Annotated in this window: 109 protein-coding genes and 2 pseudogenes (2 of these 111 running past the window's edge); 85 read left to right on the top strand and 26 right to left on the bottom strand. The window is 38.3% G+C overall.

Features of this window, described 5'->3' with window-relative positions:
- The 4 genes from KHA87_RS14435 to KHA87_RS14420 form a co-directional block, all read left to right on the top strand.
- Nucleotides 1–95 carry the 3' portion of an ROK family protein gene (locus KHA87_RS14435; RefSeq protein ID WP_213094847.1) on the top strand. Its footprint begins 784 nt before the window's first position, so the window shows 95 of its 879 coding nt (coding positions 785–879); the start codon falls outside the window, past its left edge; it ends in the stop codon at nt 93–95.
- Nucleotides 96–207: 112 nt separating this feature from the next.
- On the top strand, nt 208–1,068 hold the full coding sequence (locus tag KHA87_RS14430) for an ROK family protein (protein ID WP_213094846.1): 861 nt from the start codon (nt 208–210) through the stop codon (nt 1,066–1,068).
- A 23-nt stretch (nt 1,069–1,091) separates the two neighbouring features.
- The gene (gene manA / locus KHA87_RS14425; RefSeq protein WP_213094845.1) at nt 1,092–2,039 is read left to right on the top strand and encodes a mannose-6-phosphate isomerase, class I; all 948 of its coding nucleotides are present in this window, start codon (nt 1,092–1,094) and stop codon (nt 2,037–2,039) included.
- Nucleotides 2,040–2,220: 181 nt separating this feature from the next.
- On the top strand, nt 2,221–2,658 hold the full coding sequence (locus KHA87_RS14420; RefSeq protein ID WP_213094844.1) for a hypothetical protein: 438 nt from the start codon (nt 2,221–2,223) through the stop codon (nt 2,656–2,658).
- A gap of 186 nt (nt 2,659–2,844) precedes the next feature.
- Here KHA87_RS14420 and KHA87_RS14415 read toward each other — a convergent pair whose 3' ends face one another.
- From KHA87_RS14415 to KHA87_RS14405, 3 genes are all read right to left on the bottom strand, one after another.
- Nucleotides 2,845–3,318, bottom strand: a complete 474-nt coding sequence (locus KHA87_RS14415; RefSeq protein ID WP_213094843.1) for a YjdJ family protein — start codon at nt 3,316–3,318, stop codon at nt 2,845–2,847.
- A gap of 304 nt (nt 3,319–3,622) precedes the next feature.
- Nucleotides 3,623–4,522 carry an alpha/beta fold hydrolase gene (locus KHA87_RS14410; RefSeq protein WP_213094842.1) on the bottom strand — a complete coding sequence of 300 codons (900 nt, stop codon included), beginning with the start codon at nt 4,520–4,522 and terminating at the stop codon, nt 3,623–3,625.
- Between the two features lie 118 nt (nt 4,523–4,640).
- Complete coding sequence (locus KHA87_RS14405) at nt 4,641–5,099, bottom strand: SRPBCC family protein (protein WP_213094841.1); 459 nt, start codon at nt 5,097–5,099, stop codon at nt 4,641–4,643.
- A gap of 142 nt (nt 5,100–5,241) precedes the next feature.
- Here KHA87_RS14405 and KHA87_RS14400 point away from each other — a divergent pair, with 142 nt between their 5' ends.
- The 17 genes from KHA87_RS14400 (at nt 5,242) to KHA87_RS14320 (ending at nt 26,793) form a co-directional block, all read left to right on the top strand.
- Complete coding sequence (locus KHA87_RS14400) at nt 5,242–6,246, top strand: sugar-binding protein (protein WP_349305587.1); 1,005 nt, start codon at nt 5,242–5,244, stop codon at nt 6,244–6,246.
- Nucleotides 6,243–7,682: a sensor histidine kinase gene (locus tag KHA87_RS14395; protein WP_213094840.1), complete on the top strand. Its 1,440-nt coding sequence runs from the start codon at nt 6,243–6,245 to the stop codon at nt 7,680–7,682. The genes KHA87_RS14400 and KHA87_RS14395 overlap by 4 nt, the downstream gene beginning before the upstream one ends.
- A gap of 2 nt (nt 7,683–7,684) precedes the next feature.
- Nucleotides 7,685–9,223, top strand: coding sequence for a response regulator transcription factor (locus KHA87_RS14390; protein ID WP_213094839.1), 1,539 nt, complete (start codon nt 7,685–7,687; stop codon nt 9,221–9,223).
- Nucleotides 9,224–9,351: 128 nt separating this feature from the next.
- Nucleotides 9,352–10,209: a LiaG family protein gene (gene liaG, locus KHA87_RS14385; protein WP_213094838.1), complete on the top strand. Its 858-nt coding sequence runs from the start codon at nt 9,352–9,354 to the stop codon at nt 10,207–10,209.
- A gap of 210 nt (nt 10,210–10,419) precedes the next feature.
- The gene (locus tag KHA87_RS22535) at nt 10,420–12,618 is read left to right on the top strand and encodes a sensor histidine kinase (RefSeq protein WP_213094837.1); all 2,199 of its coding nucleotides are present in this window, start codon (nt 10,420–10,422) and stop codon (nt 12,616–12,618) included.
- Nucleotides 12,596–13,243, top strand: a complete 648-nt coding sequence (locus KHA87_RS14375; RefSeq protein WP_213094836.1) for a response regulator transcription factor — start codon at nt 12,596–12,598, stop codon at nt 13,241–13,243. The genes KHA87_RS22535 and KHA87_RS14375 overlap by 23 nt, the downstream gene beginning before the upstream one ends.
- Before the next feature lie 229 nt (nt 13,244–13,472).
- Nucleotides 13,473–14,702 carry an MDR family MFS transporter gene (locus tag KHA87_RS14370; protein ID WP_213094835.1) on the top strand — a complete coding sequence of 410 codons (1,230 nt, stop codon included), beginning with the start codon at nt 13,473–13,475 and terminating at the stop codon, nt 14,700–14,702.
- A gap of 16 nt (nt 14,703–14,718) precedes the next feature.
- Complete coding sequence (locus KHA87_RS14365) at nt 14,719–16,506, top strand: ABC transporter ATP-binding protein (RefSeq protein WP_213094834.1); 1,788 nt, start codon at nt 14,719–14,721, stop codon at nt 16,504–16,506.
- A gap of 165 nt (nt 16,507–16,671) precedes the next feature.
- On the top strand, nt 16,672–17,607 hold the full coding sequence (locus KHA87_RS14360) for a class I SAM-dependent methyltransferase (protein WP_249310402.1): 936 nt from the start codon (nt 16,672–16,674) through the stop codon (nt 17,605–17,607).
- 387 nt (nt 17,608–17,994) lie between these two features.
- Nucleotides 17,995–18,861: an efflux RND transporter periplasmic adaptor subunit gene (locus tag KHA87_RS14355; protein ID WP_213094833.1), complete on the top strand. Its 867-nt coding sequence runs from the start codon at nt 17,995–17,997 to the stop codon at nt 18,859–18,861.
- 14 nt (nt 18,862–18,875) lie between these two features.
- Complete coding sequence (locus tag KHA87_RS14350; protein ID WP_213095185.1) at nt 18,876–19,553, top strand: ABC transporter ATP-binding protein; 678 nt, start codon at nt 18,876–18,878, stop codon at nt 19,551–19,553.
- A complete protein-coding gene (locus tag KHA87_RS14345) occupies nt 19,546–20,718 on the top strand; it encodes an ABC transporter permease (RefSeq protein ID WP_213094832.1) in 1,173 nt (390 codons plus the stop codon). Before KHA87_RS14350 ends, KHA87_RS14345 begins: the two co-directional genes overlap by 8 nt.
- Before the next feature lie 248 nt (nt 20,719–20,966).
- Entirely contained in the window at nt 20,967–22,211 is a 1,245-nt protein-coding gene (locus KHA87_RS14340) for an ABC transporter substrate-binding protein (protein WP_213095184.1), read from the top strand.
- A 380-nt stretch (nt 22,212–22,591) separates the two neighbouring features.
- Nucleotides 22,592–23,497, top strand: coding sequence for a carbohydrate ABC transporter permease (locus tag KHA87_RS14335; RefSeq protein ID WP_481748373.1), 906 nt, complete (start codon nt 22,592–22,594; stop codon nt 23,495–23,497).
- A gap of 58 nt (nt 23,498–23,555) precedes the next feature.
- The gene (locus tag KHA87_RS14330; RefSeq protein ID WP_213095183.1) at nt 23,556–24,308 is read left to right on the top strand and encodes a carbohydrate ABC transporter permease; all 753 of its coding nucleotides are present in this window, start codon (nt 23,556–23,558) and stop codon (nt 24,306–24,308) included.
- A 134-nt stretch (nt 24,309–24,442) separates the two neighbouring features.
- On the top strand, nt 24,443–25,618 hold the full coding sequence (megL, locus tag KHA87_RS14325) for a methionine gamma-lyase (RefSeq protein ID WP_213094830.1): 1,176 nt from the start codon (nt 24,443–24,445) through the stop codon (nt 25,616–25,618).
- A 212-nt stretch (nt 25,619–25,830) separates the two neighbouring features.
- Nucleotides 25,831–26,793 (top strand): 2-hydroxyacid dehydrogenase, encoded by a 963-nt coding sequence (locus KHA87_RS14320; protein WP_213094829.1) that lies wholly within the window; start codon nt 25,831–25,833, stop codon nt 26,791–26,793.
- Between the two features lie 27 nt (nt 26,794–26,820).
- Here KHA87_RS14320 and KHA87_RS14315 read toward each other — a convergent pair whose 3' ends face one another.
- Both KHA87_RS14315 and KHA87_RS14310 read right to left on the bottom strand, forming a co-directional pair.
- On the bottom strand, nt 26,821–27,486 hold the full coding sequence (locus KHA87_RS14315; protein WP_213094828.1) for a DUF3995 domain-containing protein: 666 nt from the start codon (nt 27,484–27,486) through the stop codon (nt 26,821–26,823).
- Nucleotides 27,487–28,002: 516 nt separating this feature from the next.
- On the bottom strand, nt 28,003–29,490 hold the full coding sequence (locus tag KHA87_RS14310) for an MDR family MFS transporter (protein ID WP_213094827.1): 1,488 nt from the start codon (nt 29,488–29,490) through the stop codon (nt 28,003–28,005).
- A gap of 565 nt (nt 29,491–30,055) precedes the next feature.
- On the opposite strand from KHA87_RS14310, the gene KHA87_RS14305 reads away from it, so the two are divergent.
- On the top strand, nt 30,056–34,402 hold the full coding sequence (locus tag KHA87_RS14305) for a S8 family peptidase (RefSeq protein ID WP_213094826.1): 4,347 nt from the start codon (nt 30,056–30,058) through the stop codon (nt 34,400–34,402).
- Nucleotides 34,403–35,884: 1,482 nt separating this feature from the next.
- Here the strand turns inward: KHA87_RS14305 and KHA87_RS14300 are convergent.
- Nucleotides 35,885–36,811, bottom strand: a complete 927-nt coding sequence (locus KHA87_RS14300) for a nuclease-related domain-containing protein (protein ID WP_213094825.1) — start codon at nt 36,809–36,811, stop codon at nt 35,885–35,887.
- Between the two features lie 131 nt (nt 36,812–36,942).
- Here KHA87_RS14300 and KHA87_RS14295 point away from each other — a divergent pair, with 131 nt between their 5' ends.
- Nucleotides 36,943–37,890, top strand: coding sequence for an aldo/keto reductase family protein (locus KHA87_RS14295; protein WP_213094824.1), 948 nt, complete (start codon nt 36,943–36,945; stop codon nt 37,888–37,890).
- Nucleotides 37,891–37,960: 70 nt separating this feature from the next.
- A complete protein-coding gene (locus tag KHA87_RS14290; protein ID WP_249310400.1) occupies nt 37,961–38,527 on the top strand; it encodes a uracil-DNA glycosylase in 567 nt (188 codons plus the stop codon).
- 28 nt (nt 38,528–38,555) lie between these two features.
- Here the strand turns inward: KHA87_RS14290 and KHA87_RS14285 are convergent, their stop codons facing one another.
- Entirely contained in the window at nt 38,556–39,380 is an 825-nt protein-coding gene (locus tag KHA87_RS14285) for a DODA-type extradiol aromatic ring-opening family dioxygenase (protein ID WP_249310399.1), read from the bottom strand.
- 410 nt (nt 39,381–39,790) lie between these two features.
- Here KHA87_RS14285 and nagA point away from each other — a divergent pair, with 410 nt between their 5' ends.
- The 13 genes from nagA (at nt 39,791) to KHA87_RS14220 (ending at nt 54,876) form a co-directional block, all read left to right on the top strand.
- The gene (gene nagA / locus KHA87_RS14280; RefSeq protein WP_213094823.1) at nt 39,791–40,942 is read left to right on the top strand and encodes an N-acetylglucosamine-6-phosphate deacetylase; all 1,152 of its coding nucleotides are present in this window, start codon (nt 39,791–39,793) and stop codon (nt 40,940–40,942) included.
- Nucleotides 40,942–41,670: a glucosamine-6-phosphate deaminase gene (gene nagB, locus KHA87_RS14275; protein WP_213094822.1), complete on the top strand. Its 729-nt coding sequence runs from the start codon at nt 40,942–40,944 to the stop codon at nt 41,668–41,670. Before nagA ends, nagB begins: the two co-directional genes overlap by 1 nt.
- Nucleotides 41,660–42,370: a GntR family transcriptional regulator gene (locus KHA87_RS22530; RefSeq protein ID WP_213094821.1), complete on the top strand. Its 711-nt coding sequence runs from the start codon at nt 41,660–41,662 to the stop codon at nt 42,368–42,370. Before nagB ends, KHA87_RS22530 begins: the two co-directional genes overlap by 11 nt.
- Before the next feature lie 283 nt (nt 42,371–42,653).
- Nucleotides 42,654–44,363, top strand: a complete 1,710-nt coding sequence (locus KHA87_RS14265; protein ID WP_213094820.1) for a methyl-accepting chemotaxis protein — start codon at nt 42,654–42,656, stop codon at nt 44,361–44,363.
- A gap of 480 nt (nt 44,364–44,843) precedes the next feature.
- A complete protein-coding gene (hflX, locus tag KHA87_RS14260) occupies nt 44,844–46,109 on the top strand; it encodes a GTPase HflX (protein ID WP_213094819.1) in 1,266 nt (421 codons plus the stop codon).
- 113 nt (nt 46,110–46,222) lie between these two features.
- The gene (locus KHA87_RS14255) at nt 46,223–47,833 is read left to right on the top strand and encodes an ABC1 kinase family protein (RefSeq protein ID WP_213094818.1); all 1,611 of its coding nucleotides are present in this window, start codon (nt 46,223–46,225) and stop codon (nt 47,831–47,833) included.
- A 69-nt stretch (nt 47,834–47,902) separates the two neighbouring features.
- Nucleotides 47,903–48,727: an MBL fold metallo-hydrolase gene (locus KHA87_RS14250; RefSeq protein WP_213094817.1), complete on the top strand. Its 825-nt coding sequence runs from the start codon at nt 47,903–47,905 to the stop codon at nt 48,725–48,727.
- A gap of 46 nt (nt 48,728–48,773) precedes the next feature.
- A complete protein-coding gene (locus KHA87_RS14245) occupies nt 48,774–49,550 on the top strand; it encodes an alpha/beta fold hydrolase (protein WP_213094816.1) in 777 nt (258 codons plus the stop codon).
- A gap of 152 nt (nt 49,551–49,702) precedes the next feature.
- The gene (locus KHA87_RS14240; RefSeq protein ID WP_213094815.1) at nt 49,703–51,313 is read left to right on the top strand and encodes an FMN-binding glutamate synthase family protein; all 1,611 of its coding nucleotides are present in this window, start codon (nt 49,703–49,705) and stop codon (nt 51,311–51,313) included.
- Nucleotides 51,314–51,808: 495 nt separating this feature from the next.
- Nucleotides 51,809–52,624: a lipid II flippase Amj family protein gene (locus KHA87_RS14235; protein ID WP_213094814.1), complete on the top strand. Its 816-nt coding sequence runs from the start codon at nt 51,809–51,811 to the stop codon at nt 52,622–52,624.
- A gap of 211 nt (nt 52,625–52,835) precedes the next feature.
- Complete coding sequence (locus tag KHA87_RS14230; RefSeq protein WP_213094813.1) at nt 52,836–53,384, top strand: DJ-1/PfpI family protein; 549 nt, start codon at nt 52,836–52,838, stop codon at nt 53,382–53,384.
- Between the two features lie 24 nt (nt 53,385–53,408).
- Nucleotides 53,409–53,852: an NUDIX hydrolase gene (locus KHA87_RS14225; protein ID WP_213094812.1), complete on the top strand. Its 444-nt coding sequence runs from the start codon at nt 53,409–53,411 to the stop codon at nt 53,850–53,852.
- A gap of 346 nt (nt 53,853–54,198) precedes the next feature.
- The gene (locus KHA87_RS14220; RefSeq protein WP_213094811.1) at nt 54,199–54,876 is read left to right on the top strand and encodes a phosphatase PAP2 family protein; all 678 of its coding nucleotides are present in this window, start codon (nt 54,199–54,201) and stop codon (nt 54,874–54,876) included.
- An 81-nt stretch (nt 54,877–54,957) separates the two neighbouring features.
- Here KHA87_RS14220 and KHA87_RS14215 read toward each other — a convergent pair whose 3' ends face one another.
- Entirely contained in the window at nt 54,958–56,760 is a 1,803-nt protein-coding gene (locus KHA87_RS14215) for a S9 family peptidase (RefSeq protein WP_213094810.1), read from the bottom strand.
- Nucleotides 56,761–56,898: 138 nt separating this feature from the next.
- On the opposite strand from KHA87_RS14215, the gene KHA87_RS14210 reads away from it, so the two are divergent.
- Nucleotides 56,899–57,819, top strand: coding sequence for a GNAT family N-acetyltransferase (locus tag KHA87_RS14210; protein WP_213094809.1), 921 nt, complete (start codon nt 56,899–56,901; stop codon nt 57,817–57,819).
- A 218-nt stretch (nt 57,820–58,037) separates the two neighbouring features.
- The gene (locus KHA87_RS14205; protein WP_213094808.1) at nt 58,038–59,006 is read left to right on the top strand and encodes an alpha/beta fold hydrolase; all 969 of its coding nucleotides are present in this window, start codon (nt 58,038–58,040) and stop codon (nt 59,004–59,006) included.
- 46 nt (nt 59,007–59,052) lie between these two features.
- Here KHA87_RS14205 and KHA87_RS14200 read toward each other — a convergent pair whose 3' ends face one another.
- Both KHA87_RS14200 and KHA87_RS14195 read right to left on the bottom strand, forming a co-directional pair.
- Nucleotides 59,053–59,496: a GNAT family N-acetyltransferase gene (locus KHA87_RS14200; protein WP_213094807.1), complete on the bottom strand. Its 444-nt coding sequence runs from the start codon at nt 59,494–59,496 to the stop codon at nt 59,053–59,055.
- A gap of 92 nt (nt 59,497–59,588) precedes the next feature.
- Entirely contained in the window at nt 59,589–61,019 is a 1,431-nt protein-coding gene (locus KHA87_RS14195) for a L,D-transpeptidase family protein (protein WP_481748362.1), read from the bottom strand.
- Between the two features lie 553 nt (nt 61,020–61,572).
- Here KHA87_RS14195 and KHA87_RS14190 point away from each other — a divergent pair.
- From KHA87_RS14190 to KHA87_RS14175, 4 genes are all read left to right on the top strand, one after another.
- On the top strand, nt 61,573–62,601 hold the full coding sequence (locus KHA87_RS14190; RefSeq protein ID WP_249310398.1) for an ATP-binding cassette domain-containing protein: 1,029 nt from the start codon (nt 61,573–61,575) through the stop codon (nt 62,599–62,601).
- Nucleotides 62,598–63,410: an ABC transporter permease gene (locus tag KHA87_RS14185; RefSeq protein ID WP_213094805.1), complete on the top strand. Its 813-nt coding sequence runs from the start codon at nt 62,598–62,600 to the stop codon at nt 63,408–63,410. The genes KHA87_RS14190 and KHA87_RS14185 overlap by 4 nt, the downstream gene beginning before the upstream one ends.
- Nucleotides 63,411–63,885: 475 nt before the next feature.
- A complete protein-coding gene (abc-f, locus tag KHA87_RS14180; RefSeq protein WP_213094804.1) occupies nt 63,886–65,688 on the top strand; it encodes a ribosomal protection-like ABC-F family protein in 1,803 nt (600 codons plus the stop codon).
- A 34-nt stretch (nt 65,689–65,722) separates the two neighbouring features.
- Nucleotides 65,723–66,436 (top strand): DUF2161 domain-containing phosphodiesterase, encoded by a 714-nt coding sequence (locus tag KHA87_RS14175; protein ID WP_213094803.1) that lies wholly within the window; start codon nt 65,723–65,725, stop codon nt 66,434–66,436.
- 136 nt (nt 66,437–66,572) lie between these two features.
- Here KHA87_RS14175 and KHA87_RS14170 read toward each other — a convergent pair whose 3' ends face one another.
- Nucleotides 66,573–67,487: a D-alanine--D-alanine ligase gene (locus tag KHA87_RS14170; RefSeq protein WP_213094802.1), complete on the bottom strand. Its 915-nt coding sequence runs from the start codon at nt 67,485–67,487 to the stop codon at nt 66,573–66,575.
- Nucleotides 67,488–67,491: 4 nt separating this feature from the next.
- Nucleotides 67,492–68,940 (bottom strand): MocR-like pyridoxine biosynthesis transcription factor PdxR, encoded by a 1,449-nt coding sequence (gene pdxR / locus KHA87_RS14165; protein ID WP_213094801.1) that lies wholly within the window; start codon nt 68,938–68,940, stop codon nt 67,492–67,494.
- 203 nt (nt 68,941–69,143) lie between these two features.
- On the opposite strand from pdxR, the gene KHA87_RS14160 reads away from it, so the two are divergent.
- The 4 genes from KHA87_RS14160 to KHA87_RS14145 are packed head-to-tail and all read left to right on the top strand — an operon-like array spanning nt 69,144 to nt 71,971.
- Complete coding sequence (locus KHA87_RS14160) at nt 69,144–69,635, top strand: GntR family transcriptional regulator (protein WP_349305586.1); 492 nt, start codon at nt 69,144–69,146, stop codon at nt 69,633–69,635.
- A complete protein-coding gene (locus KHA87_RS14155) occupies nt 69,632–70,528 on the top strand; it encodes an ABC transporter ATP-binding protein (RefSeq protein ID WP_213094800.1) in 897 nt (298 codons plus the stop codon). Before KHA87_RS14160 ends, KHA87_RS14155 begins: the two co-directional genes overlap by 4 nt.
- On the top strand, nt 70,515–71,264 hold the full coding sequence (locus tag KHA87_RS14150) for a hypothetical protein (protein ID WP_213094799.1): 750 nt from the start codon (nt 70,515–70,517) through the stop codon (nt 71,262–71,264). Before KHA87_RS14155 ends, KHA87_RS14150 begins: the two co-directional genes overlap by 14 nt.
- Nucleotides 71,261–71,971, top strand: coding sequence for a hypothetical protein (locus KHA87_RS14145; protein WP_213094798.1), 711 nt, complete (start codon nt 71,261–71,263; stop codon nt 71,969–71,971). Before KHA87_RS14150 ends, KHA87_RS14145 begins: the two co-directional genes overlap by 4 nt.
- Nucleotides 71,972–72,266: 295 nt before the next feature.
- On the opposite strand, the gene murI is transcribed toward KHA87_RS14145, so the two are convergent.
- Nucleotides 72,267–73,040, bottom strand: a complete 774-nt coding sequence (gene murI / locus KHA87_RS14140; protein ID WP_213095178.1) for a glutamate racemase — start codon at nt 73,038–73,040, stop codon at nt 72,267–72,269.
- 379 nt (nt 73,041–73,419) lie between these two features.
- On the opposite strand from murI, the gene KHA87_RS14135 reads away from it, so the two are divergent.
- Nucleotides 73,420–74,802 (top strand): hypothetical protein, encoded by a 1,383-nt coding sequence (locus KHA87_RS14135; RefSeq protein WP_213094797.1) that lies wholly within the window; start codon nt 73,420–73,422, stop codon nt 74,800–74,802.
- Between the two features lie 139 nt (nt 74,803–74,941).
- On the opposite strand, the gene KHA87_RS14130 is transcribed toward KHA87_RS14135, so the two are convergent.
- Nucleotides 74,942–76,444 (bottom strand): MDR family MFS transporter, encoded by a 1,503-nt coding sequence (locus tag KHA87_RS14130; RefSeq protein ID WP_213094796.1) that lies wholly within the window; start codon nt 76,442–76,444, stop codon nt 74,942–74,944.
- Between the two features lie 13 nt (nt 76,445–76,457).
- Nucleotides 76,458–76,931, bottom strand: coding sequence for a MarR family transcriptional regulator (locus KHA87_RS14125; protein ID WP_213094795.1), 474 nt, complete (start codon nt 76,929–76,931; stop codon nt 76,458–76,460).
- Nucleotides 76,932–77,110: 179 nt separating this feature from the next.
- Between KHA87_RS14125 and KHA87_RS14120 the strand changes: the two genes are divergently transcribed.
- The 9 genes and pseudogenes from KHA87_RS14120 (at nt 77,111) to KHA87_RS14080 (ending at nt 82,429) form a co-directional block, all read left to right on the top strand.
- Entirely contained in the window at nt 77,111–77,587 is a 477-nt protein-coding gene (locus KHA87_RS14120) for a GNAT family N-acetyltransferase (RefSeq protein WP_213095177.1), read from the top strand.
- Between the two features lie 19 nt (nt 77,588–77,606).
- Nucleotides 77,607–78,296: pseudogene (locus KHA87_RS14115) on the top strand (class I SAM-dependent methyltransferase); the annotation flags it as partial.
- Entirely contained in the window at nt 78,282–78,896 is a 615-nt protein-coding gene (locus tag KHA87_RS14110) for a nucleotidyltransferase family protein (RefSeq protein WP_213095176.1), read from the top strand. The pseudogene KHA87_RS14115 and the gene KHA87_RS14110, both read left to right, overlap by 15 nt.
- 13 nt (nt 78,897–78,909) lie before the next feature.
- Entirely contained in the window at nt 78,910–79,575 is a 666-nt protein-coding gene (locus tag KHA87_RS14105; RefSeq protein WP_213094794.1) for an HAD hydrolase-like protein, read from the top strand.
- Complete coding sequence (locus KHA87_RS14100; protein WP_213094793.1) at nt 79,572–80,267, top strand: Type 1 glutamine amidotransferase-like domain-containing protein; 696 nt, start codon at nt 79,572–79,574, stop codon at nt 80,265–80,267. Before KHA87_RS14105 ends, KHA87_RS14100 begins: the two co-directional genes overlap by 4 nt.
- Nucleotides 80,268–80,292: 25 nt before the next feature.
- Complete coding sequence (locus KHA87_RS14095; protein WP_249310397.1) at nt 80,293–80,736, top strand: NUDIX domain-containing protein; 444 nt, start codon at nt 80,293–80,295, stop codon at nt 80,734–80,736.
- A gap of 59 nt (nt 80,737–80,795) precedes the next feature.
- A complete protein-coding gene (locus KHA87_RS14090) occupies nt 80,796–81,224 on the top strand; it encodes a VOC family protein (protein ID WP_213094792.1) in 429 nt (142 codons plus the stop codon).
- A gap of 13 nt (nt 81,225–81,237) precedes the next feature.
- Nucleotides 81,238–81,693 carry a GNAT family N-acetyltransferase gene (locus KHA87_RS14085; protein WP_213094791.1) on the top strand — a complete coding sequence of 152 codons (456 nt, stop codon included), beginning with the start codon at nt 81,238–81,240 and terminating at the stop codon, nt 81,691–81,693.
- A gap of 166 nt (nt 81,694–81,859) precedes the next feature.
- Nucleotides 81,860–82,429 (top strand): biotin transporter BioY, encoded by a 570-nt coding sequence (locus KHA87_RS14080; protein WP_213094790.1) that lies wholly within the window; start codon nt 81,860–81,862, stop codon nt 82,427–82,429.
- A 252-nt stretch (nt 82,430–82,681) separates the two neighbouring features.
- Here KHA87_RS14080 and KHA87_RS14075 read toward each other — a convergent pair whose 3' ends face one another.
- From KHA87_RS14075 to KHA87_RS14065, 3 genes are all read right to left on the bottom strand, one after another.
- Nucleotides 82,682–83,116, bottom strand: a complete 435-nt coding sequence (locus KHA87_RS14075; RefSeq protein WP_213094789.1) for an HIT family protein — start codon at nt 83,114–83,116, stop codon at nt 82,682–82,684.
- A 568-nt stretch (nt 83,117–83,684) separates the two neighbouring features.
- The gene (locus KHA87_RS14070) at nt 83,685–84,122 is read right to left on the bottom strand and encodes an SRPBCC family protein (protein WP_213094788.1); all 438 of its coding nucleotides are present in this window, start codon (nt 84,120–84,122) and stop codon (nt 83,685–83,687) included.
- A 40-nt stretch (nt 84,123–84,162) separates the two neighbouring features.
- On the bottom strand, nt 84,163–84,360 hold the full coding sequence (locus tag KHA87_RS14065; RefSeq protein WP_213094787.1) for an OadG family protein: 198 nt from the start codon (nt 84,358–84,360) through the stop codon (nt 84,163–84,165).
- 417 nt (nt 84,361–84,777) lie between these two features.
- Here KHA87_RS14065 and KHA87_RS14060 point away from each other — a divergent pair, with 417 nt between their 5' ends.
- On the top strand, nt 84,778–85,896 hold the full coding sequence (locus KHA87_RS14060; protein ID WP_213094786.1) for an IS110 family RNA-guided transposase: 1,119 nt from the start codon (nt 84,778–84,780) through the stop codon (nt 85,894–85,896).
- Between the two features lie 691 nt (nt 85,897–86,587).
- Here the strand turns inward: KHA87_RS14060 and KHA87_RS14055 are convergent.
- Nucleotides 86,588–86,818: pseudogene (locus tag KHA87_RS14055) on the bottom strand (SDR family oxidoreductase); the annotation flags it as partial.
- Between the two features lie 118 nt (nt 86,819–86,936).
- On the opposite strand from KHA87_RS14055, the gene KHA87_RS14050 reads away from it, so the two are divergent.
- Nucleotides 86,937–87,404: a DinB family protein gene (locus tag KHA87_RS14050; RefSeq protein WP_213094785.1), complete on the top strand. Its 468-nt coding sequence runs from the start codon at nt 86,937–86,939 to the stop codon at nt 87,402–87,404.
- 55 nt (nt 87,405–87,459) lie between these two features.
- Here KHA87_RS14050 and KHA87_RS14045 read toward each other — a convergent pair whose 3' ends face one another.
- Both KHA87_RS14045 and KHA87_RS14040 read right to left on the bottom strand, forming a co-directional pair.
- A complete protein-coding gene (locus KHA87_RS14045) occupies nt 87,460–88,293 on the bottom strand; it encodes a DUF4037 domain-containing protein (RefSeq protein WP_213094784.1) in 834 nt (277 codons plus the stop codon).
- 10 nt (nt 88,294–88,303) lie between these two features.
- Nucleotides 88,304–88,486, bottom strand: coding sequence for a DUF1272 domain-containing protein (locus KHA87_RS14040; RefSeq protein ID WP_213094783.1), 183 nt, complete (start codon nt 88,484–88,486; stop codon nt 88,304–88,306).
- Nucleotides 88,487–88,624: 138 nt separating this feature from the next.
- Between KHA87_RS14040 and KHA87_RS14035 the strand changes: the two genes are divergently transcribed.
- The 10 genes from KHA87_RS14035 (at nt 88,625) to KHA87_RS13990 (ending at nt 99,442) form a co-directional block, all read left to right on the top strand.
- Nucleotides 88,625–89,122, top strand: a complete 498-nt coding sequence (locus KHA87_RS14035) for an RNA polymerase sigma factor (RefSeq protein WP_213094782.1) — start codon at nt 88,625–88,627, stop codon at nt 89,120–89,122.
- Nucleotides 89,122–90,924, top strand: coding sequence for a TolB family protein (locus KHA87_RS14030; protein WP_213094781.1), 1,803 nt, complete (start codon nt 89,122–89,124; stop codon nt 90,922–90,924). Before KHA87_RS14035 ends, KHA87_RS14030 begins: the two co-directional genes overlap by 1 nt.
- 91 nt (nt 90,925–91,015) lie before the next feature.
- Nucleotides 91,016–91,963: a hypothetical protein gene (locus tag KHA87_RS14025; RefSeq protein ID WP_213094780.1), complete on the top strand. Its 948-nt coding sequence runs from the start codon at nt 91,016–91,018 to the stop codon at nt 91,961–91,963.
- 108 nt (nt 91,964–92,071) lie between these two features.
- Nucleotides 92,072–92,611, top strand: coding sequence for a GNAT family N-acetyltransferase (locus KHA87_RS14020; RefSeq protein ID WP_213094779.1), 540 nt, complete (start codon nt 92,072–92,074; stop codon nt 92,609–92,611).
- A 225-nt stretch (nt 92,612–92,836) separates the two neighbouring features.
- Nucleotides 92,837–93,325 (top strand): PTS sugar transporter subunit IIA, encoded by a 489-nt coding sequence (locus KHA87_RS14015; protein ID WP_213094778.1) that lies wholly within the window; start codon nt 92,837–92,839, stop codon nt 93,323–93,325.
- 42 nt (nt 93,326–93,367) lie between these two features.
- Entirely contained in the window at nt 93,368–94,195 is an 828-nt protein-coding gene (locus KHA87_RS14010) for a PRD domain-containing protein (protein ID WP_213094777.1), read from the top strand.
- A 271-nt stretch (nt 94,196–94,466) separates the two neighbouring features.
- Nucleotides 94,467–95,933, top strand: a complete 1,467-nt coding sequence (gene nagE / locus KHA87_RS14005) for an N-acetylglucosamine-specific PTS transporter subunit IIBC (RefSeq protein WP_213094776.1) — start codon at nt 94,467–94,469, stop codon at nt 95,931–95,933.
- Nucleotides 95,934–96,100: 167 nt separating this feature from the next.
- A complete protein-coding gene (locus tag KHA87_RS14000; protein WP_213094775.1) occupies nt 96,101–96,979 on the top strand; it encodes a phosphotransferase family protein in 879 nt (292 codons plus the stop codon).
- 144 nt (nt 96,980–97,123) lie between these two features.
- A complete protein-coding gene (locus KHA87_RS13995) occupies nt 97,124–98,299 on the top strand; it encodes an MFS transporter (protein WP_213094774.1) in 1,176 nt (391 codons plus the stop codon).
- Nucleotides 98,300–98,470: 171 nt separating this feature from the next.
- Entirely contained in the window at nt 98,471–99,442 is a 972-nt protein-coding gene (locus tag KHA87_RS13990; RefSeq protein ID WP_213094773.1) for a nuclease-related domain-containing protein, read from the top strand.
- A gap of 99 nt (nt 99,443–99,541) precedes the next feature.
- Here the strand turns inward: KHA87_RS13990 and KHA87_RS13985 are convergent, their stop codons facing one another.
- On the bottom strand, nt 99,542–100,453 hold the full coding sequence (locus KHA87_RS13985) for a DMT family transporter (protein WP_213094772.1): 912 nt from the start codon (nt 100,451–100,453) through the stop codon (nt 99,542–99,544).
- A 213-nt stretch (nt 100,454–100,666) separates the two neighbouring features.
- Here KHA87_RS13985 and KHA87_RS13980 point away from each other — a divergent pair, with 213 nt between their 5' ends.
- The 10 genes from KHA87_RS13980 to KHA87_RS13935 all read left to right on the top strand — a co-directional run bounded on the left by KHA87_RS13980 (nt 100,667) and on the right by KHA87_RS13935 (nt 108,139).
- Nucleotides 100,667–100,960, top strand: a complete 294-nt coding sequence (locus KHA87_RS13980) for a HesB/YadR/YfhF family protein (protein ID WP_213094771.1) — start codon at nt 100,667–100,669, stop codon at nt 100,958–100,960.
- A gap of 204 nt (nt 100,961–101,164) precedes the next feature.
- Entirely contained in the window at nt 101,165–101,608 is a 444-nt protein-coding gene (locus KHA87_RS13975; protein ID WP_213094770.1) for an NUDIX domain-containing protein, read from the top strand.
- Between the two features lie 443 nt (nt 101,609–102,051).
- The gene (locus KHA87_RS13970) at nt 102,052–102,834 is read left to right on the top strand and encodes a class I SAM-dependent methyltransferase (protein WP_213094769.1); all 783 of its coding nucleotides are present in this window, start codon (nt 102,052–102,054) and stop codon (nt 102,832–102,834) included.
- Between the two features lie 207 nt (nt 102,835–103,041).
- Nucleotides 103,042–103,281, top strand: coding sequence for a hypothetical protein (locus KHA87_RS13965; RefSeq protein WP_213094768.1), 240 nt, complete (start codon nt 103,042–103,044; stop codon nt 103,279–103,281).
- Between the two features lie 456 nt (nt 103,282–103,737).
- On the top strand, nt 103,738–104,274 hold the full coding sequence (locus KHA87_RS13960) for a DinB family protein (RefSeq protein WP_213094767.1): 537 nt from the start codon (nt 103,738–103,740) through the stop codon (nt 104,272–104,274).
- Between the two features lie 94 nt (nt 104,275–104,368).
- Nucleotides 104,369–104,830, top strand: a complete 462-nt coding sequence (locus tag KHA87_RS13955) for an NUDIX hydrolase (RefSeq protein ID WP_213094766.1) — start codon at nt 104,369–104,371, stop codon at nt 104,828–104,830.
- Between the two features lie 6 nt (nt 104,831–104,836).
- Nucleotides 104,837–105,754 carry a Nif3-like dinuclear metal center hexameric protein gene (locus KHA87_RS13950; protein WP_213094765.1) on the top strand — a complete coding sequence of 306 codons (918 nt, stop codon included), beginning with the start codon at nt 104,837–104,839 and terminating at the stop codon, nt 105,752–105,754.
- A gap of 112 nt (nt 105,755–105,866) precedes the next feature.
- Nucleotides 105,867–106,619 carry a Cof-type HAD-IIB family hydrolase gene (locus tag KHA87_RS13945; RefSeq protein WP_283249449.1) on the top strand — a complete coding sequence of 251 codons (753 nt, stop codon included), beginning with the start codon at nt 105,867–105,869 and terminating at the stop codon, nt 106,617–106,619.
- Between the two features lie 61 nt (nt 106,620–106,680).
- The gene (locus tag KHA87_RS13940) at nt 106,681–107,541 is read left to right on the top strand and encodes a proline iminopeptidase-family hydrolase (protein WP_213094764.1); all 861 of its coding nucleotides are present in this window, start codon (nt 106,681–106,683) and stop codon (nt 107,539–107,541) included.
- Nucleotides 107,542–107,683: 142 nt separating this feature from the next.
- A complete protein-coding gene (locus tag KHA87_RS13935) occupies nt 107,684–108,139 on the top strand; it encodes a hypothetical protein (RefSeq protein ID WP_213094763.1) in 456 nt (151 codons plus the stop codon).
- 36 nt (nt 108,140–108,175) lie between these two features.
- Here the strand turns inward: KHA87_RS13935 and KHA87_RS13930 are convergent, their stop codons facing one another.
- Complete coding sequence (locus tag KHA87_RS13930) at nt 108,176–108,385, bottom strand: hypothetical protein (protein ID WP_213094762.1); 210 nt, start codon at nt 108,383–108,385, stop codon at nt 108,176–108,178.
- Between the two features lie 123 nt (nt 108,386–108,508).
- Between KHA87_RS13930 and KHA87_RS13925 the strand changes: the two genes are divergently transcribed.
- Nucleotides 108,509–109,021, top strand: a complete 513-nt coding sequence (locus KHA87_RS13925; RefSeq protein WP_213094761.1) for a hypothetical protein — start codon at nt 108,509–108,511, stop codon at nt 109,019–109,021.
- Between the two features lie 155 nt (nt 109,022–109,176).
- On the opposite strand, the gene KHA87_RS13920 is transcribed toward KHA87_RS13925, so the two are convergent.
- Nucleotides 109,177–110,454 carry a WD40/YVTN/BNR-like repeat-containing protein gene (locus KHA87_RS13920; protein ID WP_213094760.1) on the bottom strand — a complete coding sequence of 426 codons (1,278 nt, stop codon included), beginning with the start codon at nt 110,452–110,454 and terminating at the stop codon, nt 109,177–109,179.
- Nucleotides 110,455–110,778: 324 nt separating this feature from the next.
- Here KHA87_RS13920 and KHA87_RS13915 point away from each other — a divergent pair, with 324 nt between their 5' ends.
- Nucleotides 110,779–111,060 carry a hypothetical protein gene (locus tag KHA87_RS13915; protein WP_249310396.1) on the top strand — a complete coding sequence of 94 codons (282 nt, stop codon included), beginning with the start codon at nt 110,779–110,781 and terminating at the stop codon, nt 111,058–111,060.
- Between the two features lie 70 nt (nt 111,061–111,130).
- Here the strand turns inward: KHA87_RS13915 and KHA87_RS13910 are convergent, their stop codons facing one another.
- On the bottom strand, nt 111,131–111,496 hold the full coding sequence (locus tag KHA87_RS13910) for a DUF2500 domain-containing protein (RefSeq protein ID WP_213094759.1): 366 nt from the start codon (nt 111,494–111,496) through the stop codon (nt 111,131–111,133).
- 67 nt (nt 111,497–111,563) lie between these two features.
- Entirely contained in the window at nt 111,564–112,664 is a 1,101-nt protein-coding gene (locus tag KHA87_RS13905; protein WP_213094758.1) for a GerAB/ArcD/ProY family transporter, read from the bottom strand.
- A gap of 163 nt (nt 112,665–112,827) precedes the next feature.
- Here KHA87_RS13905 and KHA87_RS13900 point away from each other — a divergent pair, with 163 nt between their 5' ends.
- From KHA87_RS13900 to tnpB, 4 genes are all read left to right on the top strand, one after another.
- Nucleotides 112,828–113,208 carry a nucleotide excision repair endonuclease gene (locus tag KHA87_RS13900; RefSeq protein WP_213095172.1) on the top strand — a complete coding sequence of 127 codons (381 nt, stop codon included), beginning with the start codon at nt 112,828–112,830 and terminating at the stop codon, nt 113,206–113,208.
- A 249-nt stretch (nt 113,209–113,457) separates the two neighbouring features.
- On the top strand, nt 113,458–113,790 hold the full coding sequence (locus KHA87_RS13895; RefSeq protein ID WP_213094757.1) for a rhodanese-like domain-containing protein: 333 nt from the start codon (nt 113,458–113,460) through the stop codon (nt 113,788–113,790).
- The gene (locus tag KHA87_RS13890; protein ID WP_213094756.1) at nt 113,777–114,118 is read left to right on the top strand and encodes an ASCH domain-containing protein; all 342 of its coding nucleotides are present in this window, start codon (nt 113,777–113,779) and stop codon (nt 114,116–114,118) included. The genes KHA87_RS13895 and KHA87_RS13890 overlap by 14 nt, the downstream gene beginning before the upstream one ends.
- Before the next feature lie 452 nt (nt 114,119–114,570).
- A protein-coding gene (gene tnpB, locus KHA87_RS13885) for an IS200/IS605 family element RNA-guided endonuclease TnpB (protein WP_213094755.1) crosses the window boundary here: on the top strand, nt 114,571–115,343 show its 5' portion. 403 nt of this gene lie beyond the right edge of the window; 773 of the gene's 1,176 nt are visible here — the first part of the coding sequence; the start codon lies at nt 114,571–114,573; the stop codon falls past the right edge of the window.

Raw genomic sequence — 115,343 nt, 5'->3', positions numbered from 1 at the left:
CACCTTTTGTACCAGAAATAAGCATCAGTCAGTTTAAAAATGATGCCAACCTAATAGGTGCGGTATACAACTTTAAGCTTAAATGGAATCTTTAGTACTGCTCATCCTATAGTGATTTCTACAAATAGACCTTTTACTGCATCAAAATAATCGTGAAAAGAAGCCAGGATATATAGACAAGTCAACATTACTAAAGGAGTGTTGGGGATGTATTACGGAGGAATAGAAGCGGGAGGTACAAAATTTGTTTGTGCGATTGGAGAAGAGGATGGAAGAATAATAGAAAGGATCGAGCTTACAACTCTTACTCCTGATGAAACAATCCAGCAGGTCGTGGAGTTTTTTCAAAAGGAAGATATAAAAGCAATAGGGGTAGGCTCGTTTGGACCAATTGACATCAATGTAAAAAGCAATACATATGGCTATATTACAACCACCCCCAAAGTATCCTGGGCCAACTATCCTTTTTTGCATGCTTTGAAGCAGCATTTTAACATTCCAATTGCCTTCAATACAGATGTTAATGTTGCTGCGTTGGGAGAGGCAACATTGGGAGCTGCAAGAGGATTGGAGAGCTGTTTGTATATCACTGTAGGAACGGGGATAGGCGCTGGGGCAGTGGTAAATGGAAAGATTCTGCAAGGACTTTCTCATCCTGAAATGGGTCATATATTATTAAGAAGACATAAGGAGGACCAATACATAGGGAAATGCCCGTATCATAAGGATTGCTTTGAAGGATTAACCGCAGGTCCAGCAATAGAGGAACGCTGGGGGAAAAAGGGAATAGAGCTTGCGGAAGATGACAAGGTATGGGAGCTGGCAGCATATTATATTGCACAAGCATTAATGCAATATATATTAATCCTTTCGCCTGAAAGAATTATTTTAGGCGGAGGTGTGATGAAGCAATCGCAATTATTTCCTTTCATTCATGAAAAAATAGCTGCACTAATCAATAAATATGTGTACATTCCACCACTTACAGAATACATTGTCCCACCGGAGTTAGGGGATAATGCCGGAATTATCGGGGCTCTTATTTTAGCCGGAAAAATGGAGCAATAAGGAAAAGTGGAGGGGACAATCATATGATACAACCACTATTTCTAGAGGGTGTTTTTCAGGAGCGAATTTGGGGTGGAACAGCTCTCAAGGAGCAATTTGGTTATAAGATTCCCTCTGACCAAACAGGGGAATGCTGGGCGATATCGGCGCATCCGAATGGATCTTCTATTGTAAAAAATGGGTTGTTTGCGGGCAAATCTCTTATTCAGCTATGGGAGGAGAATCGCGAATTATTCGGAGGCCATCCATCAAAGGTATTTCCTTTGCTGACAAAGATTCTGGATGCGAAAAGTCATTTATCTGTGCAGGTTCATCCGAATGATGAATATGCTGAAAAATACGAAAACGGTGACCTCGGCAAAACAGAGTGCTGGTATATTATTGATTGCAAAGAAGGCTCAGAGCTTGTTTATGGGCATAATGCCAATTCAAAGGAGGAACTAGTTACGATGCTGGAAAATGGGGAGTGGAATCAATTGCTCCGCCGTATTCCGATCAAACCAGGTGATTTTTTCTATGTACCGAGCGGGACGATACACGCTTTATGTGAAGGCACACTTGTGTTGGAAACCCAGCAGAGTTCAGATACAACCTATCGTGTATATGATTATGACCGTACAGATGGGAATGGGAATAAGAGAGAGCTGCATTGGAAGAAGGCTTTGGATGTTTCAACTGTTCCACATTCTGATGGAGAGTTATATTTGAAAACAACAATGGTGCCAGGTGCAATCATTACTTGTTTTGTAAAAGAAAAGTATTTTACTGTTTATAAATGGGAAATTCAAGGGGAAGCATTATTTATCCAGAGTCAGCCTTTTCAATTAATTAGTGCAATCGATGGAGAAGGCACTGTCATTGTGGGTGGTGTAACATATCCTGTACGAAAAGGAGACCACCTTTTACTGCCGGCAGGGATTGGAGAGTTTCAGTTTGAAGGGAAATTGATTTTGATTGTGTCTCATCCTTAATAATAAATGGTGCTAAATTGACCCCACCTCCAACCTACATAACCCATTTCATAAAGCATAGTCATATATCGTATGTGTATTACTGAAAAATGCACCGAACAAGAATGAAACGTATTAATCGCTAAAAACGTCTAAATATTATGCGAAATCTAAATAATTAGTATAAAAAGGAGGGAATTTCATGGATATACAGAGGATGTTCAAATTTAGAAACTTGTTTGTTGTTACATTGCTTGCATCATTCTTTCTACCTTGGTCAGGCAGATTACAGGGGATTTCAGATATACCACTTACAGGATTTGACTATACACTTGCGATGACTTTTTTGTTATCTCCAATAGTAGGTCTTGTACTTATTGTTATTCCAATACTTTGTATTATCGTTTTAATTCAAGAACTTAGAACAAAAAATTCTTCGAGAATTCGTTTAGCAACAGCAATTTTGACCATTATTTTATTTCTTATTGCCATCACTTACCATACTGTTTCTGGTATGCATATTGGAAAAACATTAACCCATTCAATGATTGATCAGTTGTCTCAAATACGTTATGGAGTATATTTAGCACTGTTATCATCAATATTTATTATCCTTGGAAGTAGGGTGAAAAAAGGTTAAATAACCTTTTAAAAAAAGTAAAAGAGACAATTAACTACTTCAATTACTAAAAACAGGCGATTAAACGATCGGCTGTTTTCTGCTTTTTGCCAGCAGTCACTGCAATATTCATCTAGCCTCTATTTAGGAAGTGCTGTAGTAAAGCTTTTTCTTTTGTATCAATCGATATTCTATTATTTTGAAGGGCTACTTTATCATAATTTGGTTTGAAATTTGTAAATGAAGAATGAGGGCAGTTGTAATACATAGCAAACCATATATGAAAAAAAGAAGAAACAGTAAATGACCACCGACTGTTGGAGAATGAAAAGTAAAATAACTAAATAAAAATAACCCTCCACCTAAAATGGATAGAAAATATGTAAACAATTTTTTCTGTTGTTTTAAGCTATAGTACCCAATTAGAGTAAGCAAAAATAAACTGCTTAGCACCATCATAATAGGGAAAGTGGGGTGGAATTTAGCAGCGTAAATAAAGTAATCCAGCTGTGAAATGTCACATGGGTTATTTACTTGCCCATACAATAATTGTGTAAAAGGGGTGGAATATTTCCATTCCCATGGAATGTCAATAAGTTCACTGCCTTCATACCATGCGACAGCCGTGGAAAAGAAAAGAAAAATAGAGGGGACGCCAAATTGTATAATCCTCCGAAACATATTAAAATGACCTCCAATATTACATTTTATGAGTTTACCTATACACTAAAATACTAAAAGCTATATGGGGGTAAACCTTCTATTTCATTTTCCCTACTATTTGACCTTTTGCTAATTTGCTTTCCCAACCCATATATATTTTTATTGTCTCTATGGGTGCCAGGCGCCATTTAATGTATTCAAAGATAATTAGCGTAATGAATAGCTGTTCTTAAATAAGAGCACTCTTTTGTTCTGTGCAATTATTTAAATCTATATTTTTAAAAGAACAAAGGCTGCCTCAGCAACCTTAATTAAAATACTGCTACGAAATTTGGTGAGGCAGTTCAGTGTTCACAGCTTCCTTATGTAAAAAATCTATAACCAAATCGTTTGCTTTTTCAGCATCTTCGATAAATAAGCAGTGACTTGTATTAGGTAACATCACCGTTTCAATGTGAGGGATGCTTGCTTTAGCCTGGACTATTGCCCGATTAGGATTGTATATAACTTCCTTGTCACCCATTAATAAAAGAGTAGGAACCTCTATAGTCTTTAGTTTTTCAGCTGGAATCACCTTAGGAATAATCGGCGATACTTTCCACTTATAATGTAGCACCCCATAGATGAATTGATCAAAGATATCGTCTTCTATGATATTTCCTTTTGCAATAAACCAATGGCAAAAAACCCTTCGTATGAAACCTTTCCGACGGATTGCATTGATTAAAGCTAAGCGCAAGAAAAATTGTTTGTGAAAGGGAACAAATGAAGCTGCGGGTGCTAATAGAACGAGCTTTTTCACTCTGCTTTGTATGCAAGTAGCAATATTCAAGGTCATATATCCACCCGCAGAATGGCCGAGGAAATCTGTTTTTTCTATTTCCATATGATCTAATATCTCACTCATCCATTTTCCCATATCTTCTCGATTACTTATTGAACGGATGGGCTCGCTTTTATTTATGTCCCCAATCGCTTCTACAGCATAGACGCGTCGAATTTTGCTCAACGCTTCCACGTTTTTATACCAAATAGTAGAGCCCATTCCTGCACCATGCAACATAATGAGAGGCGGAAGCCCCTTATCACCTGCTGTAATGACATGGGTATCACCGTAGCTTGTCGAAATATAAAATGATTCGTAGGGTATGGGCCAACGATTCAAATTATTGTCATACGCTTGAAGAAAAAGTTTCTCGCCCTCTGCTGTTTTGAATGCCATGGTATCATCACCTTTTAAATTATCTCTATTATTCTAAATACTTCTCAATATCTTCGTATAAACTGTTTGCGAAACATAAAAGATTACATTTACACGGATGTGGTGCCTAGCATCAAGATTAAACAACGACTGCCGGCAGTGTTTTTCCCGTTTCAAGCAGGCTTTTTAGATTGGATAGAATCGCTGGCCAGCCATTATTAAGTCCTGCGAAGGTACTTTCTTCCTCTATTATATCTCCATCAGAAATATGTTCATGTTTTAAGGTTAGCTTAACCGTACCTTCTAATGGCTGAAGCTCAAAAGTAACAATGGAAGGCTCTTTTCGCATCGGTTTTTCATCCGCATGGAACCATGTAAATGCCAGCTTATCATAGGGTTTACTGATGAGAACCTTGCCAAACACATCTAATTCATCATTTTCTCGCAAATAGGTAACATCCGATCCTTCCTTCCAATTCGATACCACTTTTCTTCCAAAAAAATACTTTTCAGTTGTTTCTCCGGTTGTTAATGCATCCCAAACTTGTTCGGGTGTGGATGCGATGTAAGTTACATAGATAAATGAGGGTTTAGCCATTTTTTCCTCCTAAAGCTTTTTAATTTGATTATATGATAATTAAAGAGTTAATTTCAAAGAAGATTTATAATCTTCCGCAAGTTATTAATACCATATCTAATATTTCCCATGTTAAGATAGTCATAAGTAAGGGGGAAAGCTCGTGATTCGCTGGTCAAAACTTTTATATGTAATCGGTTTCATTCTCTTTATAGGGTTGTTTTCTGCAGCTGTGCTATATGCTTCTAAGATGAACGAGGTTAGTAAGAAAACAAATGCTGGAACAATTCCATCCTACAAATATCATTTTGTTCTTGTTCCGGAGGAAATGGATAATGATTATTGGAGATTGGTAGAGAAAGGTGCAAAGGCAGCTGCTAAAAAGCACCACGTATTACTAGAGTATAAAGGCCCGAAGCAATCTAATATTGATGAGCATTTAAAAGAACTGAAAATAGCGGGCGCCTCGAGGGTCGATGGCATTTTAACACAAGGGTACAATGATCAGCAATTTTCCCCGGTTATTAATAATCTAGAGAATAAGGGGATACCTGTGATAACCGTTGATACAGATGCACCATCCAGCAATCGCAGGGCTTACATTGGCTCGGATAATTATTATTCCGGTTTTATAGCAGGAAAGGCATTGGTTGCTGATACGAAGGGGAAAATTAATGTCGCCATCATAACAGGCAGTTTTCAAGCTAGCCATCAGCAACTTCGTGTGAAAGGATTTAAAGATGCCATCCGAAAGGAAAAGCGAGTGAAGATTATAGCTATCGAAGAATCTAAAATTACGAGAATAAGAGCAGCGGAAAAGGCGAATAAAATTATTACGGAGCATCCGGAAACAAATGCATTCTTTGGCACAAGCGCCTTGGACGGAATCGGAATTGCCCAAACAGTCGAGCATTTAAATAGGCAGGACTCCATGTACATTATCGCCTTCGATACAATCGAAGATACCATTAATGATATAGAAAAGGGTGTCATTGATGCGACTGTTATGCAGAAGCCCTATGAAATGGGATATAAAGCAGTGGAAATGATGGTTGAAATCGAGGAAGGAAAACGTACGATAAAAATAAACTATACAGAAACTCGAGTCATTCATAAAAGCGATTTGCCGACTGCCATTATGGAACAGCAAAAGAGGACATTGGAATGATTCGAATTCGGACAAAGTTAATTTTATACTTCATTATTCTCGTTTTACTCGTCAACGGTGTTGCTTTTTACTTATATAGCAGCAGTGAAACAATAATGCGTGAATATGACAAAAGCTTTCAACGCTTTTTATTATTAAATGAAATTTCTCAGCAGACCAATATTCTTGTAGAAAAAATGAATGCGTATATTGTGGAAAAGGATCCCGTTTATTTGAGGGATTTCAATGAAACAAATACACAGCTAAGAATAAATAAGAAAAGGCTTAGCAGTGAAATTGAGAATAAATCGAATTATGTAGTGTTAACCAACTATGAAAATATGCTGGAAAGCTTTTTGGATGATAGTTATATTGCAATTCGGGCATTCCAGGATAGTGATATTAACCAGTACTCCGCCTACTTTAATGAAGCAACGGATATCTCTGGGTACATTCAGGAAACCACCATGTCATTGATCAACCAAGAATTAACTTCCTATCAGCATTTTTACAGCCAAATGGCAAAACGAAATTATTATTATCGAATCACAGCAGTCTTATTCTTAAGTGCCGTGTTTATATTATGTACAATCTTAGCTATCCGCATATCTGGTGGAATTACGAATCCAATTAAGCGTCTTTCCCTTGCCGCTAAAGAAATATCCGCAGGACATTTGACCGGAGAGGATATTCAGGTAACCAGTAAGGATGAATTGAAGCTATTAACAGAAACCTTTAACCAAATGCGGAAAAATATCATTGACTTGGTAAATGAAATAAAGGATAAATCAGAATTGGATAAGCTTTTAAAAGAGCTGGAGCTGAAGAACCTGCAAAATCAAATAAATCCCCATTTTTTATTCAATACATTAAATAACATTGCCAAAATGGCCTATTTAGAAGAGGCGCCGGAAACGACTAGATTAATAGAATCGGTTTCTACACTATTAAGATATAATCTAGAAAATATTGATAAACCATCCACTTTAAAAGATGAAATAAATGTGGTGAAGGAATACTTTTACATACAGCAAACACGATTTGGGGATCGGATTACTTTTTTTACACATATTGATGAAAGCTGTATGAACGTACCTATACCAAGGCTTACTCTCCAACCGATTGTGGAAAATGCCTTTATTCATGGGGTGGAGTCGAAGGAGGAGGGAGGGACGATTACTCTTTCCATCTTTAAAAAGGGAGAGCAGATTTTCATTGAGGTGACAGATGACGGTTTAGGTATGGAGGAAGAGACAAAAGCAAGATTACTAAATTACGTAAACGATAGTGAAATTCAATCAAACGAGCTTCACAAACGGTCCGGGCATTCCACAGGGATTGGAGTGATAAACGTTATTAAGCGTCTGCAGCTTTTTTATCAACAAAAGGATATTGTGGAAATTGAATCAGAAAAAGGTAGAGGCACTACTTTTCGTTTTAAAATCAAGGGGGTATAATCATGCGCTTAGTCATTGTGGATGATGAAATGCTGGAAAGAAAGGCTTTAACCAAAATGATTCAAAAGGAAATGCCCGAAGTAAAAGTAGTGGGGGAAGCGGCTAACGGACGTATGGCGATAGACCTGGCTGACCAGCTTACTCCGGATATCATGATGATGGATATCAAAATGCCTGGCATTGATGGTGTAGAAGCTGTTAGGGAAATTCGCAAAAAGCATAAGCATATCAAATTTATTATGGTCTCCGCATTTAATACCTTTGAATATGCAAAAGAGGTCATGCAGCAAGGAGTAAAGGAATATCTTTTAAAGCCAAGCAAGCAAATTGAGGTGCTTGCTGCTTTATCGAGAGTAAGGCAGGAAATTGAAGAAGAAAGAAGTCTTCAAGCGGAGCAGCAAACATTGAAGGAAAGTCTGAGTCGTGCCCTTTCGGTAATGGAGACGGAATGGCTTTCTTCCATTCTAAATGATCATATTAGCTTTGAGGCATGGAGCGAGCTGCTTAGAATTGAGGTTAGGTCGGGAATTATCGTTATATTTTCCATTACAGAGAAGGACATTCCCGTAACTAGACAAAAGAAGCAGTTTGTATATGAGAGGCTTAAGGAACTGTTAAAAACAAAAAGCGAATGTGTAATGGGGCCAATCGCAGAAAATAAAATCCCAGTTTTGATTTTATTTAATACTATTCAAGAAAAAAGTCGTATGAAATCACAGGCGATAAAGCTTATTAGAAATGTTCTTGCAGTACTTAATGATTCAAAAATATCATTGTTTGCAGGAATGGGATTGCCGTTTCAAACTATCGAAGAGCTGCCTACCTCCTATCATGAGGCATTATTAGCACTAGAACAGCGAAAACTTCAATCTGCCACTTCATATGCTTTTCCGTCAGATGCACGGAGTGAGGGAAACTTACCACTGGAAAAAGAGAAGGAGCTGATTGATTGCATCAAAATGGGGGATCGTCACCAAGTACTTCAAGCATATGAGTGTTATATTAGCGAATTAGAGTCACAACCGGGACAAAAAGCAGAAAGGATGCTCGAGGAGCTGGTGATTATTGTTTCCAGGGCAATGTATGATTTGGGAATTCAATTTACTCCTATGTCGATTCCACAGCATTATGCTTATGATAAAATAATGGAAATGACGAGGCAATATGTATTCGAATGTACAGAGCTTGTTCAGGCTTGGAGAAGCAGTCATATGAAGGGATACCTTTTAAAAGCCAGAGAGTATATTATGGAACACTTTAATAAAAACATTACTTTAGAGGAAGTTGCTGAGTATGTGGAGCTCAGCCCATATCATTTCAGTAAATTATTTAAAGAAAAGTATGGGGTGAACTTCATTGATTACGTAACGGACCTTCGTATTGAGCAGGCAAAAAAAGAAATGCTGAACACGAACAAAAGCTTAAAGGAAATCTGCTTCAACGTGGGCTACAAGGACCCGAATTATTTCAGCCGTGTCTTTAAAAAGAAAACAGGTGTAGCTCCAACTTCCTACAGGAGTACTAAAACCCCGTCTTCTTAAAGGAAGAGATGGGGTTTTGTTTTTAAGACTCTGGTCTTAGAAATATTTAGAGCTATAGTGCATGGTAAGAAGACAGTTTCTCATTTAACATAATAGTCAAGAGAATGATAAAGGAGAAAAGAGCTATTATGAAAAAACTACTGATGTTTTTAGCTGTACTTGTTTGTTTTTATATCATCGGATCTAGCCTGCAAAAGGTTTCTTGGTTGCCATTCGGTAATAATGGGACACAGGCTGCGTCCATGGAAAATATTGATATGATTGCTATAAATGCATCTGCAGCAGATGTTACGGTTATTCCAGAAAATCGTAAAGATGTAAAGGCAAATTATAGCGGAAGAGGAAAGGTGAAGGTAACAAAAAACGGTGATATTGTCAAAGTATCCTTAGAGCGTAGTTGGCTTGGGGGTTTCAACTTTTGGGATAAGAAAAAGCTAAAGATTTATATACCTAAGAATTTTAATGAAAAAATGGCTGTTAACGTAGGCTCTGGAAGATTCCATTTTTCGGGATCATCGAAGAGGCATCCGATGAATTTAAAGGATCTATCCATTGATATGACATCTGGACTTGTGGAATTGAAAAATTTAAGCGTACAATCCTTTAAGCATAAGGGGTCATCTGGAAATGCCCAATTCCATTATTTAAAGGCAGACAAGGCAAATATTAAGATGAGCTCTGGAATTGTAGATCTAAATCACTATCAAGGACAATTAAATGCAAGGCTATCATCTGGAAAACTTAAAGCCCAATTCGACCAGTTAGATGATCCAATTGACATTAAAATGAGCTCAGGTATTTTAAAGCTAGATTTACCGGAGGATGCTGATTTTAGTCTGGATGGAAATGTAGGAAGTGGGATAATTTCTTGTAAGATTCCTCTGAAGGATGAATCTAGAAGCGGAAAAAACATAAGAGGTTCATATGGAAGTGGCAAGAACAAAATTTATGTGAAAGTTTCCAGCGGGATGGCCACGATTTATTAGACCGGGATTTTTTATGCCCGGTTTTTTTAGTGTTCTATTTTCATTTGAATAAAACCTTTTAACATTAATTCCACTCGAAAAGGTTTAACAAGGAGCAAAGTCTTGCGGACATTCGCCATTTTTTTGCGTGGTGCATGCTTGGTAGCTTCTATATAATAATCATTAAATGTATGGAAAATAAACAAGAATTAGAAGGGAGTGTGTGGTCAAGTGGAGGATGTTCAAAAAGAGTATGAGATATACAAAATAGTGGCAGATAACACATTAGATATCATCGTATTGGTAGATAATGAGGCAATCGTACAATATGTATCTCCTTCTATTGAATCAACTCTAGGGTATAGTGTCGAACAATACCAAGGTATGGATGCATTTGATGGGATTCACCCCGAGGATCAGGAACGTGTTCGACTTTTATACCAACAAGTTATTCAAACAAAAACATCAGTAGACCTTGAATACCGTATACTTCACGCACATGGTTTCCAACTATTTGTCGAAACACGTGTAAATCCAGTTTTGGACGACTGCGGTGAGGTTAAATACGTGGTTGCAGTAGTACGGGACATTACAGAACGAAAAAAGTCGGAACAATTACTGGAAAATATACTTCAAGGGGTAAATGCAGCGGTTATGTCCGGTGATAAAGATTTTACTCAATACTCATTTTGCTCGGAAAGTATTGAAAAAATAACGGGAATCCCCAGAAGTGAAATAATTAATAATCCGATTCGGATACATGATCATATCCATCCAGATGACAATGATATGCTAATGGGAGAGGCAAAGAACACCCTGGATCTGGGTATTCCTGTAAACAAAATCATTCGGTTTATCCATCGTGAAAATGAAATAAGATGGGCCAGAATGATGATTCATCCGTTTCTGGATAGCAACGGAGAGATTGAAAGATTGGACGGAATTCTGCTCGATATTACCGAAAAGAAGCGCTCCGAGTTGGCCATAGAGGAAAACGAACAAAGATATAAATCATTATTTGAAAACAATTTAGACGGTGTTTTTTCTATCGATTTAAAAGGGAATTTTGTAAATGCAAATCATTCCTTCGAAAAGATTACAGGCATCAAAATAAATAATTTGCCAGACCGTTGTTTTATTGGTCTGATATTTGATGAGGATCATATTCCTGTCTATGAAATTCTATCAGAGGTCATGAAAACGAAAGAACCTAGGGATGTAGAATGTCGTATATCCCGATTTGGACAAGGGTTGCGAATGGTTAATATAACTTTCGTGCCAATCTTTCTTTTTGGAGAGCTAAATGGAGTACATGGTATTGTCAAGGATATTACGAATCGAAAAAAGGAAGAGCAGGAATTAATTTATAGCCAAAAGAGATATAAATTCCTTCAGCAAACCATTAATCGCTTTTCAAATGATCTATCAAATGTGATGAAAGTTACGGAATTAGAAAATCGGCTTGTGGAAGTCGTAAAAAATGTTTTACCAGTGGACGATGTGTCTATAGAGGAAGTGCCAAGATATGAAAAACCTATTTTCAGAAATTTGAATGAAATGTGGTTGAAAATAGGTGAGAAAGAAAATCAGGTCTATATAAGAATTGAATTAAACCAAACGTTGCATAAAATGGAGAAGGAATGGCTAGAAACGTCAATCCATTATGTCACCATTCTTTATGATAACCTGCAGTTAATGGAGGACTTAATGAATCGTATGGAAGAGATGGTAGCGGGTAACGAGACGCCAAAATGGATGCTCCGTCTATTATTTAGACTATCCGAGAAGGAAAGGGCATCATTATCAAGTGATTTACATGATTCTGTCTTGCAGGATTTAATTATTTGGTACCGAAAGCTTGAATCCTTGCGTTCATCTTCTCTGTTCAGTGGAGATATTAAGGGAGAGCTATTTCAAATTGAAGAAGGATTACTGGATGCCATCCATCAAATTCGCATTACCTGCAATGAACTGAGACCACCATTTCTTCTTAAAATGGGGTTGGTGGAATCCCTAAAGGGTCTGTTTTCCTACGCTAGAATGTTCTCCAATTATGAGATTGAGTTTTTAGCTAGTGAAGAAAAAATGGAGCTAAATGAAGACCAGATACTAGGGCTTTACAGAATCGTCCAAGAGCTTTTGAATAATGCATCTAAGCATTCTAGGGCATCGAAGGTAACGATGAAACTTGGATATTATAAAGATAAGATTCATTTTTGTTATAGAGATAACGGAGTAGGGGCAGATTTGTCACTGATGGAAGGCTCATTTAGCCATATGGGCTTAGCTGGTATTGAAAATCGGGTTCTGAGTTTAGAGGGGGATATGTATATGAATTCTGCTCCGCATAAAGGTTTTCATGTAGATGTTTATATTCCAGCCACTATAAAGCAAAAAGGGGATTACAATGGAAATATTACTAGTGGATGATCATCGCTCAGTAGTTGAAGGAACAAAGATGTTAATAGAATCAGAGTCTGATATGAATGTAACAATTGAGACTGATGTATATTGTGTTTCAGATTTAGTTCGTCTTCATCATTTTGATGTGATTTTATTTGATCTCTATATGCCTAATATTAATGGGGCAGATTTGGCGAAGCAAGTTATCGGGCTTGTTCCGGATGCTATTATTCTGATTTATTCCGGATTTGATATTGCACCGCACTTTAATTTACTTATGGAATCGGGTGTCTCTGGTTTTATTGCCAAGACTTCAACGAGAGAGCAGTTAATTCAAGCTATCCGATGTGCTGCCAGAAAAGAGGCCATTATCCCAATGCAGCTATTAAAGCAACTAAGGCGCCAAGAGATTGTTGTGAAAAGGGAAGAGGGGAATGAATCGGCAATAATCAGTAAAAAGGAAGAAAATCTCCTTAGAGAATTGGCAAAAGGACATAGCAATAAAGAGATATCCAAAACATTATTAATTAGTCAGCGTTCTTTGGAATATAGCTTAACGGAGCTTTTCCAAAAGCTGTGTGTTAATTCAAGGGTAGAGGCGATCAAAAAAGCAAAAAGTCTGGGGATTCTTCCAGCAGAGGATCTATATTAAGGGAAAGTAGAATTAAATAATAGTGTAAAGAGCTTGAGATGGTTGATTTCAAGCTCTTTTTTCATGCCTTCATAAATAAACAAGTGTGACTTTTTTGGTGTCTCCAATAGGAGGTTCTTGCGGAGTAACGATGAAATCGTGCGGTGGTACTACGAAAGTATGCGGTTGGAGTTGCTTAAGGTCACCGTAAAATGAGACATAGAAAGAAATAGAAAAATGGGTGAGAAAAATGAAACAAATTTTATCTAACTTAAAGGAGTACCATCCAATTGTTCATTTATTAATGCTAGGTACCGTTTTTAGTAGTTTAACAAACTCTATTAGCTTAGTTTTTTTACCTATTTACTTAATGAATTCAGCCCATATAGGGCCGGTTATGATTGGAGTGATTGTGGGAGCAGGTGCTTTAACAGCTACAATTGGTGGATTTCTAGGTGGTACACTTTCCGATTTCTTGGGAAGAAATCGATTGATGTTATTTTCGTTGTTGATTCTAGGAGCTGTATTTAGTGGATTTCTTTTAACTAGTAACTCGGTGCTTTTATGTCTATTAAATATTCTTCGTGGTCTTTTTTCCTCTTTCTTCGTAACAATCTCGAAAGCTTTATTAGCAGATTTGACACCTAAGGAAAAGCGATTCAGGTTGTTCTCCAACCGATATATGGGGGGGAACATTGGCTATGCAATCGGGCCGATTATTGGAACCTACTTTGGGATTGCGGGGAACAAAACAGCTTTTCTTTTTACATCCATCATTTATGTCGGTTATTTTCTGGTAATGGGCTTACTGTTACGATACAAGAACACCTCTAGTAATGTAGGGGATGAAAATGAAGAGAAAGTAATGTTAGCAGAGGCTTGGCGAGTTTTTAGTAAAGATAAGGTCTTGCTTCTTTTTATATGTGGAAGTATCCTGCTCACAGCTGTTCATGGAGAAATGTCAGTCACGCTTTCTCAATATTTGAACAAAGCCATGCCTTACCATGGTATGGAGTTATTCGGATATTTAATGAGCATTAACGGGATTACCGTGATTGTAACGCAAGTATTGATTACGAGGTGGTCTGAGAGATTCGGCCTTTTCAATAGGATTGCTCTTGGGAGTCTATTATTTGCTTTAGGTGAAATTGGATTTGCATTTTCCCAAGGATCCCTTGGCTTTATTCTAGCTATGGTTATTTTCACCTTTGGGGAAATTTTGATTATTCCATCCGAATATGCCCAGCTTGATGAAATTACTCCTAATGGGATGCGCGGTATGTATTATGGCGCCCAGGGATTTAGTGATCTTGGCAATTTTATCGGACCTTGGCTCGGAGGAGTATTGTTAAGTTCTTATGGTGGAAGAACGATGTTTTTAACATTTGCTTTGATTTCTATATGTAGTATTGGTTTCTATGCGTGGGGACGGAATTTATATTCTAGACAATCTCAGCAGGTTACACATTACAAAAAATGATAAGGGGATAATCAAATTGAATGAATTTAGACAGTTTTTACCTTATGTGAAAAAAGTGAGCAAATTGTATGCGATTGGCTTTGTAGGTAGCTTATTTCGTTTCTTGATTCCATTGTTTGTTCCTTTAATTTTAAAATACATTTTTGATTATTTGCTTCAAAATGAAGCATTGTCTAATGAGGATAAATGGAAACAACTTGCATATATTTCTGCCGGGATGGTAACGGTTTTCTTACTGATTCGGACACCGATGGAATATGTAAGACAGTTCTGCATTCATAAAGCAAATAACAATATTATTAAGAATCTCCGTAAGGATGCCTTTAAAAAAGTGCATTCTTTGGATGCAAAGTATTTTGCAGATAATAAAAGCGGAGAAATTGGTACACGTTTTTTTGATGATATTGAAAAGGTAAGAGGTTATTTAACAGCTATGTTTGGGAACATTTGGATTGAAATGATTGCTCTTATGTTTGTTGTTATCGTGATGCTGACGATGAATATTAGATTGTCATTGCTCGCTATAGGACTCGTCGGTTTTCAGTTCGTTCTTGCACATTTCCTATCGAAACGCTTTAAAATATCGACGCGAAATATGATGAAGTACCGATCCGTTATGAGCGGCTTCATTTTTGAAAAAATACAAGGTGCGTTTGTATCGAAGCTATTTGCCTCTGAGAAACGCGACAAGGAAGAATTGGATCAGCATTTAGCCTATTTTGATCGTTTGACCGACAAGCATGCCAAGATTAATGCGTTAATGCTTTCTTTAGTGAACGTATTGAGTGATATGACTCCTTTTATTGTGGCAATTATCGCTAGTTTATTTGTTTTGAATGGAGAATTAACGGCAGGGAGCTTAATCGCCTTTTTTGCCTATGTCGATAAAATGAGGAGCCCTGTAGCCGCTTTGGTTAATGCGTATCCTGCTATCACGGAAGGGAAGGTTGCTTTACAACGGATTTTCGACTTCTTCAATACACCTTCCATGATTAGAGATAAAGCACACCCGCTAAAATTAAAAAAATTCAATGATTCTATAGAACTCAAGAATGTATCTTTTGCTTACGATGGAAAGGAAAAAGTGATTAAAAATGTATCTTTGACGATGAAAAAAGGGAAAACATATGCATTCGTTGGGGAGAGCGGCGGTGGGAAAAGTACAATCCTGCAGCTCTTGTTAAGAATGTATGATGTAACAAGTGGGGAAGTATTAATGGATGGGAAAAATATAAAAGATTATTCCCTTTCTAGTCTTCGAGAGCATATGGGGATTGTAACTCAGGAGAATTTCTTATACAGCACATCGATCAGGGACAATATTAAACTAGCAAAGCTTGACGCCAGTGAGGACGAAATAGTTGCCGCAGCAAAGAAGGCTTTTGCCCATAACTTCATCACTGCTTTGCCTAATGGATACGACACGGAAGTTGGAGAAAGAGGCATCAAGCTTTCAGGCGGTCAGAAACAGCGTATTGCTTTAGCCCGTGTATTTTTGAAAAATCCGTCGCTCATTATTTTAGATGAAGCGACTAGTGCACTTGATAATGAAAGTGAAAAGCTAGTGCAAGAATCTATCAATCGTTTTAATCATCATAAGACGGTCATTATGATTGCGCATAGACTCTCAACTATTGTGAATGCTGATACTATTTTTGTGATGAAAAATGGAGAAATCATCGAAAGCGGCAGCCATCAAAGCCTTTTAAAGAGAAATGGATATTATAAGGAGCTGTACTCGAAGCAAAATGCTCCTAGAAGTGATCAATATAAACTAGTGGCTGGAATGCATAGAGGATATTAGAGCTTTGTAATAAATCAAAATTGTCTCCGTATTTTATTTAATGTCAAATAACTTTGGTTCAGAATTCGTCGTGATGCTAGGCTAAATTTACAAAAATAGGTGTAAAATAATTTGGAAGGAAATTACTTTTGATTAGTGGTGATGTTCTTTAGAGGAGGAAGAATAATGTTTACCTTAATGGATTTTAAGAATACGGTTGAACAACAATTGATTCATAATCGAGATAAGAGTTTCTTTTATGAATTGGAAAATGGAAAACTGCTTTTAAATCCTTCTGGAGAAACTATTCAATTATTAATTCAAAAAGCAAAAGAGATTTCGATGTTTATTACTGATGCAAAAGTAATGGGAACCTATAAAAGATTAGTAAGGTATATTTCCAATCAATCCATTAAAGTATTTTTTGAAGTGAATCAGTATTTAGATTTTAATCGTGAAAGTTATCGTGTACTTCAAAATATCTATGGGAATTTATTAGAAGCCATTTGTAAACTTGCAAATCAAAAAGAAATTACTGAAAAAGATATCAATCATCTGTTCTTAGTGCATTATAAAAATCTTCAAGCATTTTTATTAGAATCCAATGGCACTGAAATATTTAAAAAGTACAGAAAAACACCAGTATTGTTCGAAGTGAAGTGTGCCGAATATACGCCTGAATTTCAAATGAAAGTATTAAATATCAATCTAGATACAATTAAACAACCTGTTTTAGATATTGGGTGCGGCCCACAAACTCGTTTGGTCCGTTTCTTAAGAAAAAACGGAATCCAAGCATTTGGAATGGATAGAAATCTAAACTCATCGAATTATTTAATTGATATGAATTGGCTTGAATGTCCTTTTAAACCAAACCGTTGGGGAACAATTATATCCCATATGGCTTTTTCAAACCACTTTACTCATCACCATTTAAAGGCCGATGGTAATTTTGAAAGGTATGCGCAAAAGTATATGGAGATATTAAATTCATTAAAGCATGGAGGAAGTTTTATTTATGCGCCCGGTCTTTCTTTTATTGAAGAAGCGCTGATGAAATCGAACAAATCATTTGCAGTAACTACGAATGAGTATTCTACTAAAGTTACTCGACTTACATAGAGAAGCTCTTTTGTATATAAAGGTCCTTTTTCCAACTGCCTTAACACATGATGTTAAGGCTATTTTTTTCGAAGTTAACATCCAATTTTTCTGAAAAACTATTCGGTGATACAACAAATTCTTGCGGGATAACCCAAAATGTGTGCGGTTTGCAAAGATTTAAAAATTAATACAATGAAAACATCAAATCGATTATGAAACGGAACATAGTTAAACAAGAAAGGAGCGATCATCTGTGGTTCATAAAACGTTCCGATTATGTCATTTTTGCAAGAAATCATGATTAGGAAAATAGCAGTCTGACATTTGGATATTAAAACCCACCAGAAGATTGACAGATTCATATGCTTTTTAAATGGAGATACATTAAATTTTGGAGGTTAGAAAATGAATACAAAACAAAAAAAGAAAAGTAAAAAGAAGATTGTTATATGGAGCATTGTGGGGCTTTTGGTTTTAACCATTGCCTCATTGGTGTTGTTTGCACCTAAAGGATATAGCAATTTCGAAGAGGAAAACGCACAAACTGGAGATATAACTACGTACTACAGTTTTTCTGGTGCAGTAGAAGCAAAAAATAGAAACACTATTATAAGTGCTGCTCCTATACAAATAAAAGAAATTAAAGTGAAGGTGGGAGATAAAGTCCAAAAAGGTGATGTTGTATTGGTAACAAATCAGGGAGAGAAATTTAAGTCGCCATTAAATGGAGAAATATCTAAGATTTATATAGAAAAAAACGCTGAAATCATGTCTGGGGCACAGCTTGTCGATATAGTAGATTATTCTGCCTTGCAAACAACTGTAAAGGTCGACGAATACGATCTTAAATATTTAAAAGTCGGACAAAAAGTAAAGGTATCCATCAATGCGCTGGAAAAAGATATTCAAGGAACAGTTTCTGCGATATCGAAGGAAGCAACAAATGAAAATGGTGTTTCCTATTTTACCGCTACGGTAGACCTTCATAAAGATCAAGCAATTAGAGTTGGGATGAGTACCGAGGCTAAAATATTGAAACAACAAGCCGCAGGTGTAACGACCCTTTCTATGAAAGCTATTCATTTTGATAGTCAAAATAAACCGTATGTATTAATTCCTTCGGAAAAAGGAATGACGACTAAAAAATATATTCAGACGGGTATTAACGATGGGACTACAGTAGAGATTAAAAGTGGGGTCGAGGCTGGCGATGTAGTAATGTTTTCTACTAAGGAGGACCCCGCTCCCATGATGATGCATGGAGGTAATTAAATATGAGGGAACAAATTCTCCAAATGAATCAAATTACGAAAACTTACCAAATGGGTGAGGAGGAGCAGGTGGTCTTAAATAATATTATTCTTACAGTTAATAGGGGAGATTTTGTTGCTATCTTAGGGCCCTCGGGATCAGGAAAATCAACTCTCATGAATATCGTTGGCTGCCTTGATTCACCAACAAGCGGAAACTATATATTGTCCAATCAAAAGGTTGATGAGCTTGATGAAGCTGAGCTTGCAGACATCCGTAATAGGGAAGTTGGTTTTGTGTTTCAGCAATTCCAGCTTCTCCCCAGGTTTAGTGCCATGCAAAATGTAGAGCTTCCCCTTGTATACGCAGGTGTTTCTGAAAAGGAACGCAAACAAAGGGTTAGAGATATGCTCATTAGGGTGGGCCTCGAAGATAAAATGAACAATCGACCTAATCAGCTTTCAGGGGGTCAACAGCAAAGGGTGGCAATAGCCAGAGCGATGGTCACCGAGCCGACAATTCTACTAGCCGATGAACCAACAGGGGCGTTAGATCAAAAAACAGGTATTCAAATAATGGAGCTTTTTCATGAAATTCATCAAGAGGGAAAAACCATTATTATGATTACTCATGATATTGAAATTGCGAAACATGCGAGTAGGATTGTAAAAATATTAGATGGCAAACTTAGAGAGGAGTACGCCTATGTTTAAGGAAAATATAAAAATGGCTTGGATGAACCTCATTCATAATAAAATGCGTTCCTTTCTAACGATGCTGGGTATTGTCATTGGTGTGGCTTCCATTATCGCTTTGATTACAATCGTAGAAGGTGCAATGAACGGAATGACTAGTGAATTTTCTTTGTTCGGGACAGATAAAATTACCGTTCAGGCAATGGGAACACCACTGAAAAAGGGCTTAGTGGACAATGACATACAAAATCTTAAGAATATTGATCAAGTTGCTGGAGTTTCACCTACCCTTACCGGTAATACAACGGTTGTTTATAACGGGAAGGAAAAAAAGGATGTTACAGTACAAGGAAAAAATGAAGTGTATTTTTCCAAAACAAAGGATTTAATCGAAAACGGTAGAGGACTGAATAATCTTGACATTCAAAATAAGAATCAAGTTTGTCTCATTGGGTCTAATATTGCAAGGGAGCTATTTTGGGGTGAAAATCCCATAAGTAAAAAGCTTCTTATAGCTGGTGTGACATATACAGTAGTAGGGACATTACAGAAGTCTGGAAGTTTTTCAGACTCCTCGAATAATGATGCAGTTATCATTCCCTATACTACTTCAATGGGTTTACTTGGAACAGGATATATGTCAAACGTTGATGTATATATGAACAATGCCAATGAATCTGAAAAAATAACAGAAAATATCGAAGCAGCCCTAAACCAGGCGTTCAATTATAAAGAGAACAGCTTCACCGTTATCAACATGCAGGATATGATTGCATCGTTTAAAAAGATTACAACGATGCTGTCGCTGATGCTTGGAGGGATTGCATCAATTTCACTAGTTGTTGGAGGAATTGGGATTATGAATATGATGCTTGTTTCTGTAACAGAAAGAACGACAGAAATAGGTCTCAGAAAAGCCTTAGGGGCAGAACCAAAACGGATACAACAACAATTTCTCCTCGAGGCAGTTTTCTTATCTCTCTTTGGGGGTACAATCGGCTTATTGCTGGGAGCATTAATAGCATTGGGTGTTTGTATGTTAATTGGAGCAAGTTTTGTACTTTCAGTGGCAACCATATTGTTGGCGTTCGGATTCTCTGCCGCGATAGGTATTATATTTGGAATCGCACCTGCTAGGAAGGCATCAAGGCTAAATCCAATCGATGCGCTGCGGAGTATTTAAAGGGCAAATTATTTTAACGATTCTACAAAGGAGATTAGACATCTAATCTCCTTTTTGGGCTGGGGGAATAAATTGCATTGGTAGTTTTTTTAATCCCGCAAAAAAATACAGACATTCGCAAAATAATGAAGGCGCTTACATATAAATTTATAGGAATAGTTTGATAAGTTTAAAGAGTAAGATAACGCTTTCAAAAAACAAAGGGGGAATATCCAGTGAAAAAGAAAGGGCTTCTCATTGCATTGGCAATGATGCTTGTCTTTGCACTTGCCGCATGTAGCTCTAAATCAAACGGCAATGACGGGAAAAAGAATAAGAAGCAAGAGCTTGAGATCTTTAGCTGGTGGACAGGTGCCGGTGAAGAGGATGGACTTAAAGCATTATTAAAATTATTTGGTGATAAATATCCGGATGTTACGGTAAAAAATGCAGCTGTAGCAGGCGGGGCTGGTACCAATGCAAAAGCAGTGCTAGCGAGCAGAATGCAAGGAAATGACCCTCCTTCTACGTTCCAGGTACATGGTGGGGCTGAATTGAATTCTGGCTGGGTAGCAGCAGGAAAGATGCAGCCATTAAATGATTTGTATAAAGAGCAAGGATGGAATGATAAATTCCCACAATCATTGATTGATATGGTAAGTAAAGATGGAAATATCTATTCTGTACCAGTGGATATTCATAGAGGAAATGTTTTATGGTACAACAAAAAAGTCTTTGATGACAATGGTTTACAGCCGCCAAAAACATTTGATGATTTCTTTAAAGTTGCCGATGCCCTAAAGGCAAAAGGAATTACACCACTTGCATTAGGAGACAAAGAGCCTTGGACAGCCACGATGATATTTGAAAATATCTTAGTTGCCAATCTTGGTGCAGATGGCTATAAAAAGCTGTGGACAGGCGAAATTCCATTAGACGATGCAAAGGTAAAGGAATCTGCAGAAATCTTTAAAAAGATGATGAGCTATGTAAACAATGACCATAGTTCACGCAATTGGCAAGATGCCTCACAGTTAGTGGCAAAAGGCGATGCTGCGATGAACGTTATGGGGGATTGGGCAAAAGGCTATTTCGTTAACGATTTAAAATTAAAATTAAATGAAGACTTCGGATACACAACTACACCTGGATCATCAGGAATGTTCATGATCATTACCGATACATTTGGTTTACCTAAAGGTGTGGAAAATGTCGCAGACGTGAAGAAATTCTTAGGCCTGCTTGGATCTGTTGAAGGGCAGGATGCTTTCAACCCGTTAAAAGGATCGATTCCAGCACGTGTGGATGCAGACCCTTCCAAATATGATGACTATGGTAAATCTACGATCGAGGACTTCAAAACAGCAGATCTTGCTCCAAGCTTAGCGCATGGTTCCGCTGCACCGGAAGGCTTCGTTACAAAGGTGAACCAGGCAGTCAATATTTTTGTAACACAAAAGGATGTCAATGCATTTATTAGCAGCTTGAAAAATGCCGCTGGTGATCTTAAATAGAGGCTGTTTTCGCATATATTTACTTTTCTTATATAGTTCTCCATCCTAATATAGATTTGGTTTCGGGACATCTTTTCTTAAGAGGGTAATTGATTCTTAACCAAGGTAAGGATGGATAAAAGGTTTTTGTAACCAAAAGCAACAAAGTTTAAGAAAAGAGCCTAAATAGAAAAGCGGAAGCGACTCGCTCATCTGCTATTTGCGCTAGACAACATTAATATGTTTGTAACAAAAGAAGTTTTTGAAAAAGAGGATGAGGGAACTCTCCCTCTTTTTCATTACAAAGCAGAAGGGGGGAGACTATGGAGTCACCTATTGCTGCCGAGAGAAATTCCTCTCCGGTCATAAAGACGAACACGAAAAGAAAAAAACGATTTTCAATGGATCACACTTTAGCATTGCTTTTTTTATTACCATCGATTATTTTCATCGCCATTTTTGTATATGGCTTTATCGGCTGGACTGGGTATGTATCCTTAAGTAATTGGAATACACTTGTTCCTGATTTTTCATTTGCTGGTTTAAAGAACTTTATTTTTTTATTTCATGATTATCGATTCCTTGCAGATGTTCGGAATACGGTTGTATTCACCGTCTTATTTATCGGGGTTGTTCTCCTTTTAGGACTTATTCTTTCGATTTTCCTAGATCAAAAAATCCGCGGAGAATCGATTTTTCGAAATATCTTCTTTTTTCCTATGGCCTTATCTTTTGTTGTTACAGGAGTTGTATGGCAATGGATATTGAATCCTTCCACAGGAGTGAATCTATTCTTGAAAAAGTTCGGAATCGAGCCGCTCTGGTATACCGATACTCATATTCTCGCAGGAGTAAAGCTCGGTCCTATTGAGGTGGGCGCCCCTGTCGCTATTATTGCTGTTGTTATCGCGGCTGTTTGGCAAATGACCGGTTTTTCCTTGGCAATGTATTTAGCAGGTTTGCGGGGGATTTCCGATGAAATAAAAGAGGCTGCGCGCATGGATGGTGCAACGGAATTTCAAGTGTATTGGAAGGTAATCATTCCACTCCTGCGTCCAATCACAGTAAGCGTCGTGGTCATTATGGCCCATATTTCTTTAAAGATCTTTGACCTGATTTACTCTATGACAGGACCCGGTGCGAACTTTGTCACCGATGTTCCTGGTGTATATATGTTTGAAACCACCTTCCGCGGCAATTACTATGCCAATGGTGCAGCCATTGCCATTATTATGCTGATAACAGTTGCCATTTTCATTGTACCGTATTTAATCCTAAGTCGAAGGGGTGAATCAAGTGGCTCTTAGACGAATATCCAAACCATTGCTGTATCTCATTCTTATCGTTCTATGTTTGCTTTTTCTGATGCCTGTATACGTTATCCTCGTTACGAGCGTCAAGCCGCTTGATCAGGTTACATTAAGTGAAATGTGGAAGCTCCCAACGGCATTGGATTTTAGCAGTTATCAAGTCGCCTTTGAAAAATTAGCGCCGAATTTCGTTAACTCACTCTATCTCGTAATTCCTGCGACTATTCTATCCGCCTTATTAGGAGCGTTAAATGGATACGTCCTTTCCAAATGGAGATTTAAAGGATCGGAAATTGTATTTACTGCTATTTTATTTGGGATGTTCATACCTTATCAAAGTATTTTAATCCCGTTAATTCAATTTTTACGGAATATCGGATTATATAACACCATTCCCGGGTTAGTGCTTGTCCATGTTGTATACGGTATTCCGATTACAACATTGATGTTCCGTAACTTTTATGCCAATATTCCTTTTTCCATGGTTGAATCGGCTAAAATAGACGGGGCAGGTTTCCTGAGAATTTTCTATTATATTATGATTCCTTTATCACTATCAGGCTTTGTTGTAGTTGCAATTTGGCAATTTACGAATATATGGAATGAGTTTCTTTTTGCTGTAACTATCACTACCTCCGATCAGCAGCCAATTATGGTAGCATTGCAAAACTTATCGGGAAGCCAGATTGTTCAATGGAATGTTCAAATGGCCGGAGCCCTGCTAGCAGCGCTGCCAACCTTATTAGTCTATATTTTCTTAGGAAAGTATTTTGTGAAAGGATTATTGGCCGGATCTGTAAAAGGATAATGGGAAAACAGTTAGCGGAGAGCTAACTGTTTTTATTATGGTCAAAATAATTCATTTAACTGAAAACGCTTTCATTTTCCAGTGAATTAACATATGATAGAAATATAGGTTAGTAGCATAGGAGGTTGTTAACGTTGAAGGATAAAAAGCGATTTGAAACAGAAGTTATTCATACAGGATATGAATCATTAGATTATCAAGGAAGTCTTGTTCCGCCTCTTTTTCAAACATCTACCTTTACCTTTCCAACGGCAGAAGTTGGGGAGAAACGCTTCGCTGGTGAATCAGAGGGGTATATATATTCACGCTTAGGTAATCCGACCGTGAGTGTTCTTCAAGAAAGGATTGCTGCCTTGGAGGGAGGCGAAGCTGCACTTGCATTCTCATCAGGAATGGCTGCTGTTTCAGCTACACTTTTCCATTTGACGAAGACCGGTGACCATATTCTATGTTCGGAAGGAATTTATGGATGTACCTTTGGATTACTTCATTTAATGCAAGAGAAATTCGGTATTCATCATAATCTCGTCTCCTTTGATAAGGAAGAGGAAGTTAGAAATGCCATAGAGGACAATACAAGCTGTATTTATATTGAGACTCCGATTAATCCAACCATGAAGCTGGTAGATTTGGAAATGGTAGTCCGGATTGCCAAGGAGAAGCAAATTCCGGTCGTTGTAGACAATACGTTTTGTTCACCATATCTCCAGCAGCCGCTTCTCATGGGATGTGATTACGTAATCCACAGCGCGACGAAGTATATTGGGGGGCATGGCGATGTTATTGCCGGTCTTGTCATCGGCAGGAAAGAAGAGATGGATAAAATAGCGTTTACCACACTGAAGGATATAGGAGGAGTGATGAGTCCATTTGATGCATGGCTTTTACTGCGTGGCTTGAAAACCTTGCCGGTACGGGTAGACCGCCATTGTGAAAATGCAAGGAAAATTGCAGAGAAGCTTAAAGAACATCCAAAAGTAAAAACATTATTATATCCAGGGGATGAAGCATTCCCGCAATATGAATTAGCGAAAAGACAAATGCGCCATCCTGGCGGGATGATCAGTTTTGAAATAGAGGGTACAAAGCAGGATGCGCAAGGCTTCTTAAATCGCTGCAAGCTTATTAAGCTCGCAGTTAGTTTAGGCGATGCAGAGACGCTCATTCAACATCCTGCTACGATGACCCATGCAGTTGTTCCGGAGGCGGAGCGATTGAAAATGGGTATTACCGATACATTGGTCCGTTTATCTGTTGGACTTGAAGCATGGGAGGATATTTGGGAGGATTTAAGTCAGGCGTTAGGATGATTTAGGCAGGATGCTTATCCTGTCTTTTCTTGTGTTATTTTATAGTTAAATAGTCCCGATTCGCGAGAATAACCACTAATTTCGCGAGAATAAGTAGAAGTTTCACGAGCATAATCATAAAATTCGCGAGATTAGAGTCCTTTTTTAAGAGAATAGCGAAGTAGTTTGATAAAATGAGGGATATAAATCAATCCTCGTGAGGTGATTCCGCTATGAAACCAAAAGTATACATAACCAGAAGGCTTCCTCAGGTTATAATTGATAAACTTTCTTCCATTTTTGAGGTTAAAATGTGGGGAAAAGAAGAGGAACCTGTTCCAAGGGAAATATTAATAGAAGAGGTTCAACAAATAGACGGGTTATTTTGCTTATTAACGGAAACAATTGACCAAGAATTGCTTGCAAATGCACAACATTTAAAAATAATAGCTAATATGGCTGTAGGTTATAACAATATTGATATACAAGCAGCCACAGAAAAAGGAATCAAGGTAACCAATACACCTGGCGTGCTAACTGAAACAACGGCTGATCTCACCTTCGCACTATTGATGGCGACTGCCAGAAGAGTGGTGGAGGCGTCGGATTATTTACGGAATGGAAAATGGGAAACATGGGCTCCGATGCAATTGACAGGTCAAGATATATATGGTGCCACAATTGGGATCATCGGCATGGGCAGGATTGGTCAAGCACTGGCAAAACGGGCTAAGGGATTTGATATGAAGATTATTTACTCCAGCCGTACTCGTAAGTCCCATCTAGATAAAAAATTAGGAATGGAATACGTGGAGCTGAATGATTTGCTTAAACAATCCGATTTTGTCAGCATCCTCATCCCATACACAAATGAGGTACACCATTTAATCGGAGAAAACGAGCTAAGGCTAATGAAAAAATCCGCCATCCTCATCAATACGGCAAGAGGCGGAATCGTAGACGAGACTGCCCTATATAATGCTTTGAAAAAGGGGGACATTTGGGCAGCAGGTTTAGATGTGTTTGAACAAGAGCCGCTAAGCTTGGTTTCTCCGCTTTTAACGTTGCCTAATGTCGTAACGCTGCCGCATATCGGAAGTGCAAGTAAAGCAACCCGACTAAAAATGGCAGACATGGCCGCGGAAAATATTATTCGTGTATTAAGTGGTGAAGCTGCTTTAACACCAGTAAATTAAAGAATTGAATATTAAGAAAGAATCTTTCTAAAAAACAAATTTTCTGTAGTCAAAAATGATTCCCAACACAAAAAATATACTCAGCAGAAGAACAAGCAGCAAAAAGGAAATGGTACATCTTCTGATCCATAACAATGTTATAGAAGATGCAAAGGCATAATGTACAGCGGATAATCCGGCAAGTATGCCCATGAGGAAAAACCATGGTTCATAAAAGAAAAGATCCCATAAGGCAAGTGCGCGAGGATCCAACTCTGCCCAACCGTAAAAATGAATGGTAATAAGTCCAGTCAAATAGAGTGCTTTGGTCAACATACCACTAACCCCGTGGGCAAGTAAAAAGGCTGTACCGAAAAGGGTAGGGGTGAGCATAACGGACGGATGAATCTTCTTCCCGCCAATCAATGGAATCCACTGTGGGATGCTTTTCCCCCATGGTTTAACTAGTCCTAGCAAACAAAAACCACATAGCATGATAAAAACTCCGGCTAAGTAGCTAGCAATGTAAAGCGATTCAGGATCTTTCACGCGACCGTATGTGTAAATAATTCCGACTCCTGCTGCTTCTAAAAACCGAACAAAAACAGCATATAGTATGGCTAAAATGCATCCAATATATGCAGGCCATACGGATTTTATTGCAAAGCGTTCAAATGAATTTAAATCTGAATACTTACGATTAATTTTGTGCATTTTTATAATCAACCTTTCATTTGATTAATGATTAAGGGAACAAAAAATTAGTGGTAGAAGTTTCTGAAGAGGAAAGTGTATAGTTTAAATTTGGTTCGATGAAATTCTGGCTAAAAAGTAAAAGTTTTACGTGTGGGTGGATAACTCTTCTACAAACGCTGGCCTATAGAAAACTCATCTAAACCCGGCAGCATGATATCAAGTATGACAAGATCCACTTCTTTCGTTTGTTGAATGGAGTCTTATCCTGAAGTAAGCCATTTCATATGATAGCGCGCGTCTGTTAAATCACTCCTGAAGCCAGGAACCAATTTCTTGGTTATCTTCAATGTATAAAAAGTTGATTGCCATCACATAAACAGTTCTTTTTATCAAGCTCATATATTCATAGTGTAACTTCCTGCCGTTTTGAAATTCAAGAATCAAATAAAAAAGGCGTATCCAAATTATCTTGGAACGCCTTTTTTATAGCTGTTTTCGTCAGCAAAAAAATATATAGTGCTAGCTTCGTACAAATTACTTTCCAGCTTGTTTAACAGCTGCTCTTACCCTAGGAATAAATAAGGATGTCAATAAGCCAATTGCGGCAATTACTGTCATGACAATGAATAAGTGATGTAGCCCGGTAACAATTACTTCTCGTAATGGACCTTGAGCTGACTCCGGAACTGCTTGGCCATAATTTGGGTTTATTAGCTTGTTAAGATTGGCAGCATTGACGTCTGCATTTTCTTTTTGAGCGGTGAACTGTGTGGTGACAATGGAATTAAAGTAGGTCCCTAATAAGGCAACTCCAACGGATTGTCCCAATGTCCGGAAAAAAGTATTGGATGCCGTTGCAGTTCCTCGCAACGACCAGTCCACAGAAGACTGTACCGCAACCGTTGTAATGGTCATCACCATCCCAAATCCAAGTCCAACCAACGCAGACATAAGATAAAACATAATCTCGTGAGTATGACTAGTAAATATCGTTAACCATATAGCGGAAATAAGGATGATGAATGTTCCGATTGCAACCGTCACCCGTTCACCATATTTAATCAGAAGTCGTCCGCCTGAAAATGAACCGATCATCCAAGTGATAGACAATGGTGCGAGCATTAGGCCGGAAATGGTCGCTCCATGACCAAGGACACCTTGTACCCACATGGGAATATAGACGGTTAATCCAATTAGAACGGCACTAGCAAGTAAGGCGACTGCATTTGCAATCGAAATGGATCGAATGCGGAATAAAGCGAGTGGGATTAATGGCTCCTTCACTTTTGATTCGATAAAAATAAATAGTACTATAAACAAAATGGCAACGATAAAAATTCCGATAATAGATGGAGAAGCCCAGTTATGTGTTTCTCCACCACGCTGAAGAGCAAACAAAAGTGCAAGCATCCCAACGGTAAACGTAAGTGCACCTGCAAAATCGATACTTTTCTTTGTTTTTTCCAGCGTTTCTTTTAATGAAAAACTGACCATGAGAATGGAAAGCAAGCCAAATGGTACATTTATATAGAAGATCCAATGCCATGACAGCTGATCGACAAAAAATCCTCCAATTAATGGACCAATCACACCTGCTATTCCCCAGGCTGCCCCCATGAATCCAAGTACCTTTGCCCTTTTTTCATGCGGATATATGTCCCCGATAATAGTGGTTGTAACCGGTAAGACGGCACCAGCACCAATTCCTTGAATTGCGCGGAAAATGATGAGCTGCTCCATTGTCTGGGATAGACCGCAAAGACCAGATCCAATTAAAAAAACAATCGTTCCCATAATAAAAATAAACTTTCTGCCGAACAAATCGGATAGCTTTCCGAATATAGGTACCGTTACGGCAGATGTAAGCAAGTATATGGCAAACACCCAATTCATGAGCTCAATTCCTTTTAAATCACTGACAATTGTCGGCATCGCTGTACTGACAATCGTTCCTTCAATAGCTGTTAAAAAAGTAGCTACAAATAGGGCGATCGTTACAGAACGTATATTTGTTGTTTGCATCATGTTCCTCCGTTAAGTGAAATCTCTATGAGTATTAGTATCTTTTTATTGTAACGTACATGTCAAATATTTATGGAATACTGTGCCAAAAGACAGAGAGACCATCGCACTTCTAATGAAAAATTTACCATATTAAAGCGGATATTCCTAATAATAAAAGGGACCATCCCCCTAGATATAAATAAATAGGATAAAGAGGGAAAATACATAATAGGAAAATTATATTATTTTTTCGAAAATTTAGACAAATTTCAGAGAACTAGAAATATTGTACTATTCACAATGCATGGGGAAAATTGGATAAACTCTTGATAATATTGGAAATTGGAGCATACTCCCGAAAATGGGTCTAGTTCTTTAGTCTATTTAAAAATTCCAATCCCACACCAATTTTACCATTTCTAAAAATCCAGACAAAAAACGACTTGCTTTGACACATTTTTTATTTCGAAACTTATACATTTAAAGAGACAACGATGACCTTCATCATGTAGATAAAGAAAAGGAGGGTTGGGGTTGTCATTTTTTTGAGCTTTTTTTTCAAAAAATGAGGGGAGGAAAAGGAATGTTGAAAAAGAAAAGGCTAAAAAAGACGACAAGTATCCTTGCAACGGTCTTGCTGTCGGCTTCACTGATTGCTCCAAGCTTTTCTAATGCTGCAACAGTAAATGGAAAACCGTACACTTCGGTTTTTGATGGAAAGAATGTAGCTAGTGCGAAGCTAAGTGATCGGCTTTTAAAGCAATTTACGAAGGCGGACGAAAAGGTAACATTCTTAATTAAGTTCAAAGAACAGGCAGATACAACAAAGGCTGCCAAAGCTGCGGCGGATAAAGCCTCGAAAGGTAAGTTATCTGCCCAAAAAACGAAGCTGGCCAAAAGATCAGCGGTTGTTTCGGAATTAAGATCCACAGCTTTGGAAACACAGCATACCGTTATTGACTACCTTGAAAAGGAGAAGAAGAATGGTAAAGTAAAGGACTTTGAATCCTTTTACATTGTAAATGGTATTGCTGTCACTGCAACGAAGGATATTGCCGAAAAGCTTTCACATTTTGAAGAGGTAGCTAAGATCCTTCCAAATGAGATTCGTCAGCTTTATGCAGGATCAGCAACTCAAAGCAGTGAGGCAAAAGGTTCTTTAGCAGTTGGAAAAACCGCTGAACAGCCAAAAGCAAATACTAACAGTATTGAATGGAATATTAACAAAATCGGTGCACCTCAAGTATGGAGTATGGGCATCGATGGTACAGGAACAGTTGTAGCAAATATTGATACAGGCGTTCAATGGGATCATCCGGCACTAAAGGAAAAATATCGAGGCTATAATCCAAGCAATCCCAATACGCCAAATAACGAAATGAACTGGTTCGATGCAACGGCAGGACGTTCTACACCATATGATGACCAAGGTCATGGTACTCATACAATGGGAACAATGGTCGGTTCTGAGCCAAATGGTAGCAATCAAATTGGTGTAGCACCAGGAGCAAAATGGATAGCTGTAAAAGCTTTCACAGCTGCTGGTGGAACGGATGCAGATTTACTTAGAGCTGGTGAATGGATTATCTCTCCTAAGGATGCTGCTGGTAATCCACATCCTGATAAAGCACCAGATGTAGTGAATAACTCTTGGGGCGGCGGTCCAGGCTTAGATGAATGGTACCGTGATATGGTGAAAAACTGGCGAGATGCAGAAATTTTCCCAGAGTTTTCTGCAGGTAATACAGATCTTTGGAACCCGGGAGGACCAGGTTCTGTAGCTAATCCAGCAAACTATCCCGAATCATTTGCAACCGGTGCAACGGACATTAACAATAAATTAGCAAGCTTTTCTTTACAAGGACCATCTCCATACGGTGAAATTAAGCCTGAAGTTTCCGCACCGGGAGTGAATATTCGTTCTTCCGTTCCTGGTGGAGTATATGAAGGTGGATGGAATGGTACATCGATGGCAGGTCCACATGTATCTGCAGTAGTTGCTTTATTAAAACAAGCAAATGCTTCTCTAACGGTAAACCAAATCGAGGATATATTAATATCAACTGCTACACCATTAACGGATTCCACATTCCCGAATTCACCTAATAACGGTTATGGTTACGGGCTTGTAAACGCTTTTGACGCAGTATCTTCTGTATTAAGCGGACTTGGAACTGTTAAAGGTCAAGTTGGTAAAGATGGAAATGACACAGAGCCTCCTACATTTACACATACTGCTCCAACTGAAACATATGCAGGAATGGATTTAACATTAAACGTAACTGTTTCAGATAATGTAAGCGTTGCTTCTGTGAAGCTGCAGTATCAAGATAAATCCGGAAATTGGCAGAATGTAGATGCAACTCGTACATCTGGCGACTACAAATCCGGTGAATATCAAGTAGTAGTTCCAGGAAATCAGATTGCCGTACCTTCTTTAAAATATCGTTGGAAGATTAATGACTTCGGCAATAACGAAGTAACAAGCAACGATTACCAAGTAAGTGTAAAACCAGGGATTACGGTAGGTTATTCCCAAGACTTTGAATCAACACCAATTGGATGGTATTCCTACGGAACAAAAGATTCATGGCAATGGGGCATACCAACCTCCGGACCAAACAGTGCCGCATCAGGACAAAAAGTATATGCGACAAACCTAGCTGGAAATTACGATAACAGTGCAAACATGACACTTGTAATGCCTCCAATCGATTTACCGGCAGGCAATGCATACCTACAATTTAAAAACTGGTTCGATCTTGAGACTAGATACGATTTCGGTACAGTATTTGTTTCAAATGACCTTCAAAACTGGACACAGCTTTTACAAGTGAATGGCCAATCAGGAGGCTGGGTTGATCAAGAAGTCAATCTATCCAACTATAGTGGCGGGCGTATTTACATTGGCTTCAATGTAAAAACAGATGGCAGTGTGCAAAAAGCGGGCTGGTATTTAGATGATGTGAAGCTTTCTGCAACTCCAAAAAATAGCTCAGGCACTAAGAATACTGGTAAGCTTGGTGTAGGCCAAAGCGATGACAAGGATTCTCTTAAAAAAGAAAAGGTAGATCCAGCTTCTATTAAGCCAGAACTACCTAAGAAGGATGCCCCTCCAGCGAAAGAGGAACAAGTAAATCCTACACTATTACCAATGGGTGCGCAAGTAAGTGTTCTTGAAACAGGACGCTCTGTCATGACGAACCCAGCGAATGGCCAATATCAATTATCACATGCTGCAGGATCCTATACGCTCCAAGCAGAAGCATATGGATATCAATCCGAACAGCAACGAGTGAATATTGAGCGCGATGGCGTTACAACAGCTAACTTCGTATTACATGAATTAGCTAAAGGCCATATCAGCGGTACGGTGAAAAATAAATCAACAGGTGAGCCGTTACAAGGTGCAACATTGCTTCTTGTAGAGGATGCTGCTGTAACTCCTGTACAAACCGATGCAAACGGGCACTATGATATTACGGCATATGCAGGTAACTATACATTAAAAGTATTGGCACCGTATTATCATAGCCAAGATATTGCCGTAACGGTTAACGGAAATACAACAACAGAGAAAAATATTGATTTAGTACCAATTATTAGCTACCCAGGTGGAGAAATCGGCTATGATGATGGCACAGCTGAAAACGCTCATGCATTCTATGATGCGGGCAATGGCTGGGCTGTGAAAATGTCCCTGCCAGAAGGTAAGAAGACAGCAATTGTAACAGCTGGAGTCTTCCGTTTCTGGACTTCTGATTGGCCAACTCCTGGAGGAACTGATTTTAAAGTAGAGGTTTGGGATGCATCTGGTACAGGTGGTGCACCAGGCAAGAAGATCGCCGGACCAATCAATGCAAAGGCGCTTCGAAATGGTGAATGGACAGTTGTAGATCTTTCCACACAAGGAATTGTTGTGAATGGAGACTTCTATATGGTATACATTCAAACAAATCCAAATCCAAATGCACCAGGTCTAGCGACAGATGAAAGTGGTACAAACGCAAAACGCAGCTGGCAGCTAGTAGGTGGAGCTTGGTCTCAATCACCTGCAGATGAAGGAAACTATATGATCCGTGCCCGTGTAAGCTATGAGGTAGATGTACCAGTTATTACATCACCAAAAGACGGCACATTCACGAATGAAGGCAAAGTAACGGTAGAAGGTACCGCTTCTCCAACAACAGATGTAAATATTTATAATAACGGAACAAAGGTTGCATCTACAAAAGTAGCAGACAACGGAAAGTTCTCTGCTGAGGTAGCTCTTTCAGAAGGGGATAACGTCTTAACGGCGAAATCTTCTGTTGCTTCCGGATCAACGGATGCCTCCGCACCTGTAAAAGTAGTATATGATAAAACGAACCCTACTTTAACGATCGATAGTCCGAAAAATAATGATAAGACTAATCGTGAAACGGTAACAGTTGAGGGTAAAGTAAATGATGCCAACCTTGACTTTGTAAAGGTCAATGGAGAAAAGGCAACAGTTACAGATGGAAAATACTCTAAGCGCATTTTGCTTGAAGAAGGTCAAAATGATATTAAGGTAGTTGCACAAGACAAAGCAGGAAATAAAGTATCGAAAAAGGTTACTGTCTTTGCAAAATACACAGCACCGGAAATCAAGAACTTAATGCCAAACACAGATAAGAACTTAAAAACAGGTGATTCCGTCAAAATCGAATTTGACAGTGAGCCTGGCTTGAAAGCAACATTTGCTATTCACATGCCACTTACAAATGTACCATCTAGTGACAACGCAACAGAATTGCCAATGATGGAAACATCTGCAGGACATTATGTCGGCTATTGGACAGTTCCAAGCAAGACAAAAGCCGATGGCGCTGTTGTTGAAGTGAAGGTAGTAGATGACTACAGCAACGTATCAACCAAATTAGCAGCTGGAAAGCTTTATATCCAGTAAAAAATGAGAGTGGTGCCTGGCACCACTCTTTTTATTGGAGATGAGGTAGTGCCTGCCACAATCTTGTTTTGTACTAATAAAGAAATTGAACTCATAATATCTTCATTGAAGGATGTATAAAGTAATCTTTGTAAATTAACTTTTAATAGGTGGAAAAGCTTTTTCGGTACTGACCCGAAATGAGGTTAAGGAGGGGTAGAGCTATAAATGAGAGAGATAGGTTCCCGAAACCGAGGTAGAGGAGCGAAAAGGGTCACCAAAAAGGAAGATAAGTGCCCGAAACGGAGGTAGAGGAGCGAAAAGGGGCATCAAAAGGGAAGATTGGTTCCCAAAATAGGGGGAGAGGATCGAAAAGGGTCATCAAAAGGGAAGATAGGTGCCCGAAATGGAGGTAGAGTAGCAAAAAGGGTCACCAAAAGGGAAGATAGGTTCCCGAAAAGGAGGTAGAGTAGCAAAAAGGGTCACCAAAGAGGAAGGTAAGTGCCCAAAACGGAGGTAGATGATCGAAAAGGGTCATCAAAAGGTAAGATAGGTGCCCGAAATGGGGGGAGAGGAGCGAAAAGGGTCATCAAAAGGGAAGATTGGTGCCCGAAAAGGACGTAGAGTAGCAAAAAGGGTAACCAAAATGGAAGATAAGTGCCCGAAAAGGAGGTAGAGTAGCGAAAAGGGTCATCAAAAGGGAAGATTGGTGCCCGAAAAGGAGGTAGAGGATCGAAAAGGGTCACCAAAAAGGAAGATAAGTGCCCGAAACGAAGGTAGAGTAGCGAAAAGGGTAACCAAAAGGGAAGATAGGTTCCCGAAAAGGAGGTAGAGTAGCGAAAAGGGTCATCAAAAGGGAAGATTGGTGCCCGAAAAGGACGTAGAGGATCGAAAAGGGTCACCAAAAAGGAAGATAAGTGCCCGAAACGAAGGTAGAGTAGCGAAAAGGGTAACCAAAAGGGAAGATAGGTTCCCGAAATAGGGGTAGAGGATCGAAAAGGGTCATCAAAAGGGAAGATTGGTGCCCAAAACGGAGGTAGAGTAGCGAAAAGGGTCATCAAAAGGGAAGATTGGTGCTCGAAATGGGGGGAGAGGATCGAAAAGGGTCACTAAAAAGGAAGATTGGTGCCCGAAAAGGACGTAGAGTAGCAAAAAGGGTAACCAAAATGGAAGATAAGTGCCCGAAAAGGAGGTAGAGTAGCGAAAAGGGTCATCAAAAGGGAAGATTGGTGCCCGAAAAGGAGGTAGAGGATCGAAAAGGGTCATCAAAAGGGAAGATAGGTGCCCGAAAAGGAGGTAGAGGATCGAAAAGGGTCACCAAAAAGGAAGATAAGTGCCCGAAACGAAGGTAGAGGAGCGAAAAGGGTAACCAAAAGGGAAGATAGATACCCAAAATGGAGGTAGAGGAGTGAAAGGGTCACCAATAAGAAATATGATTACATTTTTATTTGGTAACCCACTGTCCTCATTTATACTTTCTATGAATATAGGATAGCTACTAAACTATTCGTTAACGGGTTGATGCTCAACAAAATGAGCAGACCTTGCACGCCCAGTAAGTGAAAAGTTCTCATTGAGTATCCTGCGTACCACTTTTTTAGAATGAATAATTTTACACCAGTCATAAATTACATTCGTAGTTATTTTTCTACTAGGAAACAAAAATTTATATTCCTCCACACTCCGCAATAATGCATGACCGTTTTCCTCGATGGTCTCACATTTTTGGCAAACAATGTTGTTTTTATTAAATCTAGTCATAAATCTATTACATTTTGAACAGGTAATTCCCTTTTTTAATTGCTCATAGCTATATTCAGGTAAATTCTTATATGGAGATTCTTCTAAAAGAATAGTAGATAACTTTTCTACGAATTTTGTGGTTGTATTAGTTTGCGTCGGTGGTCGCATATTTAACTTTTTCATAAATCCTTCAATCTGATTTGGAAAAATAATGGGTAGGTTTATAGGTGCTTGGTATAAGAAAAAATTGGGGTTTACGAAGATTACATTTGCTTCTATAGAAAATGAAAAACGCAGGTCCTGAAGCAATCTTCGGAAAAGGGACTCAGCACGTTTCAATTGAAGCAAGGGGTTTTTAATTTCTTTTCCTGAAATTGTATACCACTTGTCATCCTCGAAGTAGTAGTCACCTTCAAAATTTTTAACTTCAAATAGGTGGATAGTATCTGGAGAGATTAGAATGGAATCGAGTTGATAGATGGTATTATTAGTTTCCAGCAATAAATCATTCATAATGAGCCAATTGTCGGAAAGATTTTCTATACATTTATCAAAAACTAATTCTCCTTCAAAGCCTTTTTCTAAATTTAATAAATATCCTACAACTTTAGGCGATAATTTTATCCGAGTGTTTAAAAATCTTAGAAGTTTTAATTCAACTGGTTCATATCGAGGTTTAAACAGCATATTCCACATCCTTTCTACATTTATGGAAAATTTTGTATACATTTGTAATTATAATGCATATCTCTTTAATTTGTCTATTTAGAATTTTATAATAGTTATGATACATAATCTAAAAAACAGGGGCGATGAACATGAAATATCGTAAGCTTGGAAGAACTGGGTTAAAGGTTAGTGAAATCAGCTTGGGAAGCTGGCTCACATATGGAAATTCAATTGGAGCGGAAACAGCTGTCAAAACAATTGATAAAGCTTATGATCTTGGTATTAATTCCTTTGATACAGCAAATGTATATGCCCGCGGGGAAGCGGAAAAAATCGTAGGGGAAGCACTAGGGAAATATCCTAGGGAATCCTATGTTCTTGCAACAAAAGTGTTCGGGAAAATGGGGGACGGACCTAATGATCAAGGTCTTTCCAGGAAACATATTACGGAGCAGATTAATGCAAGCCTGAAGCGATTAAACAAAGATTACGTAGATATTTATTATTGCCACCGTTTTGATCCGGAAACTGCCATTGATGAAACACTTCGGACACTCGATGATCTAGTTCGTCAAGGAAAAGTTCTATATCTTGGGGTAAGTGAGTGGACAGCACAACAAATTCAGCTAGCATTAGGAACTGCCGACCGTTATTTACTTGACCGAATCGTCGTAAATCAACCAGTTTACAATATGTTCAATCGTTATATTGAAAAAGAAATTATTCCGCTAGGAGAACAAACAGGCTTCAGCCAAATTGTATTTTCTCCGCTTGCACAAGGTATTTTGACAGGGAAATATACCGACATAACGAATCTGCCAGAAGGAACGCGTGCAACAGATCCAAAATCCAACGGTTCTTTATCAAGAATGTTAACAGAGGATGTACTTGCAAAAGTAAAACAACTTGAAGGTGTGGCAAAAGAATTAGATGTGAAGCTTTCCCAATTAGCGCTAGCTTGGATATTACGTCAACCAAATGTTGCGAGTGCGTTAATCGGCGCCAGCAAACCTGAGCAGGTAGAGGAAAATGTTAAAGCTCTTGATATTGAGCTTTCCAATGATGTTCTTGAAAAAATAGAAGATATTTTAAAATAAACTCTTACCCAGCAGTGCACAATAGGGAATAGTGCACTGTTTTTTTTATGCGAATCGGGAGGTAAAAACCTTGGAGTTCAAATCGGTAATATTAAAAGAAGACCCAACTCCAAAAGAAGTTGAAGATTGTCAAAAGTGTGGACTTTATAAGCATGGGAATCGCATGATTTGGGGTGAAGGGAACCCGAACGGAGATATTTATGTAATTCTCGATAACCCGGGTGCAAGGGAGGATAGAGACGGAAATCCATTTGTGTGCGGGACTCGACAGACCTTACAGCAGGCGATTCAGGAGGCGGACATACCACTTGAGCAGATTTATGTTACCTATATTTTAAAAAGAAGACCTGCACGTGCCTATGAAAAACTATGTACACGAAGGATTTGCATGGAACATTTGAAGTATCAGCTACAAGAGCACACACCAAATTTGATTGTTTGTTTAGGAAATGTGGCGTTGCAGGCATTTTGCCAGGATGATGAAATGACGGTAAAGTCATGGAGGCAGCGTTGGCATGAAGTGGATGGATATTCACTGGCAACCTCTTACCATCCACTCGCTATAAGGAGGAACAAGCATCTATATTCCTATTTTTTAGAGGATTGGAAAATGGTTTTTAATAAATGGAATGGATAAAAAAAGGTGGGATCTTAAAAGACCTCACCTATTCATCTGCATTTGTTACTTCCGCACATATTAGTCCAAAGTAGGTTGGCACCTCATAGGAATATAAATGTATCTTTCGCTTTTCCTTTGGGAGAGCACCAGCTAGAATCATCGTTTGCCAGATTCCGTCAGGCTTTGCTGCCTCAATATATTCCGGATCAAACTCCACCATCTTTTCCAATTCATTGGATCGGAAGAGGCCGACTACTTCCTCATCAAGCATTGCTGCCGCAGGGTCATAACCGTATGGTCCATTTTCATCATGAGCATGAGCCCAATCACAGCTGGCTATGAGAGCAATTTTTTTAGCAGAGCCTTGCACAACGGTACGAAGCACTTCCCCAAACTTATAATGATCCTCTAAAGGAACCTCTCTAGATGGGGTGATGACTACAATCGGTATCTCAGGCATGAAAGCGAGTGGAACAATGGCACCCCAATCCAGCGGCAAGCAGGAAAGCGGTCCAGCGGCAGTAGCGTAATTAATAGAGCCTGCGGCAAGTCCGGATTCTTTTGCAGCCTTAGTGATTTCAAGAGCTAATTCACGATCCACCATTCTCTCCATTTCGTAATAGCCATCATTTTCATCAAATGATCCCATCATTCTTTCGCTGTTTGAAATGGAAAATTGACCATCAATCCTTGTACCATGGGGAGTAAGAACAATGATTGTATCAGGGTTTGCTTCCTTCATTTTTGTTCCTAATTTAACCATGCTGTTTCTTGTCAGCTTCATTCTATCAGGTCTATCACCGGCTAATTCAGGAATAATCTCACCGCCATGCGGGGTAATACAAGCAAAAACAAATGGATTCATCGCCATCACTCTTTCCCTTTTTTATAGGCTCTTTTCTTAAATTGTGTTGCATTTCTAGACGCAAACCTTATATTTTTACGAAGAATAACTCATTCATTAAGAAAAGATGCCACGAAGCTAAGTCTATATTAGGATTTATAACAAAATACGTTAAGCAACCATCTATCCGAAAACAGCCTTTCTATAAATATTCGTTAAACAATAGCTATTTTCCTTCAAAAGCCGTGGTGATTCGAAGGAAAATAGGATAATTTTATAAAAAATTGTCAAAATACTTTTATACGTAAAAAAAGAATGGACAAGAGTGATCTAAAGGTACCTACACCCCTAGAACCACTATGTTGACAAATCAATGGTTAAGTCAGATAATTGGTATAGACAACTATATTAATTTTGAGAAACCGAGGTGGAGAGCATTGGTACAAAAGGTTGTAATCAATGCCAATATATATACTGGTGAAAAGGAAATACCGAATGGTTATATTCGATTTCAAGATAAAATCCTGGAAACAGGTGAAATGACAGGGTTTCAAAAACAAAATAATGAAGAAGTAATCGATGGAAAAGGAAATATTATCATACCAGGTATGATTGATGTTCATATTCATGGCGGATATGGTGTTGATGTCATGGATGCGGATCCTGAAAAATTGGTCTATTTGAGTGAACGGCTTTTAGAAGAAGGGGTTACTTCCTTTTTTGCAACTACCATTACCCAGGATTATGATGCAATTGAAGCCGCACTTCGTTCTGTTAAAAATGCTAAGGAATCCCGCAATACAATTATTGAAGGTGTTCATTTAGAAGGACCTTTTATATCTGAAAAAAGAGCCGGTGCTCAGCCATTAGAATTTATCAAGGCGCCAGACATCGAATTATTTTTAAAATGGCATGAAGCATCCGGTAATCTTATTAAGCTTGTAACGTACGCACCTGAAAAAGAAGGTGCGCGCGAATTCGAGGATATCATGATCGAAAGAGGTATTGTTCCATCCATGGGCCATTCAGATGCGGTTCGTGAGGAGTTAATGCACAGCAAAACAACTCATGCAACCCATATGTACAATGGTATGCGCGGATTGCATCATCGGGAAGCAGGGGTTGCTGGGCATGCATTATTATCACCGCAAATTCAGGTGGAAATGATAGCCGACGGGATTCATGTTCATCCTGACATGGTGAACTTAACGTATAAAATAAAAGGAGCGTCCGGGACGGTGATAATTTCGGATGCAATGAGAGCGAAGGGAATGCCGGACGGTGTATCGGAGTTAGGCGGGCAGAAGGTATACGTTAAAAATGGAGAAGCGCGTCTGGAGAATGGGTCACTTGCCGGCAGTATATTAACAATGGACCGGGCATTCCGAAATATTATTCAGTTTACCGGCTGCGGGATCGCAGAAGCAGTCCAAATGACCTCCGTAAATCAAGCGAAGGAATTCAGCCTAACCTCAAAAGGAATTTTAACGGAGGGTAAAGACGCTGATTTTGTCATAATGGATGAAAGCCTACAAGTTTATGCAACCTACCATTTAGGAAGAAAACATCAGAGAGGGGAATTGTCATAATGGAAATATTAACATTTAAATCAGACAAAGAAGCAGCGGAAAAAGCATTTGAAATTGTACGGGATGGAATTGTAAATGGGCGTGTATCCACAATTGGGCTTGCAACAGGGGGAACACCTATTGAATTTTATAAAAAGATGCGTACTTCCAACCTGGATGTTTCCAATATCACAACAGTTAATTTAGATGAATATGTAGGGTTAGAAGAAAAAGATCCCAACAGTTACCATTATTATATGGATACAGAATTATTTTCTCATATGAATTTTAAGGAGTCTTTCCTTCCAAATGGAATGGCGAAGGACTTAGAGGCAGAGTGCCATAGATACGAGGAGATTTTAAAAAGCCATCCTGTCGATATTCAAATTCTTGGAATCGGTGCAAACGGTCATATTGGTTTTAATGAGCCAGGAACTTCCTTTGATGCAGAAACACATATTGTAGAATTAACGGAATCTACAAGGGAAGCAAACAAGCGCTTCTTTGAAAGGGAAGAGGATGTTCCAAAGTACGCCATCTCGATGGGAATTAAGTCTATTTTAGCAGCAAAAACAATAATATTGTTAGCATTTGGCCGATCCAAAGCAGAAGCAATCCGAGAAATGGTGGAAGGCAGTGTGGATCCAGTGTGCCCTGCATCTGCTTTGCAAACGCATCCGAATGTCATTGTATTAGCGGATGAGGAAGCTGCAGCTTTGCTAAAGGAAGGGATAACAAGTGATCGATAAGGGATCGCCCGTTCCAATATATTATCAAATTCAGCAAGTTATTAAGGAACAAATTAAGAAGGGGGAATGGACCGTTGGGGATGCCATTCCCTCCGAACGGATATTATCCGAGCAATTCGAGGTCAGCCGGATGACCGTTAGGCAGGCTGTCCAAGGTCTTGTGGATGAAGGGGTGCTGACACGAAAACGGGGCAGCGGAACCTTTGTCAATAATGAAAAAGTAGAGCAAACCTTAAAGGGTGTAACGAGTTTTACGAAGTTGATGGAAGAGCGGGGCATGAAAGCCTCTAGTAAAATATTGTCCTTTCAAAAACGAAAGGCAACATCGGTAGAAGTATTGCATTTGGGTATGAAACAAATGGAGGATGTATGGCATATCGAACGCATCCGTTTAGGTGATGATACGCCGATTGCTATCGAAACAACGATTATACCATGGACGTTTGCAAAGGATTTACGAAAGAAAGATATCCAAGGCTCTTTGTATGATTATATGGAAACAAAAGAGGGCTTAGTGATTGGCGAAGGGAAACAGTCCATTGAAGCAGTAAGTGCAGATAAGCACACTGCTGAACTGCTCGATATTTCCACCGGTTCTCCTATTCTATTAATCGAGCGGGTAACTCCGTTGAAGAACGGAACACCATTTGAATATATCCGGTCTCAATATGTGGGAGGAAGATTTAAATTTTATTTATAGATAAAGCTTTATTAGTATAATGTTGAGTATTCTAATATATTATCTATTTTATATGAAATTTTGCTGATACTAAGATTGAATTTAAGAAAGAACCATGAAGCACTAACATCGGTTAGTGTCTTTTTTGTGGTTCAACAGCTGTGTTTAATGACAGTATGCTCAACTGGAACATATTTTTCGATATATCAAAATAATAAAAATACTATAAGAAGATAATTTTATTCCGATAAATATGAGTGATGGAAACTTTTGTATAAAAAAATTAGAAGGAGTGGTAGCCAAGATGATATTAAGAAACTTAAAGATTTCAAGAAAAATCTTACTATTTATTATCATTGAAATATGTTCTCTTGTAATAGTCGGAATATGTGGGATGAACTTCATGGTTAAAATGGCGAATAATTCGGATGCAATGTACAATGATCAATTTATTCCGAACCAATTATTAAGCAATGTAAGACAAAATAATTCTTCCATTGATACGAATATTCTACTATTAATGATTTCGAATGATGAACAACAGAAAGAAGGATTAAAGCAAGGTATTGTGCTAGAAGAAAAATTAACAGAAGAAATGATACAGAAGCTTAGCAAAGCGAATTTGACTGATAAAGAAAGAGCACAGGTGAAGGAATATGAAAATAAGGTAACGGAGTTAAAGGATGCCAGGCAACAAGTAGTAGACCTAGCAGTTCAAAATAAGAACGAAGAGGCTGTCGGTATTTATTCTAGTAAAGTGAGACCAATGGATTCATATGTGAATACGTTATTATCTTCTTTGCAAAAATTAAATGCTGACGCTGCTAACCAAGTGAACAATGCCAATAATGATTCTTTGAAAATGGCAACTATCGTTTCCCTTATTATCACGATTGCAGCTTTATTAATCTCTATTACTCTTGGAATTCTTATTTCGAGAATGATTGTAAAACCTACGAGGGAGATGCTATCTCTAATATCAAAAGCAGAAAAAGGAGATCTAACCGTTAAAGGTACATATCAATCGAAGGATGAGATGGGGCAATTAACCTGGTCATTTAATAATATGATAAAAAGTCTTAGAGAAACCATTACAAGTGTAAATGATGCATCCCAACAATTAGCGGCAGCTTCTGAACAGCTTTCAGCTAATGCTGATCAAACAACAGAAGCAACAGAGCACGTTGCTTCCGCAATTCAAGAGGTGGCGAGTGGTTCTGAAGAGGCTATGATGAAGCTTGAACGCAATTCTCAGGCGTTAAATGAGGTGAAGGAAGGGATTTTCAGCATTTCTGAAAGTACAGAGAATGTATCAGAGCTATCCAAGAAAACAGCAGAGAAGGCAGAGGAAGGCGGAGTATCCGTTAGAGAAAATCTATCTCAAATGAAACATATTAATGAATCGGTTCAAAAATCAAATGAAGTTATCTATTCTCTCTCTGAGCGTTCAGAAGAAATTGAGAAGATCCTTGAAGTGATTAATGGTATCTCAGAACAAACTAATTTATTGGCCCTTAATGCTGCTATCGAGGCAGCAAGAGCAGGAGAGTATGGAAAGGGATTTGCGGTGGTGGCAGAAGAAGTTAGAAAGCTTGCAGAGCAATCTCAATCATCGACGAAATTAATTGCAGGCTTAATTAACAGCACTAAGGCAGATATTAATCAATCGATCCACATTATGAATGAAGTAAAAATAAATGCAGAGCAAGGTATGAACGTGACAGAAGAAACGGCTATTAAATTTAAGGAAATTGTGGAAGGAACCAAAAATATTTCCCCTAAAATTGAAGAAATGACAGCAGCAGTTCAGCAAATTTCAGCACGAGTGGAGGAAGCTTCCGTATTTGCGAAGGAAGTTGCGGCACATTCACAGGAGAGTGCCTCAAGCTCAGAGGAAGTAGCAGCGTCCACAGAGGAACAGCTTGCATCCATGGAAGAAATCGATGCATCTTCTAAATCACTAGCCAAAATGGCCGAAGAACTAAAGGATGTCGTCACCCAATTTAGAATATAATTTCTAGTTATTGTTTGCGATCCACATTATGGAGCGCTATCTAATTTGGTGCCAGGCACTACTGTGGAAATGCTGTATTTACTGAAAATTTCAAAATAGACAGTGGCAAATATTTGAAGTTTATGTTAAAATGCAATTAACTTTAATGAACGGAGGGGTTCCACAGTGCGACTACGTTTCGATTCTACATGCTGCTAATTGAATAGTGTGCTGGAGGCTCTGCTTTTGTAGCAGGGTGAATCGGGATTGGTCTGCCTATTTTCAAGGGAACTCAGATAAATTTCATATGTCATGAAAAAAGAGGGAGGGACGAAAAGTCCTCTTTTTTGTGTTTTTATATATGTTTATATGCTGACCGTAATCGTTAAGCCCTTTTCAATTTGAAAGGGTCCAAACTTTTGGTCATTCCCATTCCTGATTCCTGCTTTTGTAGTAGTTCCTCCACTTGGATAATAAATTATGTAACGGAGGGGTTTTTATATGATGGATGAACGTGAAAAAGCGATATTGGTAGGAGTTAATATTGGAAAGCAAAGTAATTTTGACTACTCAATGGAGGAGTTAGCTAATTTGGCGGTCGCATGTAATATGGAGGTGGCTGCCGTTATTACACAAAACCTGCCAAGTATAAATAAATCGTATTATATAGGAAATGGCAAGATCCGAGAGGTGGCCGCAATTCTCGCGGAAACGGGTGCGAGAACGGTTGTTTTTAATGATGAATTATCGCCCTCACATATTCGTAATCTGGAAAAGGAGCTGGAGTGCAGAGTAATCGACCGTACGATTCTGATTTTGGATATTTTCGCTGAGCGAGCTAAAACGAAAGAAGCACAGCTTCAAGTGGAGGTTGCAAAATTGCAATATATGCTTCCGCGGTTAATTGGTCTCCGTGAATCCCTTGGTCGTCAAGGCGGTGGTTCTGGCCTCAAAAATCGAGGATCAGGTGAAACAAAACTAGAGCTAGATCGTAGAAAGGTTGAAGAGAAGATTACAGCCCTGAATCAGGAGCTGGAAATACTTGTGTCCCACCGGCAAACGCAACGAAAAAGACGCAGGAAGAACAATGCACCCGTCGTATCGCTAGTTGGCTACACAAACGCGGGAAAATCCACCATCATGAATGCCATGGTTGAATTATTCCATCCACTTGCAAATAAGCAGGTGTTTGAAAAGGATATGCTATTTGCAACCTTGGAGACATCAGTAAGAAACATTCAGCTTCCCGATACTAAGTCATTTTTATTAACAGATACGGTAGGATTTGTTGATAAGCTTCCGCATCATCTTGTAAAAGCGTTTCGTTCTACATTAGAAGAGGTCGCAGAGTCGGATTTATTGATTCATGTTGTAGATTATTCTAACCCCCATTATGAGCAGATGATGGAAATAACGGAAAAGACGCTAAAAGCAATCGGAGTGGAGGATATTCCTATCATCTACGCTTATAATAAAGCGGATTTACTGGATATAGAGCTTCCTTCTATTCAGTCAAACGGGGTCTATTTATCTGCAAAGCAACGTATAGGAATCGAGGAGTTAATTTCATTAGTACGCAAGCATATTTTTAGAAATTATGTTCAATGTGAAATGATGATTCCATACGATCAAGGAAATATTGTTTCTTACTTAAATCAACATGCAGAAATTTTCTCTACAAGCTATGAAAATGAAGGAACAAAGCTGCTGTTGGAATGTAAAACAGCCGACTATGAAAAATATCGAGAATATGTTATGCAAAGATAAGAATACCATTCATCAAATAGAAGCTACCTATGGACCAGTGTAGCTTCTATTTATAATGTAGAAATCATGGTACCGTCACCAAAAATATACCATAGGAAGAAAAGGGGGTTCTTATGAAATATAGGAGAAAGTGGTCGAGGATGTGGAAGATTCTTTCCCTTGGTTTATCCATTTTATGGAGAGTATATTGGTATCAACTTCGCAAAAGGCCCGATTCGGAAATGGAGAAATTATGGGGGGAAATAGGAGAGGAATTCCGTCAAACGTTATTTGATTTAGAAGGACTACTTATAAAAGTAGGACAATTTCTCAGTATCCGCTCAGACCTGCTGCCAAACAGCTTTGTTAAACAATTAGAGGACTTGGTGGATCACGTTCCCCCTTCAATGTGGGACGATATTAGACAGGTACTGGAGCAAGAGTGGGAAGACAAAATAGAGGATAAACTGGAATCCATTCGATCAACCGCCATTGCTTCTGCTTCTATTGGTGAAGTGTATAAAGGCTATTTAAAGGATGGAACATGTGTAGCTATTAAAGTGCAGAGGCCGAAAATCGGTTCTATTATTCAGACGGACTTTCGTGCTTTAGCAATCATCATCTGGATTGCTCATCATTTTGCACCTGTTCCAAAGCAATTTATCAACTTTAAATTGTTATTTCATGAACTTCAACAAGTGATCAAAAGGGAATTGGATTTTCATCAGGAAATGGAAGCTATTCAACATTTCCGCACTCATTTTCAAAAAATGGATAAGCTCATAATTCCAAAGGTTTATCCAGAATTAAGTACATCACGTGTATTAGTAATGGAATGGGTGGAAGGGTCAAAAATAACCGATGTTGAATTTCTAGAGAAATACCAAGTGAACACGGAAGATTTATCTATTCGGCTTTTACAATTATTTATCCCGCAGTGGCTCGAGGCAGGTATATTCCATGCAGATCCACATGCGGGAAATGTATTAGTAAAACCAGACGGTACCATCATACTGCTTGATTTTGGAATGGTAGGGGAAATTTCAAAAAAGGATGCGGACAGCTTCCAGGATTTATTGCAAGCAATACTTTTGAAAAATTATTCAATGGCTGTACAGGTGTTAACAGAACTAGGATTTATCTATCCAGGTGCTGATACGACTAAGATTGAACGGATCCTGAAAGAAGCATTGTCTATTGATTTGGCACATTATAAAGAAATGGATCTTTTTGCAGTAAAAAAGGAGCTAAATGACTTAGTGCGCTCGCTGCCTATTCAAGTGCCTACCCGTTTTATTTTTTTAGGAAGATCTTTCGTTACGATTGAAGGCATGCTACACACGATTAGCCCAAAAAGCGAGTTGCTAGACATTGCGAAACCGGCTTTTTTAAAGTGGATCCGGCAAACCAATCAAAGCAAATGGAAGCTAATTTGGAAATGGATTTATGCACAGCCTGCTTTTCGTGTCTTTCATTCCATCCGAGATTTTCTGGAGGCACCAAAGAGATTCATAGAATGGAAGGAAATGCAGCAAGAAAGAGATTTTTATTTTACCTCCACTGAAAATCAGAAGAAGCATTTCTTTTTCTTAGGATTACTAGGGATAACAGGAAGTATCTTTGGGGTATATACAAAAATAGTTTTAATAACAGATGTAGGTATAGGAATTACCGGATTATCCCTGATAGCTTATATCATTTGCACAAAGAAACAAAGAAAGTGGTTGAAAACTTGGAGAAAATAAAGGCATGGAACAAATCAAATAACATAAAATGAATGTTAGAGAAAACGTTACATATGAAGGGGAGAAAGTATGCAAAATTATATTTGTGTAACCTGCGGAACGCAATACCCTCACACCGAAGAGCCACCCAACGAATGTCAAATCTGCAATGAGGAGCGTCAATATGTTCATTCGAACGGACAATCCTGGACCACCTTAGAAGAAATGCTACAAAGTCACAACTACCAGAATGAGATTTTAAAAGAAGAGAAGAATCTATATAGTATCACCACAAAACCGTCGTTTGCAATTGGTCAAACCGCTTATGTTATTAAGCAAAATGGTTTTGGATTTATTTGGGACTGTGTTACGTACCTAGATAAATCAACACTAGACTTTTTGAATCAAATTGGTCCCATACATGCGATGGCCCTTTCTCATCCCCATTACTATTCGACGCAAGTTGAATGGGCTGAAAAGTTGAATATTCCCATCTATATTCATGAAGATGATCAGGAATGGGTAATGCGGCCGAGTGAGAAAATAGTTTTTTGGAAAGGAGAGAACTTAGAATTATATGACGGAATAACCCTTCATAGATTAGGCGGTCATTATAAAGGAGGGGCAGTTTTGTATTGGCAGCAAGGGAATAATGGGAATGGAATTTTATTAACTGGAGATATTATTCAGGTTGTCGCGGATACCCGGTGGGTAAGCTTCATGTATAGCTATCCTAATCTCATTCCTTTACCAGCAAAAAAAGTAGCGGCAATTGCCAGCAGGGTGAAGGATATGAAATTTGATCGATTATATAATGCTTTTCATAGAGTAGTTGTTGAAAATGCGAATGATGCTGTACAAAGATCGGCGGAAAGATACATCAAGGCTCTCGAAGGAGAGTTATTCCACACTTAAAATGATTTAGTAGTTTGGGAGAATCCATTATAAGAGGTGATTGGAAATGCCAGAGTTTATTACAAATGGCGTTAAGTTAACCTATGATGATGAAGGAAGCGGAAAGCCGCTTATTTTACTGCATGGTCTTGGCGGAAACCGATATAGTTATCTGGAATTCATAGAGGAATTTAAACAGAAAAATCGTGTTATTGCTTTAGATTCTAGAGGGCATGGTGACTCAGAAAAGCCACCTAATTATACCTTGAACGACCATATCAATGATGTAATAGCAGTAATGGATTATCTCGGATTAGAATCCGCCGATATTCTTGGAGCATCGATGGGGAGTTATATTGCTCAGGGAGTAGCAATTACAATTCCAAGTCGGATAAAAAAGCTTATTCTTGTAGTAGCGAAGTCACAAGGAAAAACTTCCTCCACGCAAGAACTGATGGAAAAGCATGCGAAGGAGATAGAAGGGTTGGATTTGGAGGAAGCCATGGCCCATCTATCCAAGTATATATTTTATAATGTCGATCTAGCTTGGAAGTATTTAACTGGGTATCAGATGAAGGGGAAGGCTTTAACTCCTGAGGAACAGGCAAGAGCCAATAAAGCATTAGAAGGCTTTGATTTCAGGAGGGATTTGCATAAAATTACTGCTAATACTTTACTAATAAGCGGCAGATACGATGGTCTAAACCCACCTGAGTTAGGAAGAGAAATAGCAGACCTTATTCCACATTCAACCTTTGTTGAATTCGAAAAGTCGGGGCATGCCCCTAATGCGGAAGAACCAGAAAGGTTTAGAAAAGTCGTACAAAACTTTTTGCAAGAATAGAAGCCAAAGGGGCTGCTCCTAAATTATGTGTATCAGACGCCTTACGGACAGTTCCTTATATTACTAACAAATTGTCCACCTCAGAAAGGCAAAACCTCCATTTGTAGTACCAAAATGGTAGAATAAGAGAAAAGAAAAGGGATGGTGATAGGATGAGTTGGACGCAGGGATTAATTGTTGCGATTTTTGTATTGTTAGTAGCGGTAATCATTGGGCCGCTTGCACTTTATAGTTGGATATTATTTCGAGATTCTCGTCAGAAGGAGCATGCAGTGCTGAGAAATTACCCAGTGCTAGGAAGAATCCGCTACATAGCAGAGAAGGTGGGACCGGAGCTTAGGCAATACTTGTTTCTAAATAATAATGAAGGAAAGCCCTTCTCTAGAAATCAATACGAAGGAATCGTAAAATCGGGAAAATATAAGCAAAGAATTACAGCGTTTGGTTCGGAAAGGAATTTTGAGGATTCCGGTTTTTACATAAAAAATGCGATGTTTCCAAAGCAAAGGGACGAGCTTCGAATTCATCAATCACCTAAAATTCAAACACAGCTATATAAGATTGATAACGAAAAGCTTATCAGCAGAAAGGAACATTCGGAAAAAGCGGAGATAGACCCTTATTACTTAGCAGATCAGGATCAAATTGTAATTGGGATGGGTACATGTGCAAAGCCTTTTCATGTTAAAGGCTTAATCGGCCAATCAGCGATGAGCTACGGGGCATTAGGAAAAAATGCCATAACTGCATTATCCAAAGGGCTTTCTCTTGCCGGAGGAACTTGGATGAATACCGGTGAAGGTGGGCTATCAAAGCATCACCAAGCCGGGAATGTAGACATTATTGCCCAAATTGGTCCAGGCTTATTTGGTTACCGAACGGAAGATGGCGAATTTTCATGGGAGCAGTTTAAGAGGAAAAGTGAAATCGAACAAGTAAAAGCATTCGAGTTGAAGCTTGCACAAGGAGCAAAAATCAGAGGTGGTCATGTGGAGGCGGAAAAGGTTACCCCTGAAATTGCAGAAATCCGTAATGTATCACCTTGGAAAACCATTGATAGCCCAAATCGATTTCGTCAATTTCATGATACAAAAGGGTTACTTGACTTCATAGAGCAAATGAGAGAAATCGGTGGAAAACCGGTAGGAATAAAGATTGTAGTAGGCAGCCGTGACGAAGTAGAAGAAATGATCAAGGTGATGGCTGCGGAAAATAAGTTCCCCGACTTTATTACAGTGGATGGCGGTGAAGGGGGGACTGGTGCCACTTACCAAGAGTTGGCAGATGGTCCTGGCCTTCCACTTTATACCGGCCTGCCAATTGTGCATGAAATCCTGAAGAAATACAATATTAGAGACCATGTGAAGATTATCGCGTCAGGAAAATTAATTACTCCCGATAAAATGGCCTACGCACTTTGTCTTGGTGCTGACTTAATCAATACGGCACGCGCCTTCATGATTTCAGTGGGATGCATTATGGCTCAGACATGCCATTCCAATACTTGTCCGGTAGGTGTGGCAACAACCGATCCAAATCGAGAAAAGGCACTAGTGGTAGAAGAAAAAATGTATCGTGTATGCAATTATGTTGTTTCTACGAGAGAAGGGCTTTTCAATCTTGCGGGAGCAGCGGGACTTTCATCGCCAACGGAATTCACAGAAGAACATTTAATGTTTCGTGCAATGAATGGCCAATTATATACAGGGAAGGAATATATGACTGGTCTGATAAGGCCGGCGCTAGATCAAGTAGCTTTATAAACGGAACTAAGACGAGTCTGATTCGACTCGTCTTTTATATTGGCATTATTCCCAAACTGTTGCTGTTGTAGAGGGTCAGGAATTCACAATCAGATTCTACAAAAACCAACCTATAATTAGAAATTATACAATATGCGAATAGCATCAAACGTACAAAATTAAAAGCTTTTCCCTCCAAAACCGGCAGCCCCATCCTTCGCTGTCGGCACTAACGGCCCCTTATGCCGTTCTACCAATAATGATTGTAAAGATGTTATATTAAGAGAGGATTAATTTTTAATAAAAAAATTATATGGGCATATTATTTTTGCAATGGAACTAGAGAAAAAGGCTTTTCTGCTATTTGTGGATAATGTAAAATAGTTCCTTAGTAAATGGCAAAGTTAAAATGCATATTGGGTCAGAAGGAAAACTGGCGGATATAGTCGAATTACTGAGAGCATATAAAAACGAGTAAGACTTCATAAAATAAAGAAAAAGGAAAAGAGAATAACAATGGAACTAATTTCAATGAAATTAATCATTATCTCATTATTTTTGTTAATCGTAACGACCGTCGAAACGCTGGCTTATTCCACTAGACTTTCAGGCGCGAGAGTGGGTTTAATCGCATCCGCCTTATCTTTATTTAACACGATGATAATTGTTTCTAGATTTTCAACGATGTTTCAGCAACCGATGACCGGGAAGCTCATTGGGGAAGCGCCGAAAGCCCATACGTTAGAATTCATTCAAGATCAATACAGGATTTTAATAGGAGTTACAACGCTGGGAGTTTGTATCGGAATGCTGTTATTTCCAACCTTTATTGCTGTTTTTTCAAGGGCCATTACCCAGCTCTCGCTGGAAAAAGGATCTATTTTTGCCGTGCTAAAAAAATGGAGCAATAAACAAGGCTTGAAGAAGGTTATTGCTTGTATTCGTTTACCACGCTTATCTTATTTAAAAGGTATCAATCGTAGCACTTTCCCGAAGCGGATATTTGTTGTGAATGTATTGATAACATCCATTTATACAGTTGGAATGCTAGCTGCTCTATATGCCTCCGTTATTGTCGAACCGAAATATGCAGCAGCTGCAATAACATCATCAGGAATCATTAATGGTGTTGCAACGATTTTATTAACATTGTTTGTCGACCCGAAAGCCTCTGTACTAGCAGATCAAGTGGTAAAGAAGGAAAACAAGTATGTTTATCTAAAAAGCTACTCCTTCGCTATGGTAAGCTCCAAATTAGTTGGAACCATACTGGCACAGATTATTTTTATACCTGCCGCCTTGTATATTGCATGGTTTGCACATTGGATATAAACCTTCCGCTTTGGAGGGTTTATTTTTTTTGTGGGAAAAAAGACCTAAATCGGGCTATTTGAGCATAAATTCGTGCCGTTTTGCATTGTTTTGGTGCTATTCATCAACAGATTCGTGCCATTTCGAATAAAGTTCGTGCCGTTTTATTATAAAACAAAATGGGTTTGGTATAATTTTTAGTATTATCTAAGTTTTCTGGAGGGATTACATTATGAAGAAGAAAAAAACAGCTGTCTTATTATATCCAGAGTTCAGTGAGTATGAGCTGACAGTGGCGTTATCCATATTAATGCAGGGCAACAAGCCTATTATTACAGTTGGTATCGATTCTATGCCGGTAAAAGGAGAATCAGGGTTAACATGCGTACCTGATACAGAGATAGATGATGTCGATATTCAGGAGCTAGATAGTTTATTGCTGCCGGGATGCATGGATATATCTCTTTTGTTTGATAAAGATAAATGGTTTGCATTTATTAGAAAAGCAGTAAATGAAAAAATGATTATTGCAAGCATTTCAAGCTCACCTTATTTATTAGCCAAAGCAGGAGTACTAAAAGGCAAAAAATATACAATTGGCATGGAAGAAGAGGTAATGAGAGAATTGGATGTCTTTGAGATGGAAAAATATTCCCGTGATTTAATAGTTCAAGACGGCAATCTTATTACGGCTAAAGGAAGCGGTTTTATTGAATTCGGGAATCTGTTCGGACAGGCATTGGGGCTGGAATTTGATATGAGATGGTATGGAAAGAGGTAGTCTAAAAGAGGGGAGAGAGCGGAAGTGTTTATTGTTAACGTTGAGGGCGCTATTTTTAAGGATGACAAATGGTTGTTGATAGAGCGTAGTGTGAAGGAAGAGCATGCTGGAGGGTTGCTGTCCTTTGTCGGTGGAAAGGTGGAGAATACAGGAGATTCACCGAATATTTTAGAGAGTACCTTGAAAAGGGAGATTTTGGAGGAGGTTGGAATACATATAAAAGAGATAGTCCATTATGCAGGAAGCTCTTCTTTCACGGTTGATACAGGGATAAATGTAATCAACATCGTTTTTCTTTGTGAATATTTAGCTGGGGAACCATATGCAAAGAGTCCAGATGAGGTCGAATCCATCCATTGGATGACAAAGGATGAAGTTATGGATCATGTAAAAACTCCAATATGGTTAAAAGAAAATATGGAGCTCGTAGCTTCAGTAAAAAGTAAAATCGAATCAAAGACTAAGTAAAAAGCAAGCATCTATATGCTTGCTTTATTTCGTTTTAATGGCTTTTAACCATGAGTACTCCTAATGTTCACTTCTTCATTATTAATTTGACCTGTTCTTTATTTTCCAAGCCTCTTTTAATCTTTTTTTAATTATTTCGGCTTACAATTGTTTATGTAATAAATAAATGAAGTTAATTGACAAAATAAGGGCTCTTTCCTATCTACAATCAGGGCTATTTTAAATAGAATGCAAAAAGAGGTAAAAAAGTACATCTTTACCGCAAAGAAAAATAGGCAACAGGTGCGGTTAGGGAAAAGTCAAAAACGGGTATGTTTTACTTACAACTGATGAGAGGGTGACCTGAATGAATCGGAAAACCATTCCATCTCATTTGATGGCATTGTGCTGGCTGTTATCTATACCATTATTGGGAACCTTATATGTTTTAATAAATCGACAAAAAGGAAAAGCTTATAGTCTCGTGACAGACTTTGATCGTCATATTCCTTTTATTAAAATATTTATTTTACCGTATGTATCATGGTTCGTATTTATTTTGGCAGCAATGGTGTATCTTTGCGTGAAAAATCGTCAAGTTTATTATCGAACATTAATTTATTTTAATATCGGTCTATTAGTTTGCTACGGGGTTTATTCTATTTTTCAAACCTCCGTGCCTAGGCCAACATTAACAGGGCATGACCTGTTAACCAATATGGTTCGCTCCGTTTATAAACTGGATGAACCATATAATTGTTTCCCCAGCACCCATGTATTAACATCCTATTTAATCTTGAGGGGATTTCAATCAGCAAAAAATATTCCTCGGAAGCTCCGAATGGGAGTTTCCTTCATGTCACTTCTAATTATGGTTTCGATTCTTTTTGTGAAGCAGCATGTCGTATTTGATTTAATTGGTGGAGTCGCGGTTGTGGAAGTTATTTATTTCCTTCACCGTTGGGGCGCGTTAAAAATAAAAAGCTTACAGTTGGCAGGGAAGCATCGCAATATTACGACAAAAGAATCTGTGAAAAGTTCGTAATATTATATAAACAAACAGTAATTTAAAAATATTGCTGGCAATGTAAAAAGCTGAACGAATCAATCGTTCAGCTTTTTTCTATTAGATAGATACTTTCACACTAACAAACTGGTCAAAGAATTCTAAAATCGTCCGATTCACAAGAATTTCATTTTCCTTCTTGGAAAATCCATGGCCTTCATCCTCAAGCACTAGGTATTTTACAGGGACTCCTTTATCCTGAAGGGCCTTAACAATTTGGTCAGATTCCTGCTTCACTACCCTCGGATCATTGGCACCTTGTATAACGAGCATAGGCTTTGTCATGTTATCCAAGTAGGTGATAGGAGAGTATTCTGTCAGCTTATCGAAATCTTTTTCAGGATCTCCTACCCATTGATTCATAATTGGCTTCCAAAAATCAGGGACGGACTCGATGAAGGAGAACAGATTGGATGGTCCGAATATATCGACGACTGCTTTAAAATATTCCGGATGACGCCCGTGCAGCAGTAATGCCATATAACCTCCGAAGCTGCCGCCCATCAACAATGTCTTATCTCTATCTGCTAATCCATTTTCATAGAGGTATTCCAGACCTGCAATATTATCTAGACGCGGACCTTCTCCCCAGTTTCCTTCAACCATTTTCGTATAGGCTAAACCATACCCTGTAGAGCCTCGGAAGTTTGGAGCGAAAATGCTATATCCTCTGTTGACCAAAAACTGAAACATCGCTCGAAAATTATTGCGTTCTGCAGCTTGCGGCCCGCCATGCGGCCAAAGAATTACGTGTCCGTTGTTAACATCATCCTTTGGCTTAAAGAACAATGCTTCAACTGCCAATCCGTCATAGGAAGGATAGGAGAGAACTTCCGGCTTAGAAAGCTCCTCCTCTTTGACGCCAGGAACGCTTAAATTCGTTAATTGCTTCCAATCTGTACTGCCAGCTTCTTTTAAGAAAATATTATATGGCTTTGTTGCACTTCCAGCTAAAAGATACACATTACCGCTTTCAGCAACCTTTATCCCTGTTACAACAGTAGCAGGCAGTTCCACTTTGTGCAGTGCATCAGCTTTTACATCATACTGATATAAATAATCATTCACACCTTTTGAGGAAAGCAAATAAAGGGAATTGGATGACTTGTCATATCGTACGCTGTCCAACTCTTCTTTTTCAATGGAAAGGACCTTTGAGAATTCGTGTGTTTCCAGATGGAATTTGGCCAAATAGGCAAAATCCTCGCAAAATGTTGTGACAAAATAAAATTCCTTCTCCACAATTACTCCATCACGAACGGTAAATTGCTCGTCTGTATCAGGAGTAAGTGAATAGGACTTTCCATCCTGAAACACAAACCCAGGAGCATATGTATTGGCATATTGCTTCACATAGACAAAGCTGGATTCCTCGTCATCCACTGCAATCAAGAAACACGCAGCTTCAGCACCTTCTAGAACAAGGTTTTCCTCATCCTTTTCCATGTCGTATTCATAAATGTTCAGGAATGTTTCATTGTTCTTCGTGGATGTGTAATAAAGCCTTTTATTATCCTTTGATAGAAGCGGATACATATGGCGATGCCCTTCTGCTGTACGAAGTGGAACAAGTTCGCCTCCTGCTGGAGGAAGTGCATAAAGCTGCGCATTCTCATCGCCATCCTGATCAAAACCAACGACAAGAAAGTGCCCATCATGTGAATACCTCAATTCGTGGCAATTCTGACCAACAAAAGTGAGTGGATATGGATATTGATTTGGCAAATCCATTGCCCAAAGATTATATTTTCCAGTAATATTCGTGCTGAATACTAATTGCTTTTCATCGGGACTCACAGTGAAATTCTGAACGCTAAAAGTACGATAAAAATTCTCCACATCCGGTTTTTTAAATGTAACCAAAGTAACCCACTCCTTTTTAATAATATTCTGTCTATACAGAAAATTTAAACGAAATAATGGAAATTGTCCAGTAAGATGCACCCACTATCATAGTATGATAGAATTGTATATAAATTCAGAAAAAAGAGGGGTATTAGTTTGATTTCATTTGTGATTAAAAAATATGAGCCTGACTTTCATTCCGAGGTAGTCAAGCTTTATCAGGCTTTAAAGGAAAAGTACGAGGATGTTGTATATTGGTGGCCTGGAAAAGAGCCATTTACATGGAATTTTTGCGACTGTGTTTTTGTGGGTGAGCAGCTTGTCGGGAAAGGACAGGTGCAACCAATTGCTGTTATGGAAGAGGGTAGTAACCCAGATTTTCAGCATAAAATATATCTTAATATTAAAATCCATCCTGATTATGAGAAGGAAGCCGAGATTTATGAAAGCATATATAATTCATTGTATAATAAGGCATTGCAAATAAGAGAGAGCCTTCCAAAAGGATTTGACAGTTTGTTATGTGTAGGGAATTTTAAGGAAGAAGTGAAAAATAATGAATTCTTCCTTTCACAAGGATTTAAACCATTAAATAGCTTATTTGGCATGACAAGAGATTTATTGGAGGAAATCGATTCGGTTGAAAAGCCATCAGAATTTGAAGTAGACCACTGGAAAATAGATAGGGAAGAGGAGCAACTTCAATATCTAAAGGCAGAAGCAGAAATTTGGCCGGAAAATCCACTAGGTTTAGAAAGATTGCAACAGTTTAAAAGCAATCCGAATTGGACAGCCATTACTGCATTTCATAATGGAGAAATTGCGGGAAGCATTATGGCGTGGGAGGAATCAGGTGAAAAGGTCGGAGTGATTGAAGATGTTTTTGTAAAAGAAACCCATCGAAAAAAAGGGTTAGCCAGATATTTGTTAACAGAAGGATTGAAATATTTGCAAGGATTAGAGTTAAAAGAAGCTCAGCTAGAGGTAGTTACGGATAATTATAATGCTTTAAATCTATATCGTTCAGTAGGATTTAAAGAGGTATTAGAGGAAAAGCGTTTTTTTATCCAGTTGTAAAAGGAAAGCCAGCCAGGTAGCTGGCTTTTTTCTTAGGTATATACTGGGTTGGGTTTCATTCCCTTGGAAAAATAGTAATTACCGTTTTACAATAGTAGTAGAGATTAATGGTGACTTAATTATGTTGCTTTTAAGATACTTACAGGGAGTTTTATAACAATATACAAAGAGCAACGTTCCATATAAAAACAGCGTTAAAATAGAAAGGTAGCGGACCTATGTTTAGAGGAAAAGCACATCCGATAACAAATGAACATGGCATCTCAGAGCTATTTCAGCTTCCTCTAGGTGGGGTAAAGCAATGGGTTTATATTAGGGGGCAGGATGCATCAAAGCCTATTCTATTAATGGTGCACGGTGGACCAGGTGCTAGCCAAATTGGTTTTATCCGTCATTTCCAGCCTATTTTGGAACAGCATTTTGTAGTCGTAAATTGGGATCAAAGAGGATCCGGAATGTCCTACACTAGATCAATTCCAAATGGTTCTATGACGGTACAGCATTTTGTAGACGATATTATAATGCTGACAAAATATCTTTGTGATCGATTTAAACATGAAAAAATCTATATGGCTGCTCACTCCTGGGGATCGATTATTGGGTTAATGGCTGTTCACCAAAGACCGGCCCTTTTTTATAAATACTTTGGAATTGCGCAAATGGCAAATTATGCAGAGAATGAAAGGATATCCTATTATCGACTGCTGGAAAAGGCTAGGAGGAAAAAGCACATGAAGGCAGTGGAGAAGCTTACTGGAATAGGAAAGCCTCCATGGAACGAGTGGAAACATGAGCGGGTTTTGAGTAAATATCTAAATTTGCTTGGCGGGGGTATGTCCCGCGACGGTAAGCTTTTAAAAGCACTTATAAAGCATGTTATCCAAAGTCCGGAATATAAATTAGGGGACTATTTTCGATATCTTATGGGTTTGATTTTTAGCAAAAAGGCTCTTAGGCAGGAGTTGAGCAAGATTGATTTAATATCAACCGTTCAAAAAGTGGATATCCCTATTTATTTTCTAATGGGAAGACATGATTTAACTGTTCCGCCAGAGCCGGTGAAGGAATTATTTGATTCCATAGAGGCAAAAGAAAAGCAATGGATTTGGTTTGAAGAATCCGCCCACTCTCCGTTATTTGAAGAAACGGAGAAGTTCTCCAGAATGCTTAAGGAGAATAAAGAGTAGTTCCTATGAATAACAAAAGCTGACTTATTTTAGTCAGCTTTTGTTATTAAAACGTGAACCGAGAAACTTGTTCGTCACCAATTATTAGCCCTTCTATCTCTTGGAAACCTACTTTTTCGTAAACTCGTTTTGCATGTTCATTAGATGGTTCATAAGAAAGAGTAATCGTTTGGTGGCGCTCCTCCTTCATTTTTCGAATATCGTCAATTACTAGCTGAATTGCTTCCTTTCCGTACCCTTTCCCCTGATGTTTTTGATCGATCATCATGCGATAAATCCAGTACTCATGATCGTCTTCGTCAATTCCATACAGCGCAAAACCAATCATTTCTTCACCAAGGTAAATTCCTTTTGCATGGAAATTTTCAAGGAAATTTAATTGAGCAAGTGATACCGCATTTGAAGCTACAAAATTCAATTGATCTTCCCTTACCCGTAATGAAATGGCCTTTCGCCAATTATCTTTTGTAATTGTTTCTAAATGTAACATCTTTTAATTCCCCCTTTCGCTAATTATACACAATATTCAATAAGTGGAGCTTATTTTCATCCTTCTTGGAGGAAGCAAGAGAGCTGTCATACTTAATATATAACGACTGGATCGTAAGTATTGAGATTTTCATAAACGCTTTTCATAATACTAGGAGGCGTGTTGACACAACCGCCAGAACCATTTGATAGATAGGCATTACTTGCCCAGTTTGACCGCCAGCTGGCATCGTGGAATCCTTGCCCACTGTTTGTAAATGGCGCCCAGTAATTGACCTTAATGGAATAATCAGCTTTTCCTACTGCACTGCCCTTAAGTGTGTAGGGAGAACGTTTGTAAAGGATATACCAAACTCCCGGTGACGTATCTTCACCGGTGCTATGTTTTCCAGTCACTACATGCGTCGTAACTACTAATTTTCCTTTTTTATAAATCCAAATACGCTGTTCCGCAATGGATACTTCCGCATACGTGTCTCCAATCCCGTTATTCGTTGTAGTTTCATACCCGATGCCTTCATTTGTCCAGCCATGTCCGTATATATTGGAGGCTGTAATCGACCTTTCTCCTTTTTCAAAGGCTTTCAGAACTCTCGCCGTTTCTTTCTCAACATCTATTGCCCAGCCATAGCCTTGCCCTTTTACGGAAATGACCTTACCTGAATGGGTCTTAAATGTAAAATTTTTATTTAAGGTTGATTGTGAATGATTAATTTCTTCTATTTTGCTCTTAATGTCACTTCCGGTGATTTTAATTTCCATATCTTTTGAAATAGAGGCATTCTTAATTAATTCATTAGCTTTTAACGTATACACTTTGTCCTGTAACTTATAATCAACAGTTCTTGCCAGGAAACCCTGATACTTGTTCTTTTCTTTTTTTACTGTCGGACTGTCCGCTTCGATTGGCTGTATGAATAGGGGCTGCAGATGAATATCATTCGCATATTTCTGCTTCTTATACTCTTGTAAAATAGCGGCAATATTATATTGTTCACCGTTAATGCTATTGGAGACGACAATTTTCCCATCTTCCAATTTCACCTCTGCATCTACGGGTGCTTTTAAACTCTTGTTCATAGATTGGAGCTTTTCTTCTAGTTGTTTTTTCATGATTTGGTTTCTGAATTCATCGGTCTTTTTAGGTATCAACCAATAACTTTTCTCCTTTGAAAAAGGTAAAAAAGGCCACTGATCTTTCAATAATTTCTTAACCTCAGGAATATCCTGCTCCGAAAAAACCATTTGTGTATCTTTTTCGTCTAAAATGAGTTGTTCACCTACAAAAACTTTGTTTGTTAATTTGGTGGAACCTAATTTTTTTATTGTTTCATCAACTGTTAGCCCACCGACTTGCACGTCATTAATCGTTGTCTTCGAATGGAACCGGGTTGCTTGATAATAACTAATGCCGGCATAAATTAGTAGAATGATAATGATCATTCCAACTACAGCAAAAATCAGTTTAAATCGCCTGCCCCGATTTTTATTCACTTCTACAAATGATTCATTTAATGCACTCATAAACATTCCCTCCGCTATTTGGTAACCCTCTAATCAACTTTCTTCCCCTTTATACATATGGGTTTTTATCCCGAATAATTATGACTTTTTTACTTTAATGTTAAAACTATTACTATCATGTTACAGGAAATTAGCTGTGGAATTTGTCACATTTTGAATAGGAGTGAATGAAAAAAAAGTAAAAATTTGACGCATCTCCTTCCGAAAGCTGTTTTTATATCATAAGAAGGCTTCTCTAAAGAAATCATCCACCACAGTTGGTTGTAAGCAACATTAGTTTTTTCTATTGTAAAAACCCTTTTTTATGGCATCGAATTTATTTATTAGCAGCTACCATCTAAACAAAGTCATATTATTCAAAATATAGAAGTATTCAATGTTCATATTCAGTTCATAAAAATGCTTTAATATCACTTTATGGAGAAAAACAATCCAACACTGAATATCCAAGAGGATTTAAAAATCCGTCCTAAGGAGGAAGGGAATCCCTACAATAGTTCGTGTTAGGATTAGCAAAATCAAATTATAGTAGAACGAAGAAGGAGGAGTGACAATGATTAACGGTATTAAAATGGTTTCAGCCCTTAAGGATAGTGAATTAGCTGTAGAAGCACATGGGCTTGTTAAAACCTTTGGAGACAATCGTGCCGTGGATGGAGTCGATCTGGAGGTGAAGGCCGGTACCATATATGGGGTGCTTGGACCAAACGGGGCAGGTAAGACTACTACTATTAGAATGCTAGCCACTTTATTGCGTGCGGATGCAGGAACAGCGAAGATATTCGGATACGATGTCGTGAAGGAGTCACAGATTGTTCGCCAATTAATTGGGGTGACAGGGCAATATGCGTCTGTAGATGAGTCACTTAGTGCAACGGAAAATCTAATTATTTTTTCTAGATTGTTAGGTTTGAGCCGTGCAGATGCACGTCGTAAGTCAGAGGAATTACTGGAGGAATTTAGTTTGACGGAAGCGGCGAAACGTCCATTAAAAAACTTTTCCGGGGGAATGAGAAGACGGCTTGATTTAGCTGCGAGTCTCATTGCACAGCCACCGCTTATATTTCTAGATGAACCTACTACAGGGCTAGATCCGCGAACACGGAATCAAATGTGGGATACCATCCGGAGATTAGTGAAAACGGGATCCACTGTACTTTTAACTACACAGTACCTCCAAGAAGCAGATGAGCTTGCGGATCGGATTGCGGTGATTGATCGCGGGCATGTTGTTGCGGAGGGCACGGTGAATGAGCTAAAGGCTTCCGTAGGTACTTCATCCTTACAATTGAGCATTAAAGACTCTGAGGATATTGCGTTTGCCCGTCAAATTGTGGAAAGGGTGCTGGAGGTTCAGTCGGCGGTTTCACCAGAAGGCGGAAAAATTACTGCCCCTATGACAAATGCTGATCGTGTAACGGATCTGCTAATCGCCCTTCGGGAAACAGGAATTCCATTAGCAGAGCTGAGTGTTCAAAAGCCGACACTAGATGAGGTTTTTCTCACCATCACAGGCAATGGAGTGAAGGGGGACGTCAAAGAAGCGTCAAAAGATAATGAAAAAGAGGAGGTAAGAATATGAGAACTGCTATTAATCAAGCTGTTGAACATCAGCTCCGCAATAAAACTAGCTTCCGTCAGTCGGTTCGCAATTCCTTAACGATGGCATACCGTGGGTTGCTGAAAATTAGGCGTACACCTGAACAATTGTTTGATGTTACGATTCAGCCAATTATTTTCACTTTAATGTTTACTTATATTTTTGGAGGGGCTATCTCTGGCAACGTGCATAACTATTTACCGGTTATTATTCCCGGCATCCTTGTCCAGACTGTCATCACAACTTCCATTGTCACAGGCGTTCAACTGCGGGAGGACATGGATAAAGGGGTATTTGACCGCTTTAAATCATTGCCTATTGCAAGAATTGCCCCGTTAGCTGGAGCACTTTTAGCAGATACAATTCGTTATACAATCGCAACTGTGCTGACTTTTACAATGGGATATATTATGGGCTATCGACCTGATGGCGGCTTGGGAGCAGTTGCAGTAGCGGGTCTTTTAGTAATTGTGTGTTCTTGGGCGATAAGCTGGATCTTTGCCTTCTTCGGAGTGATTGCACGTACTGCTTCGAGTGTGCAAGGCATTTCCATGCTCGTGCTTTTCCCGTTAACATTTCTTTCAAATGCGTTCGTGCCGGCAGAGACGATGCCGCATGTGCTTCAATGGTTTGTGAAAATTAATCCGATCTCCCATCTTGTTACAGCTGTCAGAGAGCTTGCTAACTCTGGTACCATCGGTTGGGACCTTACTGCTTCTCTAATTGGAGCCGCTGCAATTGTGCTGATTTTTGCACCGATTACTGTAAAAGCATATATGCGTAGGACTTAGACTTTGATAAAATTACAACCAGAATCTTATAGAGCTGGTCAATTTGAATAAAACTTGGTTCATGGAACGCGGAAATGTCTCAAAATGTAGTTTAATGGATCCCGAAAATGTCTAATAAACCAGTTCAAAAACGGAACCGGAACTCTGAAATTTCAGTTTTTATAACAGAGGTGGTATTGTCATCACCAAAAAACATGCTATAATAAAAGTAATTTTTTTAAGGAGGCATCAAAAATAGACGATATGGATATCTCTAACCTTTTACGCTAATAAATTTTATAGCAAAAAGGTACTCTGCCTGTGCATGGCTGAGTGATGGGATAAGTATGTCTATTTTTATATGTCATGAATTGGGTCATTTTAAATGCGTTTATAGATTTCTGCGTATTTAATTTGTCGTATTTGAATCCATCTATCTAGCACAGGCAGCCGTCTGTGCTTTTTTGTTTATTTTTTTACGGATGGAGGAATCAGTATGCGCATATTAAAAACAGAAAATCTTGGTGTTGAAATAAATGCAGCTTCTATATTTCATGGTGTGAATCTGGAAATTCAAAAAGGAGAGCATGTTGCTTTAATTGGGGATAATGGTGTTGGAAAAACTACCTTGTTAAAAGTATTGAGCGGTAAGACAGCACATTCTAGTGGAAAATTGGACTTTGCCATTGGCCGCGATGAAATCGGCTGGATGATGGATGAACAGGTGGATGAAAGTCTTCCGACGATGGAATATATCTGCATGGGAAATGAAGCTTGTTACCATTTGAAAAATAAATTAGAAAAAATGCAAGAGATTTGGAATCAGCACAGTGAGGATAACGCTTTTATCGAAGAATACAATGCTGCACTGCAGCAATATATGGATTGTGATGGATATGAATGGGAAGCGCGACTCGAGCGAATCTCAAAAGAGCTTGGAATAGAGCAGGGATGGTGGAATATTCCTTTTTCCGATTTGAGTGGTGGTCAAAAAACACGTGTAAGATTAGCAAGATTGCTTGTGAAGGAGCCACAGATGCTGGTTCTTGATGAACCGACGAACCATATGGATATTGAATCAGTGGAGTGGCTAGTTGGCTGGCTACAGCAATATAAGGGGACTGTTTTGTTCACGTCCCATGAACGTGATTTTATTGACCGGGTGGCAACTGCAACATTTGCGCTTACAGACACTGGGGCAAAGCGGTATCATGGTGGCTATTCAACCTATAAGGAGATGGTAGAACAAGAACGAAACGCGGCGGAGGCTTTATATAAAAAATATAATCAGGAAAGAAAAAAGCTGTTGGATGTTATCCAAACATACAAACAATGGTACCAAAAGGCTTCGAACTCTGCCAGTGAGCGAAATCCGTTTGCCAAAAAACAGGCGGGTAGACATGCCAAACAGGTAAAAGTAAAGGAAAAGGCATTGGAAAGATTGGAAAGCAAGAAAATCGAAAGACCAAAGGATAACAAAGGAATCGAAGCCTTTTTTGATGCGGAAGCATTTGAAGCAAAACATATGATTCAAATGAAAAATGTGTCCTTTTCCCATCAACAGGATGTTCCTTTCTTCCACCATCTCCACCTGCAAATCAATCGGGGAGATCGAATGGCTGTAATTGGGAGAAACGGTTCTGGAAAAACAACTCTATTGAAGCTTTTAACTGGCCATCTTTTACCGACAGATGGAGAAGTGAAGCTTAATCCTCAGCTGAAAGTCGGCTATTTAATGCAAGAGCTGGATCAATTAAATATGGAAAATTCGATTCTGGATGAGCTGCTAGTGCTCGAGCATTTAACACAGGAGGAAGCAAGAACAATATTGGCATGCTTCCTATTTAGGAGAGAGGATGTTTTTAAAAAGATCAAAGACCTCAGCATGGGAGAAAAATGTCGTGTTGCATTTGTAAAGCTGTATTTTTCTGATGCAAATCTGCTAGTGCTCGATGAGCCGACAAACTATTTGGATATAAGTACAAGAGAGCAGATAGAGGAAGCTTTATCCGTGTATCCCGGTTCAGTTGTAATGGTGTCGCATGATCCTTATCTCCTGAGGAAGGTAGCAAATCGGGTCGTAGAAATACAGTCTGGCCACGTTTCAGAGTACAAAGGTAGTTATAAAGATTGGGAAGAAAGTAAAAGACTCACTCCAGAAAGACAAAAACTCGAAAATGAAATATCATTGTTAGAGATGGAACTGGTAGAATTATATAGTCAGGAAGAGGAGAATTTGGAGGAAATTCGTGAAATCAAGGCGAAACTTCAAGTCTTAAAGAAAAGTTTTGGAAAATAATAGTGCTTAGGTTGCGAACGGGGAAAGGATTGTCATGGGAACAGAAAAAATTTATGAAGCAGACTTATATGAACCAATCAGGAAGCTGTTTGTTCAGGAAGGGTATGAGGTGAACGGAGAGGTAAAGGACTGCGATATAACAGCGGTGAAGGATGAGGAGCTAATCATTGTGGAAATGAAGAGGAATTTGACAGTGGAGCTTCTGATTCAAGCAGCGAAAAGACAACGATTAACGGACCAGGTCTATATCGCCATCCCTAAGCCGAAGTATAAGATGTATTCTAAAAAATGGCATGATATGTGTCATTTATTAAAAAGGCTGGAGTTGGGCTTAATCGTGGTTTCATTTTTAAAAAGCGGTGCAAAAGCAGATATCATGTTGTCCCCCGCTCCTTTTGACCGAAAAAGAAGTATGCAGCTGAATAAGAAAAAGAGAACGAACCTACTGAAGGAAATCAGCGGCAGGAGCGCGGATTATAATGTTGGCGGCAGCAATCAAACAAAAATCATGACCGCTTATAAAGAAAATTGCATTCAGATAGCTTGCTATTTGGATAGGGAAGGACCTACGTCTCCGAAAAACCTACGTAAACTGGGAACGGGTGATAAAACCTTATCCATCCTAACCCAAAACTACTATGGCTGGTTCGAAAAAGTAAGCAGAGGAATTTACATCATAACCGAAAAAGGTAAACAAGAATTAAAAGATTACCCGCAGCTGGTGGAATACTATTTGAATAAAGAGTAATGTAGTGATGAAGTGGTGGACACTGATATTTCCAACCACTTACCATGGATTCGCACCCATTATTCGCAGAAATTCAAAAAAAGAAGTCTTCCGCTTCAAAACGAAGCGAAGACTTCTTTTTTCATCCTTCACATGATTAAAATCCTTCCATTTTCCTTACCTGTAAAGATGTGTCAAGAATCATGTCTAAAAGCTCGCTGTATGAGATTCCGGCAGCTTGCGCACTTTTTGGCAGCAAACTGTTTTTAGTCATCCCCGGCAAGGTATTGACTTCCATAACATAAGGGATTCCGTCCTTGACCATCATGTCTATCCTAGCGTAAACACTGCATTTTAATGCTTTATAGCTGGCAATTGCAGCCGCACCGACACGTTCTTGTAAATCAGCAGGAAGCTCAATAACCTCTTCCCTTGTTGCAGCATCATCATATTTCGCTTTATAGTCAAAAAACTCAGCAGTATGGCTAATTGAAATGACAGGGAGAAGCTTTCCATCAAAAACGGCACAAGTAATTTCTTCGCCTTTTACATATTTCTCAATAAGAACCTCTGAATCCCATTCGAATACCTCTGCAATCGACAATAATAAAGATTCCTTATCATGAACGATTTTTACTCCTACACTGGAACCGCCAGAATTCGGCTTTACAACGACTGGATATCCCATTTTCTCTATTTCATCCAACGGAAGCTCTTCCTTATTAGAAAAGTGAACCCAATCCGGAGTTTGAACTCCTTCATATCGGATAATTTTTTTAGAAATATTTTTATCCATACAAATACTGCTTGATAGCATTCCGCTACCGGTATAAGGGACGCCAAGTGTTTCAAGAGTACCCTGAATGGTACCGTCCTCCCCGTATTTTCCATGCAGAGCCAATAGGGCAATATCAAGACCCTTTGCCTTTTCCACAAGCTCTTCTTTATCATTTAATTCAATAGGAACAATTTCATATTTATCTTTATCTAAATGGGCAATCATTTCTTTCCCAGTCATGAGAGAGACTTGCTTTTCAGAGGACACGCCTCCCATAATAACGCCAACTTTCATTTTCCTAACCTCCAAATTCGTTTTTCAATGTCTCCCCGATTATTTTGATTCCCCGGACAATTTCGTCCTCCTTTAATCGGGAAAAACCGAGTCTTAACGTATTGCCTCCGCCACCGTTCGTGTAAAAAACATCTCCAGGGGAGAAAACAACTCCTTTTTCATAGCATTTTTTTAAAAGTGTTCGTGAATGAATGTTGTATTCTAATTCTATAAAAAGATGAAGGCCGCCGTCTCCTGTCATTTTCTTATAAGGAATATATTGATGACAGGCTGCAAGGGCTAGTTCATATTTTTTCTTATAAACCGTTTTGGCTTTTTTTAAGTATTTTTCAAAATGGCCATCATGCAAATATTGATAGAGCACAGCCTGATCCAGTGTAGAGGTATGAATGGTACGTGCTCTTTTCATGCTTTCCAAGGCGTTGATTAATTCCTTATTTGCCAAAATCCATCCGACGCGTAATCCGGGAAAAAGTATCTTCGAGAAGCTGCTGATATAGATGACATTGTTACCGGCTCCGGCAAAAGCCGCAAAAGGTGCTAAATGGGAGCCTGAATATCGCAATTCTTCATTAAATCCGTCCTCCACAATGGGCACCTGATAAGTTGAAAAAAGCTTCATGATTTCTACTCTCTTTTCAGAGGAGGTGACGATCCCGGTTGGATTATGGTAGGACGGAATTAAATACGCAAAATCAAAATCGTGCTCGGATAGACTATTTTCCAACTGGCGAATATCAAGTCCGTCATCCTGTAAGTCAATTCCATGGATATCAAAGCCATGTAATCGAAAGAGCTTCAGAGCGGAATGATGCGTAGGATTTTCGCAAAGAATACGCCCGGATTTGTGTGCCAGGGATGATAGTAGAATATCCAGACCCTCCGTGAATCCATTTGTAATTAGAATATCCTTATTGGTTATATCGACGCCCTTGATTTCCATGTAGTGGAGAAGGTAATCGATGAGGGGCTTGTAGCCTTTGGCATACCCGTAGTTAAGGACCACATCTCCTTCAATAGACATGCGAGTGAGAAAAGCCCTTTTGAAATTTTCGACATCGAACAGCTTTTCATCCGGGGCAATGCTGTTGAAGGCAATCATCCCTTTCTCCCAGCGGACACCGTGCTTCATCAAATCTAACTCATCCGCGAGCAACGTCACTTCATTAACTTTCTCTTTCCAGTTTAAGTGAATGGAGGGAGTTTTCGGGGTCTCAACTGTTCCGACGAAATTACCCTTTCCCTTTATAGCGTAGATCAGACCTTCTTGTTCCAAATCTGCATAAGCAGTAAGAACTGTATTGCGACTGACCGATAATAATGTACTAAGTTCTCTGGTGGATGGAAGCTTCTGATGCTCCAACAGATGTCCGTTTATAATCATTTTTTTTAAATAATCCCTTAGCTGAATATAAACCGGCCGATCATCCGCGAGCTTAAAATCATTAAACAATGCCTTCATCCCCTTGTTATCATTTTTACATAACCGCACCCATTCTAAAAGGTCCACCCCACGCGTATTTTTCTGGGTGACTGGCACCATACACCATTTATAGTGGAGTCACCAACACAAAATGATGGATACACAAATGGACCTTTTAGTTATTGTTTTTATTGTACTAGCATTATGGAAAAGTGAAAAGTGGAGGGGATGGTGTGAACTCATTGCTTATTTCCTTTAAAGGAAATTATTGCATTTACTGGAATAGTATTATATACTACATTACAACACTAATGTACTATGTCACAGAGGAGTGGAGTTCGATTTTAAATACAGATGGTACGAAGCCAATATATATACAGATTGCGGAATGGCTGGAAGCGGAGATATTGAGCGGGAAATTTGGAACGGATGAAAAGGTGTTATCACAATATCAGCTGGCGGAAATGTTCAATATTAATCCGGCAACGGCTGCAAAGGGAATCAATATATTAGCAGATGAAAATATTTTGTACAAAAAGCGTGGGCTTGGAATGTTTGTAGCTAGTACTGCAAAGGAAGCCATCAGGATTAAAAGAAAGAATGAAACACTGAAGCGACTTGTAATGGAAATAGTCGTAGAAAGCACCCGCTTGCAAATAAGTGAAGAAGAACTATTAGAGCTCATACAGCAAACATACAGGGATATGGGGGGAATAGTGGAATGAATATAATAGAAAGTGTGAACATATCAAAAAATTATGGCAGGGTAAAAGCATTAGATAACATATCATTTACCATCGAGGAAAATAAAATTACCGGTTTGATTGGGCGTAATGGTGCTGGAAAATCTACCATTCTTAAAATTATAGCCGGCTTTATCAAAGAAACATCCGGAAATATTAACGTTTTTGGAGAAAATCCATTCAACAGCATCCTTGTATCTGCAAACATGATTTTCATAGATGACCAAATGACGTTGCCTGCATCTCTAAACCTTTCTGAAACGCTGGAGGCAGCCTCTAAATTTTATAAAAACTGGGATCATCAACTTGCCACGAAACTATTTGATTATTTTTCCTTTGATGGTACCCGGCACCATTATCAGCTTTCAAAGGGGATGAGAAGCACTTTTAACATGATTTTGGGAGTAGCTTCAAGATGTCCATTATCCATTTTTGATGAGCCTACAACCGGGATGGATGCCGCGGTGAGAAAGGACTTTTACCGTGTGCTGCTGAAGGACTATCTTGCATTTCCGCGCACCATCATTCTATCAAGCCATTATTTAGAAGAAATAGAGGATTTGCTGGAGGACATTTTCATTATCAATAATGGACGGAACCTGCTTCATACCTCCATTACCGATTTTAAAGAAATGGCAATAGAATTAAAAGGAAAGACCCAAGCCATTGAAAAATTTACGCAGAGCAAAGAAATATATCATAGCAGAACGATAGATTCAGATACCTCATATGTAGTTGTTAACAACGATTTTGCACCATTCTTAATTGAAAAAATGCAGCTGGAAGGGATAGATATTTCTGTGGTAGCTCCAACGGACTTATTTGTCTATCTAACGAATGATACTAAAGGGGGCGTGGACCATGTTTTTAACTGAAATGAATTTAAGGGAGCTTATTTTAAAACAATATACATTTAAGCTTCATGCGTATATACGAGTATTCAGCTCGCTGATAGCCACACAGCTTATTGCCATTTTAGTATCATTGGCAGGAGTTGGGTCATCCGGTACGAGCATGGATGGAATGCAATTGAACATTACGTATTACTCGGCGGATATGATCATTATTTTAACAATAGTATGGGCATTCTTCTCTTCCATCTTAATTACGACAAAAGCATATCGATTTGATGATTTTACATTTATCTCTACGAGATTAAGCAGTAATGTAGCGAATGTCCTTTTTCTAACGACAATGAGCACCATCGGAGGTGCTACAGCCATGTTTGCCGGGAATTTATTGAAAGCAATTATCTTTGTTGCAAATGGTACCCGTTTTATAGAAAACGGCAGTATATTGGATGCGCCACAAAATCTGCTAATTGGAATAGTAGTATCTATTTTGTACATTATGTTTTTTAGTGCTTTGGGCTATCTGTTCGGCATATTGATTCAGTTATATAAGCCGCTGGTCATATTAATCCCGGTTGCATTGATTGGTTTTTCTATTATTCAAGCGATCCATGGCAAAGGAGAGGCTATGGATACCCTATTTAAAGGTTTCTTTATGGAGTCCTCTATTTGGGTATTTGTTGTAAAAGCATTACTTTCTTCTATATTGTTATTTGCATGTGCAGGAGCAATTTCTAATAGAATGGAGGTAAGGAATTGATAATAGCAGCAGCATTTTTGCCAATTATTATTGTTATTTTATTCATACTGGGTATAACTGTATTTTTTATGAGGAAAAGAGGGAAATCTTTTAACAGCAACAAAGTAAAATGGACGTTTATCGGATACGTTGTCATCCTAGTGATTTCTGTGGTTTTCAATGAAATCTTTCTTGTGGATAAAACTAATGGTAAATCCTTATCCCCTAGAGAGATGGATATGATGTCACAAAGGCTGTTTACGAATGCCATTCATGGGAATCTTACAAAAAGTGAAAATAAATTCATCGCAAAAAAATGGGAATTTCCATATAGCGATAATAAATTACATTTGAAAGTAGCAAGGGAGGCAAATCAAGGAGGCTTAATAGTAATAGATAGAAAACTGGAAAATGACGGTAAAGTAGAAGCGGTTTTCTATCAAACGCCTGTTGGGGTTGGCACAGAAGAGATAACCTCGAAATTGAAGCCTGTTCAATTGGATTTGGCAGGAAATACTCTCACACTAATCGAGCCAAATTCGCTTAAATTCTCTTTCTCCAAATCCAAGAATGAATTTACCATTACACAGTTTAATGGAGAGAAATGGGCAGATCAATCTCCCCAAAGCTATCTGGGGCAACGCCTCTTATATATAAAAATACCGCATGATGTAAATATTGTAGATGAGTCTAATTTAAATATTCAATATGTTGGTTTGACTGATTAAGAAGCTTCGTTTTTATCGTAATGGGTTCGGTTCAGAGGTGCCAAAATAAATAACACGAATCGGGATCCTCATTCACGATGAATGGACTCCTTATATTTGTTGATATATAGCTATTTTCTACTGTTTAAACAGGTGGATTATCAGTAAAATATGTGCGAATACACAAGGCGGAAAACGGTAATTTGTGATGCGGTTTTCGAAGCCAAAAAGGGATAAATAAACAATAGAGCATGGGGTTTCTCAACGCTCTATTGTTTTACATTACTTTAAATTTACACACCTGTTGTTAAAGAACTTACCTGTCTAACATTGCCAACAACTTATAATAATTTGCTAATGTTTCACTATCTTCAACTTTATGACCAGATTTAAAAAATATAATATCTCCTTTTCCATTGTTCGTTTGATTACTTTCTTCGAGAATTCTTTTTAAATTTTTTGCAGTTCCAATACTTCCAGAAATAATGTCCACCTCTTCAGGAAATACTTCCTTTATACTATCCTCGAAATATGGGAAATGTGTACATCCAAGAACTATCGTTCCGTATTGTTTTAAATCAAACGAAGAAAGTTTTTCTCTTAGATATGGTACAACTATCTCTTTTTTAAATTCAAAGTTCTCAGCAAATTCTACAAGACCAGGGAGAGCCAAACTTTCAACAAGATCATGATGGTCTATGCTTTTTACGAGGTTATGAAACTTTTCCTCTTTAAGAGTTAAATTAGTTGCCAACACTAATACCTTTTTTCGTTTTCCCTCACAACTTTGAACAGCAGGTTTTACCGCTGGTTCAATACCCAAAATAGGAAAATTATATTTTTGGCGAAGGACATCCACTGCAATGCTGGTTGCAGTATTACAAGCAATAACTAATGCTTTGATTCCTTGATTAGCCATAAAGTCCACTGCACTAAGTATATACTCCCTTACTTCTTCTTTTGGTTTTTCACCATATGGAACGTGTAAGGTATCCGCATAAAATATATAATCTTCATTCGGTAAAAACCTCAATGCTTGATGAAGTACGGTCATTCCACCTATTCCAGAATCAAAAAAACCTATTTTCATTACTTTCACTCTTTCCCAAAATTAATACGTCATGAAACACTTATTTATATTACCACATTTTTTTATTTCCTCCTTATTACCTTTTAAGCAAACATAGAAGATCACAGTAAGCTTTTTACTGTGTGTTTCTGATGTGGATTTACTTACATATTGATTGCTAAATAAGGTGTGAATTAGTATGTGTATTGGTGTTTTGTCCCCCGCGACCTGCCCGTTAGTTTTATCAGAGCTTCTTTTTTTCTGTTGCTTATAGTTGTCGAAATTTTTAAAAATATATAGTAAAATGGTAATGAGACTTTAGACATGATGCTGATAAGGAACTTTTTAAAAGGATTTATATCTTACAAAATAGTTTTTGAATAAATAGGGGGTGAATCGATTGAATGCATGGCAGCAAAAGCAAAAGAAGAATCGGAAGACGACCAAGCAGCAGCAGGAAGAACGGAAAATGCAGCTATTAGAAAATATAAAAAAGCGTCCCTCTAAATCTACTATTAATGTTAAGGAAAAAGAAAGTCCATCCATGGACAAATACAAAAAGCTATATAAAAAGGCAAAGTCCGATTTCTTAAAAGCAATTCAAAGCTTAGACTTATTAAAAAAGAGAGAAAAACAGAAGGACAAGAAAATACATACATTGTCAGCGGAAAATAAAAGGCTCCGAAAAAACTTGTATAAGACTAAAAAAACGATGGAAGAGTGGAAGACGGAGTTTGGAAATTGGACAGAAGAGAAAAAGGTATTACAGGAAACTTTGTTGAATCAACGACAGATACTTACCGAAGTAGATGAAAATTATACTAGCCTTAAGAAGCTTTACCACAACACAGTGGAGGAATTAAAGAAATATCGAGAAATAAATAAGGCACTTCATAATAAAATAAAGCGTGATCAGACAAGCACCATCACTATTCTGCGCAATAAAATCCAACAGTTGGAGGAGGAAAGAGCCACAAGCCTTCGGACAGCTGCTAAGAAAACCCATATAATTCAAGATCTCCAGAAGCAAATTGAAAAATATAAAGAACTGGATTCTGAATTTCTATTACAGACTTTATATGAAAACCTTTCTTTAGAGAATCTTTATCAATATCATCTATCTGAAAAACTGACCCGAAAATATAAATCCATGTTGAAGACTCATTTTTACCGGAAAAAGCACGAGCTGGATTACAGTAAAGTCACTGTTAATCTATTTGGTTATATTAAGAAATCGGACAATGACGAATATGTATTTGTTGATTTGGATTTGAATGAATATAAAATTAGCTATCATCCTGGCCACACATTATATGAGAATACTCCGGCGGCAGCTTTCCAAAATAGTGAGGGAGTCGTCGACATCTATTGGTATTATTCCTCGGAAAAGCTAATGCTGGAAGACTCTAAGGAAGAAGCTGGGGCATTGGCAAAGAATAAACGCACCGGGAAGACAAAGGAAAAGAAGACCTTTGAATACATTGGTGATTTCAGTGTCTTAATCGTTACCTCATTAAATGGCGTTCGTTATAAAAATCGTCTCCACAAGCATGGCATTAACGCTAGCTGGATAGACCCATATGAAAAATCTCCGCTCCATGTGAAAAATATGATGGAGGTAAGTGATATCGTGATTCTATGTGTACAAAATATGCCGCATAGCGTTTTAGATTTCATTAATCGGGAAAAAGAAAAATATCATTTCATCGTTGATCATAACGAAGAAAAAATTGTAGACAAAGTCAAAGCGGCAGCCACACGATTAAAATTAATATCTATGTAGTTTGTAGGGAGTGCCAGGCACCTTTTTTAATTGCATTGTGCTTGAGAATCAATACATGTGTCGCAGAAAAACTTCACTCCACCGTAACTAAAAATGAAGAAAGACAAAACCAAAAGCGTTTTGTCTTTTTTCATGAAACTTATTTATTCCCTTTTGCAGGGATCATTAATCTTTCTTTTCCCATTAAAATAATCGCAATAAATCCTAATCCAATTGGAATCAACGCCCATGCAAAGGTAGTAGAAACGGAATGAGCCATCGCACCAGTAATCTTATGCAGAATTTCCGGCGGAATTTTGGCGCGCGCATCTGCTGAGAGCAAGGCACGAGAATCCATCTTACCAGCAAATCCCTTCATTTGACCAAATGCATCCTTTAATTGGCTGTTTAAAAGATTATTTTGTATGGATCCTAAGATCGTAACACCAAGGGTCATACCCAAAGTTCTGAAAAAGTTATTCGTAGATGTTGCGATTCCGCGTCTTTGCGGTTCAATATTATGCTGTGTTGCCATACCTAATAAGGAAAAATTAAATCCCATTCCAAGACCGGTAATAATCATGAAAATGGTAAGCAGGTATCGCGGAGTATCTGTATCAATGGTGCTAAGAAGCAGCATCCCGGCAAAAAAGAAAATAACAGAAACAATCATAATTCCACGATAGCTAAAGCGTCTAACCGATTGACCGCCAAGTTGGCTTCCTATAACGGATCCAATCATCATTGGAATCAAAATAACCCCGGAGTTCGTAGCCGTACCACCGTAAACGGATTGAACAAATAATGGAATCAATACCGTTGTGATGATAAATGCTGCTCCATAGAAAAAGGCAACTCCTTGTGTTGCAGCAAATAATTGACTTTTAAATAGGCTAAAAGAAATAATTGGTTCTGCCACTATTCTTTCCACAAAAATAAAAATCACAAATAGTACAGCGAAAATAGCAAAAAGTGAAATAATCAGAGTAGAACTCCAAGCATACTGCTTACCGCCTAGCTCAAGTGCAAACATTAAGCTGACTACAGCTCCAATAAGTGTTATTGCACCAAGCCAATCGATTTTAAGCTTCTTAAGCTGTAGATTTTCTTTATAGAACGGAATAATGAAAAATAACGAAATTACCCCTAGAGGTAAGTTGATATAAAAGATCCAGCGCCAACCAATATGATCTGTAATAAATGCTCCTAATAATGGACCTACAACACTGGATAAACCAAACACTGCACCGAATAACCCAGTCATTTTTCCACGCTTTTCTGGCGGGAAAATATCGAAAATAATCGTAAATGCAATTGGCATTAAAGAGCCCCCGCCAATTCCTTGAATGGCACGGTAAATACTTAACTGAATAATGCTTTGTGCTGTTCCGCAAAGGGCTGATCCAATAAGGAAAATGATCAGACCAAAAATGAAAAATCGTTTGCGGCCATACATATCGGATAATTTCCCGAAAATCGGCATACTTGCCATCGTTGCAACAAGATAAGCAGAGGTAACCCAGATAAACTGATCTAGACCTCCGAGTTGACCAACTATGGTTGGCATAGAAGCGGCAACAATCGTATTATCCATAGCTCCCATTAATATTCCTAAAAGCAGGCCCGTGACTACAAAGCCAACTTTACTTTCATTTGATACCATAAAAATCCCCCTTTTAATCTTTCTTTGATACTTTCATTAATTCTTTAGGGTAAAGAGCATTAAGCTCCACTAACATATCTAGTAATAAATGCAATTCTTCATCATTATATTTCTTAAATAATTCGGAAAGAGATTCGTTTAACGGTTTAAACAAATTCCGGATTTCAGGAGCACGATGTGTAAGGGGCTGAATGATTACTCGTCTGCGATCTTCAGGATCGTGAACTCGTTCCACCAGCTCTTCCTTTTCTAAGCGATCGATCACTCCAGTAATTGCTCCAGTCGTTAAATTTGTTAATTTGGCCAGTTTCCCTGCGGTAATTGGCCCCGTGTAATTCAACAAGTCACGACACTTTAAATCGGTGGCATTTAATCGTAGCTTTCCGGCAATAGCTTCCATAATAAATAGATTTAAGGTGCTGAACTTTCTCAATTCCTGATTAAGTGAAGGCACCAATTCATATGTATGCTCTTTTTCATCTGTCATGGAATCACGTCCCTCAAGGAGATAGAATTGACTTAGTCACTAATTATCTTAGTTGCTAAGACAATTATGGAGATGGCATGGGTAAATGTCAATTATTTTTTCATGTGGACATATAGGAGGAGATTCTTTCTTTTTACAGAATCTTTTAGTAATAGATTTAGTAAATAGCGGGGGACTCAATATTGATTAGAAACATTCAATCGTCTGACTATAAAAAAATTATTTCTGTGGTAGATATGTGGTGGGGTGGCAGGCGTATGTCTGACATGCTACCTAAATTATTTTTTGTGCATTTTCAGCAAACCAGTTTTGTTGTAGTAGAAGATGGAGATATTGTTGGATTTCTAGTAGGCTTCCAGTCACAAACTTATTCTAAGGAAGCCTATATTCATTTCGTTGGGGTTCATCCCGAATATAGAAAGGCTGGTGTGGCAAGGGAGCTTTATGAGAGATTTTTTGAAATAGGGAAGCAGTTGGGCTGTGATACGGTTCGTTGTGTTACCTCCCCAGTCAATAAAACTTCCATTGCTTATCATACGAGAATGGGCTTTGTTATGGAGGAAGGGGATGCTTTGCAGGACGGGGTCCCAGTTCATACGGATTATGATGGTCGCGGAGGAAGCAGAGTGCTGTTTGTGAAAAAACTAGAGAGCTAGGATGAAAGAAGGATGAAGGATGAGTGTAAAGGATACCTATAATCAATTGGCGTCAGATTATGAAAATAGAGTGGATAAGGAGGCTTATTACAATACTTTATATGAAAGGCCAGCGATGATGAAAGAGCTTCCTCTAGACTTAACGGGAAAATCGGTATTAGATGCTGGCTGCGCAGCTGGGTGGTATACGGAACAATTACTTCAACGTGGTGCAATAGTTACTGCGATAGATTTAAGTCCTGAGATGGTCGCGGCAACAAAGCGAAGAATTGGGGAAAAGGCGGAAGTTTATTGTCTAGACCTTTCTGAGAAGCTCCCTTTTAAGGATCATTCGTTTGATATCATTGTAAGCTCGCTCGTTCTTCATTATGTAGAGGATTGGGAATCAGTTTTTCATGAATTTCAAAGAGTTTTGAAACCTCAAGGGGTTTTCTTATATTCGGTTCACCATCCATTCATGGATATTGGTATGTCGCAAAGCAAAGATTATTTTGCAACGGAGCTGATTATTGATAAATGGAAGAGGCAGGGGAGATATATTGAAGTTCCGTTCTATCGGCGTCCCCTCCATAGCATATTAGAAGAAACATTGCGCTTTTTTACAATTGAGAAATTGATAGAGCCTCAACCAATACGATCTTTAGAAAAGAAGGAGCCTGAATCGTACGAAAAACTAATGAAAAATCCTCATTTCATGTTAATCAAGGCAAGGTGCCAGACACCCTTAGTGCAGGAAACCATTGGAACGGAAGAGGATATTCTCCAACTGGTGAGGGAGGATGATTGGATGATGGAGATTTTGCGAACGGCTAAGAAGCTGAATCTCCCGGATTGGTGGGTCTGTGCTGGCTTTGTGCGATCGAAAATATGGGATACACTTCATGGTTTTGACGTAAGAACACCGATACCTGATATTGATGTTATCTATTTCGATGAGACAAACACAGACGAAGCAGAGGAAAAGAGATTGGAAGAAAAATTGAAAAGTTTGCACCCAACACTTCCATGGTCGGTGAAAAATGAAGCAAGAATGCATGTCAAAAATAACATTCCTCCTTATACCTCATCTATTGATGCAATATCAAAATTCCCTGAAACTGCTACGGCTTTGGGAGTGAAATTAGATGAGCAAGACAATCTTATTTTGACGGCACCTTGTGGAATCAAGGACGTTCTTCATATGGAAGTGAGACCAACTCCATATTTTAAGGAAACAACGGAGAGGGCAGCGATATACGAAGAGAGAATCGTAAATAAGAACTGGAAATCTATTTGGGAAAAAATCAACATAACACATATTACACAATAAAAGAGGTTTTACTATGACTTATTCAATAATTTTTGATATGGATGGAACATTATTTCAGACGGATAAAATACTAGAAATAAGTCTGGAAGAGACATTTGCAGACTTAAGAAAAAAAGGCTTGTGGGAAAAAGAAACGCCTATCAAAAAATACCGTGATATTATGGGAGTCCCATTGTCGGTCGTTTGGGAGACGTTATTGCCGGATCATTCAATGGAAGTTCGTTCTAAAGCTAATGAATTTTTTCACGACCAATTAATTTATACTATACAAAATGGTGTTGGAGATTTATATCCCCATGTCGAGGAGCTATTTACATATTTAAAAAATAGAAACATCCCGATCTACATTGCCAGCAATGGTTTGCCAAACTATTTGGAGGCAATTATGAAGCACTATAGCCTGGACAACTGGGTGAAGGAGGTTTTTAGTATCCAGCAAATAGAATCAAGGGATAAAACGGATCTTGTTCATCTCGTCATGAAAAAATATAAGATTCAAAGAGGTGCCGTCGTGGGTGATCGTCTATCGGATATAAAAGCAGCAAAAGCAAATGGTTTGCATGCGATTGGCTGCCGTTTTGATTTTGCTAAGGAAGACGAACTTTCCTTTGCAGATACGGTCATAGATGATCTTATGGAAATAAGAGGTATTATTGAAAAAGAGGGAATACTTATATGAGACAAATCATCGGGCTTGGTGGTGGCGGGTTCTCGATGGAACCGGAAAATCCACTCTTGGATTTGTATATTTTGAAGCAATCTAGTAAGCGTACACCAGCTATTTGCTTTTTGCCAACTGCAAGCGGGGATGCGGACAATTATATTACTAGGTTTTATGAAGCCTTTCAGCAGCATAATTGCAATCCATCTCATCTTTCTTTGTTTAAGCCGCCAACAAGGGATCTGGAGGATTATATTTTAACAAAGGATATCATCTATGTCGGTGGTGGTAATACTAAGAATTTATTAATACTGTGGAAGGAATGGGGATTGGATCATATTTTGAAAAAAGCATGGGATCAAGGAATTGTGCTGGCGGGAATTAGTGCGGGTTCTATCTGCTGGTTTGAGGATGGAGTGACGGATTCCTTTGGTGATGAGCTGGAGCCTATTAAGGCGCTTGGATTCTTAAAAGGAAGCAATTGTCCACATTACGATGCCGAACTGGATAGAAGGCCTGCATATCATAAAATGATCATAACAAACCAAATCAAGCCAGGACTTGCAGCGGACGATGGAGTGGCAATTCATTTTATAGAACAAGAAATGGTAAATGTGGTCAGTTCCAGACAGAATGCGAAGGCCTACCAGGTGACCATGGAAGAAAATCTGGTGGAGAAGGAATTGCCGACGGAGTTTTTAGGTACTTAATTGTATTTTGTAGGGTGGTTAGGAAATGTTGGAAGTACTGACGTTTGGAGAGAAAATAGAAGCAATGGAATATGAGCCAAGAAAAGGCTGTTACGGAGTTATTTTTTATGAAAATAAGTCAAAGGTAGGCATTGTGAATATTAAGGGACGCTATTTTCTTCCTGGTGGAGGAATAGAAGGGAAGGAAAGTGATAACGATTGTCTGAAAAGAGAAGTGTTGGAAGAGTTGGGTTTTGATGTGAGGATTGGGGATTTCATTGGAGAAGCCCAGCAATATTACTATTCCCAGTATTATAAGGGGTATTATCGGAACATCGGACATTTCTATGCTTGTCAGCTAGGAGAAAAGGTAATGGAGCCAATTGAAGAGGACCATGTATATGAAATGGTTGATATAGAAATAGCAATGGAAAAGCTCGTTCATGAGCATCAAAGCTGGGCGGTTTGGCGAGCGTTGGGGAAAGATTGAAATAAAATAGTTGTACATTCTTATAATATTTGAAAATAAACTTTTGAGGAGGATGGTTAATGATTCCACAACGAGTCAGCTTAATAACAATTGGAGCCATTAATTTGCCGATCTTGCGGTCTTTTTATAAGAACCTAGGCTGGGAAGAAACTAGTGTTAGTTCAGATGAATACGCTGTATTTAAAACTACAGGAGTTCTTCTTTCCCTATTCCCCATCAAAGAGCTAGCGAAAGATGCAGGTATTGATATTTCAACTACACAAGCATATTCACGTGTTACGTTAGCTATTAATGTGGATAAGCCAGAACAGGTAGATGAAGTGATAGAACATATTAGCAAGCTTGACGGGAAGATTCTACGGGAACCGAGTGATGCTTTTTGGGGTGGCAGAACAGCCTATTTTGCCGATCCAGAGAATAATCTTTGGGAGGTTGCCTGGAATCCAACTGCAGTCTTTGATGAACGCGGAGCAATGATTGATTTTTAAGGGGGAAAAGAACGTGGGGGAAGAAGTATTGATTAGACAAGCAACTCGCCAAGACATTAATGAACTTTACGAATTAATGTTGGAATATATTGTGGACTTTTATAAGCAGTCAAAGCCGGATGAAGCAGAATTAAAAGGCTTAATAGAGCATCTAATCGACCAACCTGCCAGCGGTCTGCAGTTTGTGGCGGAACTCGATGGTGTTTTAGTAGGTTTTGCAACTTTGTATTTTACTTTTAGTACGTTACGAGTAAAAAGGGCAGCTGTCCTGAATGATTTATTTGTAAAAACAGAAATTAGAGGAAAACAAGTGGGAGAAAAGCTGTTTCAAACTTGCTTGCAATACATACGTGACAATGGCTTCTGCTCTATGACCTGGGAAACGGCAAAGGATAATTTAGTTGCCCAGTCTCTCTATAATAAGATGGGTGGGGAAATATCACCGTGGGTATTTTATGAAATAAGTTAAGTCTCATTTCTTAAACTTTGTTGGTTTTATAGACGAAATAATAACTTTCGTGCGAAAAGATGCCCTGAGGTAAAACAATAAATCTATACGAAAAAATTAATTCTTTACATTTACTCAATTTATGTTAACCTATTTATTGTTAAGGTTAACATAAGGGGTGTAATTAGTGAACAATCAACAAACGAAACTCAGAGCAATTATCATTTGTGCTATTTTTGCAGCATTAACAGGAATCTTGGCTCAGGTGGAAATACCATTGCCGCTTGTACCAATTAGCGGGCAAACATTAGCGGTTGGTTTAACGGCTACGATCATAGGAAGCAGACTTGGGGCAATCTCTATGATTTGCTACACTATCCTAGGAGCTGTTGGGTTGCCGGTGTTTGCAGGCTTTTCAGGTGGAGCACATATATTAGTCGGACCAACTGGTGGATACATATTTGGTTTTATTGTAGCTGCCTTCTTTACAGGCATTATTTTAGAAAAAACAAAATTCAATATCCCGATGGCAATGGTTGCAAACACTGTCGGAATGATTATTACCTTATTAATAGGTATGATTCAATTAAAATATGTAGCAAATCTATCATGGAATCAGGCTTTTGCTGGCGGAGTTACTCCATTTATTGTAGTTGGGCTAATTAAAGCATTTTTAGCCAGCTGGATAGGGATTGTTGCCAGAAAGAGATTGGTTCAAGCCAATTTAATTAAAAATGCAAAAAAGGTCGCAGCGTAAAAATAGCAAGGAATTTAATGATAGTACCTTGCCATTTGTGTCATATATTATTAGTACATCACTTACAAATAGTGATGTACTTTTTTGTTTTTACACCCAATAATTCTGCACAAAAGGGAAGATTATTAGGGAAGAAGATTCTTCTAGAGCATACTTATAAAATAACTATTAGAAGCAGATTAGTTATGTTCCAACTTATGTACCTTAATGTATAAGTATATTTGTTCAGATATACAGGAATAACCAGTTAGTTCAAGATAACTCTTCAATCAAGGTCTTCAATTTGGATTTTGTTTCTGGAAATTTTGCTTTTTCTTTGCTGTTATCTTTTTGTATCTCGTAGTAAGCATAAAAACGCTGTCTTTTAAATCTTGGTATAATGTGCATATGATAATGCGTTAAATCGTTAAATACACCTCCGTTTTGACAAATCGTGATACCATCAGGATTATATAATTTTTTTAATGCCTTTGAAATTACTATTGATGCTTTCATAATTTCATTTGCAGTTTCAATATCTAATTCTTCAATATCTACAAAATGTTTTTTTGGAAGAATAAGAGTATGCCCTTCGTTAAAAGGTTCTTTGTCGAGAAAGCAACAAACATACTCGTTCTCATATACAACATTTACTGGTAAAAGTTGATTTGATAGTTTACAACCTAAGCATTCAGAGTTTACATTCATAATTAACACCTCCATTTTAGCCACTTTTTTATTTTCTATTAATATACTTTCAGCTGTCCTATTTCTATTAACTGTCGGTTCTTTAGTTTAAAACTTCAACAAAAAAAGCGATAATCCTTCTTCGAGTATCGCTATTAATACTTGAAGCAGATTTTTATTCAAACCTATAACTATAAAAAGGCTTTAGCCCTCACTTAAGACAATGTATACGTATAATCTGATTTAAACAACTTATATCTGAAAAGGGATGAAATAATGCTGCGTCCGTTTTATAATACTCCCCAAATGGTCTATGTTCCCCATCACTATTTCCCATATGTACATCTAAAGCCATACCATTACTATAGCCCGTATTATTTAACTCATATGGATCCGAATACAACAACTTCGATTATTTCTAATTCACATAATTTTCCTCCACCGGGCGTTCCATTATAAAAGAGTTTGGCTATTTCTTTATGCTAAAGAGGTATGGTAGAACCTCTAAGTGCACATAAAGGATAAATGTAGATAAGCTTTATCCTATCTACATTTATCCTTTCATTTTGCAATTTTTAATTGTAACTGCTCAACCTTTCACCAATCCGCCTCTTAATTGGTTTACGCCAAACTCCAAGTAACCTTTTAAACAAGTCAGCATAAACACCCAACCTTCTTTATTGTCTATCAATTTAAAAACTAATTCCGGATCATTTTCCTTAAATCCATCCTCGTTTACCTCGATAATAGTCGTTGAAGGGTCCACTTCTTTTAAGGAAATGGTAACCTTGTTTTCTGCATCATTTGGACCCCACAAGAATACAATCCTTTTATCTTGTTCGATTTTGGCTATCTTAATCTCTAGTATTGCGTTGTACTCTTCATATTTTAAGGTAATCGTTTTTCCTTCCTCCCATCTCTCAGAACTGGAGGAAAACCAAAAGTTTCCGATTTTAGTAGGATCGACGAACGCTTCGAATACTTCATGTGCCGGTTTTAATATTTTCATTTTTGTAAGGTTGTTCATGTGAAATTCTCCTCTATTTTTGGCTTTTTGAATAGTATTTTTACTTTTCACTTTCCTGATACTCTGGAGTGTGTTTCGTATCTTGTACTGTTTCGTTTTGAGTTGCTTCAAACTTTTTTCCAAACATTATATCGTCATACGGTGTGTATTGGTTGGATGGCAGGCTTTTCTTTTTGATCATTTTAAACAAAGTGAAACCAATTACAATAATAATTAGGGCTAGAAAAACGTATCCCATTTTACCAACTCCTTGAAATGGATTGATATTTATGTATTCTTCATAGAATCAATAAATTCCTTTTGGAGTTGGGGCGATATTTAATAAGAGGGATTTATATTAGGTTAGGAAGTTCTGATGCATTGTAGAAAAGGATATATGATGTTGGAAAGCGAGTGGATCACTTTAAAAAGCTAGTCTATTATTTTAAGTGGACACAGAATCCGCTATTCTTAATAGATTGACCAAATTTTAGGATTTTGAGGACACAGGGTACGCTATTTGTGAAAAAATACATATAAATCACTGCTTTTCAAGGAAATAGTTATCATGAACAAAACTGGCTCCTTAATCGTAAATTCGTAGGTTAACTTGGTTAGAATGTTTAATGCAAAAACAAAAACCAATTCAGAGCTACATTACGAAAGGAGCCTTACTATGAAGGATAACACAAAATATGTAGGTTTAGACGTATCAAAAGAAAAAATTGCAGTGGCAATCGCAGATGAAGGTCGAGGAGAGCCGAGATACTATGGAATGATCCCCAATTCGCCAGAGGCAATTAGAAAATTAGTGAAAAAGCTAGGAAATCCTGAAGATCTTAAAATGTGTTATGAAGCTGGTCCAACAGGATATCAATTATACCGATTATTTTTGAGTTTAGGGATTGAGTGTGATGTAATCGCACCGGGTTTAACTCCACAAAAGCCAGGTGATCGAGTAAAAACAGACAAAAGAGATGCCATTCGCCTAGCCCAGTTATTTCGAGCCGGAGAATTAACTTCGGTATATGTACTTACAGAAGAAGATGAAGCGTTACGAGATCTGGTAAGAGCTAGAGAAGATGCAAAAGAGGATGAGTTACGTGTAAAGCATCGAATCACAAAGCTACTCTTACGATATGATATCCGTCCTCCAGAAAAAACAGGAAGGAATTGGTCCTCTAAATATCGGGAGTGGATCTACACATTAAAATTTAAATATTCTCCTTTACGAGTCGCTTTCCAAGAGTATTTACAGAACCTTCAAGAAATAGAACAACGTGTAAAGCGTTTAGAAGAAGAAATACAAGAAAAGGCAGCTGATGGAGTGCATGCCCCAATGATTCAAGCTCTCCAATGTTTACGTGGTGTAGCTGTGATTTCCGCCACAAGTTTAGTTGCCGAAATAGGATCGTTTAAACGGTTTCGTACACCGAACCAATTAATGGCCTATCTAGGGCTAGTACCGAGTGAAAGTTCTAGCGGAGCCCTTAGAAAACAAGGAAAAATCACCAAAACAGGAAACACACATGCCCGAAAAGTGCTGATTGAATCAGCTTGGAGTTATCGGTATCAACCAGCTGTTCGAGAAAGATTAAAAAGAAGACAAGATGGACAACCAGGGTCTGTTCAGGCTATTTCTTGGAAAGCCCAACAGAGACTGCATAAAAAATACTTTCGATTGTTATCACGTGGTAAATCAAGCAATACGGCAATAACAGCTGTAGCTCGGGAATTAGCAGGGTTTATTTGGGCTATCGCGCAGGAAGTGGAAGAATTACCTGTAAAGCAGTGATGTTTCAACGTTAAATAAGAGTAGTAGTTTAAAGGATATAACGCCAAGTAACGGATTTATAAGAATATAAAAAATGGAGTAAAAATAGGGCTCGGAGGCAAAGTAAAAAACCGTAGAGGAAAATCCACGAATTCCGTTTGTGCTAGCTTTTACTAGTGAACGCACGTAAATAGTTCGTGACAAGTCCTCGCCACGGAAAGATAAAATGTGAGAACCCACGTATATCAGACTGCCAACCGGTGTCTAAAAGATTTTGCCTTCGTGCCGTGTTTTTAATCTTCCTTCTCATCCCGAAACAGGATCTCAAGTTAGTTATAGCTCGTCAAGGAAACCGCTTGACAACCTATAACTAACTTGAGGAGTGGTCTCTAGGATGAAAAGGACATAATCTAACCAAATTGGTTAACCATCAAAAAAGAAGCAACACTAGCTTCTGTATTAAGGTTGCCCAAAAACAGAAAAAATCGCTCGGGCCTTGACAGTTTTGTTCATATCAACGGAACCTCCGTCCACCAACATACCGAAATCCCCCATTTTGTCACAGATAACGGAACAGGTGTCCACGAAATTTATAAATAAAAAGACCAAATCACACATGTGATTTGGTCTACTAGTTTAGTAGATGCTTCGGGCAGATTGTCCACTTACCATGCCTGACACCACTCACAAAGACCCACAATCCCATATTTAATTAAAACGGTGCCGTCCAACCAGCGTCCGCTACTAGGATGGCACCGTTGACGAAGCTGGATTCATCGGAAGCTAGGAATAGGGCAACTTGTGCGATTTCTTCTGGTTTTCCTAATCGCGGCATAACACCTTGTACTGCCTTTGTGCGACCAAACCCGAATTCATTTATGCTTTTCATAGAAGCGCCGATATTTGTTTCAACTCCACCTGGTGCAATAGCGTTACAACGAATGCATATAGGTGAAAAACAGCTGTAACCATCCATTATTACTAAACTGCAATCCTTTAAAAAAAGGAGAAAGGTATATTTCCGTCGAATAACTTGTTAAATATATTTAAGGAGATTTTCGATGGAAAAACGACATGAGATTTTATTTAATCAGTTGGAAACGTATCGTAGCTATGTGTTAGATGTGGTGAGTACTATTACACGAGAAGAAGCGGAAATTGTTCCGAAAGGGTTTAACAACAATATTCGCTGGAATCTAGGTCATATGTATCTTGATCAGTTTGATTGGATAAGGGCTATTACAAAAGATAATTCGAACGTGCCGGAGCATTTTAGAGCTTGGTTTGGGTTTGGAACGTCCCCTGCTGATTTTACTGACGAGACACCAACATTGGAAGAACTAAAGGGACTTTTAAAAGAGCAGCCATCGCGAATTAGAGAAGTTTACGGAGATAAGCTAGAAGTGGAATTTGCTCCAACGGAAATGGGAATGCATACGATTGAGCAGGTGTTAATTAGAACTATTTTTCATGAAGGAATGCATCTCCAGGCGATTTTAGATATAAAAAAATGTATAGGGTCAAAATGAATAGTGGCCGAACTCTACGCTGAAAAATACGAGTGTGGAGTTCAGCCAACTATTTCTACTTAATAGAACGAGAACCCGTTATTTGCTTCCTAAAACCATGTGTTTCAATGGAAGGCATGTACGTCTCCACTAAATCCATTGTTTCGGAAAGTAATCGTTCCAGATCCCTCATGCTTTGAATGGATGGGGAATGAATAATTTGTTTTATACGATTTTCCAAATCCTCCGGTTTTCTGCCCATTTTGGAAATGGTATAGGAAAGCCATTTAAACGCCGGATGTACTACATACATACCGTTTAAGCCGTGAAGGATAAATAAAACTTTATCCATTACGTCAGAAGCAACCTTTTGGTAAATAAAGAAATCACCTCTGTGGATAAAAGCCTCTCGAGCCGACCATCTGCTACTGAAAAAAAGCTGAGCTTCAATCATATTCCTCCTCAATTCTTCAGGATACGTTTTGACCTGATCTTTCCATTCTATTATTTTTTCCTTCCCGTATAATGGGATGCCATCATGAACAGAAGCGACGATAGCTTGTTTGTCGATATCCATCTCCATTTTTATGGTTATATCATCAATTACCTTTTCAATAGTAGAGACTAGAAAATTGCTCACTTCGATTTTTACACCTTGAACACTATAAGCCTCCGACCACTCTTCATCTTCGTAATCGAAAAAGGATATTAATGTTCCATCCAATTGATGCATGGCGTCTTTTCGATCTTCATCAGATGGAGCATGATCCCATAGGACATAAAGCTCTATATCCGAGAATTCATCACAAAGGCCACGAGAAACCGAGCCTGCCAACATAACGGAATGGACTTTTTCCTTTCTTCCGTATACTTCTGCAATTTCGATAGCTAATTTATGTAAATCTTTCATTGTTTACTCCTTAACTCTTAATGGTTCTTTTAGGTCTTTTGACGAGTTCGCCTCCGCAATTCGGACAAATGGATCCCATCTGTTGCTCACATTCCCGGCAAAAAGTGCATTCATAGCTGCAGATATAGGCATCTCCCTCGTCCAACAGCGGTGTATTGCATCTTTCGCATTGATTTCTCATTTCCAAAGCCATCTACAATCCCCCCAAACAATACTATACTAAATAATTAGACAAGTAAGAAAATATTTTTTTGAAAAATTTTCTTCAAATACTGTTACGTTTTTAGTTTTTAATCGTTATATTATATAGCCATTTTTGGGGGGAGAAATCTTGATTGTTGAATTTACTAGTGTGTATGACCAATACTTTGATGATATATATCGATATGTTTATGTCAAAACAGGCAATAGGTGGGACGCAGAGGATATTGTAAGTGAAACGTTTCGAAAGGCTTATGAAAATTTTTCTTCATTAAAAGACAGATCTAATTTGAAGGCGTGGCTTTTAACGATTGCTCGCAATACAGTGTACGATTATTACCGGAAAAAGAAGAGCTTTTTGGTAAAAGATGAAATGGACTTTTATTTCGAACCGCTGCCATTCGAGGACCCTTTTGATCAAGAGGGGGAAATGGAATGCTTGAAGAAAAGCCTCCATCATTTGTCCAAGGAAGACTTGGAGATTACCAATTTACGATATTTTGCCGGATTGAAATTTAAAGAAATGTCGATGGTCTTGGAAAGGGCAGAAGATACTTTACGCGTAAAATCTCACCGAATTACGAAGAAAATCGGTGTATTAATGAAAAAATGCTTGGGGGAGTCATAATGGATGCAGAAAAAATAGAGAAGCATCTGCATGAATTAAAAAAGCAAATATATGTGGATGATTCATTCAAACATCAGCTTCGGATACAATTTGTGAAAAAGCCAAAATCCTCAATATGGAAGAAAATGTGGCTGACAGGTGTTGCTTGTGCTGTCCTTCTCTTCGGGTTGTTATTCAATAGCTTCCAAACTTCAAAAACAAAAGCAAGTGCTCTTAATATTATGAATTCTATTTCCTTTTTTGACGTAGGAAGTGGGGAAATCACAGCTTATGCTGAATACAATGGGCAATTATTAGTTTCTATTAAAAAGAAAGGGATCTATCGTTATGTAAATGGGGGACTAGCAAAAATTACTTCTGAGACTGCGGATACATTAAGTCAAGGTCAATTTGATGATCATTTCCTTTTTTCACATAAAGGCGAAATATATCTTTTTGACTTAAAGTCTCGAAAGAAAACAGCAGTAATTAGAAGCTCTTCAAATTATAACTATAGTAATCCGGAATGGAAGACAGATAGTTCTTTTTTTGCTGTGAGGAAAGAAAGGAACGAACTTAAAATAGTGGAAATCGATCTTAAGTCGGGCGCAGAAAAGATAGTAGTTACTGGTGACCATCCTTCTTTTATAAAAAAGGAACAGAAGCTCGTCCTCGAGCGTCAAGGAAAAATCATAGTGAGAAATATCTCGAACGGAAATGAAAAGATAGTGGATGATGGCAAAAATCCTTCCGTGTCGCCAGATGGTAGCTATATTTCCTATGTGAAGAAAACAGACAAAGTTAAAAATGTATGGATATCGGATCTTAATATGGATACGAAGAAGAAGGTGACCATGAATCTTCTTGCTCGTGAAAAGAAACAAGGGCAATACGAATATTTATCCTCTATTTGGAGCACGAGCGGACTTGATTTATATGTCCTAAAAAAGTATAAAAACGAAGAAAATCAACCATTGAAAATAATGAAGGTTTCCTTAAGTGCAAAGGAAATTTCACCGGAAGCCACAGTGGAAAGATATTTGCAGGCACTCATTGTAAGGGATGACGATTATGCAAAAAGTATGATGGAGCACCCACCTGAGTTCCTAACCTACTCCAATCCGCATCAAACAGGCTTTCAAATCTTGAATGTGAAAAAGGAAAAAGATGTAGCGATTGTCCGAGCGGAGGTTTATTGGACCTATACAGCTAATCCATATGATAAAAAATCCATCTATGAATTTAAGCTGATGAAAAAAGCAGATCATTATTTAATCAAAGAGGTAAAAGAAATAGCTAACAGGGAATTAACAGAAATAGATGGTAACGTTCAGTATGTAAATGGTGAGTCAAAAGAAAATCTTTTTTCACTTAAGGATGTACCAAAGGAATTTATTCAGACAAAGAATATTCGAATTAGCTCTCTCCTTATGGATCATGATGAAAGAACAGTTATCTTTTGCCTGCAGGAAATGAGAGAGGAACCGGAAAAATCTGCAGTTACATTGCTTCAATTTAATCGAAAAGATAAGTCATTCAGGCTGTTCAGTCAGTTGAATCCAGAAGAGGGAAGTATAGTAGTAGAGCAACTTTCGTTGGATTCAACAGGACAATATATTGCGGTCGATTATTTTGTGGAAACCAAAAGCTTCAATCCTAATGTTCGCCTATTGGATGTGAAAACGGGAAAAGAGATCCGAGACTTTAGAAATAGTCACACGGTCTTTTGGCAAGGAGAACAATTGGTATTGGAAAAAAGGAGTGGAGATCAATCAATGCTATTCCTTTATGATCCACGTTTAAAGACGAAAAAATATTATTAAATGAGTGTTACTAAAATAAAGCTCACTCGTTTATATATATGAATTGGCAAGTGCCCTTGTCAAAAAAACATACACAGAGAGGTAAACGAGAATGAGTAAAAAAACCATTATGATAATTGCAGCACTTGTATTAGGAATTTCAACGGCTTCCTTTTCGGCTACTGCACAAGTATCTTCTAATCAGCCAAAGATACAAGTAACGAATAAGGTTGTTCAAAAAAGCTCCATGGAAGAGCAATTAGAAATGTTGGAGAAAGGTGTTGTGCCAACCACGCCTGCGTTATCAGCAAATACTTGGGCAAAGGCAGTTAAAGATCGGAATGGTGCCCTTCAATATGCACTTTTCACTGACAAAAAGAAGGCCGCCTCAAAAAAGTCTTTAGAAAGAAGCCATTGGGTTACGGGTGTATCAAGTCCGTGGGTGGAATCCTACAGAGTCAGCCAAATAGAGAAAAAGGATAAAAGCATCGACTATAAAGTGGAATTCGATTTGTATACGTCAGCAGGAAAAGTAGGTATAGACGAGGCTATTTTACATTTGCTTAAAAAGGATAATCAATGGTACATTAACGGTATTTTCCCGGGGTCCAGCAAAACAATCGGAATTTGGAACACAAATGAGTCCATTAAAGATGTGGATATCCCAAAGGTGGAAACATTCCAAAGTAAACTTGGATATAAGCTTCAACTGCCAAAAGATATGATCGATAAGTTGGTGATCCAGGATTCCACGTGTAAAAATGAAGAAGGAAATCCGCCTTGTACTTTCTTTGCATATAAAGATAAACATTTGAAAAAGGAAGTTAATATAATAACGCTAATCCGTTTATCCGAAAAACAAGAAAGATCAAGCTATTATACGGAGCATCCTTTTTTAAAGAAAATTACTAAAAGCAAAAATGTTGGATTCTATTATATGATTGGGAGCGAACATCCTTATGCGAAAAATATGAATTCCAAGGAAGCGAAGGAATGGGATTATCTGTTAAACGAATTAAAGGGAAAAATTAAGTATATCAAACCGGGTGACTCTTTTTAAGGGTCACCCTTTTATTAATGAATAGATCCGATTAAACCAAATTTTAAAAGGAGGAGATTCCATTTATTTAGAGAACTTCAATATCATAAGTGTGAAGGGAGCTCACAAATGATTTTTCAAAAAGATTCTTTAACGGTTAGAAAGCTAGAAGAGGAAGATAAAGAAAAGCTAGTGAAATGGCTTTCCGATCCGCGTGTTCTTGAATACTACGAGGGCAGGGATCAACCACATGATTGGGAGCTGGTGACGGATCACTTTTATAATCGAAAAAATAAAGAAGTAATTGGTTGTTTAGTAGAATACGAGGGAGTAGAGATTGGATATATACAGTTTTATCCGATAGAAGCAGAGGAGAGAGAAGAGTATGGGTATGCAGGATTGAATGATGTAATTTATGGAACGGATCAGTTCATCGGGGAAGTCGATTATTGGGGCAAAGGAATCGGAAAGCTCCTCGTCCATTCGATGATCGAATATCTTGTGGAGGAAAAGGGAGCAGATAGAGTTGTTATGGACCCGCAATGCTGGAATGAACGTGCCATCGCCTGCTACGAAAAATGCGGAATGAAAAAAGTAAAACACCTGCCAAAGCATGAAATGCATGAGGGCGAGCTTAGAGACTGCTGGCTCATGGAATATCTAAAATAAAAGAGAAATAAGTGGCGCCAGTCACCACATCTAGAAAAATGTTAGCGCTTTCCCTTGAAATCAAAATAAAGTCATGATAATATTTACCTAATACTTAAATAATATTGCATCACATGTTACTGATACGATCAGGCATGGTGGTAAAGGGAAGGTCCAATATTGATTCCTTCGTGATACCGCTATGCCTTTTTTTGTTGAAAAAATGCTATAAAAGGAGTTTTATAGATGCTTTCAAATCTGTTTAAAAAAGCAAAATTAGAGATATATGCACCGGTGGATGGAGAGATTCTTCCGATTGAGGAGGTTCCGGATCCGGTTTTTAGTCAAAAAATGATGGGAGAAGGAATTGCAGTCTTACCTTCAAATGGCGGAATCCATTCCCCTGTTGACGGAAGCGTTATTCAGGTTGCGCCAACCAAACATGCCATAGGAATTCTTGCAAAGGATGGAACGGAAATTTTGATACATATTGGTTTAGAAACGGTTGCCTTAAAAGGGGAAGGCTTTACCGTTAAAGTTTCAGAGGGAGATAAAGTGTCCATGGGCCAGCTACTAATAGATGTAGATTTGGACTTTATCGGAAAAAATGCGAAAAGCACCATCACGCCTATTGTTATTACGAATAGTACGGAAGGGAATAAGCAGTTCACCTACACAGAGGAGAAAAAAGGCATTCAAGGGCAGACAGTTATGATAACAGCATCCGGAAAATGATACACTGTTTACAGTAGTGAAAACAAGGAGATGGGGATTCGGATGAAGATAACGAAGGTTCTGAACAATAATGCTGTCATTGTGCTGGATGGCTCGCAGGAGAAAATTGCTGTTGGAGCGGGAATAGCTTTTGGAAAGAAACGAAATGACATCGTCATTACCTCTAAAATAGAAAAGCTTTTCGTTATGAAGGAAAATGAAAAGCTTCAGCAGCTGCTAAATCGAATTCCGGAAGAGCATTTTATCATCTCAGAAAAAATCATTTCCTATGCGGAAGAATATTTGGGAACAAAGTTAAATGAGCATATCCATATCGCACTAACAGATCATCTTTCCTATGCTATGGAGCGCGAAGCAGAAGGCATCGCATTGAAAAACAAGCTCTTGCATGAAATCAAAATTTTATATAAAAAGGAATATGAAATTGGTCTGTGGGCATTAAATTATATTAAGGAAACATATCATATCCAAATGCCCGAAGATGAGGCAGGCTATATCGCTCTCCATATTCACACCATGAAGCTTCAAGGAGGCGATATGCGGCAAACGGTCATCCAAACCACTATTATTAGAGAAATCGTAGAAACGATTATGACTTTCTTAAAAATAAAGGTAAAAGAAGATGATATCTCTTATCATCGCCTTATTACTCATTTAAGATTTGCTTTAACAAGGGTTAATCAGGAAGAATCGCACACGATGGACGATGAAATGCTCGATATGATCAAAAAGAAATTCTCGTTATCCTACCAATGTGCAATGGAAGTTGCTAAGGAGCTATCCTCCAATTATGATATCCAATTACCTGATTATGAATTAGGATATATCACCCTTCACATAGAGCGCTTAAGAAAACAATGGGTTGAATAAAGCATTTTGCTTTTTCAAATAGAGGCTTTTTTTTGCGAGACCGTGGTTGATTACAATCATTTCGTAAAAAAATGCCTCCATAACACATTTGAAGGGAGTGTTGCTGCGGGGGATGAATACGCTTACAAATTGAATGTTTATTAACGTCTCAGATATTATTTTAATTTATTTTTGATCCTGTACATCGGTTTGTATAGCATTCTTAACCCAATAAAATAAGTTCGCTTGTTTTTTAGAAGAGAAGAAAAAACTTTTTAGGGGGAAACCAAAAATGGTAATGAAATATTTACAAAGAATTGGCCGCTCGTTAATGCTGCCGGTAGCAGTTTTACCAGCTGCAGCGATTCTAATGGGTATCGGTCATTGGATTGATCCAGATGGTTGGGGTGCTGGAAGTCCAGCAGCAGCTTTCTTACTTAAAGCGGGTGGTTCGATTTTAGATCACATACCAATTCTATTTGCAGTCGGTGTCGCCTTAGGTATGGCTAAGCAAAGGGACGGATCAGCTGCTATCAGCGGATTAGTTGCGTTCCTTGTTGTTACAACATTACTTTCAACAGACGCTGTAGCAATGTTAAAACATATTGACGCTGGTAAAGTAGATCCAGCCTTTGGAAAAATTGATAATGCATTTATCGGTATTCTTTCAGGTATAATCGCTTCTATTATGTACAACCGTTTTAGTAAAGTACAATTACCGGATTTCCTAGCGTTCTTTAGTGGGAAACGGTTAGTACCAATAATGACAGCGTTCTCAATGATAATCGTTTCCGTTGTACTATTCTTTATATGGCCTCCTGTTTTTACGGCATTAGTATCATTTGGAGAAGGAATGAGTAAATTAGGTGCATTCGGTGCTGGTTTATATGGATTCTTCAATCGTTTATTGATTCCAATCGGCTTACACCATGCATTAAACGCAGTATTCTGGTTTGATGTTGCAGGAATCGATGATATTAAAAACTTCTGGGCATCCAATGGTACAAAAGGTATTACAGGTATGTACCAAGCTGGATTCTTCCCAGTAATGATGTTTGGTCTTCCAGCAGCAGCTCTTGCAATGTATCATACCGCAAAAACAAAGCACAAAAAACAAGTAGCATCATTAATGATGGCTGCAGGCTTTGCATCATTTTTTACAGGGGTTACAGAACCGCTTGAATTTTCTTTCATGTTCGTAGCGCCAGCACTTTATGTAGTGCATGCTATACTTACAGGCGTTTCCTTAATGATTGCTGCTCTATTCCATTGGACAGCAGGATTTGGATTCAGTGCCGGATTAGTCGACTTTGTATTAAGCTTAAAAATTCCAATCGCGAATATGCCATTAATGCTACTGGTACAAGGCTTAGTATTTGCGGTAATTTACTATTTCGTATTCCGTTTCATCATTACAAAATTCAACCTCATGACTCCTGGTCGAGGAGAAGAAATGGAAGAAGGCGTAAGCGTAATGGAACAAGAGGTAGCGGCAACAGCTACTGGTAAAGGGAATAGATTCACCGCAATGGCTGAAAAAATTTATGAAGGTCTAGGCGGAGAGGCTAATGTTGTATCCGTTGATAACTGTGTTACACGCTTAAGAGTGGAAGTAAAAGATATGAATGCCGTCGATCAAAGCAAGATTAAATCAACCGGTGTTCCTGGAATAAATATTGTTGGCACTACCAGCATTCAAGTTATTGTTGGTACAAATGTACAGTTTGTTGCGGATGAGATTCATAGAATTCGCAGCTAATAGTGTAAGAGTCTAGTTTCGTAGGAAACTAGGCTCTTTTTTTTTATATGTGTATTGTACCTTTTCACAGGACTGGCATTTTTACATTTTTCGTTATTTCCTTCATTATCGAATGGTATACTTAGGATAACTTATAATTTTTGGTCAGTGAATCGAGTGGATATTGAATGGAATTACAATTTTTATTCCAAGAACCAATCAAAGAAATTCATGAACTGAGTCCTGGTTATTCAGGACATGCCAGTGATGTTTGGCTTGTAAAAACAAAGAATCAAGAGGTTGTGGTGCGGGCCTCTCGATTAACAGAAGAACCAAACAATGATTTTTGGTGGGGCATCAAGCATACGTTTGGAATCGATCCTAGAAATGTATTGGAATTAGAGAGTGTAAATAATAAATTAAAGAAAATCACCTCTATTCCCATACCAGCAGTAATCGGAAAAGGGAAATCCACTAGAGAGTATGTGGTGGTGGAAAAATTAGAGGGGCAAGTTGTTGCTTCTTTTATGGATCAGCCTTCCTCTGTCCTGCAAAGTCTCGGCGAGGGATTGGCTAGAATTCATCAGCATCGGGAAGCATATGCCGGAAATCCTGCAGGTACCTTTCAAATTTCGCTCCAACAATTTCATCTTCATTTGAGCCGATGTACAGACCAATTAGTATCTAGATTTTACTCCGGTAATGAGAAAATCGTAAGAATGCTTCCGAGTGTAAGGGAGCTCTTACATACATTGCCTCGTCCTGAATACTCCTCTTTTGTGTTAGTGGATATGGATCCTTCTCAGTTTTTATCGGATGGAAGAAAGGTTACAGGTTTAGTAGATACGGAAGCGTATGTACTGGCACCGAGAGAGCTGGATTTTATCGCACTAGAATATGTGCTGGATGAGCAGGCAGCCAAGGATTTTAGGCATGGATATGAAAATATTATGCCAATACCAGACCTTCAGACGGTTCGACTTCCATATCGGTATTTTTATCGATTGTTATCAATCCAAGGAAGTGTGGATTTGGATGAGTGGCTGGGGGTTGAGAAACTTTTTTAATTCTCCAAGATACTGTTATCTTGGGGTTTTTTATTTGAATTGTTCATAAGAAAATCTTATGCCTGATTATAGCATTTTTCTAATTTCACTTATGAAAATATCATTTTATACTGAAGAAAAATAGAACGATTAGAGGTCCTTCAGATGAGAAATAAAGTGAACTATCTATTAGGTATTACGATTACAGGCTTTGGAGATGGTATTCAACAGATTGCATTAATGTGGTATATTTTCCACTTGACCGGCGAGGCAGCATCCATCGGGCTTATGATTGCCATCTATTATTTGCCGAGCATGTTGTTGACACCATTTCTTTCCGTGTATGTAGATCATCGTGATTCCAAAAACATCGTCGTTGCAACCGATCTTCTTCGTTTTTTATTGGTTTTTATCATGGCAGGATTGATTGTATTCAAAGTCGAATCAGCAGCATTGTTTTACATATTGCAGTTTGCACTTGCGATTTGTTACACCATTTATAAGCCAGCATCCCAATCCTTCGTGAAGGAAGCATTTCTGGACAAGGATATTCCATTTGTTATTTCTAAGGCATCCTCCTTCAGTGAGGCCGCGACTTTAGTTGGTATGGGGGCATCTGGTGTATTTTTGGTGCAGCTTTCTTTAGCTACTAGCTTTTTCATTAATTCCGCAACCTTCTTAGCTGCAGCCATTCTATACTTTTTAATAAAAAGGGTAAGGCCAAAGATAACAAAAGAAGGTAAAATTAAATACTTTTCTGAGATAGTTGAAGGATGGAACTTTATCGATCGTCAGGCAGGAATGAAATTTCTATTATTTCTTTCCATCTTGAACAGCATCAGCATCCAAATGACGACAACCTTAATGCTCCCACTCGCCAAACAGTTCCACGGAGCGAGCGGCTTGTATTCCTCTTTTGAAATGGCCTTTTCCATTGGAGGAATTGTGGCGGGGCTGATTGTTACCTATTTCTTGCGGAAGCTAAAACAGAGGGTCATTCTCATAACAATGGCCGGGATGATGGTCTCTGCACTCCTGCTATACTGGAATGATTTCAAGATAGCTGCTGTAATCTGTATCTTCATCCTAGGTCTGTTCACCATGTCACACTTAATAATTGTCCAAACACTTATTCAATTAAATACAACAAAAGAATATATTGGGAGAGTCATAGGATTAAGAACCATTCTTGCATCTTTTGTAAAAATTTCGTCTGCATTACTAACAGGTACTCTTATCAGCCAAATTGGAATCAATAATATTTTGTTGGCCTTTGCGGTGCTTATTTTGTTGAGCTTTTTCACATTGGGGAATTTGAAGAAAGTGAGCGTGCCGATTTAGGTATTAATGCCTAAATCGTGCCGTTTATTGGTTATTTCGTGCCAATTTAGGGAGGATTAGTGTCGTTCAGATTACAGTTCATGCTTATTTATTTAACTTTCGTGCCATTTAACAAGGGGATTTGCAAATTTTGTAGAATAAGAGTAGATAATAGAGAAAGGAGTTGAAGTTATGATAAAAAAGGAACGAAAAATCCCGATTAAATTAGAAAAACTGGAAGCATTGAATAGAAGAATCCCTTCTCAACATCCGAAAAAGTCGCAAATCCTCGAAGAATTAACGAAAAGAAGAGCAGGATATTATGGCGAGAAATCTTTAGATTATCATTTAAGTTTTATGGATGAAAAAAACTATCATATTCTTCATGATCTTAGACTTCGAAATATCCGCAAACAATATTTTCAAATCGATACCCTCATCTCAAGTCCTTATTTTATTTCCATACTGGATGTCAAAAATATGGGTGGGACCATCATATTCGATCGTCACTTTCATCAGCTTATACAACAAAATGGTGAAGTGGAAAAAGCTTATCAAGATCCGGTTACTCAAGTAAAACGGCATGAACTTCAATTAAAAGAATGGCTGCACCAGCATAAATTTCCGGCCATACCCATACTTCCTCTAGTTGTCATCAGCAATCCCTCGACCATCATCAAAACGATAGGAGATCCTAAAGAATACCAGCATATAACAAAGGCGATTCACATTAACTTCGAGATTTCTAAATACGAGAAACTGTATAAAGAAGTAAAGCTTTCGAACAGGGAATGGAATAAGCTAGCTAGTCTCCTAGTAAAAAAACATACCCCAGAGGAATATGATGTCATGGTAAAATTCCATATTCACAAAAGCGAGATCCTCACAGGTGTCCACTGTCCAAATTGCTCGGCCATCCCCATGAAGAGATTACATGGGAAATGGCTTTGCCTCCTATGTCAATTTAGCTCAAAAACAGCATATGCCTTGGCGTTACGGGATTATGCACTTCTATTTGGGACATCTATTAGCAATCAAGAAATCCGTGAATTCCTCCAACTAACTCCTAAAAATATTGTTACCAATATAACTAAATCTATGAATTTACCTTCATCTGGAGTTGGTAGAGCTAAAATCTATTACTTAGACCAACTATTAAGGTAGTTCTAAATACCTAATTTGTGCCATTTATTCACTTTTTCGTGCCATTTGCGTTATTTTTCGTGCTAATGAACCCCTTGTTCGTGCTATTCTTCTAGTATTTCAGGACAATCTTTTAATAGAAAAAGTTTTCCTTCCTGTTTTAACAGATTCCTGTACAAAAACAACTGCTGCAAGAACGGTGATAATCCCGATATACTGCCAAAAATGTAATGTTTCGCCGAACACGAGAAAGCTCATAATCGATGCCACAACAGGTTCGATCGTTGCGATAATGGATGCACGGCTGGATTCTATTTTCGTCAAGCCTTTTGTATATAAAAGAAAGGCTAATAGTGTTGAAAAAAGTCCGAGACCAATAATGTTGAACCATGCATCAAGTGTAGTGAACAAAGGGGCGACGCTCCATAGCTTGCTGAAAGGAGTAACTGCGACCGCTGCAAAAATAAACGTGTAAACGGTGACGGTCATCGTGTTATATTTTTGCAGGGCGTACTTTCCGAATATGCTGTACAATGCATAAAAAAGACCGGAGCCTAGACCCAATATAAACCCTAATAAAGAGATAGAGCCATGAAATGCAGGAAAGACACCGATTACGAAGGCACATCCAATAAAGGTAGCCAATAAAGCAAACAGCTTCCGAATCGTGAACCATTCTTTAAAGAAGATTCTTGAAAAGATGGCCACAAATGCTGGTGCAGTATAGAGTAGAATGACAGAAATAGAGATGGAAGTGACCTCCATCGCACGAAATAAGCACCAATTAAATAATACAAAGCTGATGATTCCAGTACCAATAAAATATTTGCTGTCCGAAGGTTTAATTTTTAAAAGCATGCGATCCTTAAAAAGGATATACAAACATAGCGATACGGAGGAAAATATTGCCCGAATGGCAACGACCTGAATAGGTGTGAAGCCAATTTCATAAAGATTTGTCACAAAAACACCAATGATACCCCAAAAAAAAGCTCCTGTTCCAACCAATAACAGTGGTAATTTATAATTCATGCTTACCTCCATTGTTAGTAACAAATTTTGTATTATTCAAATTATTACACATTTTCATGAATCATGCTAACCAAAGGAAATTGGATTAATCGATAATTTGCAGGGCACACTTATTCGGAGTGTATTTTTTACCAAATAAAAACGTTCTTGCTTTCAATATTTTTACTTTAAGGACATAATAATAGAGAGATTCGAGAAATCAGGGGTGTTAACATGAAACTGGAAGTAACGAAAGAAGCAGCCGAATGGTATATTTCCGAATTAGATTTGAATAAAGGAGACTTTGTTCAATTTGTTGTAAAGATTTATGGAGGTATTCCTACGGTTCATCAAGATTATTATCTAGGAATTTCTATTGGGAAAGAAGGAAACGTCGGAATAAAGGATGAGGTAGAGGGCATCACTTTCTATTTCACAGATGAGGATTCTTGGTTCCTAAAGGACCACGATATGAAAGTTGTCTTGAAGGATGAAGATGTTGATTTTATTTTTGAAAATAAAGCATGAGATTAGAACTGCACTCTGTAAGGGTGTAGTTTTTTTATCTATATGTGCTGTAATAACACTTGCTCTACAAAAAACAGGAAATGTTATGTTAAAAATAGAATTTTAGTGAGAGCGAGAGTAACTAGGCAAGTGAATATAGTAATAAACGGAGATTTCAGTGGATCCCAAGCAAAATATTCATGATGCCGTTAAGGGGGATATTTAATGTTAGAAAAAATAACAGAACTACCTAATGACAAAAAAATTGCAGGCGTTCATTGTATACCAATAATGGACAATGGAGATATTGTCATGGCGTGGGATAAAGAGGAAAAGGTTCTGACCACGATAGGAGGTAGACTAGAGCGCAAAGAAACTCTTGACGAAGCTCTTGATCGAGAATTGATGGAAGAAGTAGGGCTTGTAGCGGGCAAGGAAAGGCATCCAATTGCCTCGTGGTACTGGGAATCGACGGATACTTATACGGTGTGGATGTTGGCAAAGGTAGATCACTTTGTTCCAAGTGCATTTGATAATGAAAAAACAGGATATGTTATTTTTAACTTTGCAACAGCGCGGGAGATGGTTTCGCTAATTGACGGTGGTGCAGGGGAAAGGCTGGAAATTTTGGATATGGCTGAAGCGTCATTTCTTCAAATTAAGTGGTGAAGTAGGAAAGGGTATTGATATTGAGGTAATTGGTTTGAACATTGGTTGTAGGTGATCGTCCAACTAATTATTTTTACATAAAAATTACATTACTAGTATTGCTCTGTCTAGCGGTAGCAGCTTATTGAAATCAACGAAAAGTAAATTACGAAATCAATTCGTTAGGGATGTGGCACTTGTGCTATTTTTTTGTGGGTACAAAGTCACGATTCGCGAGAATATAGTTTATTTTCGCGAGAAAAGGCAGTAATTCCGCGAGAATATAGTTCATTTTCGCGAGAATAGCCACCAAATTCGCGAGAATAATACTCTTTTCACAAGAATAGATTTTTTTGCAGAATAGGATTGTAATGATATCGTTGATGAGCCAGAAAAAAATCATTTCAAATGGAAATGATCGGCCATAAGTGTACATAAAAATATATTTCCTACGAGGTGTCTATATGAACCAAGAACAAATGAGTGCAATGAATCAACGAGGCTGGAATCAAGCAGCCTACCGGGCTTGGGTGAATCGCCACGGGTTGCCAAGTGAATATGCTGAAATTTTGAAGCAGGAACCGGAAAAATCCGTCCGTAATTATTTGCCTTATATGGGGGATGTGAGAGGGAAAAAGATCGCGAATTTGTTAGGGTCGAAAGGAAATAAGGCAGTTTCTTTTGCTTTATTTGGAGCGGATGTGACAGTAGTGGATTTTTCCCAGGAAAATCAGCAGTATGCTTTGGAATTGGCAGAGAGTGCAGGGGTGAAAATAAAATACATAGTTTCGGATGTGTTGGCTATTCCGGACGAAGAAAAACTGGCGGATTTTGATTATATAATTTTAGAGTTAGGAGTACTGCACTATTTTATGGAACTTAACTCTCTTTTTGAATTAATCTATGATGCTTTGAAACCTGGAGGTATGTTTATTTTAAGGGAGTACCATCCTTTTGCCGTAAAGGTAGTAAATCAAGGGGAGCGCGGGAATTATTTTAATCAAGAGATAGAAGAGGGAGAGGTAGCGTATAGCATTCTTTTATCGGAAGAAGAACGGCAGGCCCTTGAAAAAACATTGCTTCGCCGCTGGACATTAGGAGAAATAGTCACCGCGATTGTACAGTCTGGACTGCAAATAAATAGCTTGGAAGAAGAAAAAGGAGTTCGCTGGGCCTTTCCTGAGGAAGCACCTAAAGGAATAGAAGAGAGAATCCCCGGATTGTTTACCTTAATTGCAAGAAAATAAATACGCTTGATAGTATAGCTGGTTTCACATAAGCTGGGGGCATCTTGTCTTACGAAGTTTTTTTCTATTCCGTTACTAGAGGACTTTCACCTGAAAAAGCATCAAAGTTTAAGAAAAGAACCTTTAGCAAAAAAATGACAGAATTTCGAAAGTTCTAAAGGATACATGTCACAAAAAAAAGGAAATGATAAAATAAGATAACGTCAAATGAATCGAGGACAGAAAATGAAGGAATGCCTGAGGATTCTAATCGGTATTATTGCTATTGTACTGTTTCTAATACCTGCTACGCGTTTATATAAATTTAATAGTGAAATAAAAATGGCGAAGAAAGACAATATGTTGTCGGAACAGCTAATTGAGCATTGGTACAGGAATTTTTACACAATTATCGCGTTCATTGTTGTAGGAATGATATTAGCGTTATTGTTTAGCTTTTTGTCCTAAGAAAAGGCTGCCCTAAAAGGTGCCTTCTTCTGCTCCCTTGGGAATAAAGTTCTCCGCGAAAAAGCAGACATACCCATTGCGGTTGAATACTTGGAGAGCTTGGGAAAATGTAATTGCATCGATTTTTAAGGATAGTACGTATTGGAAACTGGGTTGAAAGGATACGGATGGTGATTCTTTCGAGCCAGTTTTTTTGTGTGTTAGGTTTGAATTATCTTATATCTGTTTAGGGAAGGTGAAACACCATACTTTGTAGAATACTGTTTTCATATAGATAGTTGTTTTTCGTAAATAGATATAAATCTTAATATAGTCCCAGCACGAGGCATCTTCTCTTACAAAGGTTACTCATTCTCTACAAAATATAGGAAGCTACTAAGGTTCTCATCTGGAAATGAAACAAAGTTTAAGAAAAGAGCTAACAATAAATAAAACAAATGAAGGAAGGGAAAGAAAATGAATCAAAGACCACAATCAAACGAGTACATACCTTATTATTCAACTTATATACAGTTAGTTCCTGAAGGGGATATCATTGGAATTTTAGAAGAGCAGGTACAGGACACGGTAAAATTATTGAAAAATATATCGCCGTCACAGGCACATTTCCGCTATGGTCCGGACAAGTGGACGATTAAAGAGGTAATTGGCCATATTGCTGATACGGAAAGTATTATGAGTTATCGCCTTCTTAGCTTTGCACGTGGGGAGATGGCAGAACTACCTGGTTTTGATGAGGACAGCTATGTGCAGGCCGCTGATTTTAATCGATTGTCCGCTGAGGATCTATTGGATAACTTTGAAGCGGTACGTAAAGCAAATGTCCTTTTATTAAAATCATTGGATGAAGGAATGTGGACGCGAGGTGGAAGTGCTAATGAATCGCCTGTAACCGTTCGAGCATTAGCTTGGATTATCGCCGGGCATGAACTCCATCACCGCAGCATCATCAAAGATCGTTATATGGGGGCGGAGAGTTACCCGCAAGCATAACAGAATAAAAATAAACCTACCGGCGATTTAGAAAAATCGCCTTTTTTCTGTAGTGAGTAGTAGTGGTGCGAGGCATCAGAAAGGAGATGCATGAATGAAAATCAATAGCGGGATGGTTGTGGTGGTTAGTGTTTCTGTAATGAAGGATGGTAAGATCCTGCTGGTTCAGGAAAACAAGGAGCATGTTCGTAAAAAGTGGGGGTTTCCTTCTGGACGGATGGAGCTTGGAGAAGATATTTGTTATGCAGCCTGCAGAGAGGCAAAAGAGGAAACGGGGTATGATATCCAGTTAACCAGTACCACGGGAGTATACAACTTCATCAGCTCGTTCAACCATCAGGTAATCATGTTTCATTTTACAGGAGTGATAACAGGCGGAAGCCTAGGATATAATCCTGCGGAAATATTAAATGCCCATTGGGTGACACTGGAAGAGATAAAAAATATGGATACAAATGATGTAAGGGATCCTCATGTCGTGCAGGAAATCTTACAGCGGCTGGAGAAAGTGGAAACGTATCCCATTGATATATTTAAAAGGTTTCTTGGGGAGTAATGATAAATGGTGAAATTAAATGATATCGTTTTGAAATTAGATCAAGAATTTGAAATAAAATCGTTTGGCAAGGACTCTGCCTTTAGCCGTTTTCTGCCCGGTGTCTATGATCCAATCCACTTTGATTGGCAGCAGTTTTTTGAGAAGGATTTTACACAGTTTTTTAATGGATTAATGCTGAGAGGATTGGAAGATGTCGAGAAGGTATTTTTGGCAGTATTTCCGACAGATGAGGTGCTCGAGCGATTCATAGAGGAAGGAACAAAAGGGGATCTTCTCTTCATGCACCATCCTTTAGTGATGGAATGCGGGGATCCTAGGGGAAAATGGGGTCGTGGATTTGTACCAATCCCGGAGGATTACTTGAAACGTATCAAGGAAAAAGATTTGTCCGTTTATACATGTCATGTACCAATGGATTATCATCAGGAGCTTGGTACTAATGCAGCAATGGCGAAACAATTAGGTGCTGTGGTAACAGATGGCTTTTTGAAAAACGAAAAAGGGCAAAGCCTCATTTATGTTTGTGATATTCCTGCTGTCCCGACGGATGAAATCATTGCAAAACTTCTAAAGGATTATGAGATTCCATATGTAGATTTTGAAGGAAAGAAGCAGCAGGAAATTAAGAAGATTGCTATCGTAGCAGGCTGCGGCGATAAAGTGGAATGGATGAAGGAAGCAGAGAGCCTGGGGGTTCAGGCGTATATAACGGGGGAAATCCATTGCCATATCGATAATGATTATGGAAGGCATAAGTATGCATTAATGAAGGAATACGCAAAGGAAACTACAATGTCCTTAATTGGAGTTTCCCACTCGGCATCGGAATATATGGTAGTCAAAACCCTAATGAAATCATGGTTCGAAAACCACTTTAGCCTTCCAACCGTCCTTCTCCCTCAATCCCAGTGGTGGTTATAAATGGTGCTAGGCGCCCTATCGAGAGACATCACTCGATAGGCTCTTATTGGCTTTCGTTTTCCTTTTTGCCTACAATAGAGGTGATGGGAATACGAAAGAGAGGAAGGTTGAATTGGACAATCATACTCAAAAACGCAATATACGTTTAGTGGCATTGGATATGGATGGTACATTACTTAATAGTGAGCATGAAATTTCCGAGGCTAATCGAGAGGCAATCTTGAAGGCGAAGGAAAAAGGTGTACATATTGTATTGAGCACAGGTCGTCCCTTTAAACATGTGGTCGATTATGCCCGTTCTCTAGAACTCAATTCTTTTATCGTCACAGTAAATGGCGGTGAAATTTGGGACTCTAATGGTAAATTACTGGATCGTACTTTGCTTCAGATAGAGCAAATCAAAATGATGTGGGATTTGAAAAAGCATCATAATACAAAGTTTTGGGCCATTACAGTCGACAAGGTATTTCGGGATGATTTCCCCGAGGAAATAGCATTATCGGAGCATCAATGGTTAAAATTTGGATTCGATATAGAAGATGACGAGGTGCGAAACAAGGTTTTAGAAGAATTGAATAAGCAGACGCTTCAGGTTACAAATTCCAGTCCGACGAATCTGGAAGTGAATCCATATGGAATCAGTAAAGCGAATGCACTGGAAAAGGTCTGTGAACGCATAGGTATTACGATGGAGAATGTGATGGCGGTAGGAGACAGCTTAAATGATATTGCGATGATTCAGAGTGCGGGTATTGGAATAGCGATGGGAAATGCACAAGAAACCGTGAAGGAAGCGGCTGACTGGATAACTGCAGCAAATGATGAGGATGGAGTTGCTAAAGCGATTTTGAAGTTCGTTCTTTAAAAATTACATTAAATCCTCTAAGGGAAGATTTTTTACAAAAAAAGAAAAGGGATGATTGGGTATGGCTGAAGGTTATATTCCTGTAACAGGTGGAAAGGTTTTTTATAAAAAAGTAGGCGACGGTAATAAAACACCGGTTATTGTTCTTCATGGTGGTCCTGGTGGGACACATGTTCCATTTTTTAAGTTGGAGGAACTCGGGAACCATCGTCCTGTTATTTTGTATGATCAGCTTGGTTCGGGGAGATCAGATCATCCGGATGATTTATCGTTATGGAATGTAGATCGATTTGTAGAAGAATTAGGGCAAATAAGAGAAGCGCTCGGTCTTTCGAAGCTACATATATTAGGACATTCATGGGGGACAATGCTTGCCGCGAGCTATTTACTTACAAAACCTGAAGGGGTTAAAAGCGTTATTTTTTCTAGTCCGTGCTTAAGTGCACCGGAATGGGAGCGCGATCAAAAGGTTCATTTAAAACAACTTCCAGAGGATATTCAAGAAATCTTAGCGAGACATGAGCGGGAAGGTACAACGGATTCCGAGGAGTATAAGCAGGCGATGAAGGAATTTAATAAACGTTTCGTCTATCGCCTGGATTCGAAGCCAAAGGAAACCGAGTCGGAATACGCGAAATCGAATGAGGTGGTCTACAACACGATGTGGGGACCTTCTGAGTTCTGTACGACTGGTAACCTGAAAAGCTTCGATGTAACGGAGCGTTTAAAGGAAATTCAGATTCCTGCCCTTTTTACATGCGGCCGTTACGACGAGGCAGCTCCGAGTACAGTCGAAAGACACAGTCAATTGCTTCCGGGAGCAAAATTCCATGTCTATGAAAACAGTGCTCACTTGGCTTACCTCGAAGAACCAGAGGAATATATTCGAGTAGTAGGGGAATTCTTGGCCAGTGCGGATTAATGTTCTGCTCTAATGGTGCCAGGTACCAGTTGTGGACAAATGTTCACTTTTGGTGCCTGGCATCATTTTTTTGGTATAAAAAGGAGGGAATATAACCAACTTAATAAAGAAGTAGAATATGTTGCGAGTTGAGTGGATGAATATGAAGCTTGCTTTTTTTATGGATATTATAATGATTTGTCTAATTTGCTTTTTCTTAATGAAAAATAAGCGAAATCGATTGGATAATTTATTTATTTTAATGATGGTAGAATTTATATCTATTTGCTACTATGCCACTGTATATATAAATCTCGATGCTTGGACAATTGGAAAAAGTACCGAGCTTTTTATTATTTTTCGATTATATGAGATAATCCTGAATCCATTAATAGTCCTTTTTTATTTCAATTTGCTTCCAAAAGTGAAAGGGATATGGATGGAAATAGGAGTTTCCATTCTATTTCTAGGAATTCTTTTTGGAGTGGAATGCTGGCTTGTGAATTGGGATGTCATCCGTTATATTGGTTGGCAATCATGGATGTCACTCCTCGCTTTCGCTTTGGGACTCTTCATCCTTACAATGCTTTTTCGAGGATATCAGGTTTTAATAAAGTAGTTTTCGTTCCGTTTTGATTATTTATTGTTTAAAAATTTACAAAATTAACCTTATTGATAGCTTTTGTAAAAATAATCTACCTCTAGCTCCAAGTGAAATTAGAAGTGCAATTTCACCAAGTGAAATTAGAAGTGCAATTTCACCAAGTGAAATTAGAAGTGCAATTTCACCAAGTGAAATTAGAAGTGCAATTTCACCAAGTGAAATTAGAAGTGCAATTTCACTCATCCATACGCCGATGTTCAAGGCGCCCCGCGCACTTGTTTTTTAAATTTGTTTCTGGCGTTAATGGAATCCGATTTCTATATAGATTAAGTTGGAGAATATGAGGAAAAGAGCCTATTTTGAATAGAAATGAGGTTGGATGAAATGCTGCCATTTCCTCGAAAATTCGATGAAAATGAATGGTTTGTGATTATTGGGATTATCGTTGTATATACTATTTTTTTCATTCTCCCAAAAAGATTTCCAATCGGAACGACCATTTTGATTATGATGTATGGATCAACGGTGGCAAGAATTTTTGATCATCTATTGGCCTCTCCGAGAGTGGACTTATATAATTTCATGGATACTCCGAACTTCGATTTATTTGACTTATTCCTATATTTTTTTTATGCTCCCTTTTCCTATTTTTTTATCTATTTTTATGTAAAGTTCAAAGTGAAAGGCTTCGGCGTATTGTGTTATATTATGGTCTGTTCATTGGGAGGCATGATGTTTGAATGGCTGGCAATTCAATGTCATGTTTTCACCTATCGTGGCTGGCATTTGGCATACTCTTTCACCATATATCTATTCATCCAAACACTAGACCTGCTCTTATATGAATGGTGCTCCCGTCATTCACATAGTAATCATGATGCAAGGCAACACACATAACGGGGCATCTTTTCTTAAGACGTTTATTTTTCCATTACCAAGAATCGGTCAATTACTAAGATTTTCATTCAAATAAGCAACAAAGTTTAAAAAAGTGCTTCACTATTTGTGGACAGAGCCACAAATAGTGAAGCACTTAATGCTGCTGGAACCACCTATTTGAAGGTGTGGACATGGGTCCAGGTGGTGCCGCCGTTTGATGTCGTATATAGGATGCTTGGTTTGGTGTTTTCCGTTGTGATCCACCAGCCGTTATGTTCATCAGCTATGGCTAGATAGGCATCGCCGTATCCTTTAAAGGCTGCGTCTCCGTTCACCCATGTTTTTCCGCCGTCCTTTGTCCATCCAATGGTATTTGGATTATCGCAGGCTGGACACGCTCCACCCAAGAAAGCAACACGCGGGCTGACAACATAAAGCGGTCCTGGTTTCGAGCCCTTATTTTTTGGCCCGTTCGTCGTATTATTGCTAAATCCAGGAGCGGGACCCCCGCCAGCAGTAGAATTAGCAATAACTGTTTTCCATGACTTGCCTCCATCCAAAGTATGAAAAACAGAGTAAGAGGTTTGTGTCATACCGGAGCCACCAATACATTCAATCCAGGCATCCTTCGTTCCTGCAGAGCGTATAACGGCATTCGTCATTGGTGAAGCGAGCTTTTTCGTTAAAACAGGACTCCAATTCTTACCACCGTCTATCGTTTTTTGAACATATAACACCTTTTTGCTTTGGGTTACAGCCCATCCGTTTTTCAAATCATGAAAATACGCTTGCCCAACGATATTTCGAGGAGTAGAAATCGGATGCCATGTTCTACCACCATCTAATGAGTAGGCATTTCCGCTTAAAGCAGCTGTTTCGGTGACAAAATGCAGAAACCCTTGATTTGGGGTTGTTCCGATTAATGTCCAATGTTGGCCGCCATCACGTGATTGCAGCAGTCGAAGGCTGTTACCGCCCTGGTTTAATGTGGCCCATACATTCTGTTGATTTAAAGCGAAAATTTGCTGCACGGTTCCATATCCTTGATAAACAACTGCCCATGCTTTACCCCCATTCGTTGTTTGGGCTATCCAGCCATTGCCGCCGACCCAACCAATTTGCGGATCAGCAATTCTGACGGCTGTTACAGCACTCATATTAACTTTTTTGTTAGAAGTTTTAGTAGGAACCATAGATGTGCTGGAGGAATTAGAATTTACTTTTCCGGTATTATTTTGAGAATCTGCCACTTTTCCAGCTTCCGAAGATTCTTTTTTACCCAACTCCTGCTTTGTATTGGATGATTGCTCTTTCGTCTTGCCTTTATCTGCAATTGTAACATCACTCGTCTTCTTTGGATTCTGCTCTCCTTCTGATCCACATCCAGTTAGTACGAGAGAAAATCCCAAGCCTAAAGCCAAGATTATCGACCGTTTTTTAAGTTTATACATACAATTGATCCCCCAATATTAATAAATAAAATATATACATTAGACGTATTTTTTTCTATACGTGTTTCAGTCTGTAACGCCTATTTTTCTGAAAATTAACACCAATAATGGAGTGCTTTTTCCAAAGGTCTTCCTCGTAGTTGAAAGGAATATAAATATCCATTTACGAAAGACAATGCAAAAGTAGTCTTTTCGTGTAAAATTTTATTCCATAGTGTAATAGAGAAGCTTTGTAGCACTATGTACTAAAATAACATATAAGCGGTATTTAATCCATTTGAGTGGACATACTATTATAAAAAGTATGCCTATGAGGTGGATGAAATGATGCGGATTTTTCATAAAGTCGTAGATTTATGTTGGGACGGTTTAACTTTAAAGCATGTTTCACACAGAGGAATTGTGATTCCTTATGTCATGTTTTTAATAATGGCGGTTATTTTTGAGATTTTCTTAATCGCACTCATCATTTTTTCTATTAATCTATTTCATGTATTTGGGTATCAGCCCGACAGCGCCTACTTTATCAGTATAGGAGTTTTATTTTGTATGTTTATTTTGACCCTTCTCGTTCTTTTTACGGCCAAAAAGAAATTATTTACTTAGCAGTCTGGACTTCAATTATCTTCCCTACATGTTTTGTCTAAGAAAACCAAGATGAACTATTCACCTTGGTTTATGCTTGCTTTTCATATTTGCGTTCGAAGCCCAGAAATCTTGTGCCTTGAAAGGTTAGGATTCCTGTATCTCCCTCTGCCAATTGGCTATAATCAGAGCTTCTGACATGAAATTCAGAGCGATCTCCGCTTTCGTATTCAAACGTTACATAATAACTTGTACTAGAGCTGTCATCATGATGGCTTACACTGGAACGTTTTGTTTTTACTATAGCGGGTACAGAAATCCGTGGCGACTTGTTGTTTTTTCGCCATTGGGAAATTCCACCGAAAATAGCAATGATAAAAATTCCTAGCACTAAAATGAAAATAAATCCGAAAATATACGGAAACACATTAAAGAAATGCTCTCCCAAAGTCTCCATTTTTTGCCCCCTTCCCCTATACAAAAGGATATACGAATCACTTTCCTAAAAAGTTTCGGAGAAGAAGTTATGCTTTCTTTTTCGATTTGATTTTAATAGCCAGCCATAATAATACAAATAATAATGGAATATAAATGTACCCCATGAAAAACCCGAAATCATTAGTGAGAGCATTCAAGATATCTATTTCCGCCCTAGTCTTTATCGCAATGCACCCCAATAAAATAAGGGCGCCGTATAATAATACCCCATATTTCATCTTTATTTTAGTTGTTCTTTTTAACAGCCTTCCTGCACACCATAGAGTTATACAGCTGCTAGGTAAGATAGTAAGACACCAATTAGCGATACCAATGTATTCAAATCGTTCCACTACCGGTAATTTTACGATTTTATATGCCGTTAATGTTGGCCAAATCTCCCTTTTCAGTTCGGTCTGAGCAAAATAAGCAAAGGTAATAAGGGTGGTAAATAAATACATTAGTGTCGTAAATAATAAGGATATCTGTCCATATTTTTTCGCTTTCTTAGGGTTTTTTAAAAAAGGATAATAAATTAAAAGTGTTTCAAAACCCGAGTTCGCTAAGGACATTTGTTGAGCAGCGTTCACAACATCATTTATCGAATGATCAAATACAGGAAGAAAATGATGGAAATCAGAAAAGGGAAGGGTAAATCCTTGGACAAATATAATATAGAACGGCAGGATGAAGGAAAAAAAGGATATTCCTACAATCGTCCGAAACCCTCCGTAAATGATATAGACACATAATACAAGATAGGAAATAGCAAACCAAAAGGTACTTAAATCTGGGAACATCCACACTTGAACGATTTCGATATAATTTCGAAGGACCGTTAGTGCATACCACACATAATATAACGCAATGAATATATTGAAAAGATTCCCGATTGGTTTTCCGAAAACAGTCCAATGAATATCGCAAAGGTCGCCGTTTACCATTTCTAATTGCTTGAATACGAACCACATAATAATATTCATGGTTAAACCTGCAAAGAGAACGGACTGCCAACCATCATACCCCGCATAGATGGCAACAAATTTTTGGAATCCGAGCAGACCAGTTCCAATTTGCATCGATTGAACAAGGAAAAAAAGAAAGAATGGTGAAAATTTTTGTGATTCAGAAATGGTTTGCGGCTGCATCTTGCTACCTCCATCAGGTGTGGAAATCTTTATTGCATAAAGGATAGTGTTACCAATTGAAGGAGAATTATGAAAGGGGAAGTGATTTTTTTCCATAGGGATAATTCTCTTTTTAAAAGGAAAAATGCTATAATAAATCTTCATTGATAATAAGGAGGATGTGATCGTTTTGATTCAGATAGAAATTCCTAAATATGATGTAGTTGTGACAAAGCAAAAGAAGCTAGGAGAAGAAAAGGAACCAAAAATCAGTAACCAATATGGATTTACCGATTTCCGCTTGATTCCAAGAGATAAGGGTGGAATTATATTATTTTACAATGTGCGTGGAGAGCTTCTATTTGTAGGTAAAGCCAGAAAGCTCCGTCAGCGTGTAATGAAACACTTCGAGGATAATGTATCCCCAATCAAGGGACACCGTGACGAGATACATAAAGTTTCAGTCTTTTTTGTAGAAGACCCCACAGAAAGAGACATCTATGAAACGTATATTATTAACAAGCTTCAAGCCAAGTACAATGTAGATAAAGTATTTTTTAAATAAGGCTCTTTTCTAAAATTTGTTGATCTTTAATATCGACCTAAGAATAATTTTCATATGAAAAGATGCCCAGAACTTAGACTATATTAGGATATATAACGATATACGAAAACTGCCTTAAATAAAAAGTAATCCACTTGGATTGCTTTTTTGTTTTGGAAAATACGAAAGAAAAGCGTCAATATAAAAAAGGAAACATGATTTTGCCGAAAATACATGATAGGATGTAAGAAAAAAGTTGGAGGTAGGAGCATGGTAATAAAGAAGATTACCCCGAGGGAGTTAGAGGGAAGAATGAAGGGAAAACCGTTTGTTCTTGATGTCCGGGCGGCAGATAAGTTTGCGGAATACCATTTAGAAAACTCCCATAACCTACATAAAACAGCTATTTTTGAAGAAAAGGATTCTGCTCTTGCCTCTTTGCCAAAGGATAAAGAAATTATCGTAACATGCACAACAGGAAATTCTGCAGCAAAGTGCGCGGCTATTTTAGCGGATAAAAACTATAATGTCACCTTACTCGAGGGAGGCATCACAGCATGGAAGGAATATTTGCGTGAAAAGGGAGGAAATGAACATGAGTGAAAATAGTTCACTACCGCCAAAAACATGCTCCGTAGATCGTCTTGTTACTTTAGAAAAGGATGTTCAAAAGGTGATTGCCGGGGAGAAAACGGCGACGCGTAGAAACGGAAGATATGCTGATATCGGAGAGATTATGGTTTTAGAAGGGAAAAAATTTGTAATCGAAAATGTTTACAACCAACAGCTTGGAGATATGACGGAGGAGCATGCAAGACAAGAGGGATTTGCCAATATGGAAGAATATAAGGAATCCATTCTAGCGATTCATCCAGGAATGCGCTGGGTACCAAAAATGAAGATTTGGGTGCATGAATTCAAAGCAATCTAGGTTTTAATGACAGACTTTCATTTTTAGCAGATGGAGGGTAACTGAAAGGGTGCAAAATTCGAAAATGAGTTTGCACTCTATTTGTATTTTAGAGACAAATTTGCAGATTGAATTGTAGGAATATTCTGGATTGTGTGGTGTGAATTACTATATAATGTATTCAATAGAATGTTAAAGTGGGTGGTCTAATAGTGAAAATCAATAAATATCATAGAATCGGATTATTTTTCACGGCAATATTTTTAGTTTGCACGGTTGCCAGATTTCGTTGAGGGTGTTTGCGCAGGGATTGGTATTGGTTTTATCAATCATCCAACAGAATACCCCTTCCTCAAGGAAAGTGAAGGGCGAAGCCCAATGAGTAGGAAGGGGATGAATGTCGGTTGGTGCTAGCCAAAACTTTCACAGTGCGCTAAAATAAGAACAAACGTTCTCGATAGGGGGTGAAATTGGTGCTGGTAAACAAGTCCTACAAGTTCCGAATCTATCCTAACAAGAGGCAGATAGAACTGATCAACAAGACAATTGGCTGTTCTAGATTCGTGTTTAATTTCTTTCTTGGTAAACAAAAGGAAAAAGATTCTCTCTGGCATATCTGTGAAGAAATGAAACAAAGTGGCCAGCTTCCAGTGAATAATTGGAAAGGTGAATTTCTAAATAAATATGAAACAGTCAAAACCCTGCCAGAGCTTAAAAAGTACTATGATTTCCTAAAAGAAGTCGATAGTATCGCTTTGCAAAAATCCATTGAAAATCTAGCCGACTCCTATGATCGATACTACAAAAAGCAAAACAAACAACCTCGCTTTAAATCGAAAAAAAATCCCGTCCAATCATACACAACCAAGCAGACGAATGGAAATATTATGGTGATAGACAACTATTTGAAACTTCCTAAACTGGGACGAGTTCGTTTTGCAAAAAGTCGCGAAGTAGAGGGAAGAATATTGAATGCAACCATTAGACGAAATCCTTCCGGCAAATATTTCGTTTCTATTGGGACAGAAACTATTGTGGAAGAGCTACCTAGAACCGATTCGGTTGTAGGGATTGATGTAGGACTAAGTGACTTTGCGATTTTGTCGGATGGCACTGTCTACTCCAACCCAAAGTTTTTCTATTGCTTTGAAGAAAAATTACAGAAAATGCAACGGATTATGAGCAGACGTTCGGTAGGTGGTTCCAATTGGAACAAAGCCAAAAGAAAAGTCGCCCGAATCCATGA

Source organism: Bacillus sp. FJAT-49736, assembly GCF_018343615.1.
Taxonomy (GTDB): Bacteria; Bacillota; Bacilli; order Bacillales; family Bacillaceae_C; genus Margalitia.
The sequence above is the reverse complement of the archived record's forward strand: the minus strand, read 5'-3'. Positions and strand labels throughout refer to the sequence as shown.

Excerpts from the sequence above, each read along its gene's own strand:
- KHA87_RS14430 (WP_213094846.1), top strand. The coding sequence starts at position 208 with ATGTATTACGGAGGAATAGAAGCGGGAGGTACAAAATTTGTTTGTGCG.
- manA (WP_213094845.1), top strand. The coding sequence starts at position 1,092 with ATGATACAACCACTATTTCTAGAGGGTGTTTTTCAGGAGCGAATTTGG.
- KHA87_RS14420 (WP_213094844.1), top strand. The coding sequence starts at position 2,221 with ATGGATATACAGAGGATGTTCAAATTTAGAAACTTGTTTGTTGTTACA.
- KHA87_RS14415 (WP_213094843.1), bottom strand. The coding sequence starts at position 3,318 with ATGTTTCGGAGGATTATACAATTTGGCGTCCCCTCTATTTTTCTTTTC.
- KHA87_RS14410 (WP_213094842.1), bottom strand. The coding sequence starts at position 4,522 with ATGGCATTCAAAACAGCAGAGGGCGAGAAACTTTTTCTTCAAGCGTAT.
- KHA87_RS14405 (WP_213094841.1), bottom strand. The coding sequence starts at position 5,099 with ATGGCTAAACCCTCATTTATCTATGTAACTTACATCGCATCCACACCC.
- KHA87_RS14395 (WP_213094840.1), top strand. The coding sequence starts at position 6,243 with ATGATTCGAATTCGGACAAAGTTAATTTTATACTTCATTATTCTCGTT.
- KHA87_RS14390 (WP_213094839.1), top strand. The coding sequence starts at position 7,685 with ATGCGCTTAGTCATTGTGGATGATGAAATGCTGGAAAGAAAGGCTTTA.
- liaG (WP_213094838.1), top strand. The coding sequence starts at position 9,352 with ATGAAAAAACTACTGATGTTTTTAGCTGTACTTGTTTGTTTTTATATC.
- KHA87_RS14375 (WP_213094836.1), top strand. The coding sequence starts at position 12,596 with ATGGAAATATTACTAGTGGATGATCATCGCTCAGTAGTTGAAGGAACA.
- KHA87_RS14370 (WP_213094835.1), top strand. The coding sequence starts at position 13,473 with ATGAAACAAATTTTATCTAACTTAAAGGAGTACCATCCAATTGTTCAT.
- KHA87_RS14360 (WP_249310402.1), top strand. The coding sequence starts at position 16,672 with ATGTTTACCTTAATGGATTTTAAGAATACGGTTGAACAACAATTGATT.
- KHA87_RS14355 (WP_213094833.1), top strand. The coding sequence starts at position 17,995 with ATGAATACAAAACAAAAAAAGAAAAGTAAAAAGAAGATTGTTATATGG.
- KHA87_RS14345 (WP_213094832.1), top strand. The coding sequence starts at position 19,546 with ATGTTTAAGGAAAATATAAAAATGGCTTGGATGAACCTCATTCATAAT.
- KHA87_RS14340 (WP_213095184.1), top strand. The coding sequence starts at position 20,967 with ATGATGCTTGTCTTTGCACTTGCCGCATGTAGCTCTAAATCAAACGGC.
- KHA87_RS14335 (WP_481748373.1), top strand. The coding sequence starts at position 22,592 with ATGGATCACACTTTAGCATTGCTTTTTTTATTACCATCGATTATTTTC.
- KHA87_RS14330 (WP_213095183.1), top strand. The coding sequence starts at position 23,556 with ATGCCTGTATACGTTATCCTCGTTACGAGCGTCAAGCCGCTTGATCAG.
- KHA87_RS14320 (WP_213094829.1), top strand. The coding sequence starts at position 25,831 with ATGAAACCAAAAGTATACATAACCAGAAGGCTTCCTCAGGTTATAATT.
- KHA87_RS14315 (WP_213094828.1), bottom strand. The coding sequence starts at position 27,486 with ATGCACAAAATTAATCGTAAGTATTCAGATTTAAATTCATTTGAACGC.
- KHA87_RS14310 (WP_213094827.1), bottom strand. The coding sequence starts at position 29,490 with ATGCAAACAACAAATATACGTTCTGTAACGATCGCCCTATTTGTAGCT.
- KHA87_RS14305 (WP_213094826.1), top strand. The coding sequence starts at position 30,056 with ATGTTGAAAAAGAAAAGGCTAAAAAAGACGACAAGTATCCTTGCAACG.
- KHA87_RS14300 (WP_213094825.1), bottom strand. The coding sequence starts at position 36,811 with ATGCTGTTTAAACCTCGATATGAACCAGTTGAATTAAAACTTCTAAGA.
- KHA87_RS14295 (WP_213094824.1), top strand. The coding sequence starts at position 36,943 with ATGAAATATCGTAAGCTTGGAAGAACTGGGTTAAAGGTTAGTGAAATC.
- KHA87_RS14285 (WP_249310399.1), bottom strand. The coding sequence starts at position 39,380 with ATGGCGATGAATCCATTTGTTTTTGCTTGTATTACCCCGCATGGCGGT.
- nagB (WP_213094822.1), top strand. The coding sequence starts at position 40,942 with ATGGAAATATTAACATTTAAATCAGACAAAGAAGCAGCGGAAAAAGCA.
- KHA87_RS14265 (WP_213094820.1), top strand. The coding sequence starts at position 42,654 with ATGATATTAAGAAACTTAAAGATTTCAAGAAAAATCTTACTATTTATT.
- hflX (WP_213094819.1), top strand. The coding sequence starts at position 44,844 with ATGATGGATGAACGTGAAAAAGCGATATTGGTAGGAGTTAATATTGGA.
- KHA87_RS14255 (WP_213094818.1), top strand. The coding sequence starts at position 46,223 with ATGAAATATAGGAGAAAGTGGTCGAGGATGTGGAAGATTCTTTCCCTT.
- KHA87_RS14250 (WP_213094817.1), top strand. The coding sequence starts at position 47,903 with ATGCAAAATTATATTTGTGTAACCTGCGGAACGCAATACCCTCACACC.
- KHA87_RS14245 (WP_213094816.1), top strand. The coding sequence starts at position 48,774 with ATGCCAGAGTTTATTACAAATGGCGTTAAGTTAACCTATGATGATGAA.
- KHA87_RS14240 (WP_213094815.1), top strand. The coding sequence starts at position 49,703 with ATGAGTTGGACGCAGGGATTAATTGTTGCGATTTTTGTATTGTTAGTA.
- KHA87_RS14235 (WP_213094814.1), top strand. The coding sequence starts at position 51,809 with ATGGAACTAATTTCAATGAAATTAATCATTATCTCATTATTTTTGTTA.
- KHA87_RS14230 (WP_213094813.1), top strand. The coding sequence starts at position 52,836 with ATGAAGAAGAAAAAAACAGCTGTCTTATTATATCCAGAGTTCAGTGAG.
- KHA87_RS14220 (WP_213094811.1), top strand. The coding sequence starts at position 54,199 with ATGAATCGGAAAACCATTCCATCTCATTTGATGGCATTGTGCTGGCTG.
- KHA87_RS14205 (WP_213094808.1), top strand. The coding sequence starts at position 58,038 with ATGTTTAGAGGAAAAGCACATCCGATAACAAATGAACATGGCATCTCA.
- KHA87_RS14200 (WP_213094807.1), bottom strand. The coding sequence starts at position 59,496 with ATGTTACATTTAGAAACAATTACAAAAGATAATTGGCGAAAGGCCATT.
- KHA87_RS14195 (WP_481748362.1), bottom strand. The coding sequence starts at position 61,019 with ATGAGTGCATTAAATGAATCATTTGTAGAAGTGAATAAAAATCGGGGC.
- KHA87_RS14190 (WP_249310398.1), top strand. The coding sequence starts at position 61,573 with ATGATTAACGGTATTAAAATGGTTTCAGCCCTTAAGGATAGTGAATTA.
- KHA87_RS14185 (WP_213094805.1), top strand. The coding sequence starts at position 62,598 with ATGAGAACTGCTATTAATCAAGCTGTTGAACATCAGCTCCGCAATAAA.
- abc-f (WP_213094804.1), top strand. The coding sequence starts at position 63,886 with ATGCGCATATTAAAAACAGAAAATCTTGGTGTTGAAATAAATGCAGCT.
- KHA87_RS14175 (WP_213094803.1), top strand. The coding sequence starts at position 65,723 with ATGGGAACAGAAAAAATTTATGAAGCAGACTTATATGAACCAATCAGG.
- KHA87_RS14170 (WP_213094802.1), bottom strand. The coding sequence starts at position 67,487 with ATGAAAGTTGGCGTTATTATGGGAGGCGTGTCCTCTGAAAAGCAAGTC.
- KHA87_RS14155 (WP_213094800.1), top strand. The coding sequence starts at position 69,632 with ATGAATATAATAGAAAGTGTGAACATATCAAAAAATTATGGCAGGGTA.
- KHA87_RS14150 (WP_213094799.1), top strand. The coding sequence starts at position 70,515 with ATGTTTTTAACTGAAATGAATTTAAGGGAGCTTATTTTAAAACAATAT.
- murI (WP_213095178.1), bottom strand. The coding sequence starts at position 73,040 with ATGAAAATAGGTTTTTTTGATTCTGGAATAGGTGGAATGACCGTACTT.
- KHA87_RS14130 (WP_213094796.1), bottom strand. The coding sequence starts at position 76,444 with ATGGTATCAAATGAAAGTAAAGTTGGCTTTGTAGTCACGGGCCTGCTT.
- KHA87_RS14125 (WP_213094795.1), bottom strand. The coding sequence starts at position 76,931 with ATGACAGATGAAAAAGAGCATACATATGAATTGGTGCCTTCACTTAAT.
- KHA87_RS14110 (WP_213095176.1), top strand. The coding sequence starts at position 78,282 with ATGTTAATCAAGGCAAGGTGCCAGACACCCTTAGTGCAGGAAACCATT.
- KHA87_RS14105 (WP_213094794.1), top strand. The coding sequence starts at position 78,910 with ATGACTTATTCAATAATTTTTGATATGGATGGAACATTATTTCAGACG.
- KHA87_RS14100 (WP_213094793.1), top strand. The coding sequence starts at position 79,572 with ATGAGACAAATCATCGGGCTTGGTGGTGGCGGGTTCTCGATGGAACCG.
- KHA87_RS14095 (WP_249310397.1), top strand. The coding sequence starts at position 80,293 with ATGTTGGAAGTACTGACGTTTGGAGAGAAAATAGAAGCAATGGAATAT.
- KHA87_RS14090 (WP_213094792.1), top strand. The coding sequence starts at position 80,796 with ATGATTCCACAACGAGTCAGCTTAATAACAATTGGAGCCATTAATTTG.
- KHA87_RS14075 (WP_213094789.1), bottom strand. The coding sequence starts at position 83,116 with ATGAATGTAAACTCTGAATGCTTAGGTTGTAAACTATCAAATCAACTT.
- KHA87_RS14070 (WP_213094788.1), bottom strand. The coding sequence starts at position 84,122 with ATGAACAACCTTACAAAAATGAAAATATTAAAACCGGCACATGAAGTA.
- KHA87_RS14065 (WP_213094787.1), bottom strand. The coding sequence starts at position 84,360 with ATGGGATACGTTTTTCTAGCCCTAATTATTATTGTAATTGGTTTCACT.
- KHA87_RS14060 (WP_213094786.1), top strand. The coding sequence starts at position 84,778 with ATGAAGGATAACACAAAATATGTAGGTTTAGACGTATCAAAAGAAAAA.
- KHA87_RS14050 (WP_213094785.1), top strand. The coding sequence starts at position 86,937 with ATGGAAAAACGACATGAGATTTTATTTAATCAGTTGGAAACGTATCGT.
- KHA87_RS14045 (WP_213094784.1), bottom strand. The coding sequence starts at position 88,293 with ATGAAAGATTTACATAAATTAGCTATCGAAATTGCAGAAGTATACGGA.
- KHA87_RS14040 (WP_213094783.1), bottom strand. The coding sequence starts at position 88,486 with ATGGCTTTGGAAATGAGAAATCAATGCGAAAGATGCAATACACCGCTG.
- KHA87_RS14030 (WP_213094781.1), top strand. The coding sequence starts at position 89,122 with ATGGATGCAGAAAAAATAGAGAAGCATCTGCATGAATTAAAAAAGCAA.
- KHA87_RS14025 (WP_213094780.1), top strand. The coding sequence starts at position 91,016 with ATGAGTAAAAAAACCATTATGATAATTGCAGCACTTGTATTAGGAATT.
- KHA87_RS14020 (WP_213094779.1), top strand. The coding sequence starts at position 92,072 with ATGATTTTTCAAAAAGATTCTTTAACGGTTAGAAAGCTAGAAGAGGAA.
- KHA87_RS14015 (WP_213094778.1), top strand. The coding sequence starts at position 92,837 with ATGCTTTCAAATCTGTTTAAAAAAGCAAAATTAGAGATATATGCACCG.
- KHA87_RS14010 (WP_213094777.1), top strand. The coding sequence starts at position 93,368 with ATGAAGATAACGAAGGTTCTGAACAATAATGCTGTCATTGTGCTGGAT.
- nagE (WP_213094776.1), top strand. The coding sequence starts at position 94,467 with ATGGTAATGAAATATTTACAAAGAATTGGCCGCTCGTTAATGCTGCCG.
- KHA87_RS14000 (WP_213094775.1), top strand. The coding sequence starts at position 96,101 with ATGGAATTACAATTTTTATTCCAAGAACCAATCAAAGAAATTCATGAA.
- KHA87_RS13995 (WP_213094774.1), top strand. The coding sequence starts at position 97,124 with ATGAGAAATAAAGTGAACTATCTATTAGGTATTACGATTACAGGCTTT.
- KHA87_RS13990 (WP_213094773.1), top strand. The coding sequence starts at position 98,471 with ATGATAAAAAAGGAACGAAAAATCCCGATTAAATTAGAAAAACTGGAA.
- KHA87_RS13985 (WP_213094772.1), bottom strand. The coding sequence starts at position 100,453 with ATGAATTATAAATTACCACTGTTATTGGTTGGAACAGGAGCTTTTTTT.
- KHA87_RS13980 (WP_213094771.1), top strand. The coding sequence starts at position 100,667 with ATGAAACTGGAAGTAACGAAAGAAGCAGCCGAATGGTATATTTCCGAA.
- KHA87_RS13975 (WP_213094770.1), top strand. The coding sequence starts at position 101,165 with ATGTTAGAAAAAATAACAGAACTACCTAATGACAAAAAAATTGCAGGC.
- KHA87_RS13970 (WP_213094769.1), top strand. The coding sequence starts at position 102,052 with ATGAACCAAGAACAAATGAGTGCAATGAATCAACGAGGCTGGAATCAA.
- KHA87_RS13965 (WP_213094768.1), top strand. The coding sequence starts at position 103,042 with ATGAATCGAGGACAGAAAATGAAGGAATGCCTGAGGATTCTAATCGGT.
- KHA87_RS13960 (WP_213094767.1), top strand. The coding sequence starts at position 103,738 with ATGAATCAAAGACCACAATCAAACGAGTACATACCTTATTATTCAACT.
- KHA87_RS13955 (WP_213094766.1), top strand. The coding sequence starts at position 104,369 with ATGAAAATCAATAGCGGGATGGTTGTGGTGGTTAGTGTTTCTGTAATG.
- KHA87_RS13950 (WP_213094765.1), top strand. The coding sequence starts at position 104,837 with ATGGTGAAATTAAATGATATCGTTTTGAAATTAGATCAAGAATTTGAA.
- KHA87_RS13940 (WP_213094764.1), top strand. The coding sequence starts at position 106,681 with ATGGCTGAAGGTTATATTCCTGTAACAGGTGGAAAGGTTTTTTATAAA.
- KHA87_RS13935 (WP_213094763.1), top strand. The coding sequence starts at position 107,684 with ATGAAGCTTGCTTTTTTTATGGATATTATAATGATTTGTCTAATTTGC.
- KHA87_RS13925 (WP_213094761.1), top strand. The coding sequence starts at position 108,509 with ATGCTGCCATTTCCTCGAAAATTCGATGAAAATGAATGGTTTGTGATT.
- KHA87_RS13920 (WP_213094760.1), bottom strand. The coding sequence starts at position 110,454 with ATGTATAAACTTAAAAAACGGTCGATAATCTTGGCTTTAGGCTTGGGA.
- KHA87_RS13915 (WP_249310396.1), top strand. The coding sequence starts at position 110,779 with ATGATGCGGATTTTTCATAAAGTCGTAGATTTATGTTGGGACGGTTTA.
- KHA87_RS13910 (WP_213094759.1), bottom strand. The coding sequence starts at position 111,496 with ATGGAGACTTTGGGAGAGCATTTCTTTAATGTGTTTCCGTATATTTTC.
- KHA87_RS13905 (WP_213094758.1), bottom strand. The coding sequence starts at position 112,664 with ATGCAGCCGCAAACCATTTCTGAATCACAAAAATTTTCACCATTCTTT.
- KHA87_RS13895 (WP_213094757.1), top strand. The coding sequence starts at position 113,458 with ATGGTAATAAAGAAGATTACCCCGAGGGAGTTAGAGGGAAGAATGAAG.
- KHA87_RS13890 (WP_213094756.1), top strand. The coding sequence starts at position 113,777 with ATGAACATGAGTGAAAATAGTTCACTACCGCCAAAAACATGCTCCGTA.